Source organism: Mucilaginibacter auburnensis (assembly GCF_002797815.1).
Lineage (GTDB): Bacteria > Bacteroidota > Bacteroidia > Sphingobacteriales > Sphingobacteriaceae > Mucilaginibacter > Mucilaginibacter auburnensis.
In genome coordinates this window covers 1,787,820-1,903,162 of the sequence record NZ_PGFJ01000001.1, presented here as the reverse complement: position 1 = coordinate 1,903,162, position 115,343 = coordinate 1,787,820, and the positions used below count along the sequence as shown (strand labels likewise).

Genomic DNA, 115,343 nt, shown 5'->3' with positions numbered 1-115,343 from the left:
GATGGCGTAATGGATGTAGTAGCCGGACCCATGATCTATTACGGACCGGAATTTACCCGCTCGCGTGAGATCGAGTTTGCATCTTCGGTAAGTCCGTCAAAAAACTTTACAGCCTACAATTGTCAATATACGTACGATTTTAACGGCGATGGCTGGCCCGATATTTTAACCGGCCCATCAACCAGCTATCTGTTCATCAATCCGAAGGGTGAATCGCGCCGTTGGGAAAAATACACGGTTGTTACAGGGGTACAGTCGGAAATTACATTGTTCCGCGATGTTGATGGCGATGGTAAACCAGAGTTGGTTTTTGGCGGTGGCGGACAAATGAAATATGCCAAGCCCGATCCATCAGACCCAACCAAACCGTGGATACAACGTGCTATTTCTGAACGTGGGTTAGCTAATGCCCACGGCATTGGCGTAGGCGATATTAACGGCGATGGCTTGATGGACATTACCAACGTTAATGGCTGGTGGGAACATCCAAAAAATGATGATGGCGTAATGCTGTGGGAGTATCACCCTGTAGCATTTGGCCGCTACGGTCACCGTGGCTCAAACGTGGGCGGCGCTACCATGGGCATTTATGATGTGAACGGAGATAAACTGCCCGATGTGGTGACCAGCCTAAATGCCCACGGTTTTGGCTTGGCCTGGTTTGAGCAAAAATGCGATGCCGCAGGTAAAATTAGCTTTGTGCGCCACATGATAATGGATGATTACAGCGCAAAAAATGCCGGCGGTGTAACCTTCTCTGAAGCACATGGCGCAGCATTTGCCGATATTGACGGAGATGGCATTCCAGATTTTATAACAGGGAAGCGCTATTTCAGTCACCTGGATACATTTTTAGATCCTGATCCGTACGGACCTCCGGTAACGTATGTGTACAAAACCGTGCGCGACCCTAAAGCGCCGGGAGGCGCAAGGTTTGTACCTGAGCTGGTGCATAACCGCTCAGGCGTAGGTTCGGACGTATTGGCTACAGATCTGAATAAGGACGGTGCCGTTGACATTGTTACGGCTACTAATCGCGGTGTGTTTATTTACTGGAACACCACAAAAGCAGGCGCTGCAAGAGCGTCAAGTAAAAAATAATTTTTTCGGTCAAATTGTATAATGGGCCCTCTCCGGAAACTTTCCGGGAGGGCTTTTTTGTTGTATTGCCATTGCGAGCGATAGCGTGGCAATCGTGAACTATGCATCGCGAACTATTCATACCGGGATACTTGGCAGCGTGAGATTGCTTCGTACCTCGCAATGACAAACTCGGTTTTAGCGTATATTGCAAACAGAAAATCGGCAGCTGCGTTTAATTAAATACGAAGTCATAACATGTTAATTAAAATATACCCTGAAAATCGAAACGAAAAAACCATACAACAGGTAGTGGAGGTGCTGCGCAAAGGCGGCATTATTATTTACCCTACCGATACGGTTTATGGTTTGGGGTGCGATATTACCAACCACAGGGCTATTGAGGCGATATGTAAAATAAGAAACATTAAACCCGAAAAGGCTAACTTTTCCTTTATCTGTTACGACCTCAGCCATATTTCCGACTATATAAAACCCATTGACAACACCACGTTTAGGGTACTGAAAAAAGCATTGCCGGGTCCGTTTACTTTTATATTTAATGCAAGCCACGCGGTGCCCAAACTGCTTAGCTCCAACAAAAAAACCGTAGGTATACGTGTACCCGATAATAACATAGCCCGCTGCATTGTGAAAGAACTGGGTAACCCTATCTTGTCTACCTCTATTCATGATGACGACGATGTGATTGAGTACTCATCTGATCCGGAATTGATACATGAGAAGTACGAGGGGCTGGTTGATATGGTAATTGACGGCGGTTACGGCGATAACATTCCGTCAACAGTAGTTGACTGCACCACAGGTGATTTTGAGATTATACGTGAGGGCAAGGGCGATCTGGAGATGTATTTGTAAAAGAAAAGCACCTGTTTTTTAGATGCTTTTCTCGTATAGAGAAGATCTATGGTGTCGCTCTCAAATATCCAACATATTGTACAGAACCCGTATCATAAATAACGGTTACATGGCTCCACCCGCCAGGTTCAATAACGCCGTAAAAATCCGGCTCATCAATTCCATCTGTATAATTGTAAACAGCAACCACTGTGCTAAAGCCGTCCGGATCATCTTCAACCCAAACCGCGTAAATTTTGCTGTTTTTAGTGAAATAGCCTGCTAAATAAGACTGCTCCTGAACGGTTGTTAAAAAGGTTTTTTCTGTTGCCAACGCTTTAGCGTTAACGTAGGGAGACGCGCATGTAAGCGCTAATGCTCCAAATACATAGATAATTTTTTTCATGATAACGTTTATTTTAAATCAATGTAGATAATATTCTTTAAAGAAAAAAATTAATTATTAATAGCATAAAATCACGTAAAAAACTACCAATAGTTAATATTTAGATTTATATTGATCATATCAGGTATTGCGCATTTATCTTGATAAAACATCTATTATTTTATGATTTAAAATTTGTATTGTTTTAACTGAAAATTTGAGTAACTTAAATAATCTTTTCACATCATTACCTTACAATGAATAAACTTGCCCTAAACCTCCTGATCATTTCAAGTACTTTATCAATCAGCAACAAAACATTCGCACAAGCCAACAACGGAACCGTAGCACGGACCGACACTGCAATATTTAAAGCAAGCACTTATGTTATTCAACCCAATGATAAACTGGATGACCTGCTGAAGAAAATGATCTCTTTTACCATTCAGCGAGATGGTAAGATAACAGCGCAGGGCGATACCATTGCACGCATATTTGTAGATGGTGAAGAATTTTATAGTGATTCGCCAGCCACAGCAGCACATATTTTAAGAGCCGATAAGGTAGAACTGGTAAAAGTTTACTGGCGCCTTGCAGATCAGGATGCGTTTACCGGTATTGACAACAGAAAAAGACAAAAAGTTATTAATGTAATTTTGAAAAAGTAGCAATTTAAACAATCAGCTTACTCTCAATCAGTTATTATATATTTAAACCTGATGTTACCTACTTAAAAGTTTGAGAAAAATCGTTTCACCCGTTTCATTTTCGTTTCACTATTTTTAATTAAACAGCTAACTATTAGCCAATTAAATAAAATATCGTCTCACATCGTTTCATATACTCACTGAAACGATTTAAACGGTTCTGAGGTAATTGATCTGGATGTTAGGCAACTTTTCCAAACGCCCTAAAACCTCGTTTACCTTCATTTTGCGCACACTTAACTGCATGCGGTAAAGGGTATCAAAGTCTTGCGCCAGTACGGTTAATTGGTTGTCTTTTACCATTCGCATAACCTCGTTCATGTGTTCATGAGCAAAGGCCACCTCATACACATCCTGAACAGAGCGTTCAATGACCGAAGCATGTTCAAGCACATCAATTGTGGCGTGTTTATATGCATTGATCAGCCCAGGAACCCCTAACAAGGTACCCCCAAAATAGCGCACCACAACTACCAGTATATTGGTGATGTCCCGGGATAACAAAACATTCAGAATGGGCCTTCCCGCGGTTCCAGAGGGCTCGCCGTCGTCATTAACGCGGAACACAGAGCGGTCTGTACCCAAACGCATGGCCCAGCAATGGTGGTTGGCCTTGGGATGCTCGGCCTTTAAACGACTAACATGCTCTTTGATCTCCGCATCTGAGGTAATAGGATAAGCAAAAGCTAAAAACTTACTCCCTTTATCGCGGAACAGACCTTCGCTGGGTGCTTTTATAGTATGATAGGTATCGTCAAACAGCATAAAATCAAACTAAGCATTATACCAAACTTGCAGCAGGTCATTGCCGCATTGTACTTCGTCTGTTTTGGTTCCGGTTAAAAGTGGTGCCGGTATGCCATGGTGTAACAAGGGCCTGCCGGTGAATACACGGGCCTCATCCCACATCCCCGCCTCAATAAAAGTGCGTAAGGTATGCGCGCCCCCTTCAATAATAACCGACTGTATATCCTGCAAATACAACTGATACATGATGTACTGTGGTACATATCGGTTAAAATCTTCCAGGGCGATGTATTTATTCTTACCGTGTGTATCGGTCTTGATCTCATTGAAAATGAGCGTCTCTACAGATTGGTCAAACAGATGCAAATTAGGATCGAGTTCTAACCTACGGTCAATCACCACACGTTTGGGGTTACGGCCCTCTGCATAGCGCACGTTCAACTGTGGGTTATCAATGGCGGCGGTATTCTTACCTACTAAAATAGCATCCTCTTCCGTGCGCCACTGGTGCACCAGTTGGCGTGATTCAGCGCCGGTTATCCAAAACTGACTGTTGTCACCAGGCGCGAAAAAGCCATCGGCAGTTTGCGCCCACTTTAAAATAATATAGGGCCGGTGCTGTTGCACGCGGGTAAAAAACCTGCGGTTAAGGTGGCGGCACTCCTGCTCCAACACACCTAATTCTACCTCAATACCTGCTTGCTGTAACTTCTCTATACCTTTTCCATCTACCTGGTCAAACGGGTCGCGGCAGCCTACAACCACCTTGGGTATGCGGTGTTTGATGATGAGATCAGCACATGGCGGCGTTTTGCCATAGTGAGCACAGGGCTCAAGAGAAACGTATATTGTAGATTCGCGAAGTATCTCAGCGGCGTTATCAAAACGGCAAAACACATCATTTACAGCATTCACTTCTGCATGTGGACCGCCATATTTTTGATGGTATCCCTCTCCCACAACAATACCATTATGCACAATCACCGATCCTACCATGGGGTTAGGACTAACAGAGCTTTTACCTTGCGCTGCAAGGTCAAGGCAGCGGCGCATGTATATTTCGTGGGATGGCATAGTACAAAAGTAGCTTTTTATGTTACTTTGCACTATGCAAACCGTTAAAGATGTATTTGTGAGCTATTCAGCACAGTTGAGCGACCTGTATGACAAACAAGAAGCCGACGCAATAACTTTAACGGCGCTAAGGGAGATAACCGGACGATCAAGCGCTTACATCAAAGCATTTCCTGACGATGATATAACACCTGAAGAGCAAACCAGACTTTCAGATATATTAAAGGAGCTGGCTAAAGGCCAGCCGCTTCAATATGTTTTAGGGCATACTGAGTTTTATGGGCTGCCCTTCAAAGTAAACCCTGCTGTACTGATACCCCGCCCCGAAACTGAAGAGCTGGTTGACTGGGTATTGAAAAGCGATTTAAGCGTTGATAGTCCCAATATTTTAGATATTGGCACGGGTAGCGGCTGCATTGCCATCAGCTTAAAAAAGATCTTAGCTAATGCAAAGGTATGGGCCATGGATATTTCGAACGAGGCTTTGCAAACCGCAAAAGCAAATGCTGAACTCAATGAAGTTGAAGTAAACTTTATTGAAACAGATGTTCTGCAACAATCCACCCTTAACCTTTTGCCTTTTACCTTTAACCTCATCATCTCTAACCCGCCATACGTAACGCCGTTTGATAAAACCCAAATGCATACTAACGTAACAGATTTTGAGCCGCACACTGCCTTGTTTGTTCCGCAACATGATCCTTTGCTTTTTTATAAGGCAATAGCAGACCTGGCTTTGAAAAAACTCACAAAAGGCGGACTGCTGTTTTTCGAGATCAACGAAAGTTATGGCAATGAAACTGTTGACATGCTGAAAAACAAGGGCTTTGAAAAAATTGAGTTACGAAAAGATTTGAGCGGTCGTGACCGTATGATCAAAGCTGTATTATAATATTTTTGTAGCTTTATACATCCCAACTTACTACCATGGAAAGACAAAAATTTCACTACGCTACCGTATCTGATGCTATTGAACAACTCCGCAAACAAGGTTTCAGCTGCGATTTCAACCTAAAGCAAAACCAATTGATGGTTGGCGAGCAGGCTTATACTGCTGATGAATTTGAGATAGTTGATGTGTACAGGTACGAAGGCCAAACCGATCCTGCTGATGAAGCAACTGTTTATGCATTGGCATCACCATCGGGCGTTAAAGGTATATTGGTAGATGGCTACGGCGCTTCAGCAGATGAAGCATCCGAAGAAACACTAAAACGCCTGCATTACAAATACCAGCAATCAGGCAAATAAAGCGTCTTTTATTTGGCGAATAGTAGGTTATCATTATATTAGCTATCGGTAAACGAAAATATTTTTCCGGTTGCCGCCACTATTGATGACCAACTTTCTCGCGAATCCCCAAAACGCTATAAAGCATAGCTTGCATTGGCTATTGCTTTTATTGGCATTACCCTGCTTTGCACAAAACAAACAGATTGACAGTTTAAAAACTGCGCTTAACAAAACCAAACAAGACACATCCCGCATCGTCCTTTTAAAAGAAATTGCCTCAGCTTATACACAGGTTGACCTAAATCAAAGATTAAAATATGCAAAATTAGCGGCACAGCTGGCGGGTAAACTTCACGACCAAAGATCAATTGCTGATGCATACTTGAGCATTGGTACCGCATACGGAATACAGGGTAAGCTTGATAGCGGTATTATGTACTTTCAAAAAGCCTACAGCACAGCCGCTAAAATAAACTATGAAATGGTTATGGGTAAAAGCCAAACCAACATGGGCTTTGCAAATGACAAACTGGATAATGCAAAAGAAGCTATAAGCTGTTACTTTGTTGCGCTTAATATATTCAAAAAAATAAAATACCTGCCTGGTATAAATCAATGCTATACCAACATCGGCTCGTTGTACTTTGACCGTGGGCAACCCGCTTTAGCAAAAACTTACTTTGACGAATGCCTTAAAACCTATACGGCCGACAAAGATGAACGAGGTATTGCCTACGCACTTTATAATTTAGGCAATTGTTACCAGGACTTAAACAAGAATGAACTTGCACTAACCTACCTGGATAAAAGTTTAACAATACGTAAAAAGCTTAATGATGTTAATGGTGTAGGTTTGGTACAGCGTGCCAAAGGTTTGGCCTATTTACATTTAAAAGAGTATGATTTAGCCATAGCTAATTTAGACAGTGCACTAACCGCAATGGTAACCCTTCAGGATACCTATCAGCAGGCAGCAGTTATGCTGGCTCTTTCACAAGTTTACAGGGCGACGGGAGATTATGTAAAGGCGGAGTATAATGCCCTTAAAGGCTTGAAAATTTGTCGCGAAATAAAAACCAAAAATGGCATTTCATTAATGCTACACGAACTGATCAAGGTTTATAAACAGAAAAAAGATATAAATAAAGCATTTGCGTATCAATCAGAATATGTTGATATAATAGATAGCTTACGAAATGAAAAGCTGGTAAAGGATATTACTGTTGTTGAGTTTAAAAGGGTTAAACAAGAGAACACGGCCCTTGCCGATAATAACAGAACTATAAAATCAGAAAACACGGGCTATCTAACTAAATTACAGCAGTATAATAACATATTGGTTATTATTATAGCAACATTAGCCTTTGTAACGCTTGCTGTTGTGGTACTTTACAAGCGCAATAAGGAAAAGCAAATTGTAAATAAGCAGCTCATTCAACAAAAGGAAGAAATAGCTCACATTAACAAAGAGCTGGAGTTGCTTAATGAAGAGATCAACGCCCAAATGGAGCTTACCACTAGTCAGAATGCCGAATTGGAACGCCTCAACTCCGTAAAAAATAAATTCTTCTCTATTATATCTCATGATCTGCGTGGGCCGCTCAACACCCTGCATACATTGTTCAAAATATACCGCGAAGGAGATATCAAAGAGGATGAGTTGCGCGCGCTGCTTGGCCGGTTGGAAGATACTATACTAACAACGGGTGCATTCCTTGATAATTTGTTAGAGTGGTCAAAGAGTCAACTGGAGGGTATAGTGGTTAGAGCCGAAGATTTTGATGTAAAAGACACCATCACGGATAATCTGCACCTTTTCCAAACCAAAATTGAGTTTAAAGGACTTAAAGTAAATAACAAGGTAAAGCATCCCGTAATTGTATATGCCGACCCTAACATGATCCGTTTAGTGATCAGGAACCTGCTGTCAAACAGTGTTAAATTTTGCAGTACCGGCGATAAGATTGAGATAGCTTCAAAAATTGACGGGAATGATGCCGTTATTACAATTAAAGACACCGGCCCTGGCATAAACGAAGCGGAGGTTGAAAAATTATTTAGTCTGGAACATGCAGTTAGCTTAACTGATCAGGGCGAAAAAGGCAACCGACTGGGTTTAATACTTTGCAGGGATATGATAGCTCAAAATAACGGTAGTTTGACCTTACAAACCAAATTGGGTATTGGTACTACCTTTACTATAACGCTGCCGGGCAGTAAGCAAGCTCAAACGTTATTTTAACAGCGGGTCTTTCTCTTTAGCAAATACGTTATAAACCAATTTATCCAGTACACCGGGAATTAGTTTACTTAACAACACGGTAAGTTTTCCCTGCCCGGTCATGATGAGAGTGCGAGCACGGTTTTCAACGCCATCCACAATTATAGTGGCTACCTGTTCTGCGGTCATCATTTTTTCTTCTTGCAGCATGCTTTCGCCCTGTTGAATACCGTCTTTGTTTAATGCGGTGTTACGTATATTGGATGCCGTAAAACCCGGACAAGCCGTAAGTACATTTACACCGGTTTTTAGGTTCTCTACGCGCAGTGCATCCAAAAAACCATTCATAGCAAATTTAGAAGCCGAGTAACCAGTACGACCAGGCAAACCCTTGTAGCCGGCAATGGACGATACACCTACGACGGTGCCTTTGGTTTTTAAAAGTTCTGGCATGGCATATTTGGTGCAGTACACCATCCCCCAAAAGTTAACATCCATTAACGATTTGAGCACCTGCACATCGGCATCATTAAACAATGCACGCATAGAGATACCGGCATTATTAACCAATACATCTATTTTTCCGAAAGTTAGGACGGTTTGCTTTACAAGTTGCTCGCAGTCGCTTTCATTCACAACATCGCACTGTACAGCTACGGCTTTAATATTATATTGTTTTTCAAGAGATTGTGCTATTTCGCAAAGTGTAACGTATTGCCTCGCTCCTAAAACTAAATTAGCGCCGCGTTTGGCAAATTCTGTAGCTAATGCTTTTCCAATGCCCGATGAGGCACCTGTAATAATTACCGTTTTATCTTTCAACTTCATATTGCGCCGGGTACAGCTGTATGCCCGGTACTTTTATTTCAGGCAGTTTAAACAGGTACTTGGAAGCGAAGATAAACATAGCACCATAAAATTGCTTTATGAAAGTCCAGCTAAATTTTGGTGCGTGCGAACTTTTCAAGTTAATGACGTAGGTTTTCGGGTAGTAAAAATTCTTAAAACCGGCTAAGCGCATACGGTAGGAGAAATCAATATCATAACCATATTGAAGAAAACGTTCGTCAAAGCCACCTATCTCATTAAAAACAGAACGGCGTACTAACATGAATGCGCCATTCAAAATATCAATTTCTGAAGTTTGAAACTCCTGCACCCACTCCTTATGATTACGATTGGTTAAACGCGATTTTGGAAAATGTTTTGCCAAACCGGTAAGCTTAAAAAAGCTCACCCAGGGCTTGGTAAGTCCTCTGTTTGACTCTTGTAAAAATGTTCCTTGCGGTCCTAACATACGTACACCCAGGCCGCTAACATCCTTGTGTTCATTCAGGTAGGCAGTGACCTTTTCTAAGGTCTCTTTTCCTAAAATAACATCAGGGTTGACTATTAAAACATACTCGCCTCTTGAAGCCTGTATACCACGGTTTGCAGCCCTAGCCATTCCCTCGTTAGCTTGATTTGTTATTGTACGGAACTGCGGGTATTGCGTTTCAAGCATGATCACACTATCATCTGTTGAAGCATTATCTACTATAATAACTTCATTATCAATATCATTTAGCGATTTGATAACCGAATTAAGCGTAAGTTTCAACAGATCACATCTGTTATGATTTACAACAACAACTGATAGCTTCATATTACTTGGTTAAAGAGTTCTCGTAAGGAACACGCGTTACGATAGATCTGCCTAAGGTGATCTCGTCTACGTACTCCAACTCTCCTCCAAAAGCTATGCCACGGGCTATAGTTGAAATGGTGATGTTAAAGGGTTTTAATTTTTTGTTCAGATAGAATATAGTGGTGTCACCTTCCATGGTAGCGCTCAGGGCGAATATCACCTCTTTCACCTCTCCATCTTTAAGGCGTTCCACCAGCGAATCCACCTGAAGATCGGTTGGACCTACGCCATCCATTGGCGATATCAAACCGCCTAATACATGGTACAATCCGTTAAACTGACTGGTATTTTCAATGGCCATCACGTCGCGGGTATCTTCCACTACACATATTACACCCGCATCGCGTTTGGGGGATGAACATATCTCGCAAATAGCGGTATCTGATATGTTATGACAGGTAGCACAAAACTGTATCTCGTTGCGGAGTTTAGTTATAGCGCCACTGAATTGTTCAACCTCCTGCTTATTTTGGTTAAGCAGATGCAGCACTAAACGCAAGGCGGTTTTTTGGCCCACGCCCGGCAATTTCGAGAACTCGGCTACTGCATTTTCCAAAAGTTTGGAGGAGAAATTCATGTTGCGAAAGTAAGAAATATTAGGTAAATCGCTTACAGTTCGCAAACACAAACCGTCATTGCGAGGTACGAAGCAATCCCAAACTTTGCAGGCCGGAATGCCCTTTTCAGAGATTGCTTCGTACCTCGCAATGACGCTTGGGTTAAAAATACCTACAAATAAATCATGACATCCGGCATACTTTTATCGTTCATTATAGGCTACTTTTTAGTGTTGTTACTCATTTCATGGCTCACCTCCCGTAAATCAGCAGATAACGACACCTTTTTTGTTGCCAACCGAAACTCTAAATGGTATCTGGTAGCTTTCGGTATGATAGGCACTGCCTTAAGCGGTGTAACGTTCATATCTGTACCGGGTAAAGTTGGCGCGCCAAGCGGTGACCAGTTTGCTTATTTTCAGTTCATTTTGGGTAACGCGGCGGGGTTCATCATAGTAGCAACGGTATTACTGCCCTTGTATTACCGCATGAAGCTGACATCAATTTACAGCTACATTGAACATGCACTGGGCACCTGGAGTTATAAAACCGCTGCGGGCATATTCCTGATCAGTCGCACAATTGGTTCAGCATTTAGGCTCTATTTAGTGGTTATTGTTTTACAGCGATTTATATTCGATAGTTACGGCATTCCGTTTTTCGCAACAGTGATAATTTGTTTGCTGCTGATATGGGGTTACACCTTTAAAGGCGGCTTAAAAACCATTATTATAACCGATAGTTTGCAAACGCTGTTCCTGGTATCATCAGTATTTTTGTCCATTTACTTCATCTGCCGAAGTTTGGATATGAGCGTTTTTGAAGCTGCCGAAGCAGTAAAGAACAGCAGCTACTCTAAAGTGTTTTTCTTTGATAATTTCCTCACCAGTCACTTTCATTTCGGCAAACAATTTATTGGCGGCATGTTTATCACCATAGGCATGACGGGCCTTGATCAGGACCTGATGCAGAAAAATCTCAGTCTTAAAAACATCCGCGAAGCGCAAAAAAACATGTTTAGCTTCACCGGGGTCTTCGTAGTGATCAACATTTTCTTTTTATGTGTAGGCGCCATGTTGTATATGTACGCAACAAAATACGGCGTTACGGTTGAAAAAACCGATTACCTCTACCCTACCATCGCCTTAAAGTATTTAGGAGTGATACCCGCTATAGTTTTTATGTTGGGGCTAACCGCTGCTACCTTTGCCACTACCGATTCGGCACTTACCGCGTTAACCACCTCGTTTTGTGTTGACTTTTTAAATTTTAACAAAGGAAAAGATGTTAACAGCAAAGCCAACGTTGCCACGCGGCACTATGTGCACATCGGCTTTTCCGTGCTACTGTTGTTAACTATAGTTATTTTTAATTCGATAAATAACGATGCTGTAGTAAGCGCCATATTCAAAGTGGCATCATACACGTACGGGCCATTGTTAGGCTTATACTCGTTCGGGTTGTTTATGAAGAACAGGCAGGTTAGAGATAAATTGGTGCCGTTTATCTGTTTAATATCGCCGGGTATTTGTTATTACCTCAGCTCGCATTCAACGGAATTATTCGGTTATACTTTTGACAACGAGTTGATATTGGTTAACGGCATTATTACGTTTATTGGGTTACTGCTTACCTCACAAAAAAAGCAGTTTATTGCGGCGTAAAATTTCGCCATTAATATTTTTGAAACAGACACACAACAATTAAGGTTAAAGAGAGCTATGACAGGAGAAGAAAAATTAAGAAGAGCATTTGATAACAAAAACTGGCAGGAAATAAAGGTTAGCGACTCGTGGCAGATATTTAAAATAATGGCTGAGTTTGTAGATGGGTTTGAAAAGCTGGCTAAAATTGGCCCATGTGTTTCCATATTTGGTTCGGCACGTACAAAAACAGATCATCCTTATTATCAAATGGCCGAAGATATAGCACGTATGCTAACCGAACGCGGTTACGGTGTTATATCGGGCGGCGGGCCCGGTATTATGGAAGCTGCAAATAAAGGCGCTTACGAGGCCGGTGGTAAATCAGTAGGTTTAAATATAGAACTACCTTTTGAGCAATTTCATAATAAATATATTGACCGCGATAAGCTGTTAGAGTTTGATTACTTCTTTGTGCGCAAAGTAATGTTCATGAAGTACTCGCAGGGATTTATTGTACTGCCCGGCGGTTTTGGCACTATGGATGAAGCTTTTGAAGCCATGACGCTGATACAAACAGGCAAGATAGCCCGCTTCCCGATTGTATTTGTTGGTACCGACTACTGGGGAGGCTTGTTTGATTGGGTAACCAAAAATATGTTAGAGAAAGAGCACAACATTCATCCGGATGACTTGAACTTATACCGTTTGGTAGATACGGCTGAAGAAGCAACAGAACACATTTTCCGTTTCTACAACAAGTATGTATTGAAGCCAAACTTCTAAGCTATTATAAAACAGCAGGTTTGTATTTATTTTTTTCGTTAAACCGCTTGGATATAATATTTTTGGCGCCCAATGGAATTATCTAAAACGCAGAAGAAAACCGGGTTAGGTTTTATTTTTGCCACGCTATTAATTGATGTTACAGGTTTGGGCATTATCATTCCGGTGGTGCCAAAATTGATAGCTCACCTAATTAATGGCGATCTGAGCCATGCCTCTGCCTACGCAGGCTGGCTAACGGCATCTTACGCCATAATGCAGTTTGCTTGCGCGCCGTTAATAGGTAATTTAAGCGACAGGTTTGGCCGCAGGCCGGTGCTGCTATGTTCGTTAGTTGGGTTTGGTATTGACTACCTCTTTTCGGCTTTTGCGCCAACTATTGCGTGGCTATTTGTAGGACGTATTGTGGCAGGTATTACCGGTGCAAGTTTTACAACCGCAACTGCCTACATTGCCGATGTTAGCGAACCAGAAAAACGCGCCCAAAACTTTGGCATGGTGGGCGCAGCGTTTGGCGTGGGGTTTATAGTAGGCCCTGTTATTGGTGGTATACTGGGTAAATATGACATGCATTATCCGTTTATCGCAGCTGGTATATTGGCATTTATAAATGCTATATATGGTTATTTTACGTTACCGGAATCTTTACCTGTAGAGAACCGCCGTCCGCTTGATCTGAAAAAGATAAATCCGTTTACCTCTGTTTTTCAATTGCGTAAATATGATGCTGTATTAGGATTAGCTGTTGTATTATTCCTGGTGTATTTTGGAGCACAGGCTGTTCAAAGCGTATGGACCTTTTATACCATGTACCAGTTTAAATGGAACGAAGACTGGGTGGGTTACTCGCTTGGTTTTGTGGGCCTAATGATCGGCGCCGTACAAGGCGGACTTATCAGAGTAATATTACCAAAGTTAGGCGAAGAGCGCGCTATATGGATCGGGCTATTGTTATATGCTACAGGATTGTTGCTATTCGCTTTCGCTACTAAGGGGTGGATGATGTTTGCCATTTTAGTGCCCTATTGTTTAGGTGGCATAGCCGGGCCTGCTTTACAAGGATACATGAGTAACCGCGTACCAGCCAATGAACAGGGCAACTTGCAAGGCGGCTTAACCGGTTTAATGAGCCTTAGCTCAATATTTGGACCGTTGTTAATGACAGAAGCCTTTCATGTTTTTACAACTCCCGGCAATTTACATTTCCCAGGGGCGCCGTTCGCCATCGGTTCTTTGGTAATGTTAACAGGCGCTCTTTTAGCAATAAGGAGTTTTAAAAGAAACACTAAGTTAACTTAATGGTTATTGGTATAATTTAATTTCAGCACTTTATACAATTATGCCCGAACTGCTAACGCCCGACCACGATTCAACATCCAATAACAAACCTAAAAAGCGGTCGGCTGCGCTTGGCTTTATTTTCATAACCATTTTTATTGATGTATTGGGTTTAGGCATTATTGTGCCTGTATTACCCAAGCTTTTAGAAACTCTTGGCCATATTGATGTGAGTACGGCATCAAAATACAGCGGCTGGCTCAACTTTGTTTATGCCAGCATGCAATTACTGTTTGCATCAGTTATTGGTAGTTTAAGCGATAAATACGGGCGCCGGCCGGTATTGCTTATCTCTTTACTGGGCTTTAGTATTGATTATTTATTTATGGCCTTCGCACCTACTATCGCCTGGCTGTTTGTAGGGCGTTTTATAGCGGGTGTGGCTGGTGCCAGCAACGCCACGGCTACAGCATACATTTCTGATATCAGTACAGGTGACAAACGCGCTGCCAACTTCGGATTAGTGGGAGCCGCTTCAGGCTTCGGACTAATTATCGGTATCGGGTTGGGTGCCTATCTGGGTGACCTTAATCTTAAATTTCCGTTCTTAGCGGCAGCCGGTTTTGCATTTTTTAATGCATTGTATGGCTTTTTTGTACTACCCGAATCATTAAAACCAGAACATCGCCGCAGCTTTAACTGGAAAAGGGCTAACCCTGTTGGCGCCTTAGTAAACATATTTAAACGCCACCCTGAACTTGGCGGATTGATTAGCGTACTAACGCTGGTTTACACGGCACAGAAGTCGGTTGAATACCTTTTGTCATTTTATTTGTTTGAAAAATTTGAGTGGACAATAAAAAGCGTTGGTACACTCGGCATTTTTATAGGTGTAGTGCTGGCAGCCATACAAGGTGGGTTAATAAGGTATACAATACCTAAATTCGGTCAGCAAAAAAACATTATAGCCGGATTTATTTTTTACGCTATCGGGCTGATACTTATAGCCTTTGCCAATAAAGGTTGGATGATGTATGTATTTATGATCCCCTATTGCCTTGGCGGTATAGGCGGCCCGGCACTACAGGCCTTCGCTACAGAGCGCGTTCACAAAAACGAGCAGGGTGAACTGCAGGGGGCCATTACTATTGTACAAAGTTTGAGTGTTATTATTGGTCCGCTATTGTTTGGTTATACATTTTATGCTTCTACCAACAATAAAGACACGTGGTATTTCCCTGGCTTCTCTTACGCTATAGGTGCAGGAATGGTGTTAATAGCCCTGTTTATTTTAATAAGAATATTTAAAAAGTACGAGGGGAGAAAAAACAGCGCGGTTACTCCAGACCACTTACCCCTCCCGAAATAACGAATTTCATCATATCCGCAGCGTTTTTATCAATTGGTTTTACTTTGTCTGCCGCTACTATAACCACTTGTCCCGCAAATGAGTACGACATTGGAAGATATACCGCTACCTCGCCAGGCAGCCCAAGTTTTGTCAGATCTTTTTGAACTAAAAAACCGATCTTTTTCAAGCCAAATTCATTCACCTCTATAATTACCGCTTCACTGAATTTTTTTTCATCGCCTACAAAAGCAACGGTGAGATCTTTTATGGAAGAATATAGAAATTTAAACAGCGGCAACTTATTGATCCAACGGTGAAACCATTTTTTAATAGGATCAGTAACCACATTGGTAACCAGCACGCCAGCTATCATGATCAGCACAAAAACGTTCAGGATACCCAGCCCCGGAATATGTATAGGCTTACCGGTTTTGCTGTCGGCGAGAATTACTTCACTAATATTAAGGGCGTTATCAATAGTAGAAACGGCCCAGTAAATGAGAAAAATAGCTGCACCAATGGGTACAACTACGATAACGCCTTTCAGAAAATAATTTAACAGCGCACCAAGAACCTTCTTCATTTCTTTTCCGAATATTTCTATTCGTAAAAGTACACCCTTTTTACTCTTTGTGAAATATTAGTTAAAATTTCATAAGGTATAGTCCCAATCTGCGTAGCGAGCTCTTCTATGCGATAAACGTTGTTGAATATTATTACCTCATCACCTTCTTCTACCGGAATACCTGTAACGTCAATCATGGTCATGTCCATTGAAATATTGCCAATGGTTGGTGCCAAGCTACCGTTTACCAGCATTTTGCCAACACCATTGCCAAACGCCCGCAAATATCCATCCGCGTAGCCTATACGCACCGTAGCAATTTTGCCGTTGTCGGCCATCATGCCTTTGCGCGAATAACCAACTGTATCGCCGGCAATAACTTTGCGCACTTGCGATACACTTGTTTTTAAACTTGCTATGGGTTGTAAACCATTATCGGTAGGCGAAATAGCCGCATCAACACCATAGAGACCAATACCTAATCTCACCATATCATATTGTGCAGCTGGCCAGCGGGTAATGCCGGAGGTGTTGCACAAATGTTTAATAACGGTGTAGCCCAAAGCCTCCTCAATTTTTTTGAAAGCAGCTTCAAAACGACTTATCTGTATACTGGTAAAACCATCATGTTCAGCAGCATCACTTGCTACCAAATGAGAAAACACAGATGTTACGCGAATGTATTTGTTGATCTCCAGCATATCGCATAGCGTATCTATCTCAAAGTCCTCAAACCCCAGCCGATGCATACCGGTATCAATCTTAATATGAACCGGATATGATGATACTTCGTTAAGTTGCGCGTATTTTACAAACTCGTCAAGCAAGGCAAAGCTGTACATCACTGGTTGAAGTTTGTATTCTACCATTTTTTCAAAAGCCGAATACTCGGTATTCATCACCACAATAGGTACTGTTATACCGGTTTGCCGTAAGGAAACACCTTCATCTACATAGGCTACGGCTAAATAATCAACCTTGTTATATTGCAGCATATTGGCCAGTTCAAAAGTGCCACTGCCATAGGAGAAAGCCTTCACCATTGCCATCACTTTAACGCCGGGCTTTAATTTAGCCTTATAATAGTTGAGGTTGTTCAGCAAAGCATTGAGGTTGATCTCCATCACAGTTTCATGATTTTTTTGAGAAAGCAACCTGCTTATCCGCTCAAATTCAAAACTGCGGGAGCCTTTGATCAGGATGGTTTCGTCCCTGAATCTGAGGTTTTGTAGTTGAGCTAACAGGGCGTTGGTATCGGCGAAGAAATGCTTGTCCGCCAACTGTATCATTTCCTGCCTTTTCATCAAGGCTTCGCCTACCCCTATAAATCTGTCTATGCTTTTACTCTTTACCAGATCTGCCACCTGAGCGTATAACACATCCTCCGGCAAACCTGATTGGAAAATGTCAGACAGGATTAGTGTTCGTTTTTTGTGCTGATTTTGCTGATTTAAAAAATTAAGCGCTATCTCTAAAGATTGTATGTCGGAGTTGTAGCTATCGTCAATAACAGAACAGTCATTAGTACCTGTTTTAAGTTCTAAACGCATACTAACCGCACTAAGCCGTTCTATGCGCTTATCTGCCTCCACTGCCGAACATCCCATTGCCAGCATAGTTGCCCAGCAAGTTACAGCATTCTCAACAGAAGCCTGATCTGTAAAAGGCACCAGGCACTCAATTTCCTGCTCATTATATATAGCGCGCAGATAATAACTCTTGGAAATAACCGTCTCGCTAAATACATAAAGGTCGGCCTGGCGGAAGGTACGGCTCCAGGTGAAGCATTTATCCGCCACAATTTCATCCTTAAATGGCGTTACCTGGTCATAGTTGTAAATAACCAATTTGCAACCCACAAACAGCTTTAGCTTCTCGCGTATTTTGTCTTTAAAGTCTTCAAAACCCTCGTTATGCGCAGGACCCAGGTGCGTAAGTACGCCAATTGAAGGTTTAATAATTTCTTTAAGCCGGCCCATTTCTCCCGGCATAGAAATGCCTGCTTCAAAAATCCCCAGATCGTTCTTTTCGGTTATCTGCCAAACAGAAAGCGGTACCCCTATCTGAGAATTATAGCTTTTTGGATTACGCACTACATTTTTGTCAATAGCGAACAATTGGTAGAGCCACTCCTTAACAATGGTTTTACCATTACTGCCCGTAACGCCAATAACCTCCAGATCAAACCTTTCGCGATGATAGGTAGCCAATTGCTGCAAGGCAGTCAAAACATCCGGAACAATTAAAAAATTGGCCGAAGGCAATTTAATTTCCGGCCCCTGCTTAACCACAAAATTGCGTACACCGGCAGCATATGCTTCAGCAATAAAAGCATGGCCATTGCGCCGTCCGCTTAACGCAAAGAACAAGCCATCCGCTGCGTTTGTAATACGGCGGCTATCTGTAAGTAATATGCTAATAGCATCATCGTTGATAATGTCGCCATCGGCTTTAATAATATCTTTAACCTGCTGAATAGAGTATTGATTGCTGAGCATAAGTAGATGCTAATTTGCTTATATTTCCCGGCAATAGAAGAAATTTTTGGCAATTTTGGTTTTAATGGACGTTCCAAAAAAACAAAAAATTATAGATGAGAAGTTAGCGCTTGAAAAAGCGGGGCATTACTGCGCCTATCAAGAGCGCTCGCAACAGGAGGTTAGAGATAAATTATATGATTGGGGGCTCTGGCCGGCCGCAGTTGAAAACATTATTGTTAAACTGATAGAAGAAGGTTTTTTAAACGAAGAACGCTTTGCCAAAGCTTATGCAACCGGCAAATTCAGGCAGAAAGGCTGGGGTAAGATCAAAATTAAACAAGGTTTGAAGCTCAAAAGAGTACCTGATATTTTGATAAAAAAGGCGCTAAATACCATTGATGCCGATGCGTACGAAGTAACTTTAAGGACCATTATTGAAAAAAAAGCAGTTTTGCTCAAAGAAAAAGATGGCTATAAACGCCGTTACAAGCTGCAGCAATATGCTTTGAGCCGTGGTTTTGAGGCCGACTTGATTTTAGATATTTTGAAAGCCAGCGAGTTATGAAAACATTAAAAAAAAGTTTATTTTTTCCTTGCGGGATGTTCAATTCTGTCTATATTTGCACACCGCAACGCAGAAACGCAGACACGGAAACACCAATGCGAAAGTAGCTCAGTTGGTAGAGCACGACCTTGCCAAGGTCGGGGTCGCGAGTTCGAATCTCGTCTTTCGCTCCAATAACTCCCTTCTGATCAAACAGAGGGGTTTTATTTTTAAAAGGTTAACACCTGCTCAGATGGTGGAACTGGTAGACACGCAGGACTTAAAATCCTGTTCCCGTAAACGGAGTGCGGGTTCGATTCCCGCTCTGAGTACTGAACGGGAAAGACGCGATGGCTCGCGATCTTTCCCGTTTCTTTTTTGCCCTAACTCATTGTTTATCTGATATATTAACATCGCTACTTCATTGATTCGACGGGTTCGATAACTTTTCCCGTCAAATTGCAATTTCTCCCGAAATATCGAACCCAGCAAGGTTCTTTTCATGATAGCGTTCCCGTCCTCATATATACTTTCCAACCTAGAAAGTGCCTTTACAGCCTTTAAAACCATGCTATCTATACTTGCCGTGTTCGATTTCTGTATCTTCAGGTCCGACAAGGCTGCCTCCAGCCTTTTTAGCTTTTCATCACATTCTTTTTTCATCAACGCATAGTCTTCCGGCTCCAGCTTTTCATCAAATAACATTTCCCTGGCGTTCGCCATCCGGGTGTGAATGACAGCGATTTGATCCGTAATACTTTTCGGTCCATCTGCTGCGCTGTTTCTAAACCCTTTGTAAACATCAATGACAACCATCTTATATAATTCAGCCATTCCAGGCTTAGGAACGAATTTTACCAGTTCCTCTATAATCAGTTTATTTACTTCATCAGCCTTATACCGACAACCACAGCCATAGGAATGCTGCGCATGGTAATAATAATAAAACCCACCTTTCCTGCCGCGTGATGCACTAGCCGTTAATTGCCGCTCACACATAGCACATTCAATAAAGCCCTGTAATGGCAAACACTCATTGATTTTTACGGCCTGTAATCTCAACACCTTGGTACGACCTTGTAAAATATCCTGAACACGATAAAACAGATCATCGGTAATAATATTTATGGTACAAAGTACCGAAACAATAGGATTAACAACTGGTTGTCACAAAGCTACTTAATGGCGATGCAAGCTAAAGGGTTATTTTTGCATTGCAAATTTTATAAACTATCTGTCGATTTTTTTTATGTTCAATCTGTAAGCTTTCTCGCTCATTTCTGCTTGGTAATATTGAACATGATCCAACTTATTCGTTTGAATGATGGTATCAATCTTGCTGAAATCCTCTTTGGTTGTATTTACTCCAAAAATAATTCCTGTTAGATCAGTTGGTTTATATGGATAAGTTTTCCGGCCTCCTACTACAACCGCGCGCCATTCAAATTCGTAGTCCCAATGATCAGATTTGGAGCAAATAGCTTGGAAATAGAAAGTTTTAAGTTCATCACTTTTATAATTAGAAAGTTTGATCACGGGGTACTTATCGTAATAATTGACAGGTAAAATATTGTCATGTATAAGGCCGCGTCTCGCGCCATTAAACTGTAAACACACACCAGCATGATTTCCCGCATAATGCGACCACATGAGAATGTGGTCCCGGTTCTCGGAAAAACAACAAACACCGAGTTGGTCGCCAAATGCCAGTTTAGTTGTCTCATTTAGTAGGTATTGAAACATCTCCGGCTTGTCGAGGAGTTTTTGGTAAAAGTTGTCAATATCAACAATTTCACTAAAGCGTTCGGCTGGGAATACCTTTGCAAAATTTTTTCTAACAGCTTTCTGATCGTTGCCGAATTTTAAGTTCACCTTACAATCAAAGGGGTCGTTAAAATCCAATGGTGACGAAAACCAAAGCTCATTGTTAGTCAAGCCTTCAAGAAAATATTTCGTAACAGTATGGTACTTGTACAGTTTCTTCGGTATAAACTTTCGAATTAATTCCGCTGGATAATCTCTGGAATCAATTATTACACGCTTTTCGTCCCGGACACGCTGAATAGTTGGAGGCATATTCGACAAGGTTTTGTCAAACTTACCAAATAAATATTATCATTTATGCAAAGTCCATCCAACCTAACTTCTCCCACAATAAGCAATTAATATTCGTTATATTAACTTACGGCTTACATCAATAATTTCTCTTAAATGCACTAATAATAAAGCCGCTACTTATCAATATATCCTTTCCCATCGCTACTAATATTAAAATGTAACCCCGCCACACGCAGAAAATGGCCTCGAAAATTGTTCGTACTTAATTGGGATAAGCGTTCCAAGATTAATACGAAAGTGTTGATTTTATTTAAGCGTCGTGCTTCCAGTCGTCGCTGCTCTATTGTTTACGATCTACTTGAAGCGTTTTATCAAAAATACTATCTTGCATAAAAAACTTATGCCGAGAGGTATAGACAATACCAAGAACCGACCGCAAACTTGAATACAATTGCCTTTATAGATACCGAAGTCGCACCTAAAACCAAGCAGGTTAAGGACATTGGGGCGATCCGAAACGATGGCGCAAAATTCCATAAAAATTCTGGTGTTGAGTTGACTGACTTTCTGAGAGGCACACAGTTCATTTGCGGGCATTTCATTACCCAGCACGATCTGAAGTATATCGGCAGTTTCATTGAAAAGGCTGGCATCAGCAATAACAATATTATTGATACCTTGTACTTGTCGCCATTACTATTTCCGTCCAGACCTTACCATGCGCTACTTAAAGATGACAAGTTACAAACCGACGAACTTAACAATCCACTGAATGACGCCATAAAGGCCCAAGACCTTTTTTACGATGAGGTAGCCATATTTAAGGATTTAGATGAAGATATAAAACGGCTGCTATACCTCCTTGTCGGCGACGATGATCGTTTTGGCGGATTTTTTAAATATCTCGACTACCAAGCAGAGGGTGACGTAGCAACGCTGATTCGAAAGCTATTTAGTAACCGCATTTGCAATAATGCTGATGTTGAACTATTTGTACAGCGTACGCCCATAGAGCTGGCTTATTGCCTATCATTAATCAATGCAAGCGAACCTGCTTCTGTAACTCCGGGTTGGGTATTGGCTCATTTTAAGGAAGTAGAGCGTTTAATGTTTTTATTGCGACAAAAACCCTGCGTTACAGGTTGCCCCTATTGTGACCAGGCGTTAGATGCACATCGTGCGTTAGACCGTTATTTTGGTTATCGTTCCTTTCGTGAATATGGCGGTCAGCCATTGCAATTAAACGCAGTCAACGCTGCTATCAACTCCAAATCTTTCATAGCAGTTTTCCCTACCGGTGGTGGCAAGTCCATTACTTTTCAAGTGCCGGCCTTGCTCGCTGGCGAAAATGCACACGCCCTTACTGTAGTGATATCGCCACTGCAATCACTTATGAAAGATCAGGTAGATAACTTGGAAAAGAACGGTATTACCACAGCAGTGACCGTCAACGGCCTGCTCGACCCGATCGAACGTAGCAAAGCTATCGAACGCGTAGCTGATGGTTCTGCCTGTATGCTTTACATATCTCCTGAATCGTTAAGATCGCCCACCATATACCGTTTGTTGTTAAGCCGCAAGATAGCGCGGTTCGTGATAGACGAGGCCCACTGTTTTTCATCATGGGGACAGGATTTCAGGGTGGATTATCTTTACATCGGCGAGATGATCAAACTGATTCGCGAGTCCAAACAGCTGACTTATCCCATACCGGTATCCTGCTTTACAGCTACGGCCAAACCACAGGTTATTGAAGACATTTGTAAATACTTTGAAGACAAACTGGATTTGAGCTTAGATCGATTTACGTCTTCCGCGTCGCGTACCAATCTGCACTATAAAGTCTTAGCTAAAGGTAGCGACGAAGAAAAATATCAGGCGACGCGCGAACTGATAGAGGAACAGGACAGGCCCGCCATCGTTTATGTGTCGCGTACCAAACGGGCCGAAAACCTGGCAAAACGGTTGACGGCCGATGGTTTGAACGCCAGGGCATTCCACGGCAAATTGGATGCCGCGGAAAAGGTAGCCAATCAAGATGCATTTCTTTCGGGGAGAGTAGGTATTATCGTGGCTACATCTGCTTTTGGGATGGGCGTGGACAAAAAGGATGTGGGTATTGTCATCCATCATGATATTTCGGACTCGCTCGAAAACTATGTACAAGAAGCTGGACGCGCCGGACGTGATGAAAATATTGAGGCTGATTGCTATGTGCTTTTTAATGAAGAAGACCTGAGCAAACATTTCATCATGCTTAGTCAAACCAAGATATCTATCAAGGAAATACAGCAAATATGGAGGACCATCAAAAGTCTTACCCGTTTTCGGGATAAAATGTCCAACTCAGCTTTAGAGATTGCACGAAAGGCAGGTTGGGATGACAGTGTGGACAATATGGAAACAAGGGTAACAACCGCCATCGCCGCACTTGAAGATGCCGGCTACCTTAAGCGTGGGCAGAATCAGCCGCGTGTTTTTGCCAATAGCATCCAGTCGAAAAATGCGCAAGAAGCAATTGACAAGATTATGCGATCTGAACGCTTCTCTGAAAAACAAAAGGGGATGGCGGTCAGAATCATTAAAAAGCTCTTTTCGAGCAAAAGCAAACGGCTATCAAGTGATGAGGCTGCCGAATCGCGCGTCGATTATATCAGCGATCACTTAGGCATGGCACGGGATGACGTGATCAGAATTGTCAATTTATTGCGTGAAGAACGAATATTGGCCGATGGGTTTGACCTAACCGCCTTTATAAAACGTGGCGAAGCTAAAACCAGTTCATTGAAGGCGGTCAACTCATTTGGTGCGATAGAGCGTTGCCTGTTGAACTTTATTGATGAATATGACAGAGTGTTTAACCTGAAAGAGTTGAATGAAAGTTTAGAGGCAGCCGGGTGCAGCGATGTATCGCCAAACAGAATCAAAACGATCATCAACTTTTGGGCTATCAAAAACTGGATAGACCGCACCAATTCCAACCGTTCTAAAGACTATTTTAAGGCCAAGGCTAAACAACCTGCCGACTTGACAAAAGAACGATTCGAAAACCGACACACACTGTCTGTTTTTATTGTCGAGTTTTTGTATAAAAAGGCGAACACCATTAAGACCGATGAACCTACAAGGAAGAAATACTGATCGAGTTCTCCATTCAGGAATTACAAAAAGAATATCAGAAACAATTACAATTCTTTAGCAGGCCAGTTACTATTGATGACATTGAAGATGCCCTGTTTTATTTGTCACGCATAGAAGCTTTGAAGATAGAGGGCGGATTTTTAGTCGTTTACAACCGGCTGACCATTGAACGGATTGAACAGAATACCCGCATCCAATACAAAGAGGACGATTATCAAAAGCTTGACGAATTTTATCAGAACCGTACCCAGCAAATACACATTGTTGGCGAATACGCGCAAAAGATGATCGACGACTATGTAGGAGCCCTGCAGTTTGTTGACGACTATTTCCGACTCAATTATCCATCGTTCCTAAACAAATATTTTAAGGGCAGCAGGCAACAAGAGATAAGCCTGAACCTTACACCGGCAAAATACAGAGAGCTTATCGGCGAGCTTTCGCCAACGCAATCAGCTATTATTAGCGATAAAACCTCGAAATATATTGTGGTTGCAGCCGGGCCCGGTAGTGGGAAGACCAAGGTATTGGTGCACAAACTGGCATCGCTGATGATGCTGGAAGATGTTAAGCATGAGCAATTGTTAATGCTCACCTTCTCGCGTGCGGCTGCAACTGAGTTTAAAAAGCGTTTATTGAAATTGGTGGGTAATGCGGCCAACTTCATCGAAATAAAAACCTTCCATTCCTATTGCTTTGACCTGCTGGGCAAAGTTGGAAGTATTGATGGAGCTGATACGATCATTAAGCGAACTATTGAAAAGATAAAAAGTAACGAGGTTGAACCGAACAGGATCACCAAGACCGTATTGGTGATAGATGAGGCCCAAGATATGGACGAGGATAATTTCAATTTGGTAAGCGCGCTAATGGCTGAAAATGAGGATATGCGGGTAATAGCTGTTGGGGACGACGACCAGAATATCTATGAATTCCGCGGCGCAGATTCCAAACATCTCAAAACTTTAGCTGCACTAGATGGAGGTAAAATTTATGAATTGACCGAAAATTACCGCAGCAAGAAAAACATTGTGGAGTTCGCTAATCAATTCGTCAAATGCTTACAAGGGCGATTAAAAAACGCTCCGATAGTGGCGCAACAAGCTGATGATGGGATCATAAAGATATTCAGGTATACAAGCGACAGTTTGATAGTGCCGACGGTAACTGAAATCGTAAACACTCCCTTAGCTGGCAGCACGTGCGTACTTACTCATAATAACAACGAAGCTGAAGAAATAACTGGATTGCTTTTAAGACATGGGCTAAAGGCTAAACTTATTCGTTCTAACGACGGCTTCGCAATTCACAATCTGGCTGAGATCAAATACTTTATTGATCAGTTGGATACCACAGATGACATTCCCGTAATACCAGACAAAGTCTGGGATGCCGCAAAAAGGTCAGTTAAAACAAAGTTTGCAAAGAGTGAAAACTGGCCCATATTGGAACAGTTGATAACAGACTTCGAGACTGTGAATTCCAAAAAGAAATATCGGTCGGACCTTGATGTTTTTATTCGCGAGTCGCATTTAGAAGACTTTTATAAACGTGATACTGAAACCATTTTTGTTTCAACCATTCACAAAGCTAAAGGACGAGAATTTGACAATTTGTTTCTTATGCTGGATGGGCTAACGAACATGATCAGCGAACAGCAAAAACGAGAAATTTATGTAGCGATCACAAGGGCTAAACATAGCTTGACGATACACTTGAACAGTGGGCATTTCGATCATATCCAAACCACGAGTATGCATAGAACAGAGGTAACAGGACAAAACCCGCCTGCTGATCAACTATCCATGCACCTGACACATAAAGATGTTCAGCTCAATCACTTCTACAATGTGCAACCACAGATCGCTAAATTATTAGCAGGTGATAACTTGCAATATCGGGGCGACGAATATCTGGAAAGCAATGGTTATCCGGTACTCAGATTCTCCAGGCAGTTCATGGAAAAGGTAGTGTCCTTAAAATCTAAAAACTTCAACCTAAAAGAAGCCACAGTTAATTATGTGGTTTGGTGGCAAAAAGAAGGCGCTCAACATCAGGTCATGATCATTTTGCCTAAGCTCACATTCAAAAAGCGAGAATAGTAACTAAACGCACAAATCACTCAACTTCCAATCTACGATCCATTTCTTTTCAAATCTAATGACCCAAAATCCGTCCGTAACGGATTCCCGCTCTGCTAAAAAAATCCTATTTCGGGTCCATTAAACCGGAAATTAATTTCAAATCTTCAATAAAGTGTTCAGAAAGCTGTATCTCCTCGCGTACTTGAAAATGAGGCATTTAGGTGAAAGACACTAAGTGCCTTTTTTCGTTTCAGGACAACAATAGGACAACATTTTACAAATGTTCTTAACCACAAATTATTTGTTGTATCCTTCTGTTCCCAAGAGCCATTCGCTATATTTGATAAAATCGATAGTTTCTATTATTTATTTTACCTAAAACCTCATTAATGAAAGCTACAATAAGAGCCTGTCTTAATGGTATAGCAAGTCACGACGCTGATATTGCTTTATTTAAAGATAGAAAATGGCTTACACAAAAACTGAACGGATTAGATATGGCACTGGAACGCTTATCTATTACCGAAGATGATGTTTCGAAATTCAAAATAAATGTTCAAACCTTTTTAGAGAAAACTAAAAACGGCAGCGGCAATGCGGAAATAAGAGCAACCATAAGAGACCTTATTAAAAACATTGATCTAATGACAGGTTATAAACCTCTTGAAATGCCTTAAATATGGAAGTTATCTGTTTAGAAGAACCAGCCTTTTATCAATTACTGGAAAAGTGGTAGAACGATTAAAAGATCATAACAACAAAATTGAATACAGGTAAAGCATCACCTTGATTGATATGTGCAATTATGGTGTGCCCATATTGTATCAAATATTATGATAAAATACGAGCATTAGTCTATTGATGACTACCGGCAATGCAAAACTTTAACTTTTTCCAACCAAAAATCAATAGCAAAGGCAGGTCTGCCACGGCACCTTTGCACTCGTTACAACACTTACCAATTTGCACAGAATATTTCCTAATGCCGCTAAAAGCATAGGCATAATGGACGTTGCCGATCAGGGCAAACTTCAAGTATTACAACTAAGAGAAGATGCCAACAACATATCTGACGGCACATTAATCTTTCAATTAAGAACGGAAAATTATATTTTATGCATTGGTGGTTTCCATGTTAACTACATTAAATATCCTGACTGCTAACCATAAACGCGTTAGGCACGGTCATTCTGTTCGGCTCATAGTACGCTGCTATATAACCCTTGTGTCTACTATTATCCCCCATTTTAATAAAAACAGCCAATTAAGCAGGCAACTGTAGCATCTTAAGATCTTCCGCCAAGCACTTTACCCGGTTAAACACCCGCCAGTTTTATATTTGCTATATAGCACCATTCCGTTGAAAAACTCAAGCGCAGATAGTTTTCGCCCCCTTTCTTGTTAAAATAATTAAAAATAATTTTGTCTATAGATTTGGTAGACTTAATTATAAAATTTATGTTTGCACTACAATATATTATGATGCTACTTAAAGTACTCCATCCTACGTTGAACATGAAATTGTTCACAATGTCGCCAGAGCTAAACGCGATGGCTTTATGCTGCTGTTAATCTAAGTAACAGACCAGCTACTTATAAAGATCCCAAAACCCCTATTACACTCAGATTATGTGTTGAAATTAAAATAAAAATAAACCGGCAAGGACGCCTCGCCGGTCACAATGAGTATCAGTTACGTAACGGCAATCACTCACTGATACTCATTCCCAGTCTTAGCAATGAATTAATCATTAACATAAAACTTGTTAAATATGGACATATTTATCCATAAGAAGAAAACCATTATACGGTTAGGTTTTGTTTTTATTTTATCTGCCCTAACCTTCTCCAATAAAACGCATGCGCAAAATGTACCGCCAGGAAACTCAAAAATAGACGGTTTTGTGCTCGATTCTGCATCAAAAATTGGCCTGCCAGGAGCTGTTGTACGCATAAAAGGTGTTACGAATGGTGCCAGTACTGATGTGAACGGAAAGTTTACATTGATCACTGCGCAAAAACTACCTTTTGTTATTGTTGTAAGCTACGTTGGCTATGAGCCGAAAGAAATTGCGGTTGATGGTAGCCCTGTAACCATAAGGCTCAAAGAAGCTATTAATCAATTAAATGATGTTGTTGTTGTAGGTTACGGAACACAAACGCGTAAATCATTAACCGGTTCTGTAGCCACTATAGCGGTTGATGAGGTACGTAATAAACCAACTGCAACCTTTGCTGAACAATTACAGGGGAAAGCATCCGGTTTACAGGTGAGCACGTCTACCGGCATTCCCGGCGATGGTATGTTTATTCGCGTTCGTGGTACTACCTCAATCAATGCCAGTAATGATCCATTATATGTAATAGATGGTGTATACATTAATAGCGGATCTCAGCAACGCATCACCACTCAGGGGCAGGCCAACAACCCATTATCTGATATTAATCCGGATGATATAGAAAGCATTACTGTTTTAAAGGATGCTGATGCAACTGCTATTTACGGTGCGCGGGCTGCCAATGGTGTTATTGTTATAACTACCAAACGTGGCAAGTATAATACTGCACCCAAAGTTAGCTTAAGCACTTATTTTGGTGGCGCATGGGCGCCAAAACTCTGGGATCTGGTTACCGGTCCGCAACATGCCGAACTGATCAACGAGTTTTACAGAAACTCTAACGCCGATGCAATTGCTATTGCAAATACTAACGGAACTGCGCCTGCTACCACCTATCGCTTTCAGCCATTCAGGGCATTAACTGACAATCCTACAGCTTCGCCTGCGCCACGGGGATTGCCGCAGGATCAGAACACGTATGACCGTTTACATAAGGCTTTTCGTACAGGTTATCTACAGAATTACGACTTGTCATTGTCTGGCGGTAATGATAAAACCACCTACTATATAGGTGCCGGCTTAAATAAGCAACAAGCCAGCTTAAAAACTAATGACTTCAGGCGCGCATCCTTTAAGATCAACCTTGATCAAAAAATAAGCGACTATGTAACTGTTGGTACAAGCAACACTTTAAGCCAAACCTACAGAACAAATGCGCGTGTTGGTGATGGCCCTCAGGGCGGTGTTCTTCAGTCGGCTTTACATACGCCAACTTACTTACCTGAGTTTAATGCTGATGGCAGCCCTGCTAAATGGGCCGGCTTTGATAACCTTGACGTACTGCTGAACAACACCAATATGAACAGTACGAGCAACAGGCTGATCAGCAATCTGTATGGCGAAGTCAAAATATCAAAGAACCTCACTTTTAAAACCAGCTGGAGTGTCGACTACAACCAGTACAACGAATTTCAATACTGGAATAGTTTAACCAATTTGGGTATAGCCAATAAAAACCTGGGTACTTCAAGTGTAAGCAACAATACTATTTGGACTAACGAACAAACGCTAAACTACACCAAATCTTTTGGTGCCCATTCATTTGGTGTGTTGGTAGGTAATTCATTACAAGGATCAGTAACCAGCCAAACGCTGGCCCAGGGCACCAATTTCCCGAATGACTCATTTCAGCAAATAGCGTCGGCTGCTACAACTACTGCATCAGCCTCGGAGTCGCGTTACAAATTATCATCATTTTTTGCCCGCGCAAACTATAATTTCAATTCAAAGTACTACGCTGTTTTCAGCATTCGGGCTGATGGTTCATCTCGCTTCGGTACCAATAATCAGTGGGGTTACTTCCCATCAGCGGGATTGTCATGGCGAGTTAAAAAAGAAAGCTTCCTGGAGGATGTGAAGGCTATAAGCGATTTAAAAATACGCGGAAGTATTGGCGTAACCGGTAACCAAAACGGTATAAATGATTTTGCATCACGAGGTTTATGGGGAGCAGGTGCTAACTATCTCAATAACCCGGGAACTATACCTTCTCAACTCGCCAATCCTGATCTGAAATGGGAAAGCACCCGGCAAACCAATATCGGTTTCGACTTGAGTTTATTCAATGACCGTTTAACCGTAACAGGCGATGTATATGATAAATATACCAGCAATTTATTATTGAATTTGCCGCTGCCTTCAAGCAAGGGTTTTTCATCCATATTAACCAATGCCGGCGAGATCAGTAACCGCGGAGTTGAGCTAAGTGTGTCAAGCGTTAACCTTGATGGTGAGTTTAGATGGACCACCAATTTCAACATATCACGCAACGTAAACAAAATTGAAAAGCTGCCTACTCCGGTTGTTGCCGCTTATGCTGCACAACGCATGGTTCAGGGCCAGTCAATGTACACCTTTTACACCTACAAGCAATTGTACGTTGATCCGCAAACAGGCAATGCAGTTTATCAAGATGCAGACAAAAATGGTGTAATTAATGCCAACGACATTGTTCCGGTAGGTAACGCACTGCCTAAATTTAATGGTGGCTTAACCAACAGTTTCCGCTACAAAGGTTTTGACCTGTCTGTATTCTTCAGCTTTGTTTATGGCAACAAAGTTTACAACAACAACCAGTTCTTTTTAGAAGGTGGCGGCACACGTGATGCCAACAGGGCTATGAGTGCTAACCAGCTCAACCGCTGGCAAAAACCTGGCGATATAACCAACTTGCCAAGGTTGACAGCCTATGGTCAGAACTATACCATTAGTCCAACCACACGTAACATTGAAGATGGATCTTTCCTGCGCTTAAGCAACGCCACGCTTGGTTACAACCTACCAAAAGCCCTTGCTCAAAAGGCTAAACTGTCGTCTGTAAGGCTTTATGTAAGCGGCTCCAACCTTTGGTTATGGACAAAATACACAGGTCCTGACCCTGAGATCAATGTGTCATCATCACAAACAGTGTTAGGTTATGACCTTGGAACCCCGCCAGTACCAAGGTCTGTTCAGGTAGGTGCCAATATTACTTTCTAAACATCAATAAGCAAAATCATGAAAAAAATAACATACATATTTTCGCTGTTAGTACTTTTCGTATTCGGTTCGTGCAAGAAGTTTCTGGAAGTGCAGCCGCAGCAACAGGTAGACCAACAACAGGCTATCATTAACGCCGGTACAGCTGCTACCGCAGTCAACGGCTTGTTTAATTTGCTGGGTGCAAATGGGTATTACGGGTCAAACTTTCCTGCGTTATCTTATTTATCTGCCGGAGATATACAATGGTCAGGTTCTCAGGGCGACCCAAATGAGATAACGAAACACTTAACATCAGCAACTAACGGCTATGTTCAGTCGGCATGGACAGCTATTTATCGTACAATAGCGCAAGCAAATTATATTATCGATAAGGTGCCGGGGGTTGCAGACCCCCTTTTAACAACAGCAGTAAAAAACCAATATCTTGGTGAGGCTTATTTTGTGCGTGCCCTGGCCTATTTTGACCTTGCACGTGGCTGGGGTGGCGTTCAGTTAATTTTAAAACCAACTTATGCCTCGACAGATAATGCGGGTATACCACGTAGCAGTCTTAATGATACGTATGCGCAGGTTTTAAAAGATCTTAACACTGCTGAAACATTGGTACCAACAGGCGTAAACCGTAACAGGATTACACTCAGAACGGTACAGGCGCTGAAAGCACGTTTCTACCTTTACCAAAAAAACTGGGCATTAGCGGAGCAATTTGCAACCGCTGTAATTGGCGACAATGCCAATTACTCACTGGTAACACCTTACAGCGCTTTTTTTGCCAATAACGCTGTAACTACCAACGAGTCTGTTTTAGAATTAGCTTATACCACATCAAACACCAACGGACACAGCAACTGGTGGTTACCACCGGCACTGGGTGGCCGCAGGGAGTGGTCGCCAAACGATGCCTTGGTAGCCTTGCTTAACAATCCGGCTGTTGGTGGAAACCGTAACGCTTTAATTGCGCAAACTGCGCCTCCGGGCAACTTATGGTATGGCAAACTTTACTATCGTAACCCTTTGGGTACAGATCCTGCGTACGTGATCAGGATATCAGAATTGTACCTCATACGCTCAGAAGCAAGGGCTTATCAAGGCAACTTGGTTGGCGCTAACAGCGCACAGTCAGATCTGAATGCGGTTAGAACTCGTGCAGGTGTAGGCGCTACCACAGCCACCACCCTACCCGAATTTTTAACAGCGCTTGAAAATGAGCGTCAGGTTGAGTTTCCGTTTGAAGCCGACCGTTGGTTCAACCTGGTGAGAACAGACCGTGCACAAACTGTTTTGGCCCTACCAGACAAGCATTTGTACCTCTTCCCTATTCCATATAACGAAACGCTGGTTGACCCGCAATTAGCAGGTAACAACCGGAATCCAGGCTATTAAAACAATATCACCATGAAAAGACTAAGCATTTTTATACTGGCAACGGCATTGAGTTATGCCGGGTTTGCCCAGAGATCGCCAATAACTGTTAAAAAATCAGATACAAGGCACGGACCTGAAAAAGGCAGCCTGCTCATAATTGGCGGCAACGTAGGTTCGCAAAAAGATATATGGGATAAGTTTACCGAACTGGCAGGCGGCAAAGACAAAGCTGTTTTGGTAGTGGTTACTACTGCATCAGGAGATTCAGCAGCTTTTGATACGCGCAGTGTTGAACAGGTAAAGAAGCAGACGGGTGCTAAAAACGTAACGCTACTGCACACCAACGACCTGAAAGAAGCCAACAGCGAGAAGTTTATTGCTCCTTTAAAAAATGCTACCGGCGTTTACTTTGAAGGTGGCCGCCAATGGCGCATTGCCGACTCTTACCTCAATACGCTTACCCATCAGGCTTTTATTGATGTGCTTAACCGCGGTGGGGTAATTGCAGGCAGTTCGGCGGGAGCTTCAATATTGGGATCATTCTTATGGCGAGGTGATACCAGAGGTGCTCATATTTTAGTTGGCGATCATACGCAGGGATTGGGTTTCCTTAAAAACTCAGCTATTGATCAGCACTTGCTGGTTCGTAACCGCCAGTTTGACCTGGTAGATTTTATTCGTAAATCTCCTGATCTGATTGGTCTTGGCCTCAATGAAGCTACAGCAGTATTGGTACAACGCGACACTTTGCAAGTTCTGGGCGCTTCGTTCGTTGCGATATATGATCATGCCAACATCATCAACAGCGATAAACATGTAGTTAACAACCGTGAAGATTTTACGGCATCAAACGGTCCGTTCTTCTTTCTAAGGGCCGGTCAAAAGTATGACCTGGCCAAAAGAGAAGTAATAAAAGAGCAACCTAAAGCAACTAACAGAAGTGCAAACAGCGCCAGCAACTAATAACAAAAAGATCACTTGAGTAAGGCTTAAGTGATCTTTTTAAAATAGCCGGGTGACCGAGCGGATAGGTTAAGGTCTGCAAAACCTTTTACGGCAGTTCGAATCTGCCCCCGGCGTCAAAAAACTTCAATTAATTAAACGTATGAGTATTACTGATACACAACAAACATCACATTGGACAGAGAGAGAAAAAACCATCTTTCGTTTCGTCTTTCTTTTTTTTGCGCTCCTGTCGCTTCCGTTAAGCGTTGATCTTTTTCAGTTTATTTTTGGTGTTAACTGGCTGCATATCAACTACGGCGATATATTTAATATTACCCGTTTGTCACCAAAATTTATTCCGGGGCCCGACAGCTTTATCAACTGGCTGATAGTTGCGGTACTTGCTTTAATAGGTTCGTTTGCCTGGGCAGGTTCAAAATTCAAAAATGCCAATTACGATGAGTTGTATTACTGGCTGAGAGTAATAGCACGTTACAGGTTAGCTATTGGCATAATTGGTTATGGTATTATTAAAGTGTTCCCGCTACAATCGCCATTCCCTTCAATCAGCAATCTCAACACAGCTTATGGCGATTTTACCGACTGGAAAATATTCTCAATGAGTTTAGGTATTGTACCTGGTTACGAAGCTTTCTTAGGTGGAGTAGAAGTATTAGCCGGCTTGCTGTTACTATTCAGAAAAACCGCAACTATTGGCGCTGCTATTATATTGGTATTTACGGGCAACGTATTCATCTCTAACCTGGCCTATGAGGGTGGCGAATATGTTTATGCCTTCTATTTGATTGTTTTAGCGCTGTTTGTTTTATGGTTTGATGCTTTAAGAATTTATAATCTTCTGTCGCTTGAGCACCCTACACTACCTAATAAATTCAAGCCTGCATTGCCCGGTCGGTTAGCGCCAATCAGGATTGCAGGCAAAGCGTTTGTACTATTCTTCTTCGTGTTACTATATGGCTTCAAAGCCAGTACAGGCGCTAAGCAAGATGCCTACCAGTTTCCGCGCACGCCTGGCTTAACATCGGCAGCAGGCCTTTATAATGTAAGCGTGTTCAAGATCAATAACAAGGACCTACCCTACTCCGCTACCGATCCTATTCGGTGGAAAGACGTGGTATTTGAGAAATGGGCAACCATAAGTATACGCACTAACACGCCAGTAGTGGTAGATTCTGCCAATTACGAGCAAATATTCAACAAAGATCATGATCGCAACTATGAGTCGGCCGGCACGGCAGGAAGACATTACTACAGTTACAAAATTGATAGTGTTAACAATGTGCTTTTATTGGAAAACAAAAACCACCATTATAAAGGCGATAAACTGATACTGCATTATACGCGGCCTGATACAGCAACCATCATCCTCACAGGAGTTGATCAAAAACGAGATTCAATTTATGTGGTGCTCAATAAAATTGACAAAAAATATCCAGTGCAGCTTAGTCGCCGTAAATCACTCAAACTTTAACAATCACAGTTAAAATTACTGTTATGTCTATAAATAAACACCATTCAGAAAATACTGGATCAACAGGTAAAGTTACCGAAGCAAAAAAACCATGGTCGGCGTCAAAAAAATTTGGCTTCCGCGTGCTGTTTATATTCCTGCTGGCCATGTGCATTCCTTTTTCGGGCAGTTGGTATAAAAACGTTTTCACGCTAAATTGGCTGCGTCCGCATTACCGCGACCTGTATGATATTGCGCGTTTTCAACCCAGCTTCGTGTCGTTATTCGGCGGACAGCGCGGTGGTGACATTGCAGACGCTCCAGGCTCTGGCGGAGAAAGAGACGGTAAAAAATCTAAAACTCTAAAAACGAATCAAAATAATGCAGAACACTCAGGCAGGCGCGCAAATCACGATGACAGCACGTCTGTTGATTCTATGGACAAAACGCTTGCTAAATCATCTTTAACCAAGAAAAAAGACAATACTGCGCAATCAGAAGTTTTCCCACCGGAAAGGCACTGGCTATTAGATTATATTGACTGGGGGATAGCCTTGTTGATAGGTGTAATAGGTGGCTTAATATGGACCTTGGTTGATCGCAAAAGCAAATCATATGATATATTGTACTACTGGATAAGGGTAATAGTACGTTACAGAGCAGGTATAGGTATTATAGGCTTTGGTTTTACCAAGCTCTTCCCTACGCAAATGCCTTACCCGTCGTTGGGCTTGTTAAATACCAATTTCGGCGATTTCACCACACAAAAAATTTATTGGCTATCCGTAGGCATTGTGCCTTGGTATCAGGTTTTTGGTGGTGTTGTAGAAATTGTTGCAGGAGCACTATTATTTTTCAGAAAAACAACCACATATGGGGCTATTTTACTTGCTGCTGCTTTAGGCGATATCACTTTTGTTAACTATGCTTATGATGGCGGCGTACACGTTTATGCTTTTTACTTTGTTTTTTTAAGCCTCTTCCTGATCGCGGATGATGTGCCTGACTTATACAACTTACTGATACGCGAAAAATACACGGTACCACACAAAATTTATCCGGATTTTAGAAAGCCATGGCTTAAATATACGCGCGTTGGTTTAAAAGCGCTTACGTTCATTATTTTCTTTGGTGTACTCACCTATACCGAAGTGATCAATTTTAAGTATGATCCTTACAAGCAACCATCAACCGCAGGTGTAAAAAAACTGAGAGGTAATTACCGGGTTACCGAGTTCAAAATTAATGGTGAAGTAATACCTTACAACCCGCTTGACTCGGTTAGATGGCAGGAGGCAACTTTTGAGAACTGGACCACGCTAACCTTTCGGGTGAATAAGCCAGTACTGATAGACCCATCAAACGGCGGCGGCAGCCCAATGCGCGATATCCAACGCACATTTGAGATAAGCGGTGTAGCCGGCGGTCAGCGCGCCTATCATTACTATGCCGATACTGTAGATAATGTACTTTATCTTCAGGATAAAAATGCTGTAGCCTCAAGAGGTGGCGGCCGGCGCGTAGGAAGAGGTAATACCGATAAAAAGGACGAAAAAGCAAAGAAAGATAAGTGGATAAGTGACGCGGCATGGAAACACGTAGGCGATGAAAACCACATGATAGATAAACGGGCATGGTCTGCACGCAGGGACCGTGAATTTGCTGTACCGGCGCGTGAAACGAAGCGTAACCGCATGATATTGAAATATGAAACTACTGACGGTTCAAGAGTTATTCTATCGGGAGTTAACGAGAAGAAAGACTCCATTTATGTGGTGTTAGACAGGTATGATAGAAAATATACGCTACCAAAGAGCACATTGGTTGCCGGTAAATACAACTAACAATGAAAAGCAAAATATTTGTTGCGCTTACGTTTCCGTCAATAATGGCTTTTTCAGCTCTTATTGTTGATAACAATAGGTCAGCTATTCAACTGCCTCAAGCCGATACAACAAAATGGCCGGCCAGCTTTGAATTTGGAAGGCAAGCCACTCCTGCTGAGATAGCAGCCTGGGATATTGACGTAAGGCCCGACGGAAAAGGCCTGCCGCCCGGAAAAGGCGATGCCAAAACAGGCAGCACCATCTATACCTTAAAATGCGCTGTATGCCATGGTGCAGGTGGCAGGCAGGCACCTGACGAAAAGCTTTTGGGCGCAGCATTGGTTGGAGATACCTTGGCGACAAGTCGCCCAAAAACAATTGGTAATTACTGGCCATATGCCACAACGTTATTTGATTATATCAGAAGAGCAATGCCTTACAACCAGCCCGGTTCGTTAACAGACAATGAGGTTTACAGTTTAACAGCCTATCTTTTAAACGCAAATAAAATAATCAAGAACAACACCGTAATAAACGCTCAAACCCTTCCAAAGGTAGTTATGCCTGCAAAAAAACTATTTATTATGGATAACCGCGAAGGAGGCCCGGAAGTTAAGTGATGGAAAAACATAAAAAACAAACTTCTCATAAAATCAATAGGAGAACATTGCTCGGCATTATTGCCGGTGCCGTAGCGTTGCCAATAAACAAGGCAGTGGCTCATAATGCGGGAACAGAAAGCGTTGGTATTACAGATGATCCAACTAAGTCACCCGGGGCAGGTCCAAGTGCTGTGGGCAAACGGTCGGCATTTGAGCAGCCTGTACGTAAACCGTCTGACATATCATCGCGGACGCCGTTACAGGATACGTATGGTACAATAACACCTTCAGACCTGCACTATGAGCGCCATCATGCCGGTGTGCCCGTAATTGATCCGGCAAAGCACCAGATGTTGATACATGGTTTGGTAAATAAACCTATGAAATTTACTGTGTCCGATCTGAAAAAATTTCCCGCCGTTTCGCGCATCTGTTTTATAGAATGCGCAGGTAATTTCAGGGGTGGAAAAGAAGACCTAACCCCGCAGGACGTATTGGGTTTAACCAGCCAAAGCGAATGGACAGGGGTATTACTTTCAACCCTATTACGTGAGACTGGCGTGGATGCCAAAGCTAAGTGGTTTTTGGCCGAAGGTTCGGATGCCGCTGTAATGACCCGCACTATCCCCATCGCCAAAGCATGGGACGATGCGATGATAGTATATGCGCAAAATGGCGAAGCTATCCGCCCGGAACAAGGCTATCCTATCCGATTGCTGTTACCCGGCTTCGAGGGTAATATGAATATAAAATGGCTTCGCAGGATTGAAATATCAGACGAGCCGTACATGACGCGTGAAGACACCTCAAAATATACTTATCCGGTTAAAGACAAGATACGCATGTTCAGCTTCGAGATGGACGCGCGTTCCATCATCACCTATCCGTCATATCCACAACAAGTAAATAGCGGGTGGATAGAAATAAGGGGCATTGCCTGGAGCGGACGGGGAAAGGTTGATAAAGTTGAAGTTAGCACAGACGGAGGCAAAACCTGGGAGTTGGCAAATTTGCAGGAGCCGGTACTAAGTAAGGCGCATACCTACTTTAGATATCTTTGGAATTGGAACGGAGCGGCAACCGAAATACTCAGCCGCGTAACTGATGAAACCGGGTATATACAGCCAACATTAAAACAGCTTGCTGAAGCACGCGGGCCTGATATGGGCGGCTACCATATGAACCCCATCACCGCATGGCAGATAAAACCCGATGGTAAAGTTCTTTTTAAACCGGAAATAATTAAATAAACAAAAATAAAATGTCAAAAAGTTTACTGCCCGAAGATTGGGTGATCGTGTTATTGGGATTTGGTATTATTGGCCTTTCATTAGCAGGGCTCGTTTTATCAACCCCTGAGTTTAGTTGGACAACAAGTAATGAACTTACCGGAAAAGTGCTTAACACCTCCAATCTGGCAAATATTGGAGCACAATTTATTTATGTATTCGCCATTGCCCTTATCGGCGTGGTACTGTTAGGCAAACCTATCAAAGACGTAGCTACTGTATTTCCGGTAGTTTACCTGCTTACCATACTGGCACTAATAATAGCTGGCAATAGCACGGTAAAAAACTATAATCTGGAGGCGGTTATTTTTAGCTTGCTGATCGGTTTATTTATCGGAAACGTGTTTACCCTGCCAACCTGGTTCAGGGAAGCGCTTACTTCTGAATTTTTTGTAAAAATTGGTTTAGTACTCTTAGGTACTACCATCATTTTTGGCGATATCCTTAAAGCCGGATCACTGGGTTTAATACAGGCGCTGGCGGTGGTAGTTTCTGTATGGTATTTTTCCTATTGGGTATGTAAAAAGCTGAAGATAGACGATGAGCTGGCCATGATGTTGTCAAGCGCGGTATCTATCTGCGGGGTATCGGCAGCTATTGCAACATCAGGTGCCATAAAAGGCGATTCAAAAAAACTATCTCTGGTTATATCATTGGTGCTTATCACAGCTGTGCCTATGATGGTGTTAATGCCTTACGCCGCAAAAGCAATGGGGCTTTCGCAGGAAGTAACCGGGGCTTGGCTTGGCGGAAGCATAGATACCACTGGCGCAGTGGTAGCATCGGGCAGTTTAGTAGGCGATGCCGCGTTGAAAATAAGTACCATTGTTAAGTTTTCTCAAAACGTTTTATTGGGTGTTGCCGCATTTGCCATTTCTGTTTACTGGACATATACCAAACATCCAAACGCCCAGGACAAGGGCACTAAGCCAACGCTGGCTGTGATCTGGGAAAGGTTTCCGAAATTTGTTATCGGGTTTATTGCAGCATCACTGCTGTTCTCGTTTGCCTTATCGCCTGAGACGGCCGCCGAAGTGAAAGGGCCGTTAAAAAACCTGCAGGGTTTATGGTTTGCATTGGCGTTTACAAGTATAGGGCTGGAAACTAATTTTAAAGACCTGTTCCATAGTGGCAACAAAAAACCTATTTATGCATTTTTAACTGCCCAAACGTTTAATATAATAGTTACCCTTGTAATAGCTTATTTGCTGTTTTAGCATAACATATTAATTTTAAATCAGTTAGTTTAAAGATGCCGCTTGAAAAGAGAGATTTCGATGCAATAGTTATCGGTTCAGGCCCTAACGGTCTGGCAGCTGGCATATTAATGCAGCAAAAAGGGTTACGCGTGCTGGTAATTGAAGCTAAGAGCGCAACGGGTGGCGGAATGCGCACAGCAGAATTGACGCTTCCCGGCTTTAAGCACGATGTATGTTCAGCCGTTCACCCTCTTGCAGCTGCGTCTCCTTTTTTCAGAACACTGCCGTTGAAACAATATGGATTGGAATATTTACGCCCCGCAATTGAAGCAGCTCATCCTTTAGACGGTGGCCTTGCCGCAGCCGTATACGCTGATATTGAAAAAACCGCATCGCAGCTCGGTGAAGACAAACAAATTTACCTTGATCTTATTGGTGGTGCAGTAAACCAATGGCCTTATATAGATGCAGATACCTTGGGGCCGCTTAGTTTCCCCAAACACCCGCTAAGGCTGGCTGCGTTTGGTATTAATGCATTACAGCCTGCAACTTTGCTTGCCAAACAGTTTAAAACAGAGAAAGCCAGAGCGTTGTTTGCCGGCATGGCGGCTCACTCCATACAGCCTTTATCAAATATTGCTACTTCAGCTATCGGGCTTGTGCTGATGGCCAATGCTCATTTGGGCGGATGGGTTATACCCAAGGGAGGTTCACAGCAAATTGCTGAGGCGCTCACAGCTTATTTCAAACACTTAGGCGGAACAGTTCAGCTTGACACTTATGTAAAATCGTTAAGTCAATTACCCTCAGCGCACGCATTGCTATTTGACGTTACGCCAAAACAAATTTTAGAGATAGCAGGTCATAAATTTTCTTCCATTTATAAATGGCAGTTGGAGCGTTACCGTTACGGCGACGGCGTTTTTAAAGTTGATTGGGCGCTTGACGGGCCAACCCCTTTCACTGCTAATGAATGTAAACTGGCCGGAACCGTTCATTTGGGTGGCACATTGGCCGAGATCGCAGCTTCGGAGAAGTCATCATCGGCAGGCAAGCACTCCGAAAATCCATACGTATTATTCGCCCAACAAAGCCTCATTGATGCAACCCGTGCGCCCGAAGGGAAACACACCGCCTGGGCCTACTGTCATGTACCTAACGGCTCTAAAAAAGACATGACGGATATTATAGAGCGACAGATAGAGCGCTTCGCGCCCAGCTTTCGCGAACGAATATTGGCACGCCACACTTTTAATACCGCGCAAATGCAGGAGTACAATGCTAATTACATAGGTGGCGACATTAACGGTGGGGTAATAGATATCGGTCAGTTGTTTACCAGGCCGGTGTTGCGTTGGTCTCCCTACAAAACTTCTGCTAAGGGAATTTATATCTGCTCATCATCAACCCCTCCGGGTGGCGGCGTACATGGCATGTGCGGATACCACGCCGCAAAACGCGCACTGAGCGATGTATTTAACATTAAGTAAATCTCTTCTCGTTAAATAATACAAAACGGCTACACAGTTCCCGGATTGAGCGCATTTGGTTTGGTAGTTGCAAGATACTTTTGAACTATGATAACAGCAAAAGGATATGCGGCGCAAACAGCGGAGAGCCCGTTGGCGCCATGGCATTTTGAAAGGCGTGATATAGGGGCGCATGATGTGCAGATAGAAATTCTGTATTGCGGTGTTTGCCATACCGACATTCACCTCACAAGAAACGAATGGTTCCCGGGGATATTCCCCATGGTACCGGGCCATGAAATTGTGGGCCGGATCAGTGCAGTTGGTGCACACGTGAAAAAGTTTAGTGTAGGCAATTTGGGTGGCGTGGGTGTGATGGTTGACGCTTGCCGGGAATGTGAGGACTGCAAAAACGGACAAGAGCAATTTTGTACCGTGGCTCCGGTACAGACCTACAACAATCTTGATCATGAAGGCAAACCGGCTTACGGCGGCTATTCGGATTCAATTGTGGTGAATGAAGACTTTGTACATCGCATCTCCGAAAAACTGGATCTGGCGGCGGTAGCACCACTATTATGCGCAGGCATCACAACTTACTCACCACTTAAGAAATTCAATGTGGGTACCGGACACAAATTAGCCGTGGTGGGCTTAGGTGGCCTCGGCCATATGGGTGTGAAGTTTGGCAAGGCCTTCGGCGCGGAGGTGACGGTAATCAGCACATCGCCTAATAAAGAAGTGGCTGCGAGGGAACTGGGTGCAGATCATTTTGTGATCTCCAGAGACGAAGAACAAATGAAAAACGTTTTTAAGCATTTTGATTTTGTGCTGGATACGGTAGCAAGCAGTACCGATATCAACCCTTATCTTAATACACTGAAAACTAACGGAGTTTATATTAACGTTGGATTGCCGTCTAAGCCCTGGGAAGTTTCATCGTTTTCTTTGGCTGTAGGTAACAAAACTATTGCAGGATCTGGCGCGGGTGGTTTGCCGGAGACACAAGAAATGCTGGATTTCTGTGCAGAACACAATATTGTTTCAGAGATCGAACTGATTGACATCAAAGATATTCATATGGCGTATGATCGTATGCAAAAGGGTGATGTTAAATACAGGTTTGTGATAGACATGAAAACCTTGTAAATTTAATGTGTGAAAGAGCCGTATTTGATCAACTCTATATCCGAGCAGCACCGGCTGCTCGGTCTGTCCAAACCTAAACACCCCTTAATCAGTGTGTTCACACATGAACATACGGATTATAGCCGTCTGATTGATCTGCAACACTTTACACTCAACTTTTATTGTATATCAATTAAAAAGGATTATGATGGCAAGTTGAAATACGGGCAGCGGCATTACGATTTCGATGAAGGGATGATGGCTTTTATATCACCCAACCAGTTGTTGATGAAACTCAATTCGGGCTCCAAACCACCGGGCGGCATGACATTGATGTTTCACCCGGACTTTATTGCCGGTACCGCCCTCGCGGCGAGGATAAAGAGCTTTCATTTTTTTTCTTATGAACTGCATGAGGCACTACACCTTTCAGAAAGTGAGGAAGCAGTGATAGAAGGCATCTTTAACAATATTGAGCAGGAATACCAGAGCGCAATAGATGGGTTTAGTCGCGATGTTATGATCACGCAGATCGAATTACTGCTGCAATATTGCAGTCGTTTCTATGCCCGGCAGTTCATTACCCGTAAAGTGGTTAATGATGAATTGCTTATCCGTATGGAAAACCTGCTGAATGGATATTTTGAACAGCACAAAGGCTTACCTTCGGTACAGGCTATAGCGGCAGAACTTAACCTATCTCCAGACTATTTGAGCGATATGCTGCGCAACCTGACTGGACAAACGGCCCAACAGCACATTCAGGCGCGACTCATTGAAAAAGCTAAGGAATTATTGAGCACCACTACCCTGCCGGTGAGCCAGGTAGCGTATCGCTTAGGGTTTGAGCATCCGCAATCATTCAATAAGCTTTTCAAAAATAAAACCCAACTATCCCCGTTGGAATTTCGCGCCAGCTTTAATTAATCTTTTACTAACTAACAGCCACGAGGAAAAAAACTACAAACCAAAGCAAGACCGCGTTAGAGTTTTGTGAGTTATACTCAATGAGCCTATTGCTATAATAGGAAATTAGCTTGACAGTTACTCAGGCCTAAGACGCTAATTTTGCAATATGGCTAACATTAAGTATTCGGTACTTGACCTGGCAACGGTTATTGAAGGATATACCATTGTCGACTCGTTTAAAAGCAGCGTGGCTAATGCGCAACAGGCTGAAAAGCTTGGTTACACCCGCTATTGGTTTGCCGAGCATCATAACATGATCAATGTGGCCAGTTCGGCCACCAGTTTGCTGATTGGTCATATCGCCGGAAAAACATCCACAATTCGTGTTGGTTCCGGTGGCATTATGTTGCCTAACCATTCGCCGTTGGTAGTGGCTGAACAGTTCGGCACACTGGAAAGTCTTTATCCGGGCCGCATAGACTTAGGTTTAGGGCGTGCGCCAGGCAGTGACCAAACCACCGCGTATGCCATACGCGGTGAGAATATGGGTGCCGCATTTCACTTTCCGGAGGATGTGGCCTCCCTGCAACATTATTTTGCCGGCGATCATCCAAATGGTGTGAGCGCCGTTCCCGGTGAGGGATTGGATATACCGATCTGGATATTAGGTTCAAGTTTGGATAGTGCACGATTGGCAGCGGCACAGGGTTTGCCGTATGCATTTGCCAGCCACTTCGCACCTGCTTATTTTTTGCAGGCGATAGAACTCTATCGCAAGAACTTTAAGCCATCCAGACATTTGGCAGAGCCTTACGTTATTGCTTGTGTAAATGTAGTGGCTGCAGATACAGATGCCGAAGCGGAATATTTAGCCACGTCGCTGAAACAATTATTTAAAGGCATTATCACCGGCCGCCGCCAGTTACTGCCACCGCCTGTTGACAGTATGGATGGCATCTGGAGCGTTGCCGAGCAGGAAGCAGCCATGCAAATGCTCACCTACTCCTTCTTTGGTAGTAAAGCTACTTTGCAATACCGCCTGGGTAATTTTATTGCCCAAACGGGCATACAGGAATTAATGGCTACAACGCATATTTTTGATCAGTCAGCCCGTTTAAAATCTTACAGGTTGCTGGCAGAAGTTTTGAATACGTAAATTTAAAGGTTCACCGCATTAAGAGGGCCACTCAAATTGCTTAAGCCTGCTAAATGACTGGTAATTTGTGAAACTGATGTCAGTAGAAACATAACCTTCTTTAGCGGGTTCATCCCGCATTAAGTCAGTACTTAAATATTTTTTATTGCTATCACAAAGCAATGTAACTACGTTGGCATCCGGCCCCAGCTCATTTGCCATTTTGATAGCTCCAATTACGTTGGCACCCGAAGATATACCCACTGCTAAACCCAGTTCGCGGGATAATTTCTGCGCCATAATGATGGCATCACCGTCTTGCGCCTGGATGACCGGATCCAACTCGTTCAATTTTACAATTGCCGGTATAAATTCATCAGAAATGCCTTGTATGCGATGACTGCCAACCTTATATCCTGTTGTCAACGTCGGCGATTCGGCCGGCTCAAGCGGACATACCAAAATAGATTTATCTTTCGCCTTAAAATAGTTTTTCACGCCCATAACGGTTCCCCCTGTACCCACACCCGCCACAAACGCATCAGGCTTGAGATTTTGTGCTGCCAGTTGTTGCCAGATCTCAGGAGCGGTTGTTCGCTCATGAGCTTCCGCATTATAAATGTTTTCGAACTGACGCGGAAGAAATACGCCGCCATTCAAAGCAAGTTTTTCGCTCAAACTTATGCTGCCTAAAAAGCCGCCTTCTTCTTTACTTACCAACATTATCTCAGCGCCAAGCGATTTGATAATATCCATTCTTTCTTTACTCAACCAATCAGGCATAATAATTTTAACCTTATGCCCCAATGATGTACCGATTGCAGAGAAAGCAATACCCGTGTTTCCAGATGTTGCTTCTATAATGGTATCTGTCGGCTGGATTTGGCCCAACTCGTATGCCCTATACATCATATAAAGCGCCATCCGATCTTTTATGCTGCCGGTAAGATTATAATTTTCGCATTTCACGTATATGCTGCCATTCTTCCCTTTAAACCGATAATTAAGTTTAAGAAGCGGTGTATTACCCACAAGATGAAATAAATGCTCAAACTTTGCGGTGATTGATTTTGATACCATTAACTCCATATTGCTATTTTATGTCAAATTTCTGCATTTCAAAAAAAAGCAACAATAAACTCTTTATTATTCCATAAATTTTATGGTTTTTATCAAAAAAGTTATAATTTTTTTTGATTTTTAATTAGTAAATTAGCGCTTAACCATAAATTTCAGCATGTTCAAACCAGATAAGACCGACTATGATATTATGCGCATTTTGCAGAGCAATTCTGATGTCACTACAAAGGAACTCGCATTCGATCTGCGCAAATCACTTGCAACCGTTCACGAACGGGTGAAGCGGCTTAAAAAAGAAGGTTATATCAGAAAAACTGTTGCGCTGTTAGATCGCAAAAAGATCAATAAAAATTTGATCGCCTTTAGTCACGTTCTGCTCAATGGTCATGCATTCGAAACTCTGGCCGCCTTTGAGAAAGAGGTTTCTAAATTTCCTGAAGTGATGGAATGTTATCAAATGACGGGAACATTTGACTTTATTTTACGTGTGGCCACCGAAGATATGGAAAGCTACCATGAATTTTACCGACACAAACTTTCCACCTTACCTAACATTGCTACAGTTCAAAGTTTCTTTGTAATGTCTGAGATCAAAAGCGAAACGGCATACCCCATCTAAAATTAATCACGCTGCTTCAACCTCTGTTTAGTTAGCTACCTATAAATTGAATTAACAATCTGCAATGTTAGCTGAACCTGCATTCTTACTTTAATCTAACAATCAGCGTAGCGCAGATGTGTACTTTTGCTGCGTCATGCTACCTGCTTCCAAATCAAAAGATCAGCGAATACCCACTATACTGGCATTTGCTTTATTACCTCTATCCGGTTTCGCTACCGATATATACATTCCCTCGCTGCCCAGCATGGGCATTGAATTACATGCCACCAGTTTGCAGGTGCAATTCACGCTTACGTTATTTTTGGTCAGTTACGGAGTTTCACAACTATTTTTGGGAAGTGTATTAGACGCTTACGGGCGTTATAAAATGAGCTTTATCTCAATACTGGTCTTCATAATTTCCAGCGTCCTTATCGCCGTTATTCCTAATATATATGTCATCTATGCTATGCGTATTGTGCAGGGTATCACGGTAGCCATTATTGTGATCGCGAAACGCGCTTATTTTGTAGACGTTTACGAAGGTGCGCGCCTCCAGCATTACCTCAGCATGTTCACCATAATATGGTCGGCCGGCCCTATTGTAGCGCCATTCCTGGGCGGATATTTTCAGCATTATTTTGGCTGGCAATCAAACTTTTATTTTTTGGCCGGCCTGGCAGCTGTAATCGCGGTTCTGGAGTATTTTTACAGTGATGAGACAATCCGTCATCGTACCGAATTCAACCTGAAAACTATTGCCGGCCTCTATGTAGAGATGATCAGAACCACTACTTTTAGCCTGGGTATCCTCATGTTATGCTTCGCCTATTCAATGGTCATTATGTATAACATGACCGGTCCGTTTATCATTGAACATCATTTTGAGCTTACGCCTGTTATAGCCGGGTATTGTTCGCTCATCCTTGGATTAGCGTGGATGGCGGGTGGCTTTATCGGGCGGGCATTAATCAACCGGCCCTTTTTTAGCAAATTACTGGTTAATGTTGTATTGCAACTCATCGTGGTGGTTTTGATGATACTTAGCAGTTATTTCTTATCTAACCTCTATATTATGGTATTTTTTGCCTTTCTGATTCATGTTGGCGCTGGATTTACCTATAATAATTACTTTGCTTATTGCCTGGGACGTTTTCCAAAAAATGCAGGCATGTCCGGCGGGCTAACCGGTGGACTGGTATATGTGATCCTCTCGCTCCTTACCTATTTGGTTGTTGCGGCTATACCAGCTAAAGATATGGCGCACCTGAGCTATAGCTACCTGGTATTTATTGCCTGTTCCCTTGCGGTAATGTTAGTGCTTACAAAGCTTAACCACCATCAATCAAGTACTTAAAAATAAACTCTTAAGCATTGCTTGTCATGACAGAAGCTATTATGCGAATAAACCTTGCTCTTGAATTCCACAAGTTTTATTGCACTGTAATCTGGTCTACCTCAAGCGCTTGTTTAAGCTAACCAACAATATGCGAGGTTCATTGTTCCTATAAGAACGTTGAGATTTAGCTGCCGTTCGCATATTATCCTATGAATATAAGTTTTAAGACGTTTTATTACACTTTTTTCGTAATTTGGGGAATCGTATGGCTATTTATAGCCTCACGTGTGGTTCTGATCCTGCAAGAAGTTGAACCACTCACGATTCACGACGTATACACGGATTCTTCAGGGCCTTCCGGTTTGGTTAAGGGTTATTATATAAAAAAATATCACCACGGCGGACCTGCGTTGATCAGAAACGGTTCAGATACCACAAGGGACTATGCCGGATTTACCCTGGCTAGACTTTTATATCCAACTAACCGTATCAATAAATCACGCACGGTTACTTTTTATGCAAAAATTGGTTCCGATCAAAACCACATTACGCCATTTGCTGCTACTGCCGGTACCGAGCCTGCGTCTAAATTGAGACTCATCATTGATGTAGTTGACTATTATTTGCTGAGCTACAGTTTTTTAACCATTGTTTTTTTTATTGGCTCAACGCTTCTGGGCGATATTTACAAACGTTTCAAAAAAAATCAGGATGTTACCGCTGAGGTTAAACAGGTTTATGATCGTTCTTATTTACAGGTTGTTGGAATGATCTCTTTCTTTCTGATGGTTTTAATATGATGACATGTGGAGGTAAATCCCACGGAGGAAAAAATAAAATGGCAAACTAGCGGATGACTGTTTTCTTTTTACTGTCCAATAATTTCATAATATCCTCCTGGCTGTATTAGAATATCCCTCTCCTATTTTGGTGTACGACAACGTTCCATCCAAACGAAGCTTTTGCAATGTATTGGGCGATATCTTTAAAAGGTTTCCACCAGGTAACTTTTCAGCCATTTCTTGGGTTCTTCTTTTTTGAGCCTTAACAAGTCCAAGTTTAAGTGCAAGAAAGGATTTATTGAATTCTGAATTAAAAGAAAAGCGTCCGCTTTTTCAAGGCGGACGCTCAAATTAGAAATTAACTATTATAAAGAACAAAAAGGCATTTGGTATTACTGGCTATTTGCTTTTTTCAGGCAGCAGTACCATACGTATAAAGTTTTTACCATTGAGATATTTGTTTGCCATTTCTTTAACATCAGCAGCAGTTACCCTGTCGACATATTGGCTATACTCATTTATAACATTAAGCGGTTCTTTATTCTGGACTTGGCTTACAATATAATTCTGCCAGAAGCTATTAGATTTTAGCTGCAACTCAATTGAACGCTGCGTTTCCGCTTTAAACTTATCTAAGTTAACCTGCTCCGGCCCGTTGGTTCTAACTTTTTTCACCTCATCAAGGGTAGATGCTATCAGTTTCTCTACGTTTTGCGGAGCGCAGCCAAATGAAACCGTTAAACTGAACCTGCCCTGCGGAATTTTACTTGTTGAAGCACGTATGCTGGGTGAATAAACCCCGCCCTCCTGCTCACGCAACCGTTCTATAAGTCTTAGCTGAATGTTTTCTTTTAAAGCATCCATTTTGACATTGTTAGCAAAGCTGTAGTCAAACAAACCGGAGAATACCAGGATCACGTTAGCCTTGGCTTCCGTTCCTTTATACACGGTTTTGCTTATTTGTCCTTCCGGGATATTGATATGCAGATCTTTAGCCTCTTCTTTCCTGTTCTTTGCAGGCAGGCTGGCTATATATTTCTCCAGCAGTGGCTTTATGGCTGTTGTATCTATGCTGCCTGTAAACACGAAAGTGAAGCCCGAAGCATCAGCAAAACGTTCTTTATAAATATTGAATGCTCTATCAAGGTTTATTTTATTCAAGGTAGCTACCGTTTGCGAGGCTCTACGGATGTTGTGATTGCTCAATACGGCATTAACTGTATCGTTAAATACGCTTGTCGGGTCATTCATTCTGTTAACGAGGGCCGCCTTTGAACGCGCTATAACGCCTTTAAACAAGGCCGTGTCTTTACGGGGTTGGGTAAGGTGAGCATACATCAGTTGCAATGCCGGTTCCAGATCGCTTACCGTGCTGCCGCCGTTTATAACCTGTTGTCTTTCGCCTATAGACGGGCGAACGCTGAGCTGTTTACCCGACAAATATTTAGACAACTGTGCGTTGTTGTAATTACCAGCGCCAAAAGACGGGATCATGTTAGCCGCATCAGCCGAGCGATATTCGGCATCGCTGTACAGCGAAGTACCACCTGCCGATACGCCGGTAAACAATATCTCATCGTTCCTGAAATCGGTGGGGTTTAATAATACCTTAATGCCGTTGCTTAATGTAATCGTTATTATATTAAGCTTTTTATCGTGCTGTGTTTTGATGATCTTTCCGGCAACCGGTGCTTTGCTTAACAGGCTTAAGCTGTTAGCTTCTTCGTGATATGCTGTTAAATTTTCTTTTTCTACAGATTTTATCCAACCCATAAAAACATCCTCAGTTGGCAAGGATGCTTTGTCTTTATCTGGCGCGGTAATAAGTATGTCGCGGCCGGCATCTTTAATAATTCCCTTTATATAGGCATTCAGTTCATCAAGGGTTATTTTTGAAAGAGCACCCTTAACCAGCGTATGTTCAAAATCAATACCCGGCGATGCCGTACCATGCAGAAAATACTGTACATACTCGTTAACATAGCTATCAGACCGTGTTTTGTTTTTTTCTTTCAATGCAGCCTCCGTCTGGTTTAGATAGGCAAGTTTAGCACGTTCCAGTTCCTGCCTGTGCTCTGATATTGCCTCGATACTTTTCCATTAAACTTTTAGCCTGTGACAACAACGGTACATTTACTGCCGTTGTCGTTTTTTGCCTGAAGGTTTTAATCCAAAGTTCACCGTCTGTTCCGGTGCATATATTCACCGGTCTAAGGTTCATAACATCAACAAAAGCAAGACCTGTATAGCAGCAAAACACAAATATGTCGCGAACAACACTTAAGCGAGGTAAGTCGAGCTCTTTTTCTTCTAGCCTGCTTAACTCTTTAGCCGTCAAAAATTCCTTTTCCACTTTCTTGTATTTTAGCGAGAACTTTTCGAAGGGGTCCTTTACGATCCATTCCAAACGATAAGCCAGGTTGATCATCTTTTTTAGCCGCTCAAGGTGCTTCATAATGCCATTATTTGTTAGTGGTTTTTGATGATCAAGCGGTTGATGGTTACGAAGAAAATTTTCGAAGTCCTGTATAAACTTGTAATTTAATTCAGAAAGAAAAAATGCTTTTCTTTTGTACTTCTTGAGGGTAAATTCGGAAAGATACCTTTGCGTTGTATAATAATTTTTCATGGTACCGGCAGCAAGAACACCCACAGATATTTCATTGTGATATTCCGCAATGTCAGTAATCGTATGCTCGTCGTCACCTGTTTTTAGAAATGCAGCCTTAATTATTTCCGCGGTGATTGTCTTTCGCTGAACCAGAAAGTCTTGATAGCATTCCCTAATCGACTGCCTGATATTGTCCAAATAAGTATTTATCTCTTTTCCTTCAGACGTATTATTCTTTCCCATTCCTTTAGCGCTGTCCCAACATTTAACACTAATATACCGCTTAGTGGCAACAAATATTTTTCTGCCATTTACCGTTATAGCTACATATATTGGAGCCTTCCCATCCCTGCATTTCTCCGTTCTTAAGTTAAAGTGCAGTCCAAAACTGTTTGTACTTTTCATACCATTTGATTTTATGTGATTACTTTTGATTATTTACCTATAAAAAACAGGCTCAAAAGTGGGTTCAAAATGGCTCAAAACCGGTCAAAAACACGCAATTTTGGACGGTTGTAACATACTGAATTACAGTACTTTAAGCCACATCCGAACACCTCAAATTTAGAATTTAAAAACAAGTGTTCGGATAGGTGAAGCACAAACTGCGGATATTTGATATAAATTGACGTTTTTGGGAAAATGCCATAAAGCAAAAAACCCTGTAAATCAAGAATTTACAGGGTTTTGATACTTATTGGTATCGCTGTCGGTCGGGATGGCAGGACGATAACCTATCCTTGTAAATTCCTTATTATCAACGTGCTATTTAAAACAAATCAAAGCAGGTGTTCACTTAGGTAACTACCTCTTTCATAATTAAAGATACACATTTAATTCTTGTTAAGCAAAAGCATTCGCTTGTTTTCAAGCCCTCTTTTAAGTTAATTTCGCAAAATACGTAAATGAATTATTGTTGGAATATCTTACTTGATAGCTTTAGTCGAAATATAAAGTAGGTTCGTAGTTAATCGGTGAAGATATGTACTTTGACTATTTTTAGTCCCTATCGCTTTAATGTCAGGGATTTCGAAAAGTGGCCTCGCTAAAGTCCCGCTCAAATCAATTTAGATCATCTCATATTGCTGGTGAAAATATATTGCGGATCTTCTTATACCTTAATTTGACTTCTAAGTAAAATTATTTGCAAGTAAAGCGCTATCTGCCAGGCTTGTCTTATCCAAACTACGAAAGCGGTGCTCAACTTTAGGTTATAATGGCTTAAAATCGAGTTTTAACTAAACTATGGCATCCAGCATTAATTACGAGAATTCGCATCAGGTGTGAAAAATACCTTGGCATCCTAGGGTAGGCCTAAATTCATATCGAGGTAGATTGGGCTGTAAAACAGAAGCTGAAATTTGTCTATTATTGCTGGGTACTTGAGTTGCCACTCAAAGTAACTCCTGATGAGATGCGTGTTTCACAGTTAGCAGCGCCTAATTCGGACGGTTAATAGACGGGTGAGCAACAAGAAACATTCAATTGAAGTCACAAGTAATTCCTATATGAATGCTTAAGTATTTTTAAATTGAAAATTCTTTATTTGAATTTTAGTCCGAAGTTGCTTAATTTCGTAGAAAAATCTCAGCAGCGCCTATGTTCATAGAATTTAAAGTTTGTAATTATCGCTCTATTGGTGAAGAACAAATATTGAGCTTAGTGCCTGCGCCCAAACAGCGTGATTATCTAGACAATATTATAGACGATGGTAAAAATCAGTCACTTAATGTTGTGGCGATATACGGAGCAAACGGTAGTGGCAAAAGTAACATCCTTTCTGCAATTAAGTTGTTTAAGCAAATTATCCGTCATTCGGCGCACTCTCAGTCAATATCGACGTTGAAGTATGATCCATTTTTATTGCGGGAAACTTGGAGCGAAAAACCGACCAGCTTCGAAATGACCTTTTCCATCGAAGGTGAACGTTATCGCTATGGTTTTGAATATAACGAGGCAACTGTATTAAAGGAATGGTTATTCCGAAAGGCGGTTGGTCGTGAGGTCGCTTTATTTGAGCGGGAAGGCGATATTATTCAGCCGAGTTCAGGATTACGAGCGAAAACCAGACTAATTAGCCATGCAATCGATGCTACTAAGCATAACGCATTATTCCTTTCAACTTGTGATATGTTTAATGTCGACGAGGCTAAATATATTTTCGAGTGGCTGTTTCGCTCATTACATATTGATGGCTTGAAAACGGAGCAACATGGTACAGAACGATTATTTATTGACGGAGGATTCCAGCAACAGATTAATGACTATCTGGTTCGCTTAAAGTTGGGGCCCGTTAATTTCGACGTAATAAAAGAAGAAACCGGCGGTGGTAAAGTAACTTATGAAATCTATTCGATTCATAAACATTATGATGTAGATGGGAGACCACTTAATGGCCAATTGAGCTGGAGCATGATGGAACGTGAATCAAGTGGCTCAATCAAAGCATTTCAGATGGGTGGTCCAATTGTTTACGCACTAAGTACCGGAGGTAGTTTATTTATAGATGAGATTGAGGCGAAAATGCATCCGTTGATAACGCTGGATACCATTGACCTTTTTTTAAACAAAGAAACCAATCCCCATAACGCCCAACTCGTCTTTGCTACACATGATACCAATCTACTGACATATGCCAAGCTCCGCCGAGATCAGATCTATTTTGCAGAAAAAAATAATTGGGAGTCAACCGAGATTTATTCGCTATCTGACTTTACTTATATGGGTGAGAAAGAACGTGTAGATTCGGATAAAGAGAAAAGATATATCGAGGGGCGTTATGGTGCAATTCCTATGCTAACCTCTGTAGGCGAATTTAAACCTCATCGCAAAGGGTCCGACCATGGCAAGTAGAGGTGTCGTTAAAGGTAGAGACTCCAAGGATGAGTTAAGCCGGCCGGTTAGACACCGGAAATATCTTTACCGCTTCCTTATAATTTGTGAAGATGAAAATACGGAGCCGGCCTATTTTCGCGCGTTTAAACAACAAATCCCTGATGAAACCATCTATTTATTAGAAATCGGTACTGGGCTTGATCCTCTTGGTGTCGTTCAACGCGCCGTCAAAGAAAGAGATGATCTCGCATTGGAATCACGTAAAACGGTAGATGAAGTTTGGGTCGTATTTGATAAAGATGATGCAGATCAAAATGATACTAAGATAAAAAGGTTCGAACAAGCATTTTCATTGGCGGAAGCCGAACAATTTAAACTCGCATATAGTAACGAAGTGTTTGAGTTATGGCTTTTGTTGCATTTGGAAGAAGTTGATCCTAATACTGCCTTACCAAGAAAGGAAATCTACGAGCGGTTACAAAAAAAAATCGGTTCAATTAATGGACATGAGGGATTTGAATATAAGCACGGAAATGCCTCCATATTAAAAAAAATTGCAGACTTAGGCGACCAGGCAGCAGCAATGAAACGAGCAGTAGCATTGCAGAAGCATCATGGCAGCAAAGCACCAATTTCTTCGAACCCAGTGACATTTGTCTATCGGTTGGTCAAACAACTAAATGAGCTTATCGCATGGTATAGTTATAAAGAGGATTAGATCAATAATGATTGCACACCTCTGCAACTAAACGCAAATTAACTTTACAGTATTTATCAACTTAGATTATATCCGCGTATGCTCGAACGTAGCGTGTCAACAGTTGCATTGGGCTAAAAAAGGCTTTGACCCTTAATTCCATTTGTGAAGTAAATTCAAAAACGTTTAACTAAAGCATTGCCATCTACTAAGAGCTGTACACCGATCCTAAGTTACCGTCAGGATAAGTTGTATATATATGTTGATAAACACTCATAGACTTAGAGTGCACATCAGGATCTGTGTAAACGGTTTGCGGTAACCACTGCAATGAATCATAGATAAACGTTTTAACTTGCGCTTTTAGTTGGCCACTTTCACGCCATCTATCAATGCGCAGCTTTTCTGCCTTCAGGGTATTAAGCATTTTAACAGCTATCACTTTTACTTCCTGCGTTTCCTTTTTATTCAAGTCTTTGCCTGTTCTTAATAAATCAAAAATAGCTAATGATTCTTGGTCCAAATTTTCCCGGAAGGCTCTCGCATCTTCTGCGGTAAGACTTGCTAGGTAGGCCATCAGCTTGTCAAAAGCTATTTTGGTATCAGCAAGATTCTTTCCCTTGTTATAACCTTCGATAATTTCCTTATATCGATCGTAGAACTCCAGCCGCAATGGATTTTCTTTCATCATTTGCTCCAGCTTTTTTTCAATCGCTTTCTGCAAATCGTAAACGAGTGCATTTTTTCTCGGCACTTTAGCAAATGCAGCTTTTAGTTTATCAAAGTCTAGTTTAGCTAAATCGATATATACACCGTCGCTTTCTTCTACTCGGTTAGGTATTACAACCGCGACACTTTCATTTACCAATTGCTGCAATTCCATCATTATGGAAGTGACGTCGGCAGCCTTTGTTTGTTGGTTAAGCTGACCATAAATAGCATCAATAGCGTTAAACTCGCGAATAAATGGCTTAACCTCTACTTCGGGATATAAAGCGTGATATTTTCTAAACACCTCACGCGCCATAACCTCAAATTTTGAGCGCGAAGCTTCGTTCAAGCAAATGCAATCCATTGCTTTTTTTATGTTTGCAATTTTCTCCATAGGCTTAGGTGTGCCATCACTAAGTACGCCCAACTCAAATCCAAGTTCATGCAAGTATCCGCGCAGCTGCTTAATCGTTTCGCCTAATTCTTCAGCCATGGAGGCCAACAATTCAAACGGTCGTTCTTTTGCTTCGTTTTTTACTTTGGTGCTACCTTTGTCACCTTCACCATAGACTGAGTAGGCTTTCTCTAATTGCTCATAAACATTGCCATAATCAACAATTAACCCGTTTTCTTTTTCGTCATCATAAACTCTGTTAGCCCTCGCAATGGTTTGCATTAATGTATGGCCGTTGATTGGTTTATCCAAATAAACGGTTGATATACAAGGTGCATCAAAACCAGTAATCCACATCGCACAAACTATAGCTAGCCTAAAAGGGTTGTCTTCGTCTTTAAATTCTTTTTCAAGATCACGCTCAACAATTTTCTTTCTATGGGGAGCTATTTCAAGGTTCAGCTTTCTGAATTTGTCCACTTCATTTTGCTCTGAACTTACGATAACACAGACTTCTGTTTTGTCTACCTTTTGCAACTTCCGTTTTAGATATTGTTGTTCTTCAATATCAGGTGCTTTCGTGATTCTTACCTTAAGGTTAGCAATGTATAGCTGCCAGTGCTTCATAATTAAATCATACATACGCACAGCAGTTGGTTTGTCCAGTGTGACTAACATCGCTTTTCCCTGATATCCACGCTCATTAAAATGCCAAACAAGATCTTTCGCAATATCTTCCAATCTTGGCTCGGCCGTTAATATGGCGTATTCCTTTTTAAAAAGATAAGCCAGTTTACGTTTCTGATCATCATCGATATCTTCATTTTCCAGTACTGCCGCCATCCGATTATCTAATACCGGATTTTCAATGGTTAGCTTTTCGCCCCTATTTAGGTAACGCAAGGGAAGGGTTGCACCATCTTCAATGGCACGCTTAAAATCATAAGTAGAAACGTACTCACCAAATATGTTCTTGGTCAGTTCTGCTTCATCTTTTATAATCGGTGTGCCTGTAAAACCAAGATAGGAGGCATTTGGAATTCCATAAAATCGCATATTGCGCGCAAAGGTGCCTGCTTGAGTACGGTGCGCTTCATCAGAAATAACAATGATATTTTTACGATCGGTTATGAGCGGATATTCTGTCTCAATCCTTGGGTCGATCGAAAATTTATGAATTAGCGAGAAAACATAACGATGATTTTCTTTGAGTAATTCGCGTAAATGATCACGGCTTTTAGCTACAACTTCTTTGCTCGTTGTTGCACCTACACCTGTAAACGTATCATATAGTTGGCGCTCCAGTTCACTTCGATCCACTACAATCAGGAAAGTATAAGAGCCACCAAATTTACGGTGTATCTTCTGACAGATGAACACCATTGAGTAGCTCTTACCGCTGCCCTGTGTATGCCAGAACACCCCAAGCTTTCCTTTCAACTCGTCAATGCTTTTTGCTTTATCAATAACTTTATTTACGCCAATGTATTGGTGGTTCTTCGCCATGATCTTCACTACGTCGCCGCCGCTGTCATCGAACAGCAGGAAGTTTTCGAAGATGTCCATGACGTTGTCTCTGGAGCAGGTACCACGTAATATAGTATCCAAATTTACAATGCCTTCTTCATCCTCCGTGATTCTCTTCCATTCCAAGAAGTATTGGTAGGGACTGGTTATCGTACCTACTTTGGCATCGGTACCATTACTAAGTAGCACAAAAGCATTGCAATGAAAAACGTGAGGGATGGTGTCTTTATAATCATTTAAGTTATCCGTATAAGCATGTCGCAAATCGGTGTGGTGAGCTTTAAGCTCAAAGAATATTAATGGTATGCCATTTACAAACCCTATAATATCCGGCCTGCGGTTATATAGTTCACCTGCAACTTCCAATTGCCGGATTGCCAAAAAATCGTTGTTGCTGTAATTTTCAAAATCAAATACACGGAGATCGCGCTTTTCCAGTTGGCCTACCTTATTGGTATAACTAACCGGCACACCGTCTCTCAATAGCTTGCTCTTTTCTTTATTGATTCTGCCCAGTGTTTTATCTGCACTCTTTTGCTCTATTTGTTCGATGGCTTGCTGGTAGGCAGATTCAGGCAGGCCTTTATTTAGTTCTTTTAATGCAGCCAGCAAATTCCGCTTTAGGATTACCTCGCCTTTATGTTCGCGACCCAATAAACCGTTGTCCCCAAAGGTTTCCTTTTTCCAGGCAGTTTTCACCGTCCATCCAAGTTCTTCTAAAACTTCGTGAGTGGCAGATTCTATTAAGGCATCTTCAGAATATTCGTAGCTCATTACGTTTGGTTTAGGAGTATCTTTTAATTTGTCATCTTTACAATTAGAAGAAGATCTGAACCCTCTCAAATATATCGATAGTTTTAATACTGAAATATTGTTGGCAGATAGGTTATTGCTCGCTGAATATTTGCATCATTAAAAATCTCACGTTCAAGTTTAGCGTTCCATTCCGGCTCTTTCTTTAAAACATTTTTCACCGCTTCAACTGTAAACGGTTCATTTTTCTCATTCAGTTCTAGTAAAGAATTATCGACGGTAGCGAAAAGTTCTAGGTCGTCATTCGATTTGTATTTAAACTGCTCTTCCAGCCATGTAAGGTATTCGATATTCCAATATTTTTCGAAGTATGGCTTGGCTCCTTTGATATTTGGCCCAGCAACGAAACCTGTAAGCTGCCCGTTTTTTTTATCTATTACATAACCGTTATCATGTGCAATTTTTTCTGATCCACCATATTTTGTTTTAGGGTTATAAGGCCCTGCCGCTTTACGCAAGTAATCTTTGATCTGATCATCGGCATGGCGATGAAATAAGTAAGAAAGCTTGGTATAGCGCATTCTGCCAAGCGGATATTTTTCATTGCCAAACCGGTCGGTAAGCATTGATATTAAAATAGCTTCTTTGAACTGCGGAGCTGCTTGCTTTTGCGTTGCTGTATCGAGCTGGATAATTTTTGCTGCTGGTTTGGTTTCTGCAACTGTTACGTTGATAGTGCCATTCATCAAGAGAGGTAAAAGAATATCGCGGGCTTCTTTGAGGCGACGATTTTGACTTTCTAATTTAGCTTTTTGTGCAAATAGTGGCTCAACAGAATTAAAGTGATTATTTAGAATATTCTTATTCGGCAAATAAACTTTTAGGTTCCTTAAATCCTTGATGTTTAACATTGTCATATTCGTCCCACCTTTTTTTAAAGAATACAAAAGTGCTTGGCCTTCATCCGAGTCGAGAAATTGAAACACATAAAGTCCTATTTCCTTTGACTGTCCTCGGAAAATTGAAATGTGCTGATCAATAGGATGAATGTCGTCCTGACCTTTATAAAAATGACACCTTCCAATGGTCCCTTCGCCTAAACTATTTATGAGTAAGTCGCCATCTTTTGCCCATTTCTCTTCAGGAATCCAATTGCCGCCTTTATATTCTTTAAAATGTTGTTCTTCTAAAAAAACACCCTTATTAGCTTTCTGATTAATTGCCCAAATCCCGCTACCCTCTTCGTAAATAGGTGTAACCCCTCTTCCCAGATAACTAGCGATGTCTTTCATTTCGTATTCAATAAGATCGTCACCCTCGTGATTAATCCTATTGAAGAGTATCTTTGCAATCTCACAATATAGCTTTATTCGCTTTTGGTTATTTTCTATTAAATCATCGTAAGCGGATAATATTTGTCCAATTTTGACTTGGATTGATTTATTAACTGGAACTTTTAACTTAATACTAGAGAATGACGATTTCGATACATTCTCTCTTCCAGATGCCGTACCGGAATCCAAGCTTTTAAGCTGTTCTAGATTGTACTTTAAAACGTAATAAACAAACTCTTCATCATAGAATTCATTTGGAACAACAGCATTTACAGCTTGGTTTACAAAACAATCAGAATGGGCCTTGGTCATTTTTTTGCCAATACTTCCAATGGTTACCACGCAGGTAGCGCCTTTGGGAATCAGACTATTTTTATACTTCTTGAATCCTAACTCGGAATAACATTCTTCAGGGTTATAAGTATACTTTTGTTCTTCTGAAATATCCGTTGGCTTGATAAAAATCGTGTGGTTGCCGTACAATTCTGGGTGCTTTCGCGGTGGTGTATTGCCGGTAATTACTCTGCCTAGATCTGCGACAAAAACTTCTTTCCACTCACTCATATCAGCTCTTTTAAGTTACCAGCAATTACCTTACTTAACGCTATTGCTTCTCCATTCAAAGCATCCAACTCTTCCTGTATTTTCAATAAGCGCGCCTGGTAATCAAAATCCTCATCCTGGGCAAGAGGCACACCTACATAACGGCCAGGTGTAAGGCTATGGTCATTAGCTGCTACTTGTTCAACGGTTACAATCTTGCATAAACCTTCAATGTCACGGTATTTACCATCTGGAAAGCGCTCATGAAACCAAGTGTTGTCTGCACGCACACTCGGCATCTCGCCACGGTACAGTTGCATAATGGCCGTTAGCCCTTCCAACTGGTCTTCGCTGAAATCATTAATAGTGGTGCTTACTTTCCTGTACACATTCCGGGCATCCAGCATTAATATTTTCCGCTTGTTTTCTGGCCGCTTTCCCTTGTCATAAAACCAAAGGTGACACGGCAGGCTGCGGGTATAGAAAAAGTTATTGGAAACAGAAACAATACAATCTACCACTTCACTTTCAATCAGTTGATGCCGAATGAGCTTTTCACTATGCCCAGCATCAGTTGCAGAAGAAGCCATTACAAAACCGGCCCGCCCTGTCGGGTTCAGGTAGCTGTAAAAGTATTGCATCCACATATAATTCGCATTATCGCTCTTGGGCAAGCCAAAAGGCAGCCGTTGGTCTTCCTTTACAAATTCGCGTCCTTTATCCACCTTGTTTACATTAAACGGCGGATTGGCCATCACAAAATCGCATTTTTCAAACAGGTGGTGCGGGTCGCTGTAAAAGCTATTAGCCTCGATGATCTTCCCTTCGATACCGTGTATGGCTAGGTTGATCTTCGCAAGCTTGGTATTGTTAGTTTTCTGCTCAGTGCCGTAGCACTTAATAGCTTCGTTTATGCTCTTATTCGTATGATCTTTTATAAAGTACCCGGTTTGTACAAACATACCACCCGATCCGCAGGCAGGATCATGAATAATGCCGTGATCGGGCCGAATGAAATTGACGATTAGTTGTACAAGACTTGGCGGTGTGAAGAACTCGCCACCTTCCTGCGCACCCGCACCCTGCATTGAGAATTTCATCAAGAAGTATTCATAGATACGGCCAAATACATCGCCGGTTGCCTTCTTCACCGCATCTTTATTAAATACACGGATCAGATCACGTAACAAATCAGCTTCAAATTCCTGATAGTTCTTGGGAAGATTTCCTTCAAGGTCCGGATATTCCGCTTCAATCTGCTTCATTGCACCATTTATGGCCTCAGCAATATTGTTACTCTCCGGCAATGCTGCAAGATATTCGTATTGCGCTTCTTGTGGCAGCATTATTGCCCCCACTGCTAAGTAATCTTCTTTTGTAGCGGCCCGCTTGCCTCTTGGTCCGTTAGGTATCGCAGCTTCTACAACAGGTTTTGCTTCTTCGTATTTGTTCTGTGCAAACCGGAGCAACACTAATCCCAGTACGGGATCTTTATATTCAGCCGCAGTCAACTTGCTATTTGCACGTAGCGAGTCGGCAGCGTCCCAAAGTTCTTTTTCTAATTGCTTAATTTGTTCCTGAGTCATTTATTTCGTTATCGCGCATCAAATTTGATAAAAATAATGAGATCGCGGATTTATAAGACAAAATATTAAAAATATCAAATCTTCGATAAATAATATAGTTATGAGATTCTTTATCGCCTTAAAATGACGCTCCAAGTAAGTTTCTTTAAAGCAAGCCAGTTTTATGCTTGTGATATTAGTTTACAGCAAGCTTTCGAAAGTCCTTGACCGCAAATCGTTACAGAGATTTGCTATTGGGTTTATGTAGTTCAAAATCATGTGTACACGCTGCGAAGTACATACTGTTGAAAAACATGCATTAATTAATCATTGCATCCCCTACACAGATGAAACGCTGAGTTATATCCGACTAGGATAAACTCGGAGTAAATTCCAATTTCTTCAACTCATTTTTGTATAAAACATCCTACCTCGTACATGAGGTGTGATATTTATTTATATCAGGTCAGCACCTTTGTACTTAAACAAACGCAGAGCGAAAAAGCCCCCAAGGTGTGTGCAGGTTGTCAGCTATTCTTAAAGTAAGGGTACAACTTTGTTGCAGGGGTACAAAATGGGTACAACAAAAGTTGTACTTGTAAGGCATCTGACAAGAATTTAGGTTTGAGTTTTAAGATAAGTAAATGAATAATTATGGCAGCAGAAATCATCACGAAGGAAGACTTGCAGGAGTTCGGCGAACGACTGCTTAGTCAAATGAAAGCGCTGATCAGCGGCGGTTCAAATGAAGAACCAAGGAAGTTTCTAAAGAGTTATCAGGTCAAGAACCTGCTCAAGATTTCCAGCAATACTTTACAAACGCTCAGGGATAATGGCACCATTCCCTTCACTAAGATCGGCGGTATCCTGTATTACAATTACGAGGACATCATGAAGGTTTTAAAGGGTGATGTTAAGAGCAAGCGTATCAGTTTCAGTAAATAGAAGTGTGTTCAGCGTTTAGGAGGAGCAAGCCATGTTTTCGCTACGCTTAAACGGCTTGCTCCTTCGGAGTTAAGCAAGATTTTGCACTTCGTTTAAAATCTAAGATCATGGGAAGACCAGCTTTACAGGAAGAGGATAAAAGAATCATTCAGGTCAATATCCGGCTGACAAAAGAAGAGAACGAGATGGTTTGTAACTATGCCCAGGCATCGGCAATGACACCAGCCAACTGGATCAGGCAGAAAGCTTTTACCGGCAGGTTCCCTGCCATAAAGCTCTCACCGATCAATGCTGCACTTTACCGGGAGCTGCATAAGATCGGCGTTAACCTGAACCAGGCGGTTAAGCAACTCAATGCTGGTAAACTATCACCAGCATTCGTGACCATTCTAACCGCTTTGATCAAAACCCAGAAGGATATACTTAACTGCTTAATGAAATGACAGCGGATCAGGTAAAAGGAAAAGGATTCAGGGGCGCATTACGCTACAACCTGCAAAAGGTTGAGCATGGTGCGGCCAAGTTCCTGGATATGTCTTTTACATCGGGCAAAGAGGATTCTATCATGCGTGAAGTGGCTTTGGTCAGAATGTTAAGACCCAACCTCCAAAAGTACTTCTATCATACCTCGCTCAACTTTCCGCCAAACGAGAACCTGGGTGATGAACAAATGAACATTATTGCAAATGAATATTTGAACAATATGGGATTTGACCAGCACCAGTATGCCATCTTCCGGCATTACGATGCCGATCATCCGCACTTGCATATCCTTGTCAATCGTATTGGCTACGACGGCACAGTCGTTTCAGACAGCAAGGACTATCTGCGCAGCGAGCAGGTGCTTAGAAAGCTGGAAAAGCAGCATGGCTTGACAGAAGTAATATCGAGCCGGCAAGCGCAGGAAAGGGCAATGACCAAGAATGAATTAGAAATGATGAAACGAACGAATGTGCCGTCCTCCAAAATGCAGTTACAGGAGATCATCAAAGACGTGCTCAGTAGGAAGCCGGATGCAGCACAATTTATTCAGGTGCTGGAATCTAAGGGAGTTAACGTATTATTTAACCAGGCCAGCACCGGCTTCGTAAGCGGTATATCCTACGGCTATGAAGGAATGCAGTTCAAAGGTGCTCATTTAGGCAATGCTTATAAATGGCAAGCTATTAAAAATGCTATCAGTTATGAACAAGAAAGAGATCGCACAGCAATTCACCAGACAAATGTTAGGACAAGAGACTGGCAACGATCAACAAGAGCAGGTGAATCCACTACAAGAGGAACAGCAGTTGGAATTGACGCAGATACAAAAGTTACTGCCGGAAATAGAAAGGCTATACAGCAAAGCACTGGAAAACTACAGGATCAGATCAGAGCAAAAGATAGCAGACACCAGCAGGCGGCTGGAGCTGATGGACAGCCAGGCAACCAATCTGGCATTCCAAATCAAAAGTATCGTGTACAGCGCGGAACAGATATCCAAAGCCAACAACAAGGTAGGCAGCAGGTGGGTCATCAGGCTTTACCTGGTGGCGATCTTATCGGGAGTTTGCTCGGCACTGATCACCCTGCTGGTGATATGGATCAAAGTGCATTGAATGAGTTCAAACGTAAGCGTAAAAAGCGAAAAGGGCAAAGATTAGGTTAGTAATATCTTGTGATCATAAAGACCTTCTCGGCCTTTTCTTTCTTTCCTCTGTGGCTGGCCTGGATACTTTTCGATAAACAGGATGTCTTTGCGGAGAAAGAGTTTTAGGCGCATACGCTGGTTTTACAGCAGTTTCTTCATTGATCTTTACCGTAAGTTGTTTTCCGTTCATATCAGCGCCATCCAGTGCTTCGGCAGCCGCCTCAGCTCCTGTCCGGTCACTCATTTCGATAAAGGCATAACCCTTACAAATGCGCGTTTTCTTATCACGAACGATCTTAATGGTGCTGATGTCACCATGAGGGCCAAACAATTTGGCCAGCTCCAGTTCGTCAATTTCCAGCGGAAAGCCGCCAACAAATAATTTAACTGATTCCATAAGTAGCCTGTAAATGTAGAGATATAGAAAACTAGATTTCTGTATTTGTAGAAATGAACATTTCTGTAAGTGCAGAAAGTTAGAAATGCAGAATTATGCATTTCTAATACATGAACTATGCAGGGCTGATCGCAAATAAAAAAGCCCCTTGCGGAGCTTAATATTATTTCGAATTTTTTAGAAGCTCGATTTTCTCTCGCTCACTCGCTAAGAGCAGCTCATATAGCTTTTTATTTTCTTCGTAGACTTCTACCAACCTATCAATCGGATTGAATGTGCTATTGAAAGCATAAACAGCACCGTTATTCGTACTGTTATCGTTAAATGTATTAAAGTAGTTAACTACGGCTTCTTCACTGAAGTTCTTGATCGCCTCGGGCGTGACACCTAATACTTTTGCAATTTTACCTAAGGCATCTTCTTCAACATCAGAACTTTGTTCGATTTTAGAGATTGCTTGTTGACTGATACCAAGTTCTAAGGCAAGCGTTTCTTGCTTTATACCGCGTAATTCGCGGATCTTACTGATCTTTCTTCCAATGTGTAAAGTCTCTGCCATGGCGTAAATGTATCAATTATTGTAAATGTACGAAACAACCGCATTATTGTAAATTACAAATCGCTGTGGTTGGGCACGTAGGTATGTTGCTATTCTTTTGTGTTGCCGGTCAATGCAGGTCGGTCGCAATAGTATCAGCCATGGATCTAAAGCAATATGATGTACAGAACTTTTATCCTAAGTATCTCAACCAGGATGAGGTAAATGAGCCTTTGAAAGTGATCATTGATTTCTTTTCCGCTGACTGGCTACCCGGACATTTAGAAAGCTTACTGGAGTGGCGGAAGTATGTAATCGAAGAAGGCTTTTACATGGATGAGCATAAAAAAAGTCCCGCCGGGCTGCTTTTCACCCACCAATTAAATGCTAAGCTGGTGGAGGCAGTTTATTTAATCAGCCGTACCAAAAGAACATTGAAGCTTGCTGATGCCATTCATATCAACTTTGATGTACAGTTAAACCAGGAAGAGCAGGAATGGTTGCATTACCCTATATACCTATCATCTGTCGAACGTATCAATCCCTATTTGGCTATCAGCAATTTCTTTAAGGTCTATACTGTTGGTCATTACCTTGATCTCCTTTACGAGTGGCTGGAAACAGGCCTGTCCAATTATTCGGCAGATGAGTTCTTAGATACCAGTGATGTGATCTATTTCTATGAGAACATGCAAAAGCTTTATGAAGCGGCATGGATTATCAGGCAGCGCGAAATTGAACTAACATTGAAAAAGTGCACGGAAGAGCGCGATGAGACGGTAACGACGCAAGTGAAACGTTATCCTGTAAGGTTGCCATTACTGAATTTCAATTGCAGGTTTAACGAAGCTATTACATCCGCCGAACAGCTTGGCTTAAATCAATTGGTAGAAATCATACTTAGGGAAATCGGTTCTGTGTTAATGATCATTCACCTCGGGACACATCCTGATCCTGACACGTTCTATCTGCTAATTATCACAGAGGAGAAAGACAAGATACCAGAGCATCAAATCTTAGATAAGATAGAAAAGATATGCAGTCATCTGATCAATGTTTGCGCGATTGTTCATAAGTCAGATGCTTTTTTAAGAGCACTCGAAGATGGAAGCCGCTTTTTTATCAATGCTTTACGAAAACATAAGATAGCTTACCAGTCATCTAAATTGGAATTACCCCAACTACAAAATCCTGATGAGAAGTCTATCAGGAGTCAGGTTGAAGCTACATGGAACCGTTGGGGTAAACAGGGAAAGGACTTTCTGGATACTTCTTTAAGTTGTTTTGATGATGGTAACTATAATTTAGCTGTGTTTTTGATGCATCAGGCTGTAGAAAGTACTTTAAGCGCTATCTTAAGGGTAAACTTAGGTTACCGGCTCTCCATTCATAATCTGGCCAGGCAGCTAAGGATAACGTTGATCTTTACAGATGACTTGAAAAATGTGTTTGACTTTAGTGTTGTTGAAGATGTGCAGCTGTTTGAGTTGTTGCAAACGGCCTATTCGGCAGCAAGGTATAAAGACGACTTTTACGCTGAAAATGATGTAGTAAAAGCGTTATCGGACAAAGTATGCAAGCTGTTCGTAACTGCTGAAGGAATGTATAACCAGGTAATAGAGCAACTCAAGGATTAGCCCATGCAGGAAGGCAGACTGTTCCATTTCACCACACGCTATCGCTCCGGGTTCGATTACACCGACAGCCTTCCTGCCGCACAGGCAATACTATGACTCGTTATCTCTCACCATATAATTGCCTTCCCTCTGCATGGCAATTGACCACTGCATCGCCATCACAAAATTAGCATCGCAGGAAAACTGTAAAGGGTGTATAAACGCTGCAGTAATTACTTCTATTGGCGGCAGCGCCCTTGACAGCTTTCCTGCTTGCTGCTCCCGGTTGTTTAAGCGGTGCAATGGGATAGTGTATGAATGGATTTATTATTAATTTGTTGGAAATATTTAGTTATCCTTATTCGCGGCCCAAATTGCACAAAGTGATCATAGCTTCATAGCCAATAATTAAAAATGAATTTCATCTTGATTGAATTGCGTTAAAGGCGGGAACTACCTTGGGTTCGGATATGTGGTAAGAATAGTATTTATGAAAATGATTATCATTGTAGCCAGCCAAACCCACAACTCTCAATGAAAAGCGAACCTACAGCGATCAAAGAAATTAGTTTTGGACAGCATGTAAGATACCTAACCATTGATTCTTACATCGACAGCCTGTCCAAATATAGAACTGCAGTCGATAACGCTATTGCGCTAAAAACCGACATCCCTATATTTTTAGATACAAATATATTACTCCGCTATTACAGCGTATCCTTCAAATCTCGAGAGGTCTTGCTAGGCTTCTTTTCTCAAAATGATAAACGGTTTTATATCACCAGCCAGGTCCAGAAGGAATTTGTCAAGAACCGTGAAGATGTAATCGACCGCTTTTTTAATGAGACCTTAGATAAATTCGGTGATGACTTAAAAACGGATGTCATCAATAAGATACAAGCTTACAAAGATCGTAATAAAATCTTGCTGGATGATTTCCAGTCACTTGATGGCAAATTGACAAAAATTTACAATGACGCCAACAAATCTTTTGAGCAGCTTAATAAAGAAATAACAACGATTAAACAAAAGAACCAAGCCACAAAATATGACGACGATCTATTATCGATTGTGACTGACATGAACCTGATTGATAACCTTTCTGAGGATGATCTTAAATTCTTGCAGCTTGAGTACGACGGCTTGAAAAAAGGAATAGATCTGGGAAAGATCAAAATGGAAATCGGCAAACCGCAAAAAGCGTTTCCAGGGATGGCTGATCTCATCGAAAAACCAGAACACCCATATGGGGATTATTTCATTTTTCATGAAATAATCCGGGTAATGAAGGAAAATCAGACAGACGCTATTTTTCTGACTTACGACACTACTAAGGGTGATTGGCTAAAAACAAACAAAGAGCCTCATAGCCATTATATCCAAACAGTTTACCGGGCTACAGGCCATACTCTGTTTTTTCTGGATGCGGAGCGTTTTTTTGACCAACATTTGAAACAGCATTTCGAATCGTTATTAAAAGGTCCGATTGATTACTATTCGCCGAAGAGCGGATATGAAGAAGAATTTATTTTAAATTTTGTCGCCTTAGAAAGAGTTACTAGAACGATTGCTGAATTTGTTGTTATTGATAATTATGACAGAATACCATTGACCAGAATTATTGACGAATTTGAAAAGCGCAACTACATCAACAAGCAAGTGTGGAGTGAGTTCAAACAATTGTCGCAATTTAAAAACTTGCTTACTCATGTACATGACCGGGATAAGATCGACACTATTAATCCAGATGAATTTGCCGTTTGGGTAAACCGGTTGGATGCCATGATCACCATGATGAAGGACTTGTACAGACGGCTTTAATAAAGGATATCTACTACTTTCTATTGCATAAATATGGGACATCAGCTTCGCACCTATAACGGTGCCGTATTGTTTATAGACATTCTTGGGTTTGGTGCGCTAACGAATAACCAGATCCCGTTAAGTGTTGAAGATATGGATGCATGGCTTCATGGCAGTCCACACGATCATAATCACCAATTTCTAGCAGCAACGCTATTAGTTGAATTTAGAAGTTTATTGCAGCGCTTGCAACTCCAATTTCCGGATGTCAAGATTGCGCAACTTTCTGATTGCTTTTTCGCATGGTCTCCTCAGATCGAATATGTCATTAAGTTCGCTCACACGTATATGATTGAAGCGATTAAAATTGGATTGTTAAGCCGTGGGGGCATGGCACAGGGACAGATTATAGAGACCGAAAGAAATCATTCACTTGGACGACTGATATTGGGCCAAGCTGTAACAACAGCAGTTGCTTTGGAAAAGCCATGTAAAGGTGCTAGAATATTGACCGATGTGGATCTTTCAATAAAGCTTTATGAGGAGAACCAAGTATTTCATACTACGATTTACGAAATGTTCCAGCCCTTCGAAAGCCCACTTGATTACCAAGTGTATGACGAATTTCAATGGTACTTAACCGATAGATTGGACGACTTGCCGGATTATGGCATACGCCACTGTTCTCCCGAAGATAAATTGTCTTTCACTAAGCACAGATTAAAATTGGTCAACCACTTGATTTTTGACCCCAAATTTGGCTGGAATGCCCGAACGTCCCAAGGTAAAATCCATCTTCAAGCTACAGCGAATCTCTTGTCCCTTAGTGGATTAAACAACGTAAAACATGAGTTTGATCGTAGAGGGTTTTCTGAGCATAGATCCCCGACTATGTTGAGCAACGCACACAAACGGATTGATCAGGACCTTGGATATATAGTCTTACGGTAGAATACTAGCACTCATCTATTACTATATTTACAACGCCAATAAACATTAGTTAATTGAACCAACAATTTTCCTTTTTGACTTATTACTCCCATCACGGCCTTATAACACAGGTAGTGAAAGGGAGCATCGCAACTACGCTAAGAAAAGACCTAATCAAAGCCTCGTCACTGCCGGAATTGATAGCTCGACACGATATCAATCAGGCGTTCAATAAAAGCGTCGTTGATTACATTCGGGCAAATGACGTAAAGCCGTTGGAAACATTGATGGTTGGCTATCAAAAAATGAGTCCGAACACTTTTTTCTGGATAGAAACTACAATCACTTTTAACGGAGCACCTGACGCCTGGGAACAATTTAACTATCAAGGGAAGAAGCCAAGTTATTTCAAATGCGTCATCAAACTACCAGAGATCGGCTACACAATAGAGGCTCAACTGAACGCTGAGCATATGTACACGACGTCAGCGGTCGACCAGTTGTCCAAAATGAAACGAAAATTCTTGTTCGGTTACGTCCAAGAAGTAAACGGCAAAATTATTACCGTCCGCGCTATCCTAATCGGTGATCGGGTATTGCATAACGATGCAATGGTATTGTATGAAACACGTTCAGAGATAAATGCCCACGAGATAGATGAGTTCAGGGATATGAAGAAAATCAGCTATAAAAACAAGTCTTTGGATTTGGAAATAAACCGAGTTATTCCAGAAAGAGACGTTAAAAAATATTTGGCTGAAATTATTTCTGAAAGCGACGTCGACAAAGACTGGGGTGGCGAGCAGTCGGACCTTTTTACCACACATTTGCACATCGACGGGGAACGGTTACGGGCCGCATTCGTTTTGAAAGGTCCTTCAAAATTTCATAAAATGCAGATGAATGACCTAGGAAAGAACGGGGATCAAATTGCCAGACTGTTTGATGAACCGGCAGACATTTTTATTTTACAACATTGTCATCATATCTCGTCAGCAGTAATTAAAACGATGGATGCTTTCGCAAACCAGATCAATCGGCCAAGGAAATACTGTATCATCAACGGTATTGATACACTTAGGATTTTGAAAGCATATAAAAAGCTCCCTAAACTTTAGAAAGGTTAGGCGAAATTTATTCCTTAATTCCAAAGTAAGGCCTACAATTGTAAATATTCTATCATATAATAAGTTTATCATTACACAACATGAAGGTCGATTTGGTTACCAAGAACAGTCTTTCATGCAACAACTTTTCGAAACTTCAAAGCACCTAAATAGCACATTCATTTCAAAAAATAACCCGTTTTCGATGGGGGCTATAGGATAAAATGCGCTCATACACTATGCGACGTGTCACGTAGCCAATACCTTTATTCATTAGTTTATCAATTGTAGCAAGTAGCCCCTCATAGATCCAATGGTTGATCCTTTGAAACCGTTCAAATAGTGTGTATTTGATTACATATAAGGTATTGAGGGTGGGACGAGATGTATTAAAAGAAAAGATCTTCTCATAACGACGCTTACAATTATAGTGCCGTTGCAACAAACACTACCTTGGTATTTTGGCGGGATTAGCACCTATCCCAACAATACTATTTGTCGGCCTGACCTGAGTTTTATCTCCGCACTCTATGCATTTTGTAATATAAAGTTATGACTTATATAATATTATATTTACAAATTATGAATCCTAAATCTTCGTATGAGACAAACATTAATAGATTTAATAAAAAAGACAATCATTTACGAGTACGATTTACCTAACGCAAAGGTTGGGACTTTAAAAACAATCTATTCTACCCATAATGATCAATGCTACAGCGCTAAAGACATAAATAACATCGCTGAAATAATTTATAACTCGATTGTGGATTATGCCTACAACGAATTTGATATCGTTGGTAAAAATTTAGATGCCTTACATGCGGGTGCTTTAAAAACCAAGCTCAAGTATAACCCTACTGCGGATGCAACTACTAAAGTCAAATATGGGTTCTTCGGTGAGGTATTATTATATAGCATTCTCATTACACTTTATCACGCCAGACCCCTCATTGCAAGAGGATATTTCTATAATCCCTTAGAAAAAGCTGAAACGAAAGGTTATGACTCCTACCAACTGGTGGATAATAACGGCAGTATAGAGTTGTGGTTCGGTGAAGTGAAATTCCATGCGAATCATACTCAAGGAATTGATAGCGTTATGAATAATATCGAGAAAGCATTATCTGATACTTATTTGGAAACAAATGTTTTAGCATTAAGTAATCATAGAAATAATTTGAACGTTACAGGTTCGGTTATAGAGACAATTCTGGATAGCTGGGAAGCTAACCCAACCATTAGCATACCTGCTGAAATCAAGAAGTATAACATGACCTTAATCTATCCTATCTTAATTTTATATCAGCATGATGAAGGTGACTACGATGCCAATATCAAAAAAATCCCGGATTACATTACCTTGAAACATCCGTCTAAAACCTTTACACTGTCGGTTCCCCACAAAGTGTTTTTCATACTCCTGCCTTTAAATAAGATCAAAGAAATCAAAGAAAATGTAATACAATGGATAGAATCAAAGAAGCCGCTGATCTTATAGTTGATATTAATAAATATCGCAGGCAAAAAATACAGGATTATCAATTAATAAAGTCAGCATGCACGTATTTTGACCGGATTAAAGGTGAGCAAATCACACAAGCAGATCTCCGGTTTTTGAGGTACGTAGCAAATATTATCGGCGTGCCGCATTTCTACGACGTGTTATCCAAATTTGGGAAGGAATTAGAATTGGAAGAGCATGACTTAAGTACCATATCTTCCTTAATTTCAGAGGCAACATTGCACACCAGTGATAGCAGCAAAGTTCATCGTTACCAAAAAATCATATTGGATCTGTTTCAGCCATCTAAATTAAATCGGTACTTTTTATCTGCAAGTACCTCGTTCGGCAAAACCCATATCGTATTTGAGATCATAAAAAAATTAGCCTATAAAAATGTAGTGTTGATTTTTCCAACGATCGCCCTACTATCTGAAAATTTAGAAAAAATAATCGACGATCCTAATTTTGAATATTTTAAGAATAACTATACGATTCACACCTTAAGCGAGGTTGAATCATTCGGAGAAAGTAATCTTTTCATTTTTACACCTGAACGATTCCTATCCTTTATTGATAAAAATGAACATTTAATTGACTTCGATTTTGCCTTTATAGACGAAGTTTATAAAATCGATAACGACTATCTTATTGATGATGAGGTTAGAGAAAATGAGCGAGACGTAGCATACAGATTAGCGGTATTTTACACTTTGAAACCGAATGTTAATGTGCTTTTAGCTGGCCCTTATATCGACTTTTCAGATGCGTCTGAAAAAAATTACAACGCGTCTTTTGATAACTTTTTGAGAGATAATAACATTGAACTGCTAGACTTCAATAACTATGAAATAGTCAATAAAAGTTTTACGGATATACGCGGGGCGAAAACAGCAATAGCTGATGAGGATTTGAATTTTAAATTCGAGAGTAGTAATAAAACTGACCGTTTGGTGGATATTGTTAAAGCGATTAAGGGAATCGGCGAAAATACAATTGTTTACTGTTCTGGTCGAAGCGCTACAGAATCGTACGCAAAAACGCTTATTGATTCCAATATTTTTTCTGACCATAATTATCAGCCCTACAATGACTTCGTTACTCACATCAAAAAATATTTTGGCGATGATTGGGTAGTTTACCGTGCTTTATTAAATGGTATTGGAATACACCATGGCTTAGTGCCGAAATATATTCAAAAGGAGATCATCAACCTGTTTAATAATGACCGGCTGAAAGTGTTAATTTCAACTACAACGATTACTGAAGGAGTCAACACTTCTGCTAAAAACCTGGTGGTACTTCACAATAAAAAAGGCGACAAAGACCTTAAAAAATTTGACGCTAAAAATATTGCTGGACGAGCGGGGCGCTTCCTTTATCATTATAACGGCAGGGTATTGGTATTACAAAACAAATTTATGGACGCTATAAATGCGGTTCCTGATGCCATTAAGCATAAAAATTATGATTTTGAGTCCCCTAAAGATGAAATTGATATTTACTATACCAACGATGCCTACCTAAAGCCGGAACACAGGGCTACCATTGCAAGCATTGCACAGCGACAAATTGAGAGAGCGATTCCAGACGAAGTGTTCAATATGTATAAAGTGATTAGCAGATCGGATAAAATAGCTATCTATGACCGCATCGCCTCGCTAACTGCTAACCAGTTTCTATCTATCAGAATGTTGATCAGGAAACTTAATTACGAAATGGATATTGACAGCGATGGATTTCAGGTGGTAATTGACGTATTATTTCCGGTTATTAAAAACCAGAAATTGCTTTTCCTAATTGAAAGAAAAGATAAGAATAACCGTTATTCAATTTTGACACACTTTGTACACTTTTACTTAGATGGAGGTTTTATTGGTTCGATGAACTTTAAACTGAAAACCAAAGGCAAAACGAAAGATGAGGCCATTAAAGAAACTGCTGAATTTGTATACAATACGTTAAAATATCAGGTAGTAAAATATTTGGGCGTGTTTAACATCATGTACAAACTGTATCAATCCAAACAACAGCAGGTTGAAATAGATCAAATCACCGGCATCGATCGCTTATTGACAAAGCTTGAATATAATGCCTTAAGCGAAAATGGACGTATAGCAAGTGATTATGGCGTCCCATCAAATGTTGTCGAATATTATGAGAATTCTGAGCAACAGTTGCAAATCAGAGCACGATTTGATAAATATGAAATATCAGTTTTTGATAAAATAGAAAAAATTGTAAAGAAGCATAAAGGGTAGACGCAGATATCGCAAACCGTTTTCCCGTCTTTTCTAGCTTCGTAAAGTCCCTCAAATTTTTATATTAAAATCTTGAGTTGTGAACGAGCACACGAAGGATTCAAGAACTTATGACCTATAAAAAAAATGAGGAGGGAAATACCCTTTGCAATTTTATTATGAAAAAAGTCACTCGAAATCTTTATTCAGTTTAATGATAAAGTTGGCGAATTAAAGCAATGGCTTTAATTCGAGTAATTATTCATCCGGTTTAAAACCGATTCGTTTTCTATTGTTGACACCAAACTGTTGAGATTTTATTTTACTGGATAGCTCTTCCAAATAAGCAAAGACTATCTGCATGTTTTTGCCATGGTTGAATAGTTCATTTCTAATTTTTTCAATCTCTAATCTTATCTCCGTTGTATCAGTTAAAATTTGCCTGACATGCACAAAAATCCGCATTATTCGTATGTTTACCTGTATTGCCTCATGACTATTTAACACACTTGAAAGCATACTTATGCCTAGTTCAGTAAAAGCCATAGGAGCATACTTGAAATTTTGCCCTTGTTTCAAGGTGCCAATTTGGCTCCTTGAAATCTGATACTCTTCGGGGGATAGTTCGAACATAAAATCCTCACCTGGGAATCGCTCAATATTTCTTCTTACCTGGCGCTTAAGGTGCTTGGTCTCCACTTGGTACAATTCTGCGAGATCCTGATCTAACATTACTTTTTGGCCTCTGACGATATAGATCTTACTTGAAATGATTTCGTCTGTTATGATTGCTTCTTTTTGCATGATGTTCAATTAAGGTTATCACAATATTGATAACATGTAAAAGTATTCATCGACTTCATCCACTGTTAGACCCTCGCTCAGATCGTCAAGACCTGATGTTCGATAATATATAAGGGAAGAACTGCGAGTGTAACTTCGCTTTAGGGTCACAATTTGTGACCTTAAAGCGAAGTTAGGAACGAAAAGATGGCATCGATTATTCATTTCTTTAAATTACAGTCAACAAACACTTAAGCGACAGACAGTTCTTTAAGCTTCCCTTTCAGAGCTGCCATATCCTCGCTCACTTTTCTTTCGATAACTTTGGCATAGACCTGTGTAGAACGCATCGACGTATGTCCAAGAAGCTTACTTACCGTTTCTATTGGCACACCGTTCACGAGTGTCACAGTGGTCGCAAATGTATGCCTAGCCATGTGGAAAGTCAGGACCTTATTAATCCCACATAGTTCAGCTAGTTCCTTGAGGTAGCTATTCATTTTTTGATTGGATAATCTGGGGAAGATTGTTCCGTTCGCAGCTGCTCTTACGTTTCCTTTGTACTTGTTCAATAATCGCTCTGGCTCGTTGAGTACCGGGACATTGACTGGAATAGTGGTTTTCTGGCGAAAGGTCTTGATCCACAGACCGCCATCCTGACCTTTGACTAAGTTGCCTGGCGTAAGCTCCATCACATCAACGAAGGCAAGCCCGGTGTAACAAGCAAATACGAATATGTCCCTTACAACACTCAATCGAGGTAGTAGCAGATGTTTTTGTTCCAGTGCAGCCAGCTCCTCGGACGTCAAAAAGTCTTTCTCGACGCGATCGAATTTCAACTGGTACTTTTCAAAAGGGTCACGGTATAACCACTCGATCCGGCAAGCCAGGTTGATCATTTTCTTAAATCGTTCCAGGTGCTTCATGATGCCGTTAGTTGTTAATGGCTTTTGATGGTCCAGTGGCTCATGGTTGCGAAGAAATACTTCAAAGTCCTGGATGAATTTGTAATTGAGTTCAGATAGAAAAAATGATCTTCTCTTTAGTTTGTTACTAACAAACTCCCGCAGATACTTTTGGGTAGTGTAATAATTTTTCATGGTCGCTGGAGCAAGTACACCTTGAGATGTTTCATTATGATACTCAGCAATTTCTTCCAGGGTGTGTTCATCATCTCCACTTTTCAAAAATGTGTTCTTAACAGCATCGGCACTGATCACGCGCCGTTTGAGTTGTAACTCCCGGTAACATTCTCCCAATACCTGTCTTACCTCTTCGAGGTAGATGTTGAGCTCCCTGCCTTCAGCGGTCGTTGTCTTGCCCATACCTTTCCGAACGTCCCAGCACCTTGTTGCAACGCTTTGCTTGAGTGCCAGCATGGCTCTCTCTCCATTGACTTTAATTGCCGCATAAACCGGCGCTTTTCCTTCTTTTCCTTTTTCTGTCCGCAAATTGAAGTGGACACTGAATGTGTTGATCGCTTTCATAACATTGATCTAATTAAACCATTTGCAATTATTTGGTATTAAATCATACCTAATGGTATCAAAAGATCAGCTCAAATCAGCGCAAAACAACGTAGGTTCGTTGCCTTGTAATGCATTGTACTACAGTGATTTAAACCACTTTTGAATACCTCAAAAGTATGAAACGAAAAGAGGTGTTCAGTTAGGTGACGGATAACTTGCGATGATTTGATATAATTTGCGTTGGCAGGAAAACAAAAAAGCCTGTAAATCATTGATTTACAGGCTTTCCATATCATTTGATATGTGGTATCGTCGGGATGGCAGGATTCGAACCTGCGGCCTCCACATCCCAAATGTGGCGCGATACCGGGCTACGCTACATCCCGAAAGGGAATGCAAAAGTAAGCTTTATAATCAGTGTTGCAAATAATTTTTGAAAGTATTTTACATCAGCTTTATGCTTAGGCATTTACATTTTTTAACACTGCTCTCTAAACCTTTTTTCCAGAAAATGGTCTGAGTTTTTAAACTATTATAAAGCGGTATGCTACATTTTCATTACAAACAAACACTGTAAAGTATATAAATGTAACTTCACTATATAAAACAGGCTCACCAGGCCCAACCTAAATGATATGAAAAAATCAGCATATTTACTTTTGTTTGCAATTACAGGCAGCTTAACAGCCTCTGCGCAAGATAAGCTTAAAGAAGTTCAGGAAACCAGCATATGGGCATCAACTAACAAAGTTGATGGCAAGCTTACCGAACTCAACAACACTTTTCAAGCTTATAACAAAACCCTTAAGGTTTTTTACTCCTTGAGTAATGACAGTAAAGCAGTTTATTTACAGCTTAAATCATCAGATCCTACAACCATTGCCAAAATACAGGCAGGTGGCATTACATTCGCTTTAAACACCGCTAACAAGAAGAAGGAAGAGGACGCATTCTCGGTTACGTATCCGGTTATAGCCAGGCAACAGCGTGGCCAACGCGGACCGGGAGGTTTTGGCGGACCTGGAGGGGGAGCAGGCGGCGCTCGTGGCGGTGCAGGCGGTATGGGAGGCTTTGGCGCTTTGATAGCGGGCGACTCCGCTGAGGTAAAAGAAGCGCAACAAAAATTTGTGGCGGCAGGCAAGGAAATTAAGGTTGACGGGTTTAAAGATATCAGCGATTCGCTTATTTCCGTTTACAACGAATATGGCATTAAAGCAGCTATGAATTTTGAAGCCGATGGCAGCTTTACATATGAGGTTGCCGTACCTTTTAAACAATTAGGCTTAAATGCAGCAGATGGTAAAGAAGTTGCCTACAATTTAAAACTGAATGGCCTGCAAATGGGTGGCCGTAATGGCGGTCCGGGTGGATTTGGCGGCCCTGGTGGTGGTGGCAATGATGTTGCTATTGGCGGCTTCGGTGGCGGAGGCGGAGGCGCTCGCGGGGGTGCAGGCGGTGGCGGCTTTGGCGGCGGTGGCGGTGGTGCCCGCGGTGGCGGTGGCCGCGGAGGTTTCGGTGGTGGTGGCGGCGGTGCCAGACCAGCAGGCAATAATCGTCCGGGGGCTAACATCAACTTTGCTGAATTAGCCAGCGCAACGGATTTTTGGGGTAAATACAAATTAGCTAAACAACAATAATTTAGCAATATATAACAGCAAAAGCAGCCTCCTGGGCTGCTTTTGCTGTTTATAAACTACTTATTTTTGATTTTCTCAAATTCTAAGTGAGGTTGCTATCTTTAAACCAAACTTCATCAGGCTTTATATCGATGCTATTCATCATGCTGATGAGTTCGATCGGGTCGGTCGAAGAAAGTACCAGATCACGGTTAGCCTGCTTTAAAAAGCGTTGCTCTACCATCAGGTCCATCTGCTTTAATAATAGGTCGTAAAAGCCGTTTATATTCAATATACCAACAGGGTTGTTATGCAACCCCAATTGCAACCAGGTAAGTACCTCAAAAAACTCCTCCAGCGTACCAAAGCCACCCGGCAGCATGATGATGCCGTTAGCCAGATTATTCATTACCTGTTTACGCTGGTGCATATTCTCAACTATCCGCAATTCGGTTAAGCCGGTATGGCCAACTTCCTTATCCATTAAAAACTGAGGGATAACACCTATAACTTTTCCGCCGCGTTTTAACACAGCATCAGCCAGTATACCCATAACACCTACCCTGCCGCCACCATATATCAGGGTTATATTTTGACTCACAATGGTTTGGGCGAGCAGTTCAACCGCATCCTGTAATACAGGATCACCGTTAAAATTGGCACCGCAGAAAATGGCTATACTTTGCATTAGAGATTAGTTGATTAGTGATTGTAGATTTGTTTAAGTAGAGACCAGTGCCTAAGATTTATTAGCGCTGAGCCAACTAATCTCTAATCACCAATCTCTAATTACTATCTTGTATAATTCGGTGCTTCTTTAGTAATAGTAATATCGTGCGGGTGCGATTCGCGAATACCTGAAGCGGTTATACGTACAAAACGGGCTTGCTGTAAAGCTTCAATATTTTTTGCACCGCAGTAGCCCATGCTGGCGCGTAAACCACCTACAAACTGATAAACTACCTCAGCTAACGTCCCCTTGTACGGCACGCGGCCAACTATACCTTCAGGAACCAGCTTTTTAATATCATCTTCAACATCCTGGAAATAGCGGTCTTTTGAACCTTGCTCCATGGCTTCTATAGAACCCATACCGCGGTATGATTTAAAACGACGGCCTTCGTAAATAATACTTTCGCCCGGTGATTCTTCAACTCCTGCAAATAATGAGCCTGCCATAATGGTGCCGGCACCCGCTGCAATAGCCTTCGCAATATCGCCCGTGTGTTTAATACCACCATCGGCAATAACAGGTACGCCGGTGCCTTTCAAAGCTTCTGCGCACTCGTAAACAGCATATAACTGCGGAACACCCACACCAGCAATAATACGGGTAGTACAAATAGAACCCGGACCAATACCCACTTTAACAGCATCTGCCCCGGCATCAGCCAGATCTTTAGCTGCCTGCCCGGTTGCTACGTTACCAGCTATAACCTGTAGATCAGGATAGGCAGCCTTAACTTCTTTTAATTTATCAATTACGCCTTTTGAGTGACCGTGGGCAGTATCAATGGCTATAACATCCACACCGGCTTTCACCAGGGCATCTACCCTTTCCATTGTATCTGCAGTAACACCAACTGCAGCACCCACACGTAAGCGGCCCAGCTCGTCTTTACATGCGTTAGGGAAATTTTTAAATTTCTGTATGTCTTTAAAAGTAATTAAACCTATAAGTACGCCCTTATCATCGACAACAGGCAGTTTTTCAATCTTGTAGTTCTGTAATATCTCTTCGGCTTGTGTAAGGGTAGTACCTTTTGGAGCAGTGATCAGGTTTTCACTTGTCATCACCTCACGCACCGGTCTGTCCATTTGCTTCTGGAAACGCAGATCGCGGTTGGTAACAATCCCTTTTAGTTTGTGCGAATCATCAATAACAGGTATACCACCAATTTTGTACTCCTTCATGATCTTGAATGCATCTGATACCAGCGCGTTCTCATTAAGCGTAACAGGGTCCTGTATCATGCCACTTTCTGAGCGTTTCACTTTACGCACTTCATCGGCCTGGCGCTGTATGCTCATATTTTTATGCAGCATACCTAAACCGCCTGCCTGCGCTATAGCGATAGCCATTTGTGCTTCGGTAACGGTATCCATAGCGGCAGATACCAAAGGAATGTTCAGCCTGATCTTTCTAGTTAAAAAAGAGCTGGTGTCAACATCACGCGGCAAAACTTCTGAATAAGCCGGGAGTAGTAAAACGTCGTCGTAAGTTAACCCTTCGGCGACAAATTTGGAGTTGTAGGACTGCATAGCAAACAATGATTTTGGAGATATTATTTGCCGGGCAAAGGTAATAATTATTTCGGATTTACGAATTGGGATTTCGGATTTTCTTTTTATTTACGTTTTTGTGGCAATTATACGCTATAATGAAAATCCGAAATCGAAAATCCGAAATCAGCTCAATACTTTCCTACTATCACTTTATAAAACTCATCAAAGTTCCAGTATTGGTTGGCTAATTGTTGTAACTGCTCAGCGGTAACGGTTTTTACGGCTTCAGCATATCTGTCGTAATACTCATACCCGACCCCTGAGAAATAAATATTCTTAAACTTATCAGAATGCGAGAACACATTTTCCAGACTACCTAAAAGCGAACCCAACATAAAATTTTGCACCAGGGAGATCTCTTCTTGCGGGACAGGTTCTGTTTTTAACAGGTTTATCTCTTTTTCAATCTCTTTAACAGCATCCCGGCACACATCAGCACCCACCTCGGTAGCAATAAAAAAGGCAGCGCCATGTTTTAATGAGCTGATGCCCGACCCAATGCCATAAGTATAACCTTTATCTTCGCGAATGTTAGCCATTAGCCTTGACCCAAAGTAACCACCTAAAACAGTGTTTAAAACCTGCATGTAAGGAAAATCAGGATGGTCGCGCTGAATGAACGGTAAGCCAATGCGGATCGCAGATTGCAAAGCTTCCGGTTTTTCAACAAAGTAAAATTTTTCTGCCGACGGCGAAACTGCCGGTTGTGTTATAACTGCAGCTTCGGCATTGCCCTGCCAATCGCTGCCAAACATACTTGTAAGTTGCGCTAAAGTAACCTCATCAATTTTACCCGCAACAATCAGGGTACAATTGGTTGGCTGGTACATTTGCCTGAAATGACCTAAAAGATCATCTCTGCGCAGTTCGCTATAGGTTTCAGGCTCCGCGTTTACGCCATACAAGGTATCGCCATAAACAGCCTTATTAAAAGTGCGACGGGCTACCACATCGTTCTTTTTCAAGCTAACCTGTAGCTTTTGCTGCTGGTTACGGATGTAGGTATCCAGTTCTTTTTCAGGAAAGATAGAATCTGTTAATACCTCCTTAACTATTGGCAGTACTTTATTTAAATGCTTGTTAAGGCTATGCAAAGTAACCTGCGAATGGTCAAAGCCATACTCCGTTGAAAAGAACGCACCGTAAAAGTCTACCCTATCGGCAATTTCTGCTGCTGTGAGCGTGCTTGTACCATCGGTAAGCATGGTATTTACGGCCATATTTAGCAGCGGCTTAGCAGCATCAAAGCGCAGATTTCCAAAAATCCACTCAATGCGCACCAGTTCCTGGTCGCCGGAGTTAAAGCAAAATAGGTTACAGCCATTAGGCAATACCGTATGCCCGGGCTTTATCAGGTGGATATTTTCAATTGCCCTAAAGTCTGGAGCTACGCTCCTATTTAATATGTCGTTATTCATTGGTATCAGCGTAATATATTAAGGTAGACGAATTATCCTTTCTGAACAATTTAATAGCCTGCTCTTTAATTTGCTCAGCCGTTACCGCTAAAAACTTATCCGTTTCGCTGTTAAGGTCGTCGGCATTGCTCAACAGTTCAAAATAAGCCAGATTCATGGCCTTATCCAGCAATGACATTTCTGAGAACGCCATGGTAGACTCAATTTTATTCTTTACCTTATCTAATTCCTCAGCCGGCACTTCAGCAGTTTTCAACTTTTCAACTTCTTCCCATATCGCAGCCTCGGCTTCTTCAATAGTTACACCTGTAAGCGGCTTGCCCTCTAACACAAACATGCCTTTATCTAAGCTCCCGGTAAGAAAAGCGTGTACCTCGCTAAACAGCTGCTTCTCTTTAACCAAAGCCTTATACAAACGCGATGATTTACCACGCGACAGGATATCAGATATCAACTCAACCGCATGAAAGGCCGGGTCTCTGCGGCCGGGCATTTGCAAAGCAATGTAGATATCATTCAGCGGTACTTTAGCGGTGATACTGTCACGGCGCTCGTCGTGTTGCTCGGGCTCCTGTGGCAGGTTACGGTGGTACTTCTCCCCCGCCGGTATCGGCCCGAACCATTTTTCAACCAACTGCTTTACATCTTCGGTTTTAATATTACCACCCACTACCATTATGGCATTTTGCGGATTGTAATGCTTTTTGAAGAAGCTTTTTACATCCTCCATGCTGGCTTCGGCAATGTGCTCAATGTTTTTGCCTATGGTATCCCAACGGTAAGAATGTTCTTTGTAAACCATGGGGCGCAAACGCAGCCATATATCCCCATAAGGCTGATTAAGGTAGCGTTGTTTAAACTCCTCTATCACCACATTGCGCTGAACTTCCAAACTTTTTTCGCTAAATGCCAGGCTCAGCATCCTGTCGCTTTCCAGCCAAAAGGCGGTTTCAATATTGGCAGCTGGCAGGGTTATATAATAGTTGGTTATATCGTTACTGGTGAAGGCATTATTTTCGCCGCCTACACGCTGCAAGGGCTCATCATAGCTGGGTATATTAACAGAGCCACCAAACATCAAATGTTCAAAAAGGTGGGCAAAGCCTGTGCGGTTGGGGTCCTCATCGCGCGAGCCAACATCATATAAAATGTTAACCACCGCCATGGGTGTAGTATTATCTTCGTGTACAATAACGCGTAGGCCATTGTTTAATGTAAATCGGTTGAACTTAACCATGTATAAGTGTAATTATAAATGTAGCAGATGGCAAATGTATAATTTTAGATTATTGTCGCCTTGCGTTTTAAAGTATATTTTGGCATTTGATTACCCATACAGCTATAAATGGACCAAACCGAGCTAATAAAGCAAATAAGCGCCACCATGGGTAAAGTAAAAGTACTTGCCCTCACCAAAATATTGGAAGAGGCTAACTTTAACCTGCCAGACTTGATAGCTGTAACTTTTAATAACGATAAAGACATAGCCTTTAGGGCCTCATGGTTGTTAGAAAACCTCTTTTTACAACAGCCGGACAAATATGTTGATCAGTTAGGGTTATTACTAACGTCCATCCCTAAAGTGAAATACCCCGGACCGCAACGACATTACGCTAAAATACTGATGCACCTAACCGCATCATCCGCGCCTGCTGCCATTAAGCAAGAGGTAGCGCAATTTGATATGGAACCTGTTATAGAACAACTGTTCGATTGGATGATTGACCCCAAGGTTAAGATAGCGGTGAAAGTTTTTGCCGCAGAAGCCTTGTTTAATTTGAGCGGCCGCTACCCCTGGCTGAAAGAAGAACTGGTGCAACAGTTGCATTTTTTAATGCGCAATGGTTCCGCTGCCATACAGGTTGCGGGCAAAAGGCTTTTGAAACAGATAGCCAGGCCCAATGCCTGATGTAGTTTATAGCTACGCCAAAATAACGCATCAATTTATGTAAATTGCGTAAAAGTTTATCATGCCTTTCTTATCAAAAATATCGTTACCCGCCTTACAGAGCGGATATCTGCAAAACATCCCCAGTTTAAACGGAGGCCTTCAGCTTAGCTTAAAAACCAATGTTACTTTTTTTGTAGGCGAAAACGGTTCAGGTAAGTCAACCTTGCTGGAAGGCATTGCTGAACAATGCGGTTTTAACCTGCGTGGCGGTAACAAAAATCACAATTTAAATACCGGCTGGCGCTTTAACGGATATGAATCTGCATTGGCACAGGTTATGCAGCTTTCATGGACGCCGAAACGGATAACCGAAGGTTTTTTTATGCGGGCCGAGAGCTTTTTCAATTTTGCATCATACATTGATGAGCTGGCAGCAGATGACCCAAGAAATGCCCAACGTCTTTTAAATGCCTATGGCGGCAGGTCATTGCATGAACAATCGCATGGCGAATCATTCCTGGCCTTGTTCAGCAACCAGTTTGAAGCCGGTATTTATTTACTGGACGAGCCCGAAGCCGCGCTATCGCCTGCGCGGATACTGGCTTTCATGACCATCATCAATGAACTGGATAAAGGCGGACGGGCCCAGTTTATAATAGCTACCCACTCCCCTATGTTAATTTGCTATCCCGGAGCAACCATCTATCAATTTGGAGATAACGGAATACACGAAACTACTTACGAAGACACAGAACATTTTTATTTAACGAAGGGGTTTTTAAATAATCCGGAGGCTTATTTGCGGCATTTGACCAGCTAAGAACAAGACTCCGCCCCAAAATTCCGCATCATTACGGTTGGTATCAATTATTTTTAAGAGACACCTTATGTTTTACCTTTTATATTTACTTTAGTTGTCTAATTTTTTTAAATGAAATATTTTTCCGTACTGCTACTTATTGTGGCTGTGGGCTTTGCCGGCTGTAATTTTGGTCAGCTGGATAGTTGGAGCCGTGCTTTTTATATGACCGAAACCAATTCTTCGCCGAGGGCAATAGATCTAAACAAAGATGGAGTTCCGGATATAGTTTTGGGCGCAGGGAGCAAAGAGTTTTCGCCCACAGATGCAGCAGTATTGGCTTTAAATGGCGCTAATGGCGATTTACTTTGGAAAGTTGCCGGGCGAAATCAAATGGTGGGTTCACCAATATTTCAGGATATAACCGGTGATGGTGTGCCGGATGTATTCATTGGAGGCAGGTCTGCTCAGTTTCTGGCAATTAACGGCTCAAACGGGCATGTGCTTTGGGAACACAGAAAAGCAGATGCTTCATGGGTAAGCCACCAGGATACTACCATGCTGAATTTTTTTAATCCTCAATTTATACCCGATCAAAATGGTGATGGAGTAGAAGATATCCTTACAGCTTTTGGCGGTTACGTATATGCCCTGCCCAACGAATTTCAACGACCAGCGGGAATGCTTATGGTGATTGATGCCAAGAGTGGCAAGGTTTTAAAAAAATCAAACGTTCCGGATGGAAAAGAAACTTACATGTCTCCGGTGGTTTATAATTTTGGCAAAGGGCCAACCATTATTTTCGGAACAGGCGGAGAGACCATACAAGGATCATTGTATGCGTTGCCTCTTTCTGATTTCATGACTTCGGGAACAGCAAAGAGCCAAAAAATCTATACCATGCAAAGCAAAGGCTTTATAGCCCCACCTGTAATTACAGATGTTACAAGTGATGGTTTAGCCGATATTGTAGTTAGCTCAATGGATGGGCATATCATGTCATTCAATGGCAAAAATTTTTCAATGATCTGGTCTAAAGCAATTCATCCCGACGCTGAAACACAATCTATGCCGTCGCCTGTTTATTTCGACAATGATAAGGTACCCGATTTTTTTAACACCTATAACTTAGGCAAATGGCCGGCTAACCAAACTGCTATTCACGTAATTGTGTCGGGAGTTAATGGTCGGGAACTTTTTCGCGACACTTTGGGCAAACTCAATTTCGCATCTGCTGTGCAGGTAGATTATAATGACGATTCGCACCTTGATCTGATCATACCTGAAAATACCGAAAGTATGGAAGGGAATTTTCCGAAGAACAAAACCCAGCTCATGGGGTATGATGGCAAAACAGGGGCTAAAACTCCATTAGATTCCCTGTATACGGGCATGATTCTTGGCTCAACCCCACTCATTACTGACCTTGATGCAGACGGTAAGGCAGACGTTATTTATACTTACCAAACACAACGCAATGAAATTTTTGGTTACAACTACTTGGTTATAAAGCGTATGGAATTAGATACCAAAATAGGCCATAATACCTGGGGCGGCTATATGGGTACAAACTATAAAAGTGTTTTCAAACCATAGTAGCTGATAAGTATATTCAATAAACCCACCGGTCGGAGTTTAACAACTTCGACCTAAACCCACCTACTGGTCGAAGTTTCCAACTTCGTTCTAAAATACGGCAAGCATTCTGCTTGCTCAACAGGGTTTACACAATAGCACCAATTTTTGCAATCCGTAATAGCGCAGGAACAAAATTACTGACAATTATTACGTTAAGCTGAAAGCTTAATACATTTTAGGACGAAGCTGTTAAACTTCGACCAGTAGTGGGGATCCTAAAACAATAAAAAATTAAAATCTCTTGTAAATTTAATTTTTGTATATTAGTTGCAAACAACTATAGTTGTTTACTAAACCACCTAATATCACAATGCAAAAAACCATTTACTCCATTTTTCTGGTAACGTTGTTTATTTTTTCGTGCAAAAAAGATATCAACTCACCCATATTCCCTACTCATCAAGCCTCGAATCCTGACGATGTGAAGACCATAACACGGTCGGGTATTAGCTATGCGGAAGTTAATGCTTGGTTCGCTAAAAACCCGGCCGGCCGTTACCTTGTGCCAGACTGGAGCAAAGCTCAACATACGCTAATAGGAAATGTTGCCGTGGTGAAGATGCCCATTCAATTAATTGGCACAAATGATCAGCTGAAGATTAATAGTAATGAACAAGCAGCGGGCTTAAAAACAATGGCGACAGCAACCTTTAATGCTGCCCGCCCTGTTATGCTTTACTTATTCAAAGATAAAAAAGCTAAAACCGACACCATACGCCCAATACTATTGAATTTTGTACCGGATAACATTGTTGCCGAAAATGGTGAAAATAATATTTGGACTGGTAAATTGTTTGAGTGGGATTTACAATCGGACATTATACCCTACCAGGTGCTCAAAAAGAGTTATGTAAGTACCAAAAGCGCTATCAGTTTAAGTGAAACGCTCAGCACGTCTAATTCTAAGAACTCATCTAACTTACAAGTAAATAACCTTATTAGAATTATATGGGACTCGTTAAAATGGTTTGTTGAAACCATTGGACATGCATTGGGCGTACCCGGCGATTATGGAAACTTTAGCGATATTTATGGTTGGTGCGACTTTTTAGGTGGAATATTCTGTGGTGGTGGTGGATCAAGTAGCGGTGGTGGCGGAGGCGGTTCATCTTACAGCATTATTTATTCAAGTTTTATACCCGGTTATGAAGGTTATGATACAGTAAACTCAGGCTGGAGCCAATACCCTGATGGTGACCCGTGTTTAGGTTTAAGCAGCACAACAAATTTAAAGGTTAACCAGGAAGAAGGCGGATGCCCTGTAACTTTAGGTCCGGTTAATGCTTTTGCAGATTATTATGAATTATTGGCCAACCAAAAGGCATGGCTAAAACAACATGTTGAAGTGTATAGTACGTTAAACATTTATATAGATGGAGAAGGTTTGTCATTTGAAGATGCGCAAGACTTTGTTAATTTTTCAGTAGTATATTTAATGGGCCATCCCAACGTTCCGTTAAGCCGATTTATCAATCAATTTGCAACACCTAACGAAGGGAAGGACGGTGAGAATGACTACGAAGAAAATTACTGGAACAATCCTAACTTAAACATACAGCCACAAGCGCTTCCGTCTTTTCAAAATTTCAGCGATAATTACCCTAGGCTGCCAGCTGATAAAGTTTACGAATTGATTGGTGGAGTAATTTAGATAATCGCAATGCAAATCCGAACGATTACAAAAATGCATGTGCTTTGAGAGTAAGCAGAGCGCTAAACTATTCGGGGATAATAATACCAGATCTTCCCGGGAAGACTTTGAAAGGTGCAGATGGAAAAAATTATTTTCTTGGTGCTAAAAACCTGAATGAGTGGATGAAAAAAACCTTCGGACCACCTACACATCACTTAACGCAAACACAGGGTGGTGCACATGGTGTAAATTTTGCCGGGTTACTTTCAGGAAAGAAAGGGATATACTCTATGGTGTCTAATAAGCAATCTTGGGGTTCTGGACACGCAGATATAATAGATAATAGCACCTGTGCAACTGGTTGTCACTTTGATGGGCCAGTTAGTTTTATAGATATATGGGTTTTACAGTAAAAAATATGAAAAAATTAACTTTATTAATGTTGTGTACAACACTTTTAAGTTGCAGTAGTACGCAAAAAATTAAAAAGGGACTTACAGAAAATGACATTTATGTAGATAGAAATTTCGAAAAAAAAGAATTTTTATCAATGTTTAAAACGAGTGTTTTTGTTAAATCTATGCAATATGCCTTTAATAATTCGCCAGAAATAAAAAAGTTATTGAGGGAAGACATGAGTGTAGCAACGTTTGGTGAGTCGATAGATTTTGATGATGTAAATGCAGCTGCGACTATAATTGTCGCGAAAATAAAACGCGATTCAGCTCTTAACATTGAACGCTTACCTGAAGACGTGGCCGGAAAAAAGGTTTTTAAAAACTGCTTAGACTTTTACAACAGCAAACAGTTAAATGATATAGCGAAAAAACTTTACAAGGAAAAATATAGTAAGCCCGACGTGATGCATATCACTCCTGATTCGTTAAGCAAGTAAGCAAAAGATGAAAACTATTCAGCAATTGTTTTTTTAACCCTTGTCTTTAGAGCGCAACATGACACATGTAACCGGTTGCCATTTTGATGGACCAGTTCTTTTTATTGATGTACGGGTTTTAGAATAAGAAATATGAAAAGAATAGTTTTATTAACGTTTTGTACCATGCTTTTAAGTTGCAGTAGTACGCAAAAAATTAAAAAGGGACTTGCGGAAAGTGATATTTATGTTGATGATAATCGCATTGAAAAAAAATATTTTTTCCCGATGTTTAAGATGGCTGTTTTCTTGCAATCGATTCAGTTTGCCTACAACGACTCTCCTGAAATAAGAAAACTTTTAAGTGAGGATAAAAGTGCAACATCAGCAGCCGAAGTATTCGATTGGGTGGATATTAAATCAACTGCAGATATTATTGTAGCGAAAATAAAACGCGATTCAGCTCTTAACATTGAACGCTTACCTGAAGACGTGGCCGGAAAAAAGGTTTTTAAAAACTGCTTAGACTTTTACAACAGCAAACAATTAAATGATATAGCAAAAAAACTTTATAAGGAAAAATATAGTAAGCCCTATGTGATGCACATCACTCCTGATTCGTTAAGCAAGTAAGCAAAATATCAAGATATGAAAACGGTATCTATTATTTTAATTTTTCTTTTACCATTTACTTGCTTAGGGCAACAGGCAAAACCAGATCCCGAAAAAACTGCTATTAATAAAACCATAATATCATTTTTAAAATGGTACAAAGCGAGATTAAAAAATGGCATGACCTATCCAATTGCCCAAGGTGGCTATACAGATACCACTACACAAACGAGAATTGATTGGAACGGGGTGAAAACTTATTTAAATGAAGTTAAAGAAAGCGGCTATTTTTCAACAGTGTTTGTCAACAACATACGACACAATTTTGAGGGAATTGACAGCATAATGGCAAAAATATCGCCAAGTAAATACAGTACAAAAATTCCGGGAATGGATGCCGACTTTATATTCCCTACCTATGAGCCCGAGAGCTTTTTAGACCATATTGCTGAGGCTAAAACAAGGAAATTTTATCGGATTTATAAAAAGGCAATAGTGTCCGTAAACTTTTCCAGGTATACCAACTTGATTTTTACCTTAACAAAAAATGTTGAAACGCGTAAATGGGAGATTGATGATATAGGTTATGACGATCCGCAATTGTATAAGGTACTGAAAAATTAACTTTTAAGATATCGTCGGTTTAAAATAATCCCTGCTGGTTGAAGTTTAACAACTTCGTCCTAAAATACTGCAAGCATTCTGCTTGCTTAACAGGGGTTATAAATGACACAAATTTTTGCGGTCCATTAATAGCGCAGGAATGAAATTACTATTAATTATTACGTTAAGCTAAAAGTTTAATACATTTTAGGACGAAGCTGTAAGCTTCGACCAGTAGCGGGGCGGGATTTCTTGTGTCAAATTTCAGATTACCCTCAACCCCGCTTCACCATCCTCGCAACCGTACTTTTCGATATCCCCGTCCGTTCGGCAATAGCACGTATGCTCAAGCCTTGTTGATGCAGGCGGTCTACTTGTTCTTCTGCGTGGCGTTGCTGCTGCTCCTTGTAATGTTGCAGATGGTCGGCCTCGTGGGCAAAACCTTCAAACTCAAAGTGTACAAAATTATAAGGCTTGCTTATGCGGCAAAGGCAAACATTATCGGCACCATAATACTGTTTGCCGCTGCGCTGTTTAATTTGCTTAAGGTAGCGCAAACCGGCATCGGTCTGGCTGTCGCCGAGGGCAAAGGCGCTGTCGGCAAAGTTGATGAGCATTTTACTGCCTTGCAGGTCATTACGGGTAATGGGTTTGGCGGCATTGCGCTTGGGCGTATGTGCCAGCACCAGTACAGACAGGCCGTAATGATTTTTAATGGCCTGTAAGTTTCGCATCAGGCTGATGGCGCTTTCGGCAGCGTGCGTGCCGGTGCGTAAACAGGTAATGTTATCCAAAATAAGTGTACGTGCGCCGGTGGTGATAATGGTGTTTTCAAGCGCGTTGTTCATGTACTCAGCATAGTTTTTAAAGCGTTGCTGCCCGGTGGCATCGGGGTTGAGCACCAGGCGGTAAAAGTTGCTGCTAAATTTGTAATGCCCGTGCATATGGCTGCTGTAGCGTCCCTCAAACTGTTCGGCACTCAGTTCAAAATCAAAATACAACACCTTTTCGGGCGGTAAAACCGAACCTAATACCGGCAATGGTTCGGCGGCGGCAAGGGCATTGCCAATTTGAACTGCCAGTATTGATTTGCCGGCGTTGGTATCGGCAAACAAAATGCAAAGTTCACCACGGTACCAGAAATCGCCAAAAAGCTTGTCGGGCGAGTAGGATTGCGCGTCGGGCCGCAGCCAGTCGGCAGCCTTGCGCATAATAAATGCGTCGCCGCTGTCGGGTAAGGGTTGCTCCAGTTGTTGGCTTAGTTTCTTTTTCTGTTTAGCGGTAAGCGCTCCGCGAGCCATATCGCGTATCAGTTCAATTTCGGCCGGGCGCGATGGGTAAAGTGCTGCGTTGGTATGATTCATAAGTTTTAAGGTTTTATTCAAAGGTCGGCATTGTTTTCCGGCAAAGTGGTGACACAAGTGTGTCACCACCGGCACTTAGTGTACTGAAAGCCGTCCCATCCGGTGGACCAAAATGGCAGCAGCAAAGAAAAACGAAATAGAATTTGTCCCACCAGAAATTGAAAATTATATTAACCGTCTGGTTATCAATATCTAAAATCACCAACCCGACCATTAAATTATGCTATCGCGCATATCAACGTGGGACACGTTAGTGTAAGATGTTTACAGAAAAAACTTTGCGCGCTCGTCCACATAAAATCTATACTTTTACCCCATGAACTGGTTATTAATAGTTATTGCTGGATTATTTGAGGTGGCGTTTGCAAGTTGCCTGGGTAAGGTTAAAGAAACCAGCGGCACTGAAATGTACTGGTGGTTCGGCGGCTTTTTGCTCACCCTCTGCATCAGCATGACCTTGCTGGTTAAAGCCGCGCAAACGCTACCAATTGGCACAGCCTACGCCGTTTGGACAGGTGTTGGCGCCGTGGGTACCGCCATTGTGGGCATTGTGGTTTTTAAAGATCCGGCAACGTTCTGGCGCGTGTTCTTTATCACTACGCTAATCGGTTCAATCATTGGATTAAAGGCTGTATCGCACTAAATTAGCAGCATTTGCTTGCTGACTGATGCAAGCCGCAGACACCTAACGGATTGTTAACACAATAATAATGTTGTAGCTGTAGCGTTACCACGTTTGATAACGTATCATAGTGTAAATTGCGCACTCAACGTTATCACCATGAAAAAATTTCTCATTATTTGCCTTGTAATTTTTGTAGCCGGTATGGCCTGCAAAAAACCGCTTTGTGGCTGCTCTCCCGAAATGGGTCCCGAATTGCATTTAGGTATTAAAAACAGCGCCAGCGATGATCTGCTGAATACCAATACAAACGGCTCATTCCAACAGAATAAAATCAGCATCTACAAAAAAGACAGTAATGGGGCGGAAACAGCGGTTTACTTTACGGTTGTCCCTGCAAGTGCGTTCGGTACCGATTTTAAATACAATACCATAAGCGCCTACGCCTTTGGCGATTTGTTAAAATCAGGCAAGGGAAATATCTACCTGAAACTTGGCGACAACGCTCCCTATGAACTGAACATACAGCTTGACAGCAAGGGGCAGATAGGCAAATTGCTTATTGATAATATTGAAGCAGAAAAAGACGATTCCGCGCCAACAAGGCACCCTACTGTTTTTTATTTAACCAAATAGTGGCACAATGCATTTTGGTTAAAACATTAAAGTATTTTTAGCATTATTACAGCACAAACTGTATATGGCTAAACAAAAAACCGTTGCTGTGATGGATCTCGGCACAAACACCTTCCACTTACTGATAGCTCAAGGCACTGCTGCCAACTACACCGAACTTGTACATAAAAGCCTACCCGTAAAACTGGGTGAAGGCGGCATTAACAAAGGCACAATTGTTCCTGATGCCTTTAAACGCGGCATTGATGCCATGCAGCAATATGAGCAGGATATTACTAACAGCAACGTTGATGCCGTACGTTGTGTAGCTACATCGGCCCTGCGTAACGCCGGCAATGGTCAGCAGTTTATTAATGAGGTAAAAGAGCTTACACGCATCAACATTGAGCTGATTAACGGCGAGCAGGAAGCGGCCTACATTTACCAGGGGGTTAAACTGGCAGGCAGTTTAGGCGAGCAACCCTCGCTGATAATGGACATTGGCGGTGGCAGCGTTGAGTTTATTTTATGCAATGCCAATGAGATATTTTGGAAACACAGCTTTGAAATTGGCGCAGCGCGCCTGATGGATCAATTTCACCAAACCGACCCTATCCCCCTTGATTCTATTGCGGAGTTACATGCTTACATAGATGAAAAACTACAGGCACTATTTGAGGCTTGCGAAAAATACAGCGTGACAAGCATAATAGGATCTTCGGGAGCTTTTGAAACTTTTGCAGAAATAATTGAATTGGATAAACGCCATCCCTTCGACCTTAAAAATATTAAGAACTACCTCTTCAACACCAATGAGTTATTAATGGTTACAGATAAACTCATTGCCTCATCGCACAGTGAGCGTAAAAGCATGGAGGGTATTGTATCTATCAGGGTTGATATGATTGTTGTTGCGTCCCTGCTTACCCGTTTTGTGATGGAAAAACTGGCGGTAAACACCGTTCAGCTCTGCACCAATTCGCTTAAGGAAGGTATCTTGGCCGACTTGCTTGATTAGCACAAAGCTGCTTTATATTCCGGCTCTTACTGCGTATATTGCTATCCTTAACTGATACGCATGAAAATTAAACTCATCGCCTTTGTTGCGCTGTTGCTGTGCATTACTATCACTAAAGCGCAACGCAAACCCCGTAATACTGATAACGATACCATTAGGTCCAACTACAATCCGGCGGCTTTATTCTCACCACCGTTTTACAGCGAAAAAGGCAATGAAGTACATGCTCCTAATGGCGAGCCAGGCTCTAAATACTGGCAAAACCGCGCCGACTATGTTTTAAAGGCAAAAATTGATACTGCCAGCAAAATACTTACCTGTTCGGAGAAAATAACTTATACAAATAACAGTCCGGATAATTTAGGTTACCTGTGGTTGCAGATGGACCAGAATACCTACAAAAAAGATGCGCGCTCCAATTTTGTAACCGGTCGCCAGCCAGGGGCTGATCAGCATACAGATGGTTATCAACTGGAATCGGTTTCTATCTCGGTAAACGGCAAAATACAAAAGGCCAGCTATGTAGTTACCGATACCCGCATGCAAATACGCTTACCTGCAGCGTTAAAAGCCAAAGGCGGCAAAATAGATCTGCTGATCAACTATCGCTACACCATCCCGGGTGCATTTGGCGGCCGTACGGATTACACCCAAACTAAAAACGGAACCATTTTCGAAATAGCGCAATGGTTTCCGCGGATGTGTGTGTATGATGACCTAACCGGTTGGGATACCCTGCCTTTTTTAGGCAGCGGGGAGTTCTACTGCGAGTACGGCGACATCGACTACAGCGTAACCGTTCCATGGGATATGATCTTAGCGGGCTCTGGAGAGTTAGTTAACCCCATCGAGGTATTGACTGCAAAGCAAGTGAGCCGTTTAGCACTTGCCCGAAACAGCGACAAAACAATTATGATACGGTCTGCGCAGGAAGTTACAGATCCTGCTTCCCGCCCGGTAAATAAAGGCACGCTTACCTGGCACTTTAAAATGCTCAACACGCGTGATGTTGCTTTTGGCGCATCCAAAGCGTTTATGTGGGATGCTGCTCGGATCAACTTACCCGGTGGTAAAAAATCCATCTCCATGTCTGTTTATCCGGTTGAAAGCGCGGGCAATGATGCCTGGGGGCGCTCAACCGAGTACCTAAAACATGCCGTTGAATATTTCTCTGAAAAATGGTATCCCTACCCCTATCCTGCTGCCATTAACGAAGCGGGCCTGGCCGGTGGTATGGAGTACCCGGGTATTTTGTTTGATGGCATTACCGATAAAGGAAAAGAACTTTTTTGGGTTACGGCACATGAGATCGGTCACAACTGGTTCCCGATGATCGTGGGCTCCAACGAGCGCCGCTTTGCATGGATGGACGAAGGGTTTAATACATTCATAGACGTCTATGCATCTGATGTGATCAACAAAGGTGAATACGCGCCTAAACGTGATGGAGAGTACGCCCCCGGAGGCGGCAATCCGGCTGATGAAATTATTCCCGCTATAACTGATCCGGCATCTCCGGCTATCAACACTTACCCTGATGCTATACCTGAGAAATATCGCCATCCGCTTACGTATTTTAAACCTGCGTTTGGTTTAATATTATTGCGTGAGCAGGTTTTAGGTAAAGACCGTTTTGATTATGCTTTTAGCAATTACATAAGCAAGTGGGCCTATAAACACCCCCAACCCGACGACTTTTACCGCGCCATGGAAAACGGTGCAGGAGAAGATCTGGCCTGGTTTTGGCGAGGCTGGTTCCTGCACAACTATAAGCTTGATCTGGCACTCATCAGCGCTAAATATGTAGATGGCGATGCCAAAAAAGGCGTTGAAGTGGTTGTGGCAAATAAGGAAGCATGGGCCATGCCTTTCAATATTGAAGCAAAGCTAAAAGATGGCACTAAGTACCGCATGAAGCTCCCGATTGAAACATGGATACAGAATAAAGCAACAACTTTTGTTATCCCGACAACATCAGCCGTTGAAAGTGTTACCATTGACCCGGATGCCGCTTTGCCCGATGTAAACAGAGGCAATAATAGCTTAGCTGTCAAATAATGCTCATTGCATTAAAATGGTCATTGCCGGAAGTGGCGATGGCCATTTACTCCTTTATATTTCTGGCTGCTAATTCATCTTTAAGACCTGTGTTCTTTTTGTTGCTGTTGAACATCATGTAAACGAAGAACAACGGCAGGAAAGTAAACAAGCCCAGTCCGTTTTTATAAGTACTGTATATTGCTATGCCAATAATAAAACCGCATAGTACAGCATTGGTTATAGCTGCAGATTTAGCCTTCGCTTTCTCGGCTAATAATTCCTCGTCGGTTAATGAGGCAAATTTTGAGTCCTTCATAATAAATAGTAAACGGTTTAACACTAAAACCGGCTATAAACTTCCGCTTCCAACACAAGTAGAAAAGCCGATGGCCAATATCAAAAACGCGCTTAACACCCACATCCAATTTCTTTTATAAATAGCCGCGCAAATGCAAAATAAAAAATGAATAACTATCAGTAACGCATACAGTATCAAGCCCTCTCCTTTACCGGCTATCACAGATAAAGCACCATAGCCCAATAATGTCAGTAGGTTGAACCCAACCAACTTCATGCCTGGTTTCTTCGGCTCGGGTGGTATTGGGGTTGTGCGTTGGTTGTTCACATCCATTGCGTCTCCTCTTTTAAGTGGTTAAGATAAGCAACATTATCATTGTTGTAAAACAGGTTCAATTACATTTAAACTGAATAAGCTATCCAACAAGTAGAAAAGCCAATCAATAAAACAGCAAGTGCACTTAGCAGAAAAGCCTTGCGTTTAAAAAATATAGCAGTTAACAGGCAGATCACTATCTGTACCATCATAAAAAAAGCAGTACCCCACATCGGATAATTCTCTTCAGTTTGCCTGAAAAGTATTGTATAAATAATCATTACCACGAGGTTAATGCCTACAATCCACATAGTCCAATCTTTCTTGGCTGCCCGATTGTTGTTTTCGTTATTTATATCCATTGCATTTCCTCCTTTAATTGATTAAGGTAAGCTACCTTATCGTCTCTGTAAAACAAATTCATTGTTTCAAAAGGGATAATACTAAGGTCTTTATTCACAATGTGTACACAAGACTTTTTTATAGCCCTTACATCAAAATTCTGCGCGTCAATAAACTGCATAATGATGATACGGAACAAATTATCATAACCCAAACCCGGCGCGTCTATTTCGGGCAGACAACACATTATGGATTTCATGTGCTCAGACGCTTTTTCGACAGAGTTGCCCGTACTGAACATATTAAGTAAATGTCCTTTTAGCTGCTCATCCTGCTCATAGACTATCGTATTTTTCGAGTTATCCAGCAGATCATTAGGGTCTATCATTCGCGTTAGCGGAAAAACCTGGTCGCCAAGCTTTAACGCGTAGGCCATTACCAGCGCATCAGGGTTACAGGGTACCGGTATCAGGTCATTCGAGTTAAAGATGTTAGTTTGCTCCAATATTGCAGAGCGCACTTCGGTTAATGTATACCTGTCGGTTTCGGGGTTAAAGTTTTCTAACCTACCTGCTTGTTGTGTAGGTTGAAAGGTTACGCCCCTTACACACGGTTGTTTTAAAGCGTATTCAATAATTTCACCTATCTCACCGGTATTTAAGCCCTTTTGCAGCGTTACTACCAATGTGGTTGACAGGTTATATTTATTCAAGTTAGCAATGGCCTTTTCTCTAACCTCACGCAGATCTTCACCGCGTAATTCTTCTAAAGCTTCCTTTTTAAAAGAGTCGAACTGCAGGTAAATTTCAAAATCGGGCATGTAGGTTGCCAATCGTTTTACAAAAGATTCGTCTTTAGCAATGCGTATACCGTTGGTATTCACCATTAAATGCCTGATGGGTTTTGTTTTGGCAATATCCAGTATCTCAAAAAACTGCGGGTGAATGGTAGGTTCTCCTCCGCTTATCTGCACCACATCCGGCTGACCTTCGTTGGCTACCACAACGTCCAGCATCTGCTCTATCTCTTCCAGTGTGCGGTGCCTGCCATAACTTGGCGAAGACATGGCGTAACACGTTGGGCAACTTAAGTTACATCTGTCTGTTACCTCCACTACGGTGAGGCAAGAGTGCTGTTCATGATCCTGGCACAAGCCACAATCATACGGACAACCGTAATGCGTTTTGGTATTAAATTTTAATGGTATTTCGCTCCGCTTGGCATAATTGCGGCAGTTTTTGTAGTATTCAATATCAGTGGCGACAAGCACTTTTTCAAACCCGTGCAGTCTGCAGTTTTTGAGCATATAAACATTACCCTCTTCAAAAACTATTTTTGCGTCAACCCTGCGCAAACAGGTTGAACAAATGCTTTGTGTAAAATCATAATAAATGTACGGACGTTCAGGCATTTGGTTTAAGTTGAAAAAGTGTATACGGTTGGATAAAAACTTTATAATAATACAACAATCCGGCTATACAAACCAATTGTATAGTTGATAAGCCTATGGGGAAAAAATAGGCAGGTTTAATAAACTCTATCATCAATCTGAAAAGCAGATAACTTGCCAGAAAAATTTTGAACCTTACGCCATTAGCAAATTTGTATTTGCGCTCAACAGCACGCAAAATTAACCAAAGCGCTACCCAAAAAAGTATTTCATATAAATTGGTTGGATGCCGTGGTATGCCATCGCCAAAGTTAATGGCCCAGGGTAAAGTTGAAGGCACGCCATACGTTCCATCTTCCAGTCCTGCTAAAAAACAACCTATCCTGCCAATTATCATGGCTAATATGAGCGGGTAAACCATCAGGTCGCCGGAAGAAACGGTCACTCCTATTTGTTTTTTAACCAACTCGACACCAATTAAACCACCAAGCATGCCGCCCACAATGGTTTTGTTGCCCAAAAAATAAACAAGACTTAAACTTTTCAAGTTTTCGGGGTGTTCAAAAATGCCTACCAAATGCGAGCCTATAAATGCCCCGAAAGCAGCACCTATAAAAATGAGCAAGCGTTTATCATCAGTTATGCTGTCGGTACCGTGCTTACGCAGGTAGGCATAATAACGGTAACCTACAAAATAGGCAAGCGTTTCAAAAACTAAATGCAGTGGTAGAACGATGCTGCCAAGTTTTATTTCAATAGGAAAATGCAAGGTTTTTGTTTGGAAAGATAACGCAAGGTAGCGTTATGACCAAATATAATTGAGATTACCGTAAAGAAAAAAGCCCCTTTCGGGGCTTCATTTCAGATTTAAACTTTAAGGGCTTCCTGCTCTTTTAAAGCGGTAATGTTATTCTTATTACTGAAGTTGGCGGTTTGTGTGGCAAAACTTTCCAGTAACGCGGTTATACTGTCAAGGTTGTCGGCAACCCTCTGGTGCATATCCGGCAGTTCTTTTTCTAAACCTTTGTCGCCAAGGTCAATGTTATCAACTTCAATTTTTGCAAGCTTTTGTACTATAGCCTGTTGGCTGTTTTTCAAGTCCTCTAATTCGTGGACTATCTTCTCCATCAATCCAAATTTCTTTAACGTATCCATAAATATGTGTTTTAGTTAAAAACTATAAAAACAACGCCTCACATTATATTTTGTTTAAAATTTGGTTTTTTGCGTTTTAACTAATACTTTAGTTTTTATGAAATATCTATCTCTCCTACTCTTTATTGCATTTTATTTTTCGATGGAAAGCTATGCGCAGGAAACCCGCAAAACGGATGATGCACTCCTGCTGGATTACTACCAGGGAGGACGTTATGCTGAGGCCCTAACCTACCTCAAAACGGTTTATGCTGAACCGGTAAGTGATGCAAAAGAGTTGACCCGTTTGGCTTATACAGCGTCTATGGCGAATAAACTACCGGAAGCAGAAGCTTATTACCAGCAGATATACAACCGCGACACAACCAACAAAACGTCGCTTTACAATATGGCCACCATTAATCAGCGCAGGGGTAATAATTTTAAGGCCGAAAGCTATTTGAAGAAATACATCAAGTTAGATACCACTACCTTTGCTGTTTATAAGCAACTGGCCAACTTTGCTGCTACCAAAGCCGACTTTACAGCTCAGCTTGCCTATTTGCAGAGAGCTAATAAACTTGATTCCATTGAATTTGACGTTGCGGCAGATCTGAGCGACCTTTATGTTAAACTTAAATTTAATCAGCAGGCAGAAAAGGTTTTATCAGTAGCTATAGCGGCCGATCCTGAAAATATTGTTTTACTGCAAAGCTTACTGAAGCTGGCATCGGCACAAAAAAAGTGGCAACTGGCCGTAAAAACCGGTGAGCAATTGTTACAGGCCGGAGATGGTTCTGCGTTTACGGCAACCAAACTGGGCGTAGCTTATTACCAGATGAAAAGCTATCGTTGTGGCATTGAAACGCTGGCTGCCCTGCCGGATATATTTCAAACCGAAGTAACCGCGTATTTTACCGGGGCTTGTTACAAACAGTTGAAAGATCCTAAAAATGCTGTTTATTATTTTGACAAAGCTATCAAGTTGAGCATATCGCCAAGTACCAATACCTATTACAGCGAAATGGGCGATACTTACGAAGGCATGAAACTGTTAAGCAAAGCGCAGTCATCCTATCAAAAAGCCCTGTTATATGATGAGAAGCCGCTTACACTTTATTTCTTAGCCAACTTGTTCGACAGGCAACTAAAAGATCCATCCAGCGCTTTGAAATACTTTAAAAAGTACTTGGCTTCAAAGCCCGATGCTAACGAGGAAAAAGATTATATAGCCTACAGCAAAAGTCGCGTTGAGCAATTAACAGCTGCTAAAAAATAGGTTAACGTTGCATTAACCGCGCTACGTATTTGCCAATAATGTCAAACTCCAGGTTCACTACTAAGCCTTCGCGCACATTATGCAGGTTGGTATGCTCATAAGTGTAAGGAATAATAGCGACTGAAAAACTATTGACCTGCGAGTTAACCACGGTTAAGCTGATACCGTTAACGCAGATAGAGCCTTTTTCAACCGTTACGTTGCCTTTGGTAGCGTCGTATTCAAACGTGTATTCCCAACTCCCATCCAGCTCTTTATAAACAGTGCATATAGCGGTTTGGTCTACATGGCCCTGTACAATGTGGCCGTCTAAGCGGGCATTCATTTGCATACAGCGTTCCAGATTCACGGGCTCACCAACCTGCAGGTGCCCTAAATTTGTTTTGCTTAAAGTTTCGTCAATAGCCGTTACGGTATGCTCGCCATCGGCTACTTTAACCACAGTTAAACACACACCATTGTGCGCAACCGATTGATCAATTTTTAACTCGTTTGATATTGCTGATGCAACGGTGATGTGCAGGTTGCCCTGTTCGTGTTGCAGATTGGTAATTGTACCTAAGGTTTCTATAATTCCTGTAAACATACCCCCCAGCCCCCTAAAGGGGAGCTAATGCTGCAAAATTAATTATTAAACATTTAAGTTTGTCAGCTGTAATTCATTATATCATGCCCAAACAAAGCGCCGGAATACTGTTTTACCGAATTATTGCCGATGTACCACAGGTTTTCCTGGTGCACCCGGGTGGCCCGTTCTTTAAAAATAAAGATGCCGGTGCATGGTCAATCCCTAAAGGTGAGTTCTTAGATGATGAAGACCCGCTGATGGCTGCCAAACGCGAGTTTTTGGAAGAAACCGGGCGAACTGTTGATGGCGATTTCATAAAGCTTAACCCGGTAAAATTAAAAAGCGGTAAAACCATATATGCCTGGGCCGTTGAAGGCGACATTGACCATAACAAAATTGTAAGCAATGTTTTCGAAATAGAATGGCCGCCACGCAGCGGCAAAAAAGCTGCTTTCCCGGAGGTTGACCAGGCAGGATGGTTTGGGATAGAGGAAGCAGCGGTAAAAGTAAATGAGGCACAGATTGGGTTGTTAGAGGAGTTGGTTCAAATATTATCCGAATAACTGTCATCCTGAGCAGAGCGAAGGATCTTATACGCTTTGCTAACCAAGCGAACGGCACAGCATGGTTTATAAGATTCTTCGCTATCGCTCAGAATGACAAGTTGAATTTTCATTTTTCCCATAAACCACCTACCTTAGTTTCATGCTTATCACAGAGGATTTTTTGCATTATGTATGGAAGTTCCGCTTGTTTGAACGTTCCGCATTTCAAACTGTAGACGGCATTGAACTGGAGATCAATTCTGCCGGTTTACACAATACAGATTCCGGTCCTGACTTTCATAATGCCCGCATCCGTATTGGCGATACCTCATGGGCAGGTAATGTTGAGATACACATTAACGCGTCCGACTGGCAAAAGCATAACCACAATACCGATAATGCCTACAGGAATGTGATACTGCACGTTGTTTACAATAATGATGCACCGGTTTTTCTACCTGACGGACGGCCGATCCCTACTCTCGAATTAAAGAACCGCATTCCGGATGACTTATACGCCCGATATCATAATTTAATTTACGGCCAGAAGACCATCATTCCGTGCGAAGCGAGCATATCCAAACTGGACGATTTTACGCTGCGCACCTGGTTTACCCGGGTATTGGTTGAGCGCTTAGAAAAGAAATCAGCAGCGGTAATTTCTGCGCTTGAGGTAAACCGCGGCGATTGGGAAGAGACTTTTTATCAGTTTTTAGCGGCTAACTTTGGCTTTAAGGTGAACGCTTTGCCGTTTGAATTGATGGCACGCTCACTGCCGCAAAATATACTGGCGAAAAACAAAAGTAATCCGCTGGCTATTGAGGCTCTAATATTTGGGCAGGCCGGTATGTTAGGCGACGATTTTGAAGATGAATACCCGCGCCGCTTAAAACAAGAGTATGATTTTCTTCGGAAAAAATATAACCTCTCTCCTATTGAAAAACACCTTTGGAAATTTATGCGTTTGCGGCCGCAAAACTTCCCGACCATAAGGCTGTCACAGTTTGCCGCATTGATAGTCAGTTCCAATCACCTGTTCTCGAAAGTGCTGGACATACGGGATGTTAAAGCATTACCGGATCTGTTTGATGGCATAAAAGTAAATGAATACTGGGATGACAGGTACAGGTTTGATAAGCCATCAAAACCAGCAGCAAAAAATTTAGGCTCTGCATCAATTAATGTATTACTTTTAAACACTTTAGCTGTATTTTTGTTCAGCTATGGTAAGCACCATCAGCAAGAGTACTACATTAACCGTAGCCTCAAGTTGTTGGAGAGTTTACCCGGCGAACAAAATCAGATCATTGACGATTTTAAAGCCGTAGGAATAAAGGCAGCGTCGGCGTTTGAGTCTCAGGCTTTGCTGGAGCTGAAAAATTATTATTGTAATTATAAGAAATGCCTGCAATGCAGCGTTGGTAATAAAATATTGAAGTTAGCTTGAACTCATTATGCTACAAAAGTTGATCACCTTTTTTGAACGTTACTCCTTTGGGGTTTGTACTTATTTAGGCGAACGCTTTAACGTTTCTATTTCCAAGATCAGGTTATTTTTTATTTATTCTTCTTTCTTAGCTGTAGGCTTTCCGCTTATATTTTACTTCTTCGCAGGTATTGTGCTTGACATCCGCAACTACGTAAAGCGTGGCCGCGCCGGTATTGCCGACAGGTAATTTCCTGCCTCCGATCATTTATTTATAAAAACCAATGTGTTATTTTTAGGGTTTAATACCTACAAGTAACAGCTATGGCATTTATTGATTATTACAAGGTTTTAGGCCTTGATAAATCGGCATCAGATAAAGATATTAAAAACGCTTACCGTAAACTGGCGCGTAAGTACCACCCCGACCTTAACCCTAACGATGAGGAAGCCAACAAAAAATTTCAGCAGCTTAACGAAGCCAACGAGGTATTGAGCGACCCCGAAAAGCGAAAGAAATACGATAAATACGGTGAAAACTGGCAGCATGGCGAAGCTTACGAGCAAGCACAGCAACAAAGGCAACAGCGCCAGTACGGCGGCGGTGGCGGGCAGGCTTTTGATTTTGAAGGCTTTGGCAATGGCGGCGATTTCTCAGACTTTTTTCAATCAATGTTTGGGGGTGCCGCTGGCGGAGGGCGCGGCAGGCAGGCGCGTTACCGTGGTCAGGATTATAATGCAGAGTTACAGCTTGATCTTACCCAGATTGCAGAAACACATAAACAAACACTTACCGTAAACGGCAAAAACATACGCATTACCATACCGGCGGGCGTTGAAAACGGGCAAACCATAAAAATTGCAGGGCACGGGGGTGCAGGAGTAAACGGCGGTCCGGCAGGCGATCTTTTTATTAAGTTTTTGGTAGCAGATGATCCGCGTTTTAAGCGACAGGGAGCGGATCTTTTTGCAACGGCTAAAATTGATGTTTACACAGCCGTACTGGGCGGCGAACTTACCATTGAAACCCTCACCGGAAAAGTAAAACTAAAGGTAGCACCCGAAACCCAAAACGGAACCAAGGTTAAATTGAAAGGGAAAGGCTTACCTGTTTACAAAAAAGAAGGCGCCCACGGCGACCTGTACATAACCTATGATGTGCAAATACCTACCAACCTTACCGAAAAGCAAAAGCAATTATTTGAAGAACTGGCCAAATCATCATAAAACGTAACTATTATGAGAACAGAGAGTTTAATAGCTGCCAAACAATTTTGCATTTACCACGAGGTAGAAGATACATTTATTGCAGAGTTGAAAGATGCAGGGTTAATTGAGATCACCATAATAGATCAGGAGCACTACATTCCTGAACATGAATTGCAGAAACTGGAACGGTTGATACGCCTGCACAATGAGCTGGAAATTAACACTGCAGGCATAGAAGCAATAACCCACCTGTTGCAGCGCCTGGAAGCTGTTCAGGAAGAGATGCGCCTGCTTAGAAACAGGTTAACGGCGTATGAATAGAACAAGTTGTTTTGTTTTATCGTCATATTATCAACTACAAGCCATTTTAATAAGTTGTTTTACAGCTTTTTACAACATTATGCAAAGTATTTGTTAAACCCTGCATAGCTGTGTTTGTCATATCAATACAAACAACAACAGTTTATATTTTTAACACATACTACAATGAAAACTTTAAAATTAGCCATAGCAACAATAGCATTAGTGTTAGGATTTCAGGCTGCCAACGCGCAGGTTAGCGTAGGCATTCATATAGGTACACCGCCGCCACGCCAGGTGGTTGTAGTAAACAGACCGGTAGTTGTACACCGCGCCCCTGTTGTATACGAACGCCCCGTGGTTGTACGCCATCGCCCGGTTATTGTACACCGCGGTCCGGCAAGGTATCGTCAGGTAGTTCACTACCGTCATGGCAACCGTTACTATGTTAACCAACCTTGCTATGTTGCCTACAGAAGATAATGTACAACAAAGAACAGAATGGCAAACGGCCCTCAAAATTTGAGGGCCGTTTGCTTTTATTCACTTTGATAGGTTATCTTTAATTCAAAATTAATTAGCTACATGGTCGAAATAGAAGCTGTTAGAGCATTCGCGCTTTCACTGCCCGGCACGGAGGAATACGACCATTTTGGCAAACCGGCTTTCCGCGCTAATAAACGTACATTTGCTACACTTTGGGTACCCGAGCAACGTGCCATGGTCAAGCTTTCGCTAATAGACCAATCGGTATTTTCAGCATTTGACCCTACAGTGATCTATCCGGTTCCAAACAAGTGGGGCTTACAGGGATGTACCTTTTTTGATTTGACTAACGTAAGACAAGACATGCTGGAAGATGCCCTAACCACCGCCTGGCAAGCCACTTCACAAAAACGTACCGGCAAGAAAAAATGAAAAGCAAAGTCCAGCTTGCCTATGCAGCTCTATTAGCCTTGATCATATGGATAGGCATTATATTGCAGTTTTACATTTCTATTCCTGATTATCTGGAAAAAGGCCGCACGTTAGGCGGAGCCATAGTTCAACTGTTGAGCTACTTCACCATTCAAACCAATCTCCTGCTGGCGCTATTGTTAAGCCTTCTTGTTTTAAAGCCTCAATCAAAATTGGGCAGGTTCTTTGCTGCTCCACATGTAATTGGAGCAATGGCTGCTTATATTATTATTGTTGGTTTGGTTTATCATTTTATGCTCCGCACCCAGTTCCACCCTGTGGGTCTTTTTAAAACTACAAGCGATATTTTTCATATTTTGAGTCCGATTGCATTTGTGCTTTTCTGGTTGTTTCTCGTCAAAAAAACGCGCATCAAGTGGATCAATGTGCTGTTGTGGCTGGTATATCCCCTATTTTACACAATATATGTTTTAATACGAGGGGCATTTACAAGCTACTACCCTTACAACTTTTTAGAAGTTAGCACTTTAGGGTTTGATAAAGTGATGGTTAACTGCGGCTTTTTGTTGATAGGTTTCATTATACTTAACGCAGTTTTAATTTTGATCAGCAGGTTGGTGGCCAAACATTAAAAACTTTGCTGCAATTAAACCTTAGCATTTCTTTTCAGTTTAAATAATAGCGTATTTGAAGTGGAAGGGTATGTATCATGAAAAAATCAATCATTAATTTAATTGCTGTTACCGGTTTAATTATTACAGTTAGTAGTTCAGGCTGCATGGTGCATCGTCATGTAAGGCACAACCACAGCTACAGCAATGATCGTTATCACAAAAATTACGACGAAAACCGCGGCCTGCGTTACGAGCATCCCAGGTATTATTAATAATTGCGGAAAGCCTTATTCCAGGCAAAGCATAAATTTTACATCCAAATTAGCTTTGCTTTTTTAAATTGCGGCTTAAAGTTTTCTAACACGCATGCGCAGAGGCAATTTCCTTCCCATTTTTTTAATAGTTGCATTAATTAGTTTCCTTTTAGACTGGTACGTATTCTCCGGACTAAAAACTTTAACTGCAGACTGGAAATCGCAAATTGCACGGGCGGTGCTTACTTACGGATTCCCGCTCCTATCTGTAGCAGTGACCATTATTTTTTTAATAAGTTTTGGCACCATGCGTGGCCGTGCGGGCATGAACCATTTTAATGAGTGGATGTTAAGCCTGTTTTTGGGTTTTTTAGTAACTAAGCTGGTTTTTGCCATTATACTTGGCCTGGGCGATCTGGGTGGTGTTTTTGTGGGCGTTTATAATTTGGCTACTCAACCAAAAGGAACAGCACACTTTCCCGGCCGTAGAAAATTCATCAGCGAATTGGCCGTTCTAATAGCCGCGTTTCCTTTCTTCGGATTTTTGTATGCCATTGTAAGGGGCAAGTACGATTACCGGGTGCACCGCAAAACCATTTACTTTGATGAATTGCCCGAAGCGTTTGATGGCTTTACCATTACGCAGCTATCAGATATTCACTCAGGAAGTTTTGATAATGAGGCCGCTATGCAAAAAGGTATTGACCTTGCGCAGGCCCAGAAAAGCGATCTGTTTGTATTTACCGGCGATCTGGTTAATAACCATTCCGACGAGATAGAGCAGTACATAGACAACTTCAGCAAACTGCGTTCACCTTACGGGCAATATTCCATTTTAGGCAATCATGATTACGGTGATTATGTTCAGTGGGGCAGCGAAAAGGAAAAAGCTGATAATCTGGATAAACTCAAACGTCACCATAAAGAAATCGGCTTCCGTTTGCTTTTAGATGAGCACATCGAACTGGAAAAAAATGGTCAAAAAATAACATTGGTAGGTATTCAAAACTGGGGACGTGGTTTTGTGCAAATAGGCGACCTGAACAAAGCAATGCGTGGCGTAGACAAAGACGCTTTCAAAATATTGCTATCTCACGACCCAACCCACTGGGAAGAGCAGGTACGTAAGTATCCGGTTGATATTCATTTAACTTTATCCGGCCATACGCACGGCGCTCAGTTTGGTGTTGAGGTTGCCGGTATACGTTGGAGCCCGGTTCAATACCGTTACCTTAACTGGGCCGGTTTGATCCATCAAAAAAACCGTTACCTGTACGTTAATCGTGGTTTCGGCTTCCTTGCCTTCTCTGGCCGGTTAGGCATCTGGCCGGAAATAACCGTTATTACGCTCAAAAAGAAAACAGCTTAAGCCTGGTTTTTCTGTACTTAACATCTAACAATAACTTAACACGCGTTTAATACTGTGCGTATAGCTTTGCAGCATTAATTAAATGAGGCGCTAAACCACCGTTCTTTTTTCATTTAAATAATAAGATCAGTTAATTATAAAGAGAGCAACAAATTGCTCTCTTTATATGTTAATGCTCTTTAATTAAACACACTTAATGAAGATACTTTACGCTATACAAGGCACGGGTAACGGCCACCTAAGCCGTTCAATGGATATTGTGCCGCTGCTGCAGCAAATGGGCGATGTTGATGTGCTGGTGAGCGGCAATCAGGGCGACCTTAACCTACCCTTCCCCATCAAATACAAACTTAACGGCTTCGGTTTCATTTTTGGGAAATCCGGGGGCGTTGATATTTGGAAATCATTCTTAAAATCGCGTTTCCGTAAATTCCTTAAAGAGATAAAAGAACTACCCATTGATAAATACGACATTGTTGTTAACGACTTTGAACCCGTTTCTGCATGGGCATGTTACCTAAATGATAAACCCTGCATTGGGTTGAGCCATCAGGCAGCAGTGTTAAATGAGCATACGCCAAAGCCTGAGGAGTCTGACATGGTAGGAAAACTGGTGTTGAAGAACTACGCGCCGGTAACCGCCCAATATGGCTTTCACTTTAAAAAATACGACAAGAAAACTTTTACACCGGTTATTCGTCAGCAGGTGCGCGAGCAACGTGTAAGCAACAAAGGCCACTACACGGTTTACTTGCCTGCCTATGATGACAAACGCCTTATCAAACGCCTGGCCGAGTTTCCGGACGTGCACTGGGACGTTTTTTCAAAACACAACAGTAAGCCGAAACAATACAATAATATCTTTATTCAGCCCATTAACAACAAAGCATTTATAAAAAGCATGGCCGAAAGCGAAGGTGTGCTTTGCGGTGCCGGCTTTGAAACCCCTGCCGAGGCTTTGTTCATGAAAAAGAAATTACTGGTTATCCCCATGAAAAACCAGTACGAACAGCAATTGAACGCTGCCGCTTTGAAAGACATGGGCGTACCTGTTATAAAAAGCCTGAAATCAAAACACCACGAGACCATACTGAACTGGATAAACAATGGAGAGGTTATTAAAGTAGATTACCCCGATACCACAAAAGAAATTCTGCAGATGGTATTTAAGGAAAATGGATTGCTTTAACTAAAAGTGTCAACACCTGATAGATCTGGAAAATTTAATGGCAACAAAAAAAGCCACCTGCATAAGCAGGTGACTCTGGTTAGCTATTTAATACCCCTATTAAAATAACCTACTGTAAATCTCGAAATTAAAATTGGGCTACACAATTCTGTTTGCCATATTTTTAGCAAAACTCACTTATACGTCAGTATTTACGTCGTTTTAAGCAATTTTATTTTGAATAACTGCTTAACTGATATGATAATCATAACATGGCAGGTAATTAGGAGATACTATAACTACCATCAGATAGAGATAGTAATTTTATTGTGTGCATTAACAATTAAATCTTTTTAAAACCCTATTTTTAGCGCCTCTAAAACACGTACCGTTTAGCACTTTAGCCGGTTAAATTAAGCGGTGCGCTGACTATAAAACACAAAATGAAAGTTTTAAAATTTGGCGGAACATCAGTAGGCAGTCCCGAGCGGATGAAGAAACTGTTGGATATTATTGATGCTTCCGAAAGGCAGATAGTTGTACTATCGGCAGTATCGGGTACAACCAACAGTTTGGTAGAAATAGCACAAGCTTATCAAAGCAGTGATAAGGCAAAGGCGGCTCAATTAATCAGCATCTTAAAGGAAAAGTACGAGGTTTTTATTAAAGAACTTTTTGCCCAACCCGAGTTTTTAAGACAAGGTAAGGAAGTAATAGATTATCACTTTTCGTTACTGAGCAGTCTGGCTAATGACCTTTTCACTACTATTGAAGAGAAGATCATTCTGGCACAAGGCGAGTTACTTTCAACCACATTATACCATGTTTATCTAAAAGAAATTGGCGTTCCTTCAGTATTGTTGCCCGCGCTTGATTTTATGAAGACAGACGAGGACAATGAACCTGTGGTTGACTACATTACTTCGCACCTTACGCCACTTTTAGAACAATATCCTGATAATAAAATATTTATTACCCAGGGTTACATTTGCCGCAATGCATTTGGCGAGATTGACAATCTGCGCCGTGGCGGAAGCGATTATACGGCATCACTGATTGGTGCAGGCATCCGCAGTGAAGAAATACAGATATGGACAGATATTGATGGCATGCACAATAATGATCCGCGGATTGTTAAAGGCACCGCTCCTATCGCCCAACTTTCATTTGATGAGGCTGCCGAACTGGCTTACTTCGGCGCTAAAATATTGCATCCGCAAAGCGTGTTCCCGGCGCAGAAGTACAAAATACCGGTACGACTGCTTAACACCATGGAGCCGAAAGCGCAAGGCACCCTGATCACTAATGATAGCGAAAAGAATAAAATAAAATCTATTGCCGCTAAAGACGGTATTACCGCTATAAAAATTGTATCGAGCCGCATGTTGCTGGCTTACGGCTTTTTACGCCGTGTGTTTGAAGTTTTTGAACGATACAGAACGTCTATTGATATGATCACCACTTCGGAAGTGGCCGTATCATTGAGTATAGACGACACAACTTACCTGAAAGAGATCTTGGCAGAGTTAGAGGCTTTTGGCAATGTAGAAATTGATACCGAACAAACCATTATTTGTGTGGTTGGCGATTTTGCTGCCGATAAGCATGGCTTTGGTTCGCGTGTGTTGGAAGCTTTAAAGCATTTACCATTACGTATGATCAGCTACGGCGGCAGTGACCATAACCTTTCGGTATTGATAAAAACCGAAGATAAAGTGGAAGCTTTGAGAAGTTTGCATAGCAGACTGTTTTAGCCCCACCCAACCCTCCCCTGAAAGGGAGGGCTTTATAAATTAATAAGAAACACAATCAACAAAAGTCTCACCCTTTAGGGGGAGATTTAGAGGGGGAAAAATGTTCAACCAAAATACAGTTTCGCGTTTCCAGGGCATTGAAACGCCGTTTTATTTCTACAATATGGAAGTGTTGCGCCAAACGCTGGCAGCATGCCACTCAGCTTCATCAAAATACAACTTCCATGTACATTATGCCATGAAGGCCAACTTTAACCCCAGGGTGTTAGAGATGATCCAATCTTTTGGTTTTGGTGCCGATTGTGTGAGCGGCGGTGAGGTACAGGCAGCAATTGAGCATGGCTTTGGTAAAGACAAGGTGGTATTTGCTGGTGTGGGTAAATCTGACCGGGAGATCAATGCTGCTTTAGATGCCGACATATTCTGCTTTAACGTTGAATCTGTACAGGAACTGACCATCATTAATGAATTAGCTCAGGCCAAAAACAAAACAGCTGGTGTAGCTATTCGCATCAACCCCAACGTTGACGCGCACACCCACCACTACATTACCACCGGTTTAGACGAAAATAAATTCGGCATTAATACCTGGCAGTTAAATGATGTGGTAGAAACACTGCGCGCGTGCAAAAACCTGCAGTTTTTGGGCATACACTTCCATATCGGTTCACAAATTACAGATCTGGAAGTTTACCGTAGCCTGTGCATCCGCATTAATGAAATGCAGGAGTGGTTTGAAGACCGCGGACTTAAAGTTAAAATTTTGAACGCGGGAGGCGGTTTAGGTGTAGACTATTACAATCCTGATACCAACACCGTAGCCAACTTTGAGGGCTACTTTAAAGTATTTAAAGATTTTCTGAATGTAAAACCGGGTCAGGAAGTGCATTTTGAATTAGGCCGTGCTTTAGTTGCACAATGTGCCTCATTAATATCAAGGGTACTCTACGTAAAAAACGGCCAGAAAAAGAATTTCCTGGTTTTAGATGCAGGTATGACCGAGCTAATGCGCCCTATGTTGTACCAGGCTTATCACGAAATTGAGAATATCAGCAGGCAAGCTAATAGTCCGGAAGTCGAAAAGTCCGAAGGTTTGAAAGATACTATTCATTATGACGTTGTTGGGCCTATTTGCGAGAGTACGGATTGTTTCCGTAAGGATGTGGAGCTTCCGGAATCATTCCGTGGCGACCTGATAGCTGTACGTACCGCAGGCGCTTATGGGGAAGTAATGGCTTCGGGGTATAATTTGAGGAATAGAGCAGAGAGCGTTTATTCGAATTAAAAATCTATAATACCACCAAAAAATAATTGTCATTCTGAGCGATAGCGAAGAATCTTATAAATAATGCTGCACCAAGCGACGGGTTGGCAATGCGTACAAGATTCTTCGCTATTGCTCAGAATGCCAACAACTACTAATGCCCGCCTACCACAGTGCCGGTTGCCTTAACCTGGTGTTTAATAAAACGCCTTCCTACCAACAATACTACCAAAGCCATTATTGCCGATGCAGCCATAATGCCCGACATAGGTACTGTAGTAGGACTATTGAAATAACTGATAAGCATGGTACTGAAAGAGCCTAAACCCAACTGCAAGGCACCTAACAGTGATGATGCTGTACCTGCGTTTGTTGCGAATGGTGCCAATGACAATGCTGAAGCATTGGGGTTGGTAGTACCAACGCAGCATAACATAATAAAAACCATAGCAATAGTTCCGGCTAACCCGAATATGCCGTAATAGGAACCTATAAAAAACACGGTTGAACTAATAACCTGAACAGTTAGCGCAGTACGTGCAATTTGCTCGCTGGTAAATTTTTTAAGCAGAATATTATTGACCTGACTTGCACCGATGAAGCCGATCGACAATCCGGCAAATATCCACCCGTAGGTTTTGGCGCCTACTTTAAATATCTCCATAAACACCATTGGCGACCCCGATACATAAACAAATAAACCCATGAATGATAAGGCACCTGCCAATGCGTAGGTAATAAACTGCGGAGTTTTGGCTACACCCCAAAAGCTGTTAATGATAGGTGACGGCTTTAGGGAGTAATTTACATTAGGTTGATAAGTATCCGGCAGCCATATTACAGCCGGTATTAGTAATACGGCCATCAAACCTAATATTACAAATATTAAATGCCAGTTGAAAGCGGCGGTAACATAACCGCCAACTGTTGGCGCAACCATTGGCGATGCACCTAAAACCAAAATCAACAAGGCAAATACTTTAGCGTTTTCCTCCACAGGGAACAGATCACGCACCATGGTCATTGACGCAACACCGGCAGCGCAGCCACCCACTGCTTGAACAAACCGAAGTATAATTAATGTGTTAATGTCTGCCGCCATAAAACAGCCTATAGATGCGGCTATGTAAACTGCCAGGCCAATGTATAGCGGTGGTTTACGGCCAAATCTGTCAAGCAAAGGGCCGTATAATAATTGTCCGCCTGCCAGCCCAATAAAATAACTGGATAGCGACAAAGCAACCTGTGCCGTAGTGGTATTCAATGATTTTGCTATATCCGGGAAACCGGGCAAATACATATCAATAGAAAAAGGCGAAAGTGCTGTCAAGCAGCCTAAAATCAACACAGTGAGAAAGTATTTCTTTTTTGTCATTAGGCCGCAAAGATCGTTTTTTTGGTTAAAGTGTGTGTTGGGCTAAGGTAATTTATGTTGGATTTATGTTTTTTTAAATAATGCAAAGCACAAATCGTATATTCTACCGTTATTACAATGAGTTTTAATACTGCTAATGCTTAAACATATACTGATTTTTATTTTTTGTGCCGCTCCTGTAACACTCTACGCCCAAATTAGTAGTGATCACCCTAAAAACAAAAATGTTATTGATACAGCCAATAAAACAGACTTGATTGATATTGGACGGGATGTATTTAAGATTCAAAGCCAACGTACACCTGATACCGCAGGTAAACGTATCTACTTTTCCATTTTACCGGTTTCATCAGCAGATGCCGGCCCAAACAGGATGCTGCTAACCTCAACTACCGCGGGCTTTTATTTGGGCAGCCCGCGAACTACTTACCTGTCTAACGTCAACTTTACACCATATCTTAACTTTAGCGGCCGTTATGGATTGCCTATACGTTCTAATATCTGGCTAAAAAATAACATGTTCAATATTCAGGGAGATACGCGCTATATGGTTTATCCGCAGTATACGTGGGGGCTTGGTGCCGGGCAACCCGATGACCAAAAATTTTTGGTTGACTATAAGTACTTGCGCGTTTATCAAAGCATTGTTAAACGTGTTACCTCCTACTTGTATCTGGGTATTGGTATAAATCTGGACTATTATTTTAACATAGACAGCGATGGCGGCGCAAAAATGAGTTTTCGGCAATTTACCAATTATAACTACGGAACCACTGCAAATGGGAGCTCATTTTCTTTGGGCCCAACGTTCAATGTACTATATGATAGTCGAAACAACTCGCTTAACCCATTGCCGGGATGGTATGGCAATTTTATTTATCGCCTCAACTACCAGGCGCTGGGGAGTACAGACAACTGGCGTTCCTTATATATTGATGTAAGGAAATATGAGAAACTAAGCGACGGCCCGAAAAAAAACATGGTAGCTTTCTGGGCTTATTACTGGACCACCCTAACGCAACGCACGCCCTATCTTAACTTACCCGCCATTGGTATGGAACCCGGGCAACGGTCTGGTCGGGGTATATTGCAAAACCGCTATCGTGGTGAGAGCCTGGTTTATTTAGAAGTGGAATACCGCCGGGATATTACCCGTAATGGATTATTAGGGTTTGTGGTATTTGCAAACGCCAGCTCTGCCAGCGAGGTAAACTCGCGAAAATTTAAATACATTAACCCGGCCGCAGGTGCAGGCATGCGCATAAAGTTCAACAAAGCATCTGATACCAATATTGGCCTGGACTATGGCATAAGCAGGGGTCAGCGCATGTTTATGCTGAGTGTTGGGGAGGCTTTTTAGAAATTAACAGGCAATTCAAAATAAAAAGCAGAACCTTCGTTTTCCTTACTCTCCACTCCTATTACACCTTTATGTAGTTTTATGATCTCGGCAGACAGGTAAAGCCCTATACCAAAGCCCGAAAAACCCTTGGTCTCGGGATGATCTACACGATAAAAACGTTCAAAAATATGGCGTTGACTTTCTGAATCAATGCCTATTCCTTCATCGTGAACGGCTACTTTAACAAATCCGTCTTTTTGCATGGCCACCACTTTTATGGTACTGTGTTTAGGCGAGTATTTAACGGCGTTACTGATGAAGTTGACCAATACCTGGCTTATCTTCTCGGCATCAGCCTTTATATTTAGAACAGTTGTGCGCTCAAATTGAATAGTGTATCCCGGGGCAATTGGCTCGCTTTCGGCTATCACTTCTTCAATAACTGTGTTCATATCAAACTCAGACAAGTTAAGCTTCAGCTTTCCGGCCTCTATTTTTGACAGATCAAGAAAACCATAAATAAGCGAGGTCATTTTGTTAACCTGGTTCTCCGACTTTTTCAACGATGATATTAAAAATTCATTATCGGTTTTACGCGCCTTCATCAGCAGTAGCTGTATGTAAGCTTTGAGGGACGTGAGCGGTGTTTTCAATTCATGACTGGCCATGGCAATGAAATCATTTTTACGTATCTCATCCAGTTTGTTCTCGGTAATGTCAATCACCGCCCCCATAAACCTTACCGGCCTGTCTCCCTCGTCAAAAAATACCTTACCCTTGGCGCGTATCCAGCGTAATTTTTCATCTTCCACACCAATTGTTCGGTACTCCACATCATAATCGCCGTTGTTGACGCTTTTGTTCATGCAGTTGGCAATAACTGCAGCTACGCGTTCACGGTCGTCAGGGTGCAGTCCGGTTAAAAAATCATGCTGGTAGTTAACCGGCCTTGGGGTGTAAATACCAAATAATTCGCGGCAACGTTTGTCCCAATCCATTGTACCCTTAATCAGGTCCAGA

At 41.7% G+C, this 115,343-nt stretch carries 103 protein-coding genes, 4 tRNA genes and 1 pseudogene (2 of these 108 cut by a window edge); 72 read left to right on the top strand and 36 right to left on the bottom strand.

The annotated features are described in order from the left end of the window. Together CLV57_RS08500 and CLV57_RS08495 are read left to right on the top strand one after the other, a co-directional pair. Window positions 1-1,101 carry the 3' portion of an FG-GAP repeat domain-containing protein gene (locus tag CLV57_RS08500; protein ID WP_100340877.1) on the top strand. It extends 852 nt beyond the left edge of the window, so only the last 1,101 of its 1,953 coding nucleotides appear in the window; the start codon falls outside the window, past its left edge; the stop codon is at window positions 1,099-1,101. 237 nt (window positions 1,102-1,338) lie between these two features. After that, complete coding sequence (locus CLV57_RS08495; RefSeq protein WP_100340876.1) at window positions 1,339-1,959, top strand: L-threonylcarbamoyladenylate synthase; 621 nt, start codon at window positions 1,339-1,341, stop codon at window positions 1,957-1,959. A 46-nt stretch (window positions 1,960-2,005) separates the two neighbouring features. Here CLV57_RS08495 and CLV57_RS08490 read toward each other — a convergent pair whose 3' ends face one another. Beyond that, window positions 2,006-2,344 carry a hypothetical protein gene (locus tag CLV57_RS08490; RefSeq protein ID WP_100340875.1) on the bottom strand — a complete coding sequence of 113 codons (339 nt, stop codon included), beginning with the start codon at window positions 2,342-2,344 and terminating at the stop codon, window positions 2,006-2,008. A gap of 236 nt (window positions 2,345-2,580) precedes the next feature. Here CLV57_RS08490 and CLV57_RS08485 point away from each other — a divergent pair, with 236 nt between their 5' ends. Continuing rightward, window positions 2,581-2,991: a hypothetical protein gene (locus CLV57_RS08485; RefSeq protein WP_100340874.1), complete on the top strand. Its 411-nt coding sequence runs from the start codon at window positions 2,581-2,583 to the stop codon at window positions 2,989-2,991. 189 nt (window positions 2,992-3,180) lie between these two features. On the opposite strand, the gene CLV57_RS08480 is transcribed toward CLV57_RS08485, so the two are convergent. Then, window positions 3,181-3,795 carry an IMPACT family protein gene (locus CLV57_RS08480; protein ID WP_100340873.1) on the bottom strand — a complete coding sequence of 205 codons (615 nt, stop codon included), beginning with the start codon at window positions 3,793-3,795 and terminating at the stop codon, window positions 3,181-3,183. A gap of 9 nt (window positions 3,796-3,804) precedes the next feature. Continuing rightward, on the bottom strand, window positions 3,805-4,851 hold the full coding sequence (gene ribD / locus CLV57_RS08475) for a bifunctional diaminohydroxyphosphoribosylaminopyrimidine deaminase/5-amino-6-(5-phosphoribosylamino)uracil reductase RibD (RefSeq protein ID WP_169927068.1): 1,047 nt from the start codon (window positions 4,849-4,851) through the stop codon (window positions 3,805-3,807). Window positions 4,852-4,885: 34 nt separating this feature from the next. On the opposite strand from ribD, the gene prmC reads away from it, so the two are divergent. From prmC to CLV57_RS08460, 3 genes are all read left to right on the top strand, one after another. After that, window positions 4,886-5,743 carry a peptide chain release factor N(5)-glutamine methyltransferase gene (gene prmC / locus CLV57_RS08470; RefSeq protein ID WP_100340871.1) on the top strand — a complete coding sequence of 286 codons (858 nt, stop codon included), beginning with the start codon at window positions 4,886-4,888 and terminating at the stop codon, window positions 5,741-5,743. A gap of 35 nt (window positions 5,744-5,778) precedes the next feature. Continuing rightward, window positions 5,779-6,102 (top strand): hypothetical protein, encoded by a 324-nt coding sequence (locus tag CLV57_RS08465; RefSeq protein ID WP_100340870.1) that lies wholly within the window; start codon window positions 5,779-5,781, stop codon window positions 6,100-6,102. A gap of 85 nt (window positions 6,103-6,187) precedes the next feature. Further along, window positions 6,188-8,326: a tetratricopeptide repeat-containing sensor histidine kinase gene (locus CLV57_RS08460; RefSeq protein WP_100340869.1), complete on the top strand. Its 2,139-nt coding sequence runs from the start codon at window positions 6,188-6,190 to the stop codon at window positions 8,324-8,326. Here the strand turns inward: CLV57_RS08460 and CLV57_RS08455 are convergent. From CLV57_RS08455 to recR, 3 genes are read right to left on the bottom strand one after another with little or no spacing between them, the layout of a single operon-like run. Beyond that, the gene (locus tag CLV57_RS08455; RefSeq protein ID WP_100340868.1) at window positions 8,318-9,133 is read right to left on the bottom strand and encodes an SDR family oxidoreductase; all 816 of its coding nucleotides are present in this window, start codon (window positions 9,131-9,133) and stop codon (window positions 8,318-8,320) included. The two genes, CLV57_RS08460 and CLV57_RS08455, sit on opposite strands and share 9 nt — an antisense overlap. Next, window positions 9,117-9,950, bottom strand: a complete 834-nt coding sequence (locus CLV57_RS08450; protein WP_100340867.1) for a glycosyltransferase family 2 protein — start codon at window positions 9,948-9,950, stop codon at window positions 9,117-9,119. Before CLV57_RS08450 ends, CLV57_RS08455 begins: the two co-directional genes overlap by 17 nt. Window position 9,951: 1 nt before the next feature. Further along, on the bottom strand, window positions 9,952-10,569 hold the full coding sequence (gene recR, locus CLV57_RS08445; protein WP_100340866.1) for a recombination mediator RecR: 618 nt from the start codon (window positions 10,567-10,569) through the stop codon (window positions 9,952-9,954). 165 nt (window positions 10,570-10,734) lie between these two features. Between recR and CLV57_RS08440 the strand changes: the two genes are divergently transcribed. From CLV57_RS08440 to CLV57_RS08425, 4 genes are all read left to right on the top strand, one after another. Next, window positions 10,735-12,213 (top strand): sodium:solute symporter, encoded by a 1,479-nt coding sequence (locus tag CLV57_RS08440; protein ID WP_100340865.1) that lies wholly within the window; start codon window positions 10,735-10,737, stop codon window positions 12,211-12,213. Window positions 12,214-12,270: 57 nt separating this feature from the next. Next, window positions 12,271-12,978 (top strand): LOG family protein, encoded by a 708-nt coding sequence (locus CLV57_RS08435; protein WP_100340864.1) that lies wholly within the window; start codon window positions 12,271-12,273, stop codon window positions 12,976-12,978. A 72-nt stretch (window positions 12,979-13,050) separates the two neighbouring features. Next, on the top strand, window positions 13,051-14,277 hold the full coding sequence (locus CLV57_RS08430; protein ID WP_100340863.1) for a TCR/Tet family MFS transporter: 1,227 nt from the start codon (window positions 13,051-13,053) through the stop codon (window positions 14,275-14,277). A 40-nt stretch (window positions 14,278-14,317) separates the two neighbouring features. Next, window positions 14,318-15,625, top strand: coding sequence for a TCR/Tet family MFS transporter (locus CLV57_RS08425; RefSeq protein ID WP_100340862.1), 1,308 nt, complete (start codon window positions 14,318-14,320; stop codon window positions 15,623-15,625). Here the strand turns inward: CLV57_RS08425 and CLV57_RS08420 are convergent. Both CLV57_RS08420 and CLV57_RS08415 read right to left on the bottom strand, forming a co-directional pair. Further along, entirely contained in the window at window positions 15,594-16,190 is a 597-nt protein-coding gene (locus tag CLV57_RS08420; protein WP_100340861.1) for a DUF502 domain-containing protein, read from the bottom strand. The genes CLV57_RS08425 and CLV57_RS08420 overlap by 32 nt on opposite strands. A 17-nt stretch (window positions 16,191-16,207) precedes the next feature. Further along, window positions 16,208-18,670 carry a bifunctional UDP-N-acetylmuramoyl-tripeptide:D-alanyl-D-alanine ligase/alanine racemase gene (locus tag CLV57_RS08415; RefSeq protein ID WP_100340860.1) on the bottom strand — a complete coding sequence of 821 codons (2,463 nt, stop codon included), beginning with the start codon at window positions 18,668-18,670 and terminating at the stop codon, window positions 16,208-16,210. Window positions 18,671-18,734: 64 nt separating this feature from the next. On the opposite strand from CLV57_RS08415, the gene CLV57_RS08410 reads away from it, so the two are divergent. From CLV57_RS08410 to CLV57_RS08400, 3 genes are all read left to right on the top strand, one after another. Then, the gene (locus CLV57_RS08410) at window positions 18,735-19,217 is read left to right on the top strand and encodes a regulatory protein RecX (protein ID WP_100341347.1); all 483 of its coding nucleotides are present in this window, start codon (window positions 18,735-18,737) and stop codon (window positions 19,215-19,217) included. Window positions 19,218-19,314: 97 nt separating this feature from the next. Continuing rightward, window positions 19,315-19,390 (top strand) — tRNA-Gly (locus CLV57_RS08405). A 53-nt stretch (window positions 19,391-19,443) separates the two neighbouring features. After that, window positions 19,444-19,528, top strand: a tRNA-Leu gene (locus CLV57_RS08400). A gap of 538 nt (window positions 19,529-20,066) precedes the next feature. Here the strand turns inward: CLV57_RS08400 and CLV57_RS18745 are convergent. Both CLV57_RS18745 and CLV57_RS08395 read right to left on the bottom strand, forming a co-directional pair. Further along, window positions 20,067-20,261 (bottom strand): annotated as a pseudogene (locus tag CLV57_RS18745) (recombinase zinc beta ribbon domain-containing protein); the annotation flags it as partial. Window positions 20,262-20,426: 165 nt separating this feature from the next. Further along, window positions 20,427-21,272: a DUF2971 domain-containing protein gene (locus tag CLV57_RS08395; RefSeq protein WP_100340859.1), complete on the bottom strand. Its 846-nt coding sequence runs from the start codon at window positions 21,270-21,272 to the stop codon at window positions 20,427-20,429. Window positions 21,273-21,695: 423 nt separating this feature from the next. Here CLV57_RS08395 and CLV57_RS18550 point away from each other — a divergent pair, with 423 nt between their 5' ends. From CLV57_RS18550 to CLV57_RS08315, 17 genes are all read left to right on the top strand, one after another. Further along, the gene (locus tag CLV57_RS18550; RefSeq protein WP_211290038.1) at window positions 21,696-24,395 is read left to right on the top strand and encodes a RecQ family ATP-dependent DNA helicase; all 2,700 of its coding nucleotides are present in this window, start codon (window positions 21,696-21,698) and stop codon (window positions 24,393-24,395) included. 101 nt (window positions 24,396-24,496) lie between these two features. Beyond that, window positions 24,497-26,497 carry a UvrD-helicase domain-containing protein gene (locus CLV57_RS18545; RefSeq protein WP_211290037.1) on the top strand — a complete coding sequence of 667 codons (2,001 nt, stop codon included), beginning with the start codon at window positions 24,497-24,499 and terminating at the stop codon, window positions 26,495-26,497. A gap of 371 nt (window positions 26,498-26,868) precedes the next feature. Continuing rightward, window positions 26,869-27,156 carry a hypothetical protein gene (locus tag CLV57_RS08385; protein WP_100340858.1) on the top strand — a complete coding sequence of 96 codons (288 nt, stop codon included), beginning with the start codon at window positions 26,869-26,871 and terminating at the stop codon, window positions 27,154-27,156. A 286-nt stretch (window positions 27,157-27,442) separates the two neighbouring features. After that, window positions 27,443-27,643, top strand: a complete 201-nt coding sequence (locus CLV57_RS08380; protein ID WP_100340857.1) for a hypothetical protein — start codon at window positions 27,443-27,445, stop codon at window positions 27,641-27,643. Window positions 27,644-28,251: 608 nt separating this feature from the next. After that, on the top strand, window positions 28,252-31,356 hold the full coding sequence (locus tag CLV57_RS08370; protein ID WP_100340855.1) for a SusC/RagA family TonB-linked outer membrane protein: 3,105 nt from the start codon (window positions 28,252-28,254) through the stop codon (window positions 31,354-31,356). An 18-nt stretch (window positions 31,357-31,374) separates the two neighbouring features. Then, on the top strand, window positions 31,375-32,742 hold the full coding sequence (locus tag CLV57_RS08365; protein ID WP_100340854.1) for a RagB/SusD family nutrient uptake outer membrane protein: 1,368 nt from the start codon (window positions 31,375-31,377) through the stop codon (window positions 32,740-32,742). Between the two features lie 12 nt (window positions 32,743-32,754). Then, window positions 32,755-33,687 carry a cyanophycinase gene (locus tag CLV57_RS08360; RefSeq protein WP_100340853.1) on the top strand — a complete coding sequence of 311 codons (933 nt, stop codon included), beginning with the start codon at window positions 32,755-32,757 and terminating at the stop codon, window positions 33,685-33,687. 46 nt (window positions 33,688-33,733) lie between these two features. After that, window positions 33,734-33,804: transfer RNA gene (locus CLV57_RS18350), tRNA-Cys, on the top strand. Window positions 33,805-33,829: 25 nt separating this feature from the next. Beyond that, the gene (locus CLV57_RS08355; protein WP_100340852.1) at window positions 33,830-35,161 is read left to right on the top strand and encodes a hypothetical protein; all 1,332 of its coding nucleotides are present in this window, start codon (window positions 33,830-33,832) and stop codon (window positions 35,159-35,161) included. A gap of 23 nt (window positions 35,162-35,184) precedes the next feature. Next, on the top strand, window positions 35,185-36,984 hold the full coding sequence (locus tag CLV57_RS08350; protein ID WP_100340851.1) for an MFS transporter: 1,800 nt from the start codon (window positions 35,185-35,187) through the stop codon (window positions 36,982-36,984). 2 nt (window positions 36,985-36,986) lie between these two features. After that, the gene (locus tag CLV57_RS08345; RefSeq protein ID WP_100340850.1) at window positions 36,987-37,586 is read left to right on the top strand and encodes a c-type cytochrome; all 600 of its coding nucleotides are present in this window, start codon (window positions 36,987-36,989) and stop codon (window positions 37,584-37,586) included. Then, on the top strand, window positions 37,586-38,818 hold the full coding sequence (soxC, locus tag CLV57_RS08340) for a sulfite dehydrogenase (protein ID WP_100340849.1): 1,233 nt from the start codon (window positions 37,586-37,588) through the stop codon (window positions 38,816-38,818). The genes CLV57_RS08345 and soxC overlap by 1 nt, the downstream gene beginning before the upstream one ends. Before the next feature lie 11 nt (window positions 38,819-38,829). After that, on the top strand, window positions 38,830-40,074 hold the full coding sequence (locus CLV57_RS08335; protein WP_100340848.1) for a YeiH family protein: 1,245 nt from the start codon (window positions 38,830-38,832) through the stop codon (window positions 40,072-40,074). Window positions 40,075-40,109: 35 nt separating this feature from the next. Continuing rightward, entirely contained in the window at window positions 40,110-41,546 is a 1,437-nt protein-coding gene (locus CLV57_RS08330; protein ID WP_100340847.1) for a phytoene desaturase family protein, read from the top strand. 87 nt (window positions 41,547-41,633) lie between these two features. Continuing rightward, window positions 41,634-42,674, top strand: coding sequence for an NAD(P)-dependent alcohol dehydrogenase (locus CLV57_RS08325; protein ID WP_100340846.1), 1,041 nt, complete (start codon window positions 41,634-41,636; stop codon window positions 42,672-42,674). 9 nt (window positions 42,675-42,683) lie between these two features. Then, window positions 42,684-43,580, top strand: coding sequence for a helix-turn-helix domain-containing protein (locus CLV57_RS08320; protein ID WP_100340845.1), 897 nt, complete (start codon window positions 42,684-42,686; stop codon window positions 43,578-43,580). A 148-nt stretch (window positions 43,581-43,728) separates the two neighbouring features. Then, complete coding sequence (locus tag CLV57_RS08315) at window positions 43,729-44,718, top strand: LLM class flavin-dependent oxidoreductase (RefSeq protein WP_100340844.1); 990 nt, start codon at window positions 43,729-43,731, stop codon at window positions 44,716-44,718. An 18-nt stretch (window positions 44,719-44,736) separates the two neighbouring features. Here the strand turns inward: CLV57_RS08315 and CLV57_RS08310 are convergent, their stop codons facing one another. Beyond that, on the bottom strand, window positions 44,737-45,786 hold the full coding sequence (locus CLV57_RS08310) for a PLP-dependent cysteine synthase family protein (protein WP_100340843.1): 1,050 nt from the start codon (window positions 45,784-45,786) through the stop codon (window positions 44,737-44,739). A gap of 148 nt (window positions 45,787-45,934) precedes the next feature. Between CLV57_RS08310 and CLV57_RS08305 the strand changes: the two genes are divergently transcribed. The 3 genes from CLV57_RS08305 to CLV57_RS08295 all read left to right on the top strand — a co-directional run bounded on the left by CLV57_RS08305 (window position 45,935) and on the right by CLV57_RS08295 (window position 48,517). Continuing rightward, window positions 45,935-46,396 (top strand): Lrp/AsnC family transcriptional regulator, encoded by a 462-nt coding sequence (locus tag CLV57_RS08305; protein WP_100340842.1) that lies wholly within the window; start codon window positions 45,935-45,937, stop codon window positions 46,394-46,396. A 136-nt stretch (window positions 46,397-46,532) separates the two neighbouring features. After that, window positions 46,533-47,735: an MFS transporter gene (locus CLV57_RS08300; protein ID WP_100340841.1), complete on the top strand. Its 1,203-nt coding sequence runs from the start codon at window positions 46,533-46,535 to the stop codon at window positions 47,733-47,735. Window positions 47,736-47,926: 191 nt separating this feature from the next. Continuing rightward, window positions 47,927-48,517 carry a hypothetical protein gene (locus tag CLV57_RS08295; protein ID WP_100340840.1) on the top strand — a complete coding sequence of 197 codons (591 nt, stop codon included), beginning with the start codon at window positions 47,927-47,929 and terminating at the stop codon, window positions 48,515-48,517. Window positions 48,518-48,898: 381 nt separating this feature from the next. Here the strand turns inward: CLV57_RS08295 and CLV57_RS08290 are convergent, their stop codons facing one another. Together CLV57_RS08290 and CLV57_RS08285 are read right to left on the bottom strand one after the other, a co-directional pair. Continuing rightward, window positions 48,899-50,515, bottom strand: coding sequence for a M16 family metallopeptidase (locus tag CLV57_RS08290; protein WP_100340839.1), 1,617 nt, complete (start codon window positions 50,513-50,515; stop codon window positions 48,899-48,901). 31 nt (window positions 50,516-50,546) lie between these two features. Beyond that, entirely contained in the window at window positions 50,547-51,515 is a 969-nt protein-coding gene (locus tag CLV57_RS08285; RefSeq protein WP_100340838.1) for a site-specific integrase, read from the bottom strand. A gap of 1,194 nt (window positions 51,516-52,709) precedes the next feature. Between CLV57_RS08285 and CLV57_RS08280 the strand changes: the two genes are divergently transcribed. Beyond that, entirely contained in the window at window positions 52,710-53,963 is a 1,254-nt protein-coding gene (locus tag CLV57_RS08280) for an AAA family ATPase (protein ID WP_100340837.1), read from the top strand. Continuing rightward, complete coding sequence (locus CLV57_RS08275) at window positions 53,953-54,663, top strand: RloB family protein (RefSeq protein ID WP_100340836.1); 711 nt, start codon at window positions 53,953-53,955, stop codon at window positions 54,661-54,663. Before CLV57_RS08280 ends, CLV57_RS08275 begins: the two co-directional genes overlap by 11 nt. A 187-nt stretch (window positions 54,664-54,850) precedes the next feature. Here the strand turns inward: CLV57_RS08275 and CLV57_RS08270 are convergent, their stop codons facing one another. The 3 genes from CLV57_RS08270 to CLV57_RS08260 form a co-directional block, all read right to left on the bottom strand. Continuing rightward, on the bottom strand, window positions 54,851-58,048 hold the full coding sequence (locus CLV57_RS08270) for a type I restriction endonuclease subunit R (RefSeq protein ID WP_100340835.1): 3,198 nt from the start codon (window positions 58,046-58,048) through the stop codon (window positions 54,851-54,853). Between the two features lie 83 nt (window positions 58,049-58,131). Then, window positions 58,132-59,925, bottom strand: a complete 1,794-nt coding sequence (locus CLV57_RS08265) for a restriction endonuclease subunit S (RefSeq protein WP_100340834.1) — start codon at window positions 59,923-59,925, stop codon at window positions 58,132-58,134. Further along, entirely contained in the window at window positions 59,922-61,490 is a 1,569-nt protein-coding gene (locus tag CLV57_RS08260) for a class I SAM-dependent DNA methyltransferase (RefSeq protein WP_100340833.1), read from the bottom strand. Before CLV57_RS08260 ends, CLV57_RS08265 begins: the two co-directional genes overlap by 4 nt. Window positions 61,491-62,123: 633 nt before the next feature. Between CLV57_RS08260 and CLV57_RS08255 the strand changes: the two genes are divergently transcribed. The 3 genes from CLV57_RS08255 to CLV57_RS08245 all read left to right on the top strand — a co-directional run bounded on the left by CLV57_RS08255 (window position 62,124) and on the right by CLV57_RS08245 (window position 64,062). Beyond that, complete coding sequence (locus tag CLV57_RS08255) at window positions 62,124-62,414, top strand: helix-turn-helix domain-containing protein (protein WP_100340832.1); 291 nt, start codon at window positions 62,124-62,126, stop codon at window positions 62,412-62,414. A 107-nt stretch (window positions 62,415-62,521) separates the two neighbouring features. Then, on the top strand, window positions 62,522-62,857 hold the full coding sequence (locus CLV57_RS08250; RefSeq protein WP_100340831.1) for a plasmid mobilization protein: 336 nt from the start codon (window positions 62,522-62,524) through the stop codon (window positions 62,855-62,857). Beyond that, entirely contained in the window at window positions 62,854-64,062 is a 1,209-nt protein-coding gene (locus tag CLV57_RS08245) for a relaxase/mobilization nuclease domain-containing protein (RefSeq protein ID WP_100340830.1), read from the top strand. Before CLV57_RS08250 ends, CLV57_RS08245 begins: the two co-directional genes overlap by 4 nt. A 13-nt stretch (window positions 64,063-64,075) precedes the next feature. On the opposite strand, the gene CLV57_RS08240 is transcribed toward CLV57_RS08245, so the two are convergent. Further along, window positions 64,076-64,441 (bottom strand): RNA recognition motif domain-containing protein, encoded by a 366-nt coding sequence (locus CLV57_RS08240; protein ID WP_100340829.1) that lies wholly within the window; start codon window positions 64,439-64,441, stop codon window positions 64,076-64,078. Window positions 64,442-64,604: 163 nt separating this feature from the next. Then, complete coding sequence (locus CLV57_RS08235; RefSeq protein WP_100340828.1) at window positions 64,605-65,000, bottom strand: helix-turn-helix domain-containing protein; 396 nt, start codon at window positions 64,998-65,000, stop codon at window positions 64,605-64,607. Between the two features lie 140 nt (window positions 65,001-65,140). Between CLV57_RS08235 and CLV57_RS08230 the strand changes: the two genes are divergently transcribed. Then, window positions 65,141-66,616: a HEPN domain-containing protein gene (locus tag CLV57_RS08230; RefSeq protein WP_157799105.1), complete on the top strand. Its 1,476-nt coding sequence runs from the start codon at window positions 65,141-65,143 to the stop codon at window positions 66,614-66,616. Window positions 66,617-66,706: 90 nt separating this feature from the next. Here CLV57_RS08230 and CLV57_RS08225 read toward each other — a convergent pair whose 3' ends face one another. Further along, a complete protein-coding gene (locus CLV57_RS08225; protein ID WP_100340826.1) occupies window positions 66,707-66,898 on the bottom strand; it encodes a hypothetical protein in 192 nt (63 codons plus the stop codon). Window positions 66,899-67,129: 231 nt separating this feature from the next. On the opposite strand from CLV57_RS08225, the gene CLV57_RS08220 reads away from it, so the two are divergent. From CLV57_RS08220 to CLV57_RS08200, 5 genes are all read left to right on the top strand, one after another. Then, complete coding sequence (locus CLV57_RS08220; RefSeq protein WP_100340825.1) at window positions 67,130-68,416, top strand: PIN-like domain-containing protein; 1,287 nt, start codon at window positions 67,130-67,132, stop codon at window positions 68,414-68,416. 33 nt (window positions 68,417-68,449) lie between these two features. Beyond that, window positions 68,450-69,349, top strand: coding sequence for a hypothetical protein (locus tag CLV57_RS08215; protein WP_100340824.1), 900 nt, complete (start codon window positions 68,450-68,452; stop codon window positions 69,347-69,349). A gap of 53 nt (window positions 69,350-69,402) precedes the next feature. Next, window positions 69,403-70,446 carry a hypothetical protein gene (locus tag CLV57_RS08210; RefSeq protein WP_100340823.1) on the top strand — a complete coding sequence of 348 codons (1,044 nt, stop codon included), beginning with the start codon at window positions 69,403-69,405 and terminating at the stop codon, window positions 70,444-70,446. Between the two features lie 589 nt (window positions 70,447-71,035). Continuing rightward, entirely contained in the window at window positions 71,036-71,935 is a 900-nt protein-coding gene (locus CLV57_RS08205) for a HamA C-terminal domain-containing protein (protein WP_100340822.1), read from the top strand. Continuing rightward, complete coding sequence (locus CLV57_RS08200) at window positions 71,902-74,199, top strand: helicase-related protein (protein ID WP_100340821.1); 2,298 nt, start codon at window positions 71,902-71,904, stop codon at window positions 74,197-74,199. Before CLV57_RS08205 ends, CLV57_RS08200 begins: the two co-directional genes overlap by 34 nt. A gap of 237 nt (window positions 74,200-74,436) precedes the next feature. Here CLV57_RS08200 and CLV57_RS08195 read toward each other — a convergent pair whose 3' ends face one another. The 3 genes from CLV57_RS08195 to CLV57_RS08185 form a co-directional block, all read right to left on the bottom strand. Further along, window positions 74,437-74,982: an ORF6N domain-containing protein gene (locus tag CLV57_RS08195; RefSeq protein WP_100340820.1), complete on the bottom strand. Its 546-nt coding sequence runs from the start codon at window positions 74,980-74,982 to the stop codon at window positions 74,437-74,439. Window positions 74,983-75,212: 230 nt separating this feature from the next. Next, complete coding sequence (locus tag CLV57_RS08190; protein WP_100340819.1) at window positions 75,213-76,448, bottom strand: site-specific integrase; 1,236 nt, start codon at window positions 76,446-76,448, stop codon at window positions 75,213-75,215. A gap of 294 nt (window positions 76,449-76,742) precedes the next feature. After that, a tRNA-Pro gene (locus CLV57_RS08185) sits at window positions 76,743-76,816 on the bottom strand. A gap of 249 nt (window positions 76,817-77,065) precedes the next feature. Between CLV57_RS08185 and CLV57_RS18540 the strand changes: the two genes are divergently transcribed. After that, window positions 77,066-78,067 carry a hypothetical protein gene (locus CLV57_RS18540; RefSeq protein ID WP_211290036.1) on the top strand — a complete coding sequence of 334 codons (1,002 nt, stop codon included), beginning with the start codon at window positions 77,066-77,068 and terminating at the stop codon, window positions 78,065-78,067. A gap of 82 nt (window positions 78,068-78,149) precedes the next feature. Here CLV57_RS18540 and CLV57_RS08170 read toward each other — a convergent pair whose 3' ends face one another. From CLV57_RS08170 to CLV57_RS08155, 4 genes are all read right to left on the bottom strand, one after another. Next, a complete protein-coding gene (locus CLV57_RS08170) occupies window positions 78,150-78,734 on the bottom strand; it encodes an LOG family protein (protein ID WP_100340817.1) in 585 nt (194 codons plus the stop codon). Window positions 78,735-78,838: 104 nt separating this feature from the next. After that, window positions 78,839-80,308: an IMP dehydrogenase gene (gene guaB, locus CLV57_RS08165; RefSeq protein ID WP_100340816.1), complete on the bottom strand. Its 1,470-nt coding sequence runs from the start codon at window positions 80,306-80,308 to the stop codon at window positions 78,839-78,841. Window positions 80,309-80,460: 152 nt separating this feature from the next. Beyond that, window positions 80,461-81,750 carry a M16 family metallopeptidase gene (locus CLV57_RS08160; RefSeq protein ID WP_245856902.1) on the bottom strand — a complete coding sequence of 430 codons (1,290 nt, stop codon included), beginning with the start codon at window positions 81,748-81,750 and terminating at the stop codon, window positions 80,461-80,463. Then, window positions 81,743-82,987, bottom strand: coding sequence for a M16 family metallopeptidase (locus CLV57_RS08155; RefSeq protein WP_100340815.1), 1,245 nt, complete (start codon window positions 82,985-82,987; stop codon window positions 81,743-81,745). Before CLV57_RS08155 ends, CLV57_RS08160 begins: the two co-directional genes overlap by 8 nt. A 108-nt stretch (window positions 82,988-83,095) precedes the next feature. On the opposite strand from CLV57_RS08155, the gene CLV57_RS08150 reads away from it, so the two are divergent. The 8 genes from CLV57_RS08150 to CLV57_RS08115 all read left to right on the top strand — a co-directional run bounded on the left by CLV57_RS08150 (window position 83,096) and on the right by CLV57_RS08115 (window position 89,821). After that, window positions 83,096-83,659: a hypothetical protein gene (locus tag CLV57_RS08150; protein ID WP_100340814.1), complete on the top strand. Its 564-nt coding sequence runs from the start codon at window positions 83,096-83,098 to the stop codon at window positions 83,657-83,659. Window positions 83,660-83,720: 61 nt separating this feature from the next. Further along, a complete protein-coding gene (locus CLV57_RS08145; RefSeq protein ID WP_100340813.1) occupies window positions 83,721-84,461 on the top strand; it encodes an AAA family ATPase in 741 nt (246 codons plus the stop codon). A gap of 111 nt (window positions 84,462-84,572) precedes the next feature. Continuing rightward, window positions 84,573-86,036 carry a PQQ-binding-like beta-propeller repeat protein gene (locus CLV57_RS08140; protein ID WP_100340812.1) on the top strand — a complete coding sequence of 488 codons (1,464 nt, stop codon included), beginning with the start codon at window positions 84,573-84,575 and terminating at the stop codon, window positions 86,034-86,036. Window positions 86,037-86,388: 352 nt separating this feature from the next. Beyond that, complete coding sequence (locus tag CLV57_RS08135) at window positions 86,389-87,729, top strand: hypothetical protein (protein WP_100340811.1); 1,341 nt, start codon at window positions 86,389-86,391, stop codon at window positions 87,727-87,729. Continuing rightward, complete coding sequence (locus tag CLV57_RS08130; RefSeq protein WP_100340810.1) at window positions 87,708-88,124, top strand: T6SS effector amidase Tae4 family protein; 417 nt, start codon at window positions 87,708-87,710, stop codon at window positions 88,122-88,124. Before CLV57_RS08135 ends, CLV57_RS08130 begins: the two co-directional genes overlap by 22 nt. A gap of 5 nt (window positions 88,125-88,129) precedes the next feature. Beyond that, complete coding sequence (locus tag CLV57_RS08125; RefSeq protein WP_157799103.1) at window positions 88,130-88,606, top strand: hypothetical protein; 477 nt, start codon at window positions 88,130-88,132, stop codon at window positions 88,604-88,606. Between the two features lie 132 nt (window positions 88,607-88,738). Further along, window positions 88,739-89,218 (top strand): hypothetical protein, encoded by a 480-nt coding sequence (locus CLV57_RS08120; RefSeq protein ID WP_157799102.1) that lies wholly within the window; start codon window positions 88,739-88,741, stop codon window positions 89,216-89,218. Window positions 89,219-89,233: 15 nt separating this feature from the next. Continuing rightward, complete coding sequence (locus tag CLV57_RS08115) at window positions 89,234-89,821, top strand: hypothetical protein (protein WP_100340807.1); 588 nt, start codon at window positions 89,234-89,236, stop codon at window positions 89,819-89,821. Between the two features lie 254 nt (window positions 89,822-90,075). Here CLV57_RS08115 and CLV57_RS08110 read toward each other — a convergent pair whose 3' ends face one another. Next, window positions 90,076-91,164 carry an AAA family ATPase gene (locus tag CLV57_RS08110; RefSeq protein WP_157799126.1) on the bottom strand — a complete coding sequence of 363 codons (1,089 nt, stop codon included), beginning with the start codon at window positions 91,162-91,164 and terminating at the stop codon, window positions 90,076-90,078. A gap of 316 nt (window positions 91,165-91,480) precedes the next feature. Here CLV57_RS08110 and CLV57_RS08105 point away from each other — a divergent pair, with 316 nt between their 5' ends. From CLV57_RS08105 to CLV57_RS08090, 4 genes are all read left to right on the top strand, one after another. Continuing rightward, complete coding sequence (locus CLV57_RS08105) at window positions 91,481-91,807, top strand: DMT family transporter (protein ID WP_100340805.1); 327 nt, start codon at window positions 91,481-91,483, stop codon at window positions 91,805-91,807. Window positions 91,808-91,945: 138 nt separating this feature from the next. Further along, window positions 91,946-92,422: a hypothetical protein gene (locus CLV57_RS08100; RefSeq protein ID WP_100340804.1), complete on the top strand. Its 477-nt coding sequence runs from the start codon at window positions 91,946-91,948 to the stop codon at window positions 92,420-92,422. A gap of 64 nt (window positions 92,423-92,486) precedes the next feature. Next, on the top strand, window positions 92,487-93,419 hold the full coding sequence (locus CLV57_RS08095; RefSeq protein ID WP_100340803.1) for a Ppx/GppA phosphatase family protein: 933 nt from the start codon (window positions 92,487-92,489) through the stop codon (window positions 93,417-93,419). 60 nt (window positions 93,420-93,479) lie between these two features. After that, a complete protein-coding gene (locus CLV57_RS08090) occupies window positions 93,480-95,477 on the top strand; it encodes a M1 family metallopeptidase (RefSeq protein WP_100340802.1) in 1,998 nt (665 codons plus the stop codon). A 46-nt stretch (window positions 95,478-95,523) separates the two neighbouring features. Here the strand turns inward: CLV57_RS08090 and CLV57_RS08085 are convergent, their stop codons facing one another. The 6 genes from CLV57_RS08085 to CLV57_RS08060 form a co-directional block, all read right to left on the bottom strand. Continuing rightward, window positions 95,524-95,775, bottom strand: coding sequence for an FUSC family protein (locus CLV57_RS08085; RefSeq protein ID WP_100340801.1), 252 nt, complete (start codon window positions 95,773-95,775; stop codon window positions 95,524-95,526). A gap of 33 nt (window positions 95,776-95,808) precedes the next feature. Next, window positions 95,809-96,090, bottom strand: a complete 282-nt coding sequence (locus tag CLV57_RS08080; RefSeq protein WP_100340800.1) for a hypothetical protein — start codon at window positions 96,088-96,090, stop codon at window positions 95,809-95,811. Between the two features lie 68 nt (window positions 96,091-96,158). Beyond that, window positions 96,159-96,434, bottom strand: a complete 276-nt coding sequence (locus tag CLV57_RS08075; RefSeq protein ID WP_100340799.1) for a hypothetical protein — start codon at window positions 96,432-96,434, stop codon at window positions 96,159-96,161. Continuing rightward, the gene (locus tag CLV57_RS08070) at window positions 96,425-97,825 is read right to left on the bottom strand and encodes a radical SAM protein (RefSeq protein WP_100340798.1); all 1,401 of its coding nucleotides are present in this window, start codon (window positions 97,823-97,825) and stop codon (window positions 96,425-96,427) included. The genes CLV57_RS08075 and CLV57_RS08070 overlap by 10 nt, the downstream gene beginning before the upstream one ends. Beyond that, window positions 97,818-98,573 carry a prolipoprotein diacylglyceryl transferase gene (locus tag CLV57_RS08065; protein WP_100340797.1) on the bottom strand — a complete coding sequence of 252 codons (756 nt, stop codon included), beginning with the start codon at window positions 98,571-98,573 and terminating at the stop codon, window positions 97,818-97,820. The genes CLV57_RS08070 and CLV57_RS08065 overlap by 8 nt, the downstream gene beginning before the upstream one ends. 98 nt (window positions 98,574-98,671) lie before the next feature. Beyond that, entirely contained in the window at window positions 98,672-98,959 is a 288-nt protein-coding gene (locus CLV57_RS08060; RefSeq protein WP_100340796.1) for a hypothetical protein, read from the bottom strand. A 97-nt stretch (window positions 98,960-99,056) separates the two neighbouring features. Here CLV57_RS08060 and CLV57_RS08055 point away from each other — a divergent pair, with 97 nt between their 5' ends. Next, the gene (locus tag CLV57_RS08055) at window positions 99,057-100,217 is read left to right on the top strand and encodes a tetratricopeptide repeat protein (RefSeq protein ID WP_157799101.1); all 1,161 of its coding nucleotides are present in this window, start codon (window positions 99,057-99,059) and stop codon (window positions 100,215-100,217) included. A 1-nt stretch (window position 100,218) separates the two neighbouring features. Here the strand turns inward: CLV57_RS08055 and CLV57_RS08050 are convergent, their stop codons facing one another. Further along, a complete protein-coding gene (locus CLV57_RS08050; protein WP_100340794.1) occupies window positions 100,219-100,803 on the bottom strand; it encodes a riboflavin synthase in 585 nt (194 codons plus the stop codon). An 83-nt stretch (window positions 100,804-100,886) separates the two neighbouring features. On the opposite strand from CLV57_RS08050, the gene CLV57_RS08045 reads away from it, so the two are divergent. From CLV57_RS08045 to lysA, 13 genes are all read left to right on the top strand, one after another. Then, window positions 100,887-101,348: an NUDIX domain-containing protein gene (locus CLV57_RS08045; RefSeq protein WP_100340793.1), complete on the top strand. Its 462-nt coding sequence runs from the start codon at window positions 100,887-100,889 to the stop codon at window positions 101,346-101,348. Window positions 101,349-101,490: 142 nt separating this feature from the next. Then, window positions 101,491-102,777, top strand: a complete 1,287-nt coding sequence (locus CLV57_RS08040) for a DUF2851 family protein (protein WP_100340792.1) — start codon at window positions 101,491-101,493, stop codon at window positions 102,775-102,777. A gap of 7 nt (window positions 102,778-102,784) precedes the next feature. Further along, on the top strand, window positions 102,785-103,006 hold the full coding sequence (locus CLV57_RS08035; protein WP_100340791.1) for a PspC domain-containing protein: 222 nt from the start codon (window positions 102,785-102,787) through the stop codon (window positions 103,004-103,006). A gap of 74 nt (window positions 103,007-103,080) precedes the next feature. Beyond that, window positions 103,081-103,983, top strand: coding sequence for a DnaJ C-terminal domain-containing protein (locus CLV57_RS08030; protein WP_100340790.1), 903 nt, complete (start codon window positions 103,081-103,083; stop codon window positions 103,981-103,983). A gap of 12 nt (window positions 103,984-103,995) precedes the next feature. Further along, window positions 103,996-104,286 carry a chaperone modulator CbpM gene (locus CLV57_RS08025; RefSeq protein ID WP_100340789.1) on the top strand — a complete coding sequence of 97 codons (291 nt, stop codon included), beginning with the start codon at window positions 103,996-103,998 and terminating at the stop codon, window positions 104,284-104,286. A 165-nt stretch (window positions 104,287-104,451) separates the two neighbouring features. Next, window positions 104,452-104,748, top strand: coding sequence for a hypothetical protein (locus CLV57_RS08020; RefSeq protein ID WP_100340788.1), 297 nt, complete (start codon window positions 104,452-104,454; stop codon window positions 104,746-104,748). A gap of 102 nt (window positions 104,749-104,850) precedes the next feature. After that, window positions 104,851-105,183, top strand: coding sequence for an MmcQ/YjbR family DNA-binding protein (locus CLV57_RS08015; RefSeq protein ID WP_100340787.1), 333 nt, complete (start codon window positions 104,851-104,853; stop codon window positions 105,181-105,183). Beyond that, a complete protein-coding gene (locus CLV57_RS08010) occupies window positions 105,180-105,815 on the top strand; it encodes a Pr6Pr family membrane protein (protein WP_100340786.1) in 636 nt (211 codons plus the stop codon). Before CLV57_RS08015 ends, CLV57_RS08010 begins: the two co-directional genes overlap by 4 nt. Window positions 105,816-105,892: 77 nt before the next feature. Continuing rightward, on the top strand, window positions 105,893-106,069 hold the full coding sequence (locus tag CLV57_RS18345; protein WP_157799100.1) for a hypothetical protein: 177 nt from the start codon (window positions 105,893-105,895) through the stop codon (window positions 106,067-106,069). A 94-nt stretch (window positions 106,070-106,163) separates the two neighbouring features. Beyond that, window positions 106,164-107,420 (top strand): metallophosphoesterase, encoded by a 1,257-nt coding sequence (locus tag CLV57_RS08005; protein ID WP_100340785.1) that lies wholly within the window; start codon window positions 106,164-106,166, stop codon window positions 107,418-107,420. 196 nt (window positions 107,421-107,616) lie between these two features. Continuing rightward, window positions 107,617-108,609, top strand: a complete 993-nt coding sequence (locus CLV57_RS08000) for a glycosyltransferase family protein (RefSeq protein ID WP_100340784.1) — start codon at window positions 107,617-107,619, stop codon at window positions 108,607-108,609. 422 nt (window positions 108,610-109,031) lie between these two features. Then, entirely contained in the window at window positions 109,032-110,342 is a 1,311-nt protein-coding gene (locus CLV57_RS07995) for an aspartate kinase (RefSeq protein WP_100340783.1), read from the top strand. 100 nt (window positions 110,343-110,442) lie between these two features. Continuing rightward, window positions 110,443-111,627 (top strand): diaminopimelate decarboxylase, encoded by a 1,185-nt coding sequence (gene lysA, locus CLV57_RS07990; RefSeq protein ID WP_100340782.1) that lies wholly within the window; start codon window positions 110,443-110,445, stop codon window positions 111,625-111,627. Window positions 111,628-111,760: 133 nt separating this feature from the next. Here the strand turns inward: lysA and CLV57_RS07985 are convergent, their stop codons facing one another. Further along, window positions 111,761-112,981 carry a multidrug effflux MFS transporter gene (locus tag CLV57_RS07985; RefSeq protein WP_100340781.1) on the bottom strand — a complete coding sequence of 407 codons (1,221 nt, stop codon included), beginning with the start codon at window positions 112,979-112,981 and terminating at the stop codon, window positions 111,761-111,763. 136 nt (window positions 112,982-113,117) lie between these two features. Between CLV57_RS07985 and CLV57_RS07980 the strand changes: the two genes are divergently transcribed. Continuing rightward, on the top strand, window positions 113,118-114,341 hold the full coding sequence (locus CLV57_RS07980) for a BamA/TamA family outer membrane protein (protein ID WP_100340780.1): 1,224 nt from the start codon (window positions 113,118-113,120) through the stop codon (window positions 114,339-114,341). Here CLV57_RS07980 and CLV57_RS07975 read toward each other — a convergent pair. After that, window positions 114,338-115,343: the final stretch of a PAS domain-containing sensor histidine kinase gene (locus CLV57_RS07975; RefSeq protein WP_100340779.1), read on the bottom strand. The gene runs 1,274 nt beyond the window's last position; the window shows 1,006 of its 2,280 coding nt (coding positions 1,275-2,280); its start codon lies off the right edge, out of view; its stop codon occupies window positions 114,338-114,340. The two genes, CLV57_RS07980 and CLV57_RS07975, sit on opposite strands and share 4 nt — an antisense overlap.

Bases quoted from the DNA above. Each gene is read 5' to 3' on its own strand.
- CLV57_RS08495 (WP_100340876.1), top strand. From the start codon at position 1,339: ATGTTAATTAAAATATACCCTGAAAATCGAAACGAAAAAACCATACAA.
- CLV57_RS08490 (WP_100340875.1), bottom strand. From the start codon at position 2,344: ATGAAAAAAATTATCTATGTATTTGGAGCATTAGCGCTTACATGCGCG.
- CLV57_RS08485 (WP_100340874.1), top strand. From the start codon at position 2,581: ATGAATAAACTTGCCCTAAACCTCCTGATCATTTCAAGTACTTTATCA.
- CLV57_RS08480 (WP_100340873.1), bottom strand. From the start codon at position 3,795: ATGCTGTTTGACGATACCTATCATACTATAAAAGCACCCAGCGAAGGT.
- ribD (WP_169927068.1), bottom strand. From the start codon at position 4,851: ATGCCATCCCACGAAATATACATGCGCCGCTGCCTTGACCTTGCAGCG.
- prmC (WP_100340871.1), top strand. From the start codon at position 4,886: ATGCAAACCGTTAAAGATGTATTTGTGAGCTATTCAGCACAGTTGAGC.
- CLV57_RS08465 (WP_100340870.1), top strand. From the start codon at position 5,779: ATGGAAAGACAAAAATTTCACTACGCTACCGTATCTGATGCTATTGAA.
- CLV57_RS08460 (WP_100340869.1), top strand. From the start codon at position 6,188: ATGACCAACTTTCTCGCGAATCCCCAAAACGCTATAAAGCATAGCTTG.
- CLV57_RS08455 (WP_100340868.1), bottom strand. From the start codon at position 9,133: ATGAAGTTGAAAGATAAAACGGTAATTATTACAGGTGCCTCATCGGGC.
- CLV57_RS08450 (WP_100340867.1), bottom strand. From the start codon at position 9,950: ATGAAGCTATCAGTTGTTGTTGTAAATCATAACAGATGTGATCTGTTG.
- recR (WP_100340866.1), bottom strand. From the start codon at position 10,569: ATGAATTTCTCCTCCAAACTTTTGGAAAATGCAGTAGCCGAGTTCTCG.
- CLV57_RS08440 (WP_100340865.1), top strand. From the start codon at position 10,735: ATGACATCCGGCATACTTTTATCGTTCATTATAGGCTACTTTTTAGTG.
- CLV57_RS08435 (WP_100340864.1), top strand. From the start codon at position 12,271: ATGACAGGAGAAGAAAAATTAAGAAGAGCATTTGATAACAAAAACTGG.
- CLV57_RS08430 (WP_100340863.1), top strand. From the start codon at position 13,051: ATGGAATTATCTAAAACGCAGAAGAAAACCGGGTTAGGTTTTATTTTT.
- CLV57_RS08425 (WP_100340862.1), top strand. From the start codon at position 14,318: ATGCCCGAACTGCTAACGCCCGACCACGATTCAACATCCAATAACAAA.
- CLV57_RS08420 (WP_100340861.1), bottom strand. From the start codon at position 16,190: ATGAAGAAGGTTCTTGGTGCGCTGTTAAATTATTTTCTGAAAGGCGTT.
- CLV57_RS08415 (WP_100340860.1), bottom strand. From the start codon at position 18,670: ATGCTCAGCAATCAATACTCTATTCAGCAGGTTAAAGATATTATTAAA.
- CLV57_RS08410 (WP_100341347.1), top strand. From the start codon at position 18,735: ATGGACGTTCCAAAAAAACAAAAAATTATAGATGAGAAGTTAGCGCTT.
- CLV57_RS08395 (WP_100340859.1), bottom strand. From the start codon at position 21,272: ATGCCTCCAACTATTCAGCGTGTCCGGGACGAAAAGCGTGTAATAATT.
- CLV57_RS08385 (WP_100340858.1), top strand. From the start codon at position 26,869: ATGAAAGCTACAATAAGAGCCTGTCTTAATGGTATAGCAAGTCACGAC.
- CLV57_RS08370 (WP_100340855.1), top strand. From the start codon at position 28,252: ATGGACATATTTATCCATAAGAAGAAAACCATTATACGGTTAGGTTTT.
- CLV57_RS08365 (WP_100340854.1), top strand. From the start codon at position 31,375: ATGAAAAAAATAACATACATATTTTCGCTGTTAGTACTTTTCGTATTC.
- CLV57_RS08360 (WP_100340853.1), top strand. From the start codon at position 32,755: ATGAAAAGACTAAGCATTTTTATACTGGCAACGGCATTGAGTTATGCC.
- CLV57_RS08355 (WP_100340852.1), top strand. From the start codon at position 33,830: ATGAGTATTACTGATACACAACAAACATCACATTGGACAGAGAGAGAA.
- CLV57_RS08350 (WP_100340851.1), top strand. From the start codon at position 35,185: ATGTCTATAAATAAACACCATTCAGAAAATACTGGATCAACAGGTAAA.
- CLV57_RS08345 (WP_100340850.1), top strand. From the start codon at position 36,987: ATGAAAAGCAAAATATTTGTTGCGCTTACGTTTCCGTCAATAATGGCT.
- soxC (WP_100340849.1), top strand. From the start codon at position 37,586: ATGGAAAAACATAAAAAACAAACTTCTCATAAAATCAATAGGAGAACA.
- CLV57_RS08335 (WP_100340848.1), top strand. From the start codon at position 38,830: ATGTCAAAAAGTTTACTGCCCGAAGATTGGGTGATCGTGTTATTGGGA.
- CLV57_RS08330 (WP_100340847.1), top strand. From the start codon at position 40,110: ATGCCGCTTGAAAAGAGAGATTTCGATGCAATAGTTATCGGTTCAGGC.
- CLV57_RS08325 (WP_100340846.1), top strand. From the start codon at position 41,634: ATGATAACAGCAAAAGGATATGCGGCGCAAACAGCGGAGAGCCCGTTG.
- CLV57_RS08315 (WP_100340844.1), top strand. From the start codon at position 43,729: ATGGCTAACATTAAGTATTCGGTACTTGACCTGGCAACGGTTATTGAA.
- CLV57_RS08310 (WP_100340843.1), bottom strand. From the start codon at position 45,786: ATGGAGTTAATGGTATCAAAATCAATCACCGCAAAGTTTGAGCATTTA.
- CLV57_RS08305 (WP_100340842.1), top strand. From the start codon at position 45,935: ATGTTCAAACCAGATAAGACCGACTATGATATTATGCGCATTTTGCAG.
- CLV57_RS08300 (WP_100340841.1), top strand. From the start codon at position 46,533: ATGCTACCTGCTTCCAAATCAAAAGATCAGCGAATACCCACTATACTG.
- CLV57_RS08295 (WP_100340840.1), top strand. From the start codon at position 47,927: ATGAATATAAGTTTTAAGACGTTTTATTACACTTTTTTCGTAATTTGG.
- CLV57_RS08285 (WP_100340838.1), bottom strand. From the start codon at position 51,515: ATGAAAAGTACAAACAGTTTTGGACTGCACTTTAACTTAAGAACGGAG.
- CLV57_RS08280 (WP_100340837.1), top strand. From the start codon at position 52,710: ATGTTCATAGAATTTAAAGTTTGTAATTATCGCTCTATTGGTGAAGAA.
- CLV57_RS08275 (WP_100340836.1), top strand. From the start codon at position 53,953: ATGGCAAGTAGAGGTGTCGTTAAAGGTAGAGACTCCAAGGATGAGTTA.
- CLV57_RS08270 (WP_100340835.1), bottom strand. From the start codon at position 58,048: ATGAGCTACGAATATTCTGAAGATGCCTTAATAGAATCTGCCACTCAC.
- CLV57_RS08265 (WP_100340834.1), bottom strand. From the start codon at position 59,925: ATGAGTGAGTGGAAAGAAGTTTTTGTCGCAGATCTAGGCAGAGTAATT.
- CLV57_RS08260 (WP_100340833.1), bottom strand. From the start codon at position 61,490: ATGACTCAGGAACAAATTAAGCAATTAGAAAAAGAACTTTGGGACGCT.
- CLV57_RS08255 (WP_100340832.1), top strand. From the start codon at position 62,124: ATGGCAGCAGAAATCATCACGAAGGAAGACTTGCAGGAGTTCGGCGAA.
- CLV57_RS08250 (WP_100340831.1), top strand. From the start codon at position 62,522: ATGGGAAGACCAGCTTTACAGGAAGAGGATAAAAGAATCATTCAGGTC.
- CLV57_RS08245 (WP_100340830.1), top strand. From the start codon at position 62,854: ATGACAGCGGATCAGGTAAAAGGAAAAGGATTCAGGGGCGCATTACGC.
- CLV57_RS08240 (WP_100340829.1), bottom strand. From the start codon at position 64,441: ATGGAATCAGTTAAATTATTTGTTGGCGGCTTTCCGCTGGAAATTGAC.
- CLV57_RS08235 (WP_100340828.1), bottom strand. From the start codon at position 65,000: ATGGCAGAGACTTTACACATTGGAAGAAAGATCAGTAAGATCCGCGAA.
- CLV57_RS08230 (WP_157799105.1), top strand. From the start codon at position 65,141: ATGGATCTAAAGCAATATGATGTACAGAACTTTTATCCTAAGTATCTC.
- CLV57_RS08220 (WP_100340825.1), top strand. From the start codon at position 67,130: ATGAAAAGCGAACCTACAGCGATCAAAGAAATTAGTTTTGGACAGCAT.
- CLV57_RS08215 (WP_100340824.1), top strand. From the start codon at position 68,450: ATGGGACATCAGCTTCGCACCTATAACGGTGCCGTATTGTTTATAGAC.
- CLV57_RS08205 (WP_100340822.1), top strand. From the start codon at position 71,036: ATGAGACAAACATTAATAGATTTAATAAAAAAGACAATCATTTACGAG.
- CLV57_RS08200 (WP_100340821.1), top strand. From the start codon at position 71,902: ATGGATAGAATCAAAGAAGCCGCTGATCTTATAGTTGATATTAATAAA.
- CLV57_RS08195 (WP_100340820.1), bottom strand. From the start codon at position 74,982: ATGCAAAAAGAAGCAATCATAACAGACGAAATCATTTCAAGTAAGATC.
- CLV57_RS08190 (WP_100340819.1), bottom strand. From the start codon at position 76,448: ATGAAAGCGATCAACACATTCAGTGTCCACTTCAATTTGCGGACAGAA.
- CLV57_RS18540 (WP_211290036.1), top strand. From the start codon at position 77,066: ATGAAAAAATCAGCATATTTACTTTTGTTTGCAATTACAGGCAGCTTA.
- CLV57_RS08170 (WP_100340817.1), bottom strand. From the start codon at position 78,734: ATGCAAAGTATAGCCATTTTCTGCGGTGCCAATTTTAACGGTGATCCT.
- guaB (WP_100340816.1), bottom strand. From the start codon at position 80,308: ATGCAGTCCTACAACTCCAAATTTGTCGCCGAAGGGTTAACTTACGAC.
- CLV57_RS08160 (WP_245856902.1), bottom strand. From the start codon at position 81,750: ATGAATAACGACATATTAAATAGGAGCGTAGCTCCAGACTTTAGGGCA.
- CLV57_RS08155 (WP_100340815.1), bottom strand. From the start codon at position 82,987: ATGGTTAAGTTCAACCGATTTACATTAAACAATGGCCTACGCGTTATT.
- CLV57_RS08150 (WP_100340814.1), top strand. From the start codon at position 83,096: ATGGACCAAACCGAGCTAATAAAGCAAATAAGCGCCACCATGGGTAAA.
- CLV57_RS08145 (WP_100340813.1), top strand. From the start codon at position 83,721: ATGCCTTTCTTATCAAAAATATCGTTACCCGCCTTACAGAGCGGATAT.
- CLV57_RS08140 (WP_100340812.1), top strand. From the start codon at position 84,573: ATGAAATATTTTTCCGTACTGCTACTTATTGTGGCTGTGGGCTTTGCC.
- CLV57_RS08135 (WP_100340811.1), top strand. From the start codon at position 86,389: ATGCAAAAAACCATTTACTCCATTTTTCTGGTAACGTTGTTTATTTTT.
- CLV57_RS08125 (WP_157799103.1), top strand. From the start codon at position 88,130: ATGAAAAAATTAACTTTATTAATGTTGTGTACAACACTTTTAAGTTGC.
- CLV57_RS08120 (WP_157799102.1), top strand. From the start codon at position 88,739: ATGAAAAGAATAGTTTTATTAACGTTTTGTACCATGCTTTTAAGTTGC.
- CLV57_RS08115 (WP_100340807.1), top strand. From the start codon at position 89,234: ATGAAAACGGTATCTATTATTTTAATTTTTCTTTTACCATTTACTTGC.
- CLV57_RS08110 (WP_157799126.1), bottom strand. From the start codon at position 91,164: ATGAATCATACCAACGCAGCACTTTACCCATCGCGCCCGGCCGAAATT.
- CLV57_RS08105 (WP_100340805.1), top strand. From the start codon at position 91,481: ATGAACTGGTTATTAATAGTTATTGCTGGATTATTTGAGGTGGCGTTT.
- CLV57_RS08100 (WP_100340804.1), top strand. From the start codon at position 91,946: ATGAAAAAATTTCTCATTATTTGCCTTGTAATTTTTGTAGCCGGTATG.
- CLV57_RS08095 (WP_100340803.1), top strand. From the start codon at position 92,487: ATGGCTAAACAAAAAACCGTTGCTGTGATGGATCTCGGCACAAACACC.
- CLV57_RS08090 (WP_100340802.1), top strand. From the start codon at position 93,480: ATGAAAATTAAACTCATCGCCTTTGTTGCGCTGTTGCTGTGCATTACT.
- CLV57_RS08085 (WP_100340801.1), bottom strand. From the start codon at position 95,775: ATGAAGGACTCAAAATTTGCCTCATTAACCGACGAGGAATTATTAGCC.
- CLV57_RS08080 (WP_100340800.1), bottom strand. From the start codon at position 96,090: ATGGATGTGAACAACCAACGCACAACCCCAATACCACCCGAGCCGAAG.
- CLV57_RS08075 (WP_100340799.1), bottom strand. From the start codon at position 96,434: ATGGATATAAATAACGAAAACAACAATCGGGCAGCCAAGAAAGATTGG.
- CLV57_RS08070 (WP_100340798.1), bottom strand. From the start codon at position 97,825: ATGCCTGAACGTCCGTACATTTATTATGATTTTACACAAAGCATTTGT.
- CLV57_RS08060 (WP_100340796.1), bottom strand. From the start codon at position 98,959: ATGGATACGTTAAAGAAATTTGGATTGATGGAGAAGATAGTCCACGAA.
- CLV57_RS08055 (WP_157799101.1), top strand. From the start codon at position 99,057: ATGAAATATCTATCTCTCCTACTCTTTATTGCATTTTATTTTTCGATG.
- CLV57_RS08050 (WP_100340794.1), bottom strand. From the start codon at position 100,803: ATGTTTACAGGAATTATAGAAACCTTAGGTACAATTACCAATCTGCAA.
- CLV57_RS08045 (WP_100340793.1), top strand. From the start codon at position 100,887: ATGCCCAAACAAAGCGCCGGAATACTGTTTTACCGAATTATTGCCGAT.
- CLV57_RS08040 (WP_100340792.1), top strand. From the start codon at position 101,491: ATGCTTATCACAGAGGATTTTTTGCATTATGTATGGAAGTTCCGCTTG.
- CLV57_RS08035 (WP_100340791.1), top strand. From the start codon at position 102,785: ATGCTACAAAAGTTGATCACCTTTTTTGAACGTTACTCCTTTGGGGTT.
- CLV57_RS08030 (WP_100340790.1), top strand. From the start codon at position 103,081: ATGGCATTTATTGATTATTACAAGGTTTTAGGCCTTGATAAATCGGCA.
- CLV57_RS08025 (WP_100340789.1), top strand. From the start codon at position 103,996: ATGAGAACAGAGAGTTTAATAGCTGCCAAACAATTTTGCATTTACCAC.
- CLV57_RS08020 (WP_100340788.1), top strand. From the start codon at position 104,452: ATGAAAACTTTAAAATTAGCCATAGCAACAATAGCATTAGTGTTAGGA.
- CLV57_RS08015 (WP_100340787.1), top strand. From the start codon at position 104,851: ATGGTCGAAATAGAAGCTGTTAGAGCATTCGCGCTTTCACTGCCCGGC.
- CLV57_RS08010 (WP_100340786.1), top strand. From the start codon at position 105,180: ATGAAAAGCAAAGTCCAGCTTGCCTATGCAGCTCTATTAGCCTTGATC.
- CLV57_RS18345 (WP_157799100.1), top strand. From the start codon at position 105,893: ATGAAAAAATCAATCATTAATTTAATTGCTGTTACCGGTTTAATTATT.
- CLV57_RS08005 (WP_100340785.1), top strand. From the start codon at position 106,164: ATGCGCAGAGGCAATTTCCTTCCCATTTTTTTAATAGTTGCATTAATT.
- CLV57_RS08000 (WP_100340784.1), top strand. From the start codon at position 107,617: ATGAAGATACTTTACGCTATACAAGGCACGGGTAACGGCCACCTAAGC.
- CLV57_RS07995 (WP_100340783.1), top strand. From the start codon at position 109,032: ATGAAAGTTTTAAAATTTGGCGGAACATCAGTAGGCAGTCCCGAGCGG.
- lysA (WP_100340782.1), top strand. From the start codon at position 110,443: ATGTTCAACCAAAATACAGTTTCGCGTTTCCAGGGCATTGAAACGCCG.
- CLV57_RS07985 (WP_100340781.1), bottom strand. From the start codon at position 112,981: ATGACAAAAAAGAAATACTTTCTCACTGTGTTGATTTTAGGCTGCTTG.
- CLV57_RS07980 (WP_100340780.1), top strand. From the start codon at position 113,118: ATGCTTAAACATATACTGATTTTTATTTTTTGTGCCGCTCCTGTAACA.